At 63.3% G+C, this 115,343-nt stretch carries 106 protein-coding genes, 1 tRNA gene and 7 pseudogenes (2 of these 114 cut by a window edge); 85 read left to right on the forward strand and 29 right to left on the reverse strand.

The window, feature by feature from the left end:
* The 9 genes from A7A09_RS04535 to A7A09_RS04570 form a co-directional block, all read left to right on the forward strand.
* On the forward strand, positions 1-91 hold the 3' portion of the coding sequence (locus A7A09_RS04535; RefSeq protein WP_106690273.1) for an ABC transporter substrate-binding protein. Its footprint begins 1,475 nt before the window's first position; only the last 91 of its 1,566 coding nucleotides appear in the window; its start codon lies beyond the left edge, outside the window; the stop codon is at positions 89-91.
* A 74-nt stretch (positions 92-165) separates the two neighbouring features.
* Positions 166-1,728, forward strand: a complete 1,563-nt coding sequence (locus A7A09_RS04540; protein ID WP_106690274.1) for an ABC transporter substrate-binding protein — start codon at positions 166-168, stop codon at positions 1,726-1,728.
* Positions 1,729-1,820: 92 nt separating this feature from the next.
* Entirely contained in the window at positions 1,821-2,789 is a 969-nt protein-coding gene (locus A7A09_RS04545; protein WP_106690275.1) for an ABC transporter permease, read from the forward strand.
* 10 nt (positions 2,790-2,799) lie between these two features.
* Positions 2,800-3,786, forward strand: coding sequence for an ABC transporter permease (locus tag A7A09_RS04550; RefSeq protein ID WP_245999131.1), 987 nt, complete (start codon positions 2,800-2,802; stop codon positions 3,784-3,786).
* Positions 3,787-3,790: 4 nt separating this feature from the next.
* Complete coding sequence (locus A7A09_RS04555; protein WP_106690276.1) at positions 3,791-4,987, forward strand: amidohydrolase family protein; 1,197 nt, start codon at positions 3,791-3,793, stop codon at positions 4,985-4,987.
* Entirely contained in the window at positions 4,984-6,159 is a 1,176-nt protein-coding gene (locus tag A7A09_RS04560; RefSeq protein ID WP_211341033.1) for a chlorohydrolase family protein, read from the forward strand. Before A7A09_RS04555 ends, A7A09_RS04560 begins: the two co-directional genes overlap by 4 nt.
* Entirely contained in the window at positions 6,143-6,484 is a 342-nt protein-coding gene (locus tag A7A09_RS20990) for an amidohydrolase family protein (RefSeq protein ID WP_211341034.1), read from the forward strand. Before A7A09_RS04560 ends, A7A09_RS20990 begins: the two co-directional genes overlap by 17 nt.
* Positions 6,481-7,449 carry an ABC transporter ATP-binding protein gene (locus A7A09_RS04565; protein ID WP_106690277.1) on the forward strand — a complete coding sequence of 323 codons (969 nt, stop codon included), beginning with the start codon at positions 6,481-6,483 and terminating at the stop codon, positions 7,447-7,449. The genes A7A09_RS20990 and A7A09_RS04565 overlap by 4 nt, the downstream gene beginning before the upstream one ends.
* Positions 7,446-8,465, forward strand: coding sequence for an ABC transporter ATP-binding protein (locus tag A7A09_RS04570; RefSeq protein ID WP_106690278.1), 1,020 nt, complete (start codon positions 7,446-7,448; stop codon positions 8,463-8,465). Before A7A09_RS04565 ends, A7A09_RS04570 begins: the two co-directional genes overlap by 4 nt.
* A gap of 154 nt (positions 8,466-8,619) precedes the next feature.
* On the opposite strand, the gene A7A09_RS04575 is transcribed toward A7A09_RS04570, so the two are convergent.
* Positions 8,620-9,267, reverse strand: coding sequence for a flavin reductase family protein (locus A7A09_RS04575; RefSeq protein WP_106690279.1), 648 nt, complete (start codon positions 9,265-9,267; stop codon positions 8,620-8,622).
* Positions 9,268-9,405: 138 nt separating this feature from the next.
* On the opposite strand from A7A09_RS04575, the gene A7A09_RS04580 reads away from it, so the two are divergent.
* On the forward strand, positions 9,406-10,116 hold the full coding sequence (locus A7A09_RS04580; RefSeq protein ID WP_106690280.1) for a GntR family transcriptional regulator: 711 nt from the start codon (positions 9,406-9,408) through the stop codon (positions 10,114-10,116).
* Between the two features lie 17 nt (positions 10,117-10,133).
* Here A7A09_RS04580 and A7A09_RS04585 read toward each other — a convergent pair whose 3' ends face one another.
* From A7A09_RS04585 to A7A09_RS04615, 7 genes and pseudogenes are all read right to left on the reverse strand, one after another.
* Positions 10,134-11,072 carry a DMT family transporter gene (locus tag A7A09_RS04585; protein ID WP_106690281.1) on the reverse strand — a complete coding sequence of 313 codons (939 nt, stop codon included), beginning with the start codon at positions 11,070-11,072 and terminating at the stop codon, positions 10,134-10,136.
* Positions 11,073-11,292: 220 nt separating this feature from the next.
* The gene (locus A7A09_RS04590) at positions 11,293-12,423 is read right to left on the reverse strand and encodes a Gfo/Idh/MocA family protein (protein ID WP_106690282.1); all 1,131 of its coding nucleotides are present in this window, start codon (positions 12,421-12,423) and stop codon (positions 11,293-11,295) included.
* Position 12,424: 1 nt separating this feature from the next.
* The gene (locus A7A09_RS04595) at positions 12,425-13,177 is read right to left on the reverse strand and encodes a sugar phosphate isomerase/epimerase family protein (RefSeq protein WP_106690283.1); all 753 of its coding nucleotides are present in this window, start codon (positions 13,175-13,177) and stop codon (positions 12,425-12,427) included.
* A gap of 17 nt (positions 13,178-13,194) precedes the next feature.
* On the reverse strand, positions 13,195-14,283 hold the full coding sequence (locus A7A09_RS04600) for an ABC transporter ATP-binding protein (protein ID WP_245999132.1): 1,089 nt from the start codon (positions 14,281-14,283) through the stop codon (positions 13,195-13,197).
* 3 nt (positions 14,284-14,286) lie between these two features.
* A pseudogene (locus A7A09_RS04605) lies at positions 14,287-15,182 on the reverse strand (carbohydrate ABC transporter permease).
* Positions 15,175-16,077, reverse strand: a complete 903-nt coding sequence (locus A7A09_RS04610) for a carbohydrate ABC transporter permease (RefSeq protein WP_106690284.1) — start codon at positions 16,075-16,077, stop codon at positions 15,175-15,177. The pseudogene A7A09_RS04605 and the gene A7A09_RS04610 overlap by 8 nt, the downstream one beginning before the upstream one ends.
* A gap of 109 nt (positions 16,078-16,186) precedes the next feature.
* The gene (locus A7A09_RS04615; RefSeq protein WP_106690285.1) at positions 16,187-17,416 is read right to left on the reverse strand and encodes an ABC transporter substrate-binding protein; all 1,230 of its coding nucleotides are present in this window, start codon (positions 17,414-17,416) and stop codon (positions 16,187-16,189) included.
* 298 nt (positions 17,417-17,714) lie between these two features.
* Here A7A09_RS04615 and A7A09_RS20740 point away from each other — a divergent pair, with 298 nt between their 5' ends.
* The 12 genes and pseudogenes from A7A09_RS20740 to xylA all read left to right on the forward strand — a co-directional run bounded on the left by A7A09_RS20740 (position 17,715) and on the right by xylA (position 31,362).
* On the forward strand, positions 17,715-20,171 hold the full coding sequence (locus A7A09_RS20740) for a beta-mannosidase (protein ID WP_170167014.1): 2,457 nt from the start codon (positions 17,715-17,717) through the stop codon (positions 20,169-20,171).
* A complete protein-coding gene (locus A7A09_RS04620; protein ID WP_170167015.1) occupies positions 20,171-21,118 on the forward strand; it encodes a LacI family DNA-binding transcriptional regulator in 948 nt (315 codons plus the stop codon). Before A7A09_RS20740 ends, A7A09_RS04620 begins: the two co-directional genes overlap by 1 nt.
* A 208-nt stretch (positions 21,119-21,326) precedes the next feature.
* Positions 21,327-22,349, forward strand: a complete 1,023-nt coding sequence (locus A7A09_RS04625) for a LacI family DNA-binding transcriptional regulator (RefSeq protein WP_106690287.1) — start codon at positions 21,327-21,329, stop codon at positions 22,347-22,349.
* 126 nt (positions 22,350-22,475) lie between these two features.
* Complete coding sequence (locus tag A7A09_RS21785) at positions 22,476-22,919, forward strand: extracellular solute-binding protein (protein ID WP_211341035.1); 444 nt, start codon at positions 22,476-22,478, stop codon at positions 22,917-22,919.
* Positions 22,835-23,737: an ABC transporter substrate-binding protein gene (locus tag A7A09_RS04630; protein WP_211341036.1), complete on the forward strand. Its 903-nt coding sequence runs from the start codon at positions 22,835-22,837 to the stop codon at positions 23,735-23,737. Before A7A09_RS21785 ends, A7A09_RS04630 begins: the two co-directional genes overlap by 85 nt.
* Positions 23,738-23,820: 83 nt before the next feature.
* Positions 23,821-24,747 (forward strand): carbohydrate ABC transporter permease, encoded by a 927-nt coding sequence (locus A7A09_RS04635; RefSeq protein WP_106690288.1) that lies wholly within the window; start codon positions 23,821-23,823, stop codon positions 24,745-24,747.
* On the forward strand, positions 24,744-25,574 hold the full coding sequence (locus tag A7A09_RS04640; RefSeq protein ID WP_106690289.1) for a carbohydrate ABC transporter permease: 831 nt from the start codon (positions 24,744-24,746) through the stop codon (positions 25,572-25,574). Before A7A09_RS04635 ends, A7A09_RS04640 begins: the two co-directional genes overlap by 4 nt.
* 4 nt (positions 25,575-25,578) lie before the next feature.
* Positions 25,579-27,216, forward strand: a complete 1,638-nt coding sequence (locus A7A09_RS04645) for a glycoside hydrolase family 43 protein (protein ID WP_106690290.1) — start codon at positions 25,579-25,581, stop codon at positions 27,214-27,216.
* A gap of 32 nt (positions 27,217-27,248) precedes the next feature.
* A pseudogene (locus tag A7A09_RS04650) lies at positions 27,249-28,258 on the forward strand (ABC transporter ATP-binding protein).
* Entirely contained in the window at positions 28,255-29,364 is a 1,110-nt protein-coding gene (locus A7A09_RS04655; RefSeq protein ID WP_106690291.1) for a Gfo/Idh/MocA family protein, read from the forward strand. The pseudogene A7A09_RS04650 and the gene A7A09_RS04655 overlap by 4 nt, the downstream one beginning before the upstream one ends.
* Complete coding sequence (locus tag A7A09_RS04660; RefSeq protein WP_106690292.1) at positions 29,361-30,008, forward strand: ThuA domain-containing protein; 648 nt, start codon at positions 29,361-29,363, stop codon at positions 30,006-30,008. The genes A7A09_RS04655 and A7A09_RS04660 overlap by 4 nt, the downstream gene beginning before the upstream one ends.
* 52 nt (positions 30,009-30,060) lie before the next feature.
* Positions 30,061-31,362 carry a xylose isomerase gene (gene xylA / locus A7A09_RS04665; RefSeq protein WP_106690293.1) on the forward strand — a complete coding sequence of 434 codons (1,302 nt, stop codon included), beginning with the start codon at positions 30,061-30,063 and terminating at the stop codon, positions 31,360-31,362.
* A 34-nt stretch (positions 31,363-31,396) separates the two neighbouring features.
* Here the strand turns inward: xylA and A7A09_RS04670 are convergent, their stop codons facing one another.
* Positions 31,397-32,422: a LacI family DNA-binding transcriptional regulator gene (locus A7A09_RS04670; RefSeq protein WP_106690294.1), complete on the reverse strand. Its 1,026-nt coding sequence runs from the start codon at positions 32,420-32,422 to the stop codon at positions 31,397-31,399.
* A 166-nt stretch (positions 32,423-32,588) separates the two neighbouring features.
* On the opposite strand from A7A09_RS04670, the gene A7A09_RS04675 reads away from it, so the two are divergent.
* The 5 genes from A7A09_RS04675 (at position 32,589) to A7A09_RS04690 (ending at position 37,775) form a co-directional block, all read left to right on the forward strand.
* Positions 32,589-33,617, forward strand: a complete 1,029-nt coding sequence (locus A7A09_RS04675) for an ABC transporter substrate-binding protein (protein WP_106690295.1) — start codon at positions 32,589-32,591, stop codon at positions 33,615-33,617.
* Positions 33,618-33,680: 63 nt separating this feature from the next.
* On the forward strand, positions 33,681-35,876 hold the full coding sequence (locus A7A09_RS04680; RefSeq protein WP_106690296.1) for an ABC transporter permease: 2,196 nt from the start codon (positions 33,681-33,683) through the stop codon (positions 35,874-35,876).
* Positions 35,873-36,508 (forward strand): ABC transporter ATP-binding protein, encoded by a 636-nt coding sequence (locus A7A09_RS21990; RefSeq protein ID WP_366465446.1) that lies wholly within the window; start codon positions 35,873-35,875, stop codon positions 36,506-36,508. Before A7A09_RS04680 ends, A7A09_RS21990 begins: the two co-directional genes overlap by 4 nt.
* The gene (locus tag A7A09_RS21995) at positions 36,505-36,927 is read left to right on the forward strand and encodes a TOBE domain-containing protein (protein WP_366465448.1); all 423 of its coding nucleotides are present in this window, start codon (positions 36,505-36,507) and stop codon (positions 36,925-36,927) included. The genes A7A09_RS21990 and A7A09_RS21995 overlap by 4 nt, the downstream gene beginning before the upstream one ends.
* A 26-nt stretch (positions 36,928-36,953) precedes the next feature.
* The gene (locus tag A7A09_RS04690; RefSeq protein ID WP_106690450.1) at positions 36,954-37,775 is read left to right on the forward strand and encodes an inositol monophosphatase family protein; all 822 of its coding nucleotides are present in this window, start codon (positions 36,954-36,956) and stop codon (positions 37,773-37,775) included.
* Positions 37,776-37,873: 98 nt separating this feature from the next.
* On the opposite strand, the gene A7A09_RS04695 is transcribed toward A7A09_RS04690, so the two are convergent.
* Positions 37,874-38,467, reverse strand: a complete 594-nt coding sequence (locus tag A7A09_RS04695) for a CDP-alcohol phosphatidyltransferase family protein (protein WP_106690297.1) — start codon at positions 38,465-38,467, stop codon at positions 37,874-37,876.
* A gap of 155 nt (positions 38,468-38,622) precedes the next feature.
* Between A7A09_RS04695 and A7A09_RS21000 the strand changes: the two genes are divergently transcribed.
* The 4 genes from A7A09_RS21000 to A7A09_RS04710 are packed head-to-tail and all read left to right on the forward strand — an operon-like array spanning position 38,623 to position 42,150.
* Entirely contained in the window at positions 38,623-39,576 is a 954-nt protein-coding gene (locus A7A09_RS21000; protein WP_211341037.1) for an alpha/beta hydrolase, read from the forward strand.
* Positions 39,465-40,358: a class I SAM-dependent methyltransferase family protein gene (locus tag A7A09_RS21005; protein WP_211341038.1), complete on the forward strand. Its 894-nt coding sequence runs from the start codon at positions 39,465-39,467 to the stop codon at positions 40,356-40,358. Before A7A09_RS21000 ends, A7A09_RS21005 begins: the two co-directional genes overlap by 112 nt.
* 8 nt (positions 40,359-40,366) lie before the next feature.
* The gene (locus A7A09_RS04705) at positions 40,367-41,701 is read left to right on the forward strand and encodes a phosphatase PAP2/dual specificity phosphatase family protein (RefSeq protein WP_106690298.1); all 1,335 of its coding nucleotides are present in this window, start codon (positions 40,367-40,369) and stop codon (positions 41,699-41,701) included.
* Positions 41,702-41,718: 17 nt separating this feature from the next.
* Complete coding sequence (locus A7A09_RS04710; RefSeq protein ID WP_211341039.1) at positions 41,719-42,150, forward strand: hypothetical protein; 432 nt, start codon at positions 41,719-41,721, stop codon at positions 42,148-42,150.
* 56 nt (positions 42,151-42,206) lie between these two features.
* Here A7A09_RS04710 and parE read toward each other — a convergent pair whose 3' ends face one another.
* The 4 genes from parE to A7A09_RS04730 form a co-directional block, all read right to left on the reverse strand.
* Entirely contained in the window at positions 42,207-44,168 is a 1,962-nt protein-coding gene (gene parE / locus A7A09_RS04715) for a DNA topoisomerase IV subunit B (protein ID WP_106690300.1), read from the reverse strand.
* Between the two features lie 108 nt (positions 44,169-44,276).
* On the reverse strand, positions 44,277-44,651 hold the full coding sequence (locus A7A09_RS04720; protein ID WP_106690301.1) for a type II toxin-antitoxin system death-on-curing family toxin: 375 nt from the start codon (positions 44,649-44,651) through the stop codon (positions 44,277-44,279).
* Positions 44,651-44,899, reverse strand: a complete 249-nt coding sequence (locus A7A09_RS04725) for a type II toxin-antitoxin system Phd/YefM family antitoxin (protein ID WP_076523053.1) — start codon at positions 44,897-44,899, stop codon at positions 44,651-44,653. The genes A7A09_RS04720 and A7A09_RS04725 overlap by 1 nt, the downstream gene beginning before the upstream one ends.
* A 55-nt stretch (positions 44,900-44,954) precedes the next feature.
* Positions 44,955-45,614 (reverse strand): glutathione S-transferase family protein, encoded by a 660-nt coding sequence (locus A7A09_RS04730; protein ID WP_106690302.1) that lies wholly within the window; start codon positions 45,612-45,614, stop codon positions 44,955-44,957.
* A 166-nt stretch (positions 45,615-45,780) separates the two neighbouring features.
* On the opposite strand from A7A09_RS04730, the gene A7A09_RS04735 reads away from it, so the two are divergent.
* The 3 genes from A7A09_RS04735 (at position 45,781) to pyc (ending at position 50,981) form a co-directional block, all read left to right on the forward strand.
* A complete protein-coding gene (locus tag A7A09_RS04735; RefSeq protein WP_170167016.1) occupies positions 45,781-46,455 on the forward strand; it encodes a DUF1007 family protein in 675 nt (224 codons plus the stop codon).
* On the forward strand, positions 46,452-47,381 hold the full coding sequence (locus tag A7A09_RS04740; RefSeq protein WP_106690304.1) for a nickel/cobalt transporter: 930 nt from the start codon (positions 46,452-46,454) through the stop codon (positions 47,379-47,381). The genes A7A09_RS04735 and A7A09_RS04740 overlap by 4 nt, the downstream gene beginning before the upstream one ends.
* 165 nt (positions 47,382-47,546) lie before the next feature.
* Positions 47,547-50,981, forward strand: a complete 3,435-nt coding sequence (pyc, locus tag A7A09_RS04745; protein ID WP_106690305.1) for a pyruvate carboxylase — start codon at positions 47,547-47,549, stop codon at positions 50,979-50,981.
* A 9-nt stretch (positions 50,982-50,990) separates the two neighbouring features.
* Here pyc and A7A09_RS21790 read toward each other — a convergent pair whose 3' ends face one another.
* A complete protein-coding gene (locus tag A7A09_RS21790) occupies positions 50,991-51,113 on the reverse strand; it encodes a hypothetical protein (protein WP_281277387.1) in 123 nt (40 codons plus the stop codon).
* Between the two features lie 212 nt (positions 51,114-51,325).
* On the opposite strand from A7A09_RS21790, the gene A7A09_RS04750 reads away from it, so the two are divergent.
* The 26 genes and pseudogenes from A7A09_RS04750 (at position 51,326) to trmB (ending at position 74,435) form a co-directional block, all read left to right on the forward strand.
* Entirely contained in the window at positions 51,326-51,691 is a 366-nt protein-coding gene (locus tag A7A09_RS04750) for an NADH-quinone oxidoreductase subunit A (RefSeq protein WP_106690306.1), read from the forward strand.
* Positions 51,691-52,215: a NuoB/complex I 20 kDa subunit family protein gene (locus A7A09_RS04755; protein ID WP_208021206.1), complete on the forward strand. Its 525-nt coding sequence runs from the start codon at positions 51,691-51,693 to the stop codon at positions 52,213-52,215. Before A7A09_RS04750 ends, A7A09_RS04755 begins: the two co-directional genes overlap by 1 nt.
* Positions 52,216-52,219: 4 nt before the next feature.
* A complete protein-coding gene (locus A7A09_RS04760) occupies positions 52,220-52,840 on the forward strand; it encodes an NADH-quinone oxidoreductase subunit C (protein ID WP_106690308.1) in 621 nt (206 codons plus the stop codon).
* On the forward strand, positions 52,837-53,259 hold the full coding sequence (locus A7A09_RS04765; protein WP_106690309.1) for a GFA family protein: 423 nt from the start codon (positions 52,837-52,839) through the stop codon (positions 53,257-53,259). The genes A7A09_RS04760 and A7A09_RS04765 overlap by 4 nt, the downstream gene beginning before the upstream one ends.
* The gene (locus tag A7A09_RS04770) at positions 53,259-54,497 is read left to right on the forward strand and encodes an NADH-quinone oxidoreductase subunit D (protein ID WP_106690310.1); all 1,239 of its coding nucleotides are present in this window, start codon (positions 53,259-53,261) and stop codon (positions 54,495-54,497) included. The genes A7A09_RS04765 and A7A09_RS04770 overlap by 1 nt, the downstream gene beginning before the upstream one ends.
* Before the next feature lie 19 nt (positions 54,498-54,516).
* Entirely contained in the window at positions 54,517-54,864 is a 348-nt protein-coding gene (locus tag A7A09_RS04775) for a hypothetical protein (RefSeq protein ID WP_148043607.1), read from the forward strand.
* 7 nt (positions 54,865-54,871) lie between these two features.
* Positions 54,872-55,942 carry an NADH-quinone oxidoreductase subunit NuoE gene (nuoE, locus tag A7A09_RS04780; protein ID WP_106690312.1) on the forward strand — a complete coding sequence of 357 codons (1,071 nt, stop codon included), beginning with the start codon at positions 54,872-54,874 and terminating at the stop codon, positions 55,940-55,942.
* 32 nt (positions 55,943-55,974) lie between these two features.
* Entirely contained in the window at positions 55,975-56,733 is a 759-nt protein-coding gene (locus A7A09_RS04785; protein ID WP_106690313.1) for a helix-hairpin-helix domain-containing protein, read from the forward strand.
* Complete coding sequence (locus A7A09_RS04790; protein ID WP_106690314.1) at positions 56,733-56,948, forward strand: DUF5337 family protein; 216 nt, start codon at positions 56,733-56,735, stop codon at positions 56,946-56,948. The genes A7A09_RS04785 and A7A09_RS04790 overlap by 1 nt, the downstream gene beginning before the upstream one ends.
* 28 nt (positions 56,949-56,976) lie before the next feature.
* On the forward strand, positions 56,977-58,272 hold the full coding sequence (nuoF, locus tag A7A09_RS04795) for an NADH-quinone oxidoreductase subunit NuoF (RefSeq protein ID WP_106690315.1): 1,296 nt from the start codon (positions 56,977-56,979) through the stop codon (positions 58,270-58,272).
* Complete coding sequence (locus A7A09_RS04800; protein ID WP_106690316.1) at positions 58,269-58,763, forward strand: DUF3291 domain-containing protein; 495 nt, start codon at positions 58,269-58,271, stop codon at positions 58,761-58,763. Before nuoF ends, A7A09_RS04800 begins: the two co-directional genes overlap by 4 nt.
* 170 nt (positions 58,764-58,933) lie before the next feature.
* A pseudogene (locus A7A09_RS04805) lies at positions 58,934-59,289 on the forward strand (DUF5333 domain-containing protein).
* 11 nt (positions 59,290-59,300) lie between these two features.
* Positions 59,301-61,321: pseudogene (nuoG, locus tag A7A09_RS04810) on the forward strand (NADH-quinone oxidoreductase subunit NuoG).
* Positions 61,322-61,325: 4 nt separating this feature from the next.
* The gene (locus A7A09_RS04815) at positions 61,326-62,087 is read left to right on the forward strand and encodes a YNQ4 family lipoprotein (RefSeq protein ID WP_106690317.1); all 762 of its coding nucleotides are present in this window, start codon (positions 61,326-61,328) and stop codon (positions 62,085-62,087) included.
* An 18-nt stretch (positions 62,088-62,105) separates the two neighbouring features.
* The gene (gene nuoH / locus A7A09_RS04820) at positions 62,106-63,137 is read left to right on the forward strand and encodes an NADH-quinone oxidoreductase subunit NuoH (RefSeq protein WP_106690318.1); all 1,032 of its coding nucleotides are present in this window, start codon (positions 62,106-62,108) and stop codon (positions 63,135-63,137) included.
* 3 nt (positions 63,138-63,140) lie between these two features.
* Positions 63,141-63,632 (forward strand): NADH-quinone oxidoreductase subunit NuoI, encoded by a 492-nt coding sequence (gene nuoI, locus A7A09_RS04825; protein WP_106690319.1) that lies wholly within the window; start codon positions 63,141-63,143, stop codon positions 63,630-63,632.
* Positions 63,629-64,042, forward strand: coding sequence for a carboxymuconolactone decarboxylase family protein (locus A7A09_RS04830; protein WP_106690320.1), 414 nt, complete (start codon positions 63,629-63,631; stop codon positions 64,040-64,042). The genes nuoI and A7A09_RS04830 overlap by 4 nt, the downstream gene beginning before the upstream one ends.
* The gene (locus tag A7A09_RS04835) at positions 64,039-64,641 is read left to right on the forward strand and encodes an NADH-quinone oxidoreductase subunit J (RefSeq protein ID WP_106690321.1); all 603 of its coding nucleotides are present in this window, start codon (positions 64,039-64,041) and stop codon (positions 64,639-64,641) included. The genes A7A09_RS04830 and A7A09_RS04835 overlap by 4 nt, the downstream gene beginning before the upstream one ends.
* Positions 64,642-64,740: 99 nt before the next feature.
* A complete protein-coding gene (gene nuoK / locus A7A09_RS04840) occupies positions 64,741-65,046 on the forward strand; it encodes an NADH-quinone oxidoreductase subunit NuoK (protein WP_106690322.1) in 306 nt (101 codons plus the stop codon).
* 6 nt (positions 65,047-65,052) lie between these two features.
* Positions 65,053-67,197: an NADH-quinone oxidoreductase subunit L gene (nuoL, locus tag A7A09_RS04845; RefSeq protein ID WP_106690323.1), complete on the forward strand. Its 2,145-nt coding sequence runs from the start codon at positions 65,053-65,055 to the stop codon at positions 67,195-67,197.
* Between the two features lies 1 nt (position 67,198).
* Positions 67,199-68,767 (forward strand): NADH-quinone oxidoreductase subunit M, encoded by a 1,569-nt coding sequence (locus A7A09_RS04850; protein ID WP_106690324.1) that lies wholly within the window; start codon positions 67,199-67,201, stop codon positions 68,765-68,767.
* 10 nt (positions 68,768-68,777) lie between these two features.
* Positions 68,778-70,300: pseudogene (nuoN, locus tag A7A09_RS04855) on the forward strand (NADH-quinone oxidoreductase subunit NuoN).
* Positions 70,293-71,066: a biotin--[acetyl-CoA-carboxylase] ligase gene (locus A7A09_RS04860; RefSeq protein ID WP_170167006.1), complete on the forward strand. Its 774-nt coding sequence runs from the start codon at positions 70,293-70,295 to the stop codon at positions 71,064-71,066. The pseudogene nuoN and the gene A7A09_RS04860 overlap by 8 nt, the downstream one beginning before the upstream one ends.
* A 3-nt stretch (positions 71,067-71,069) precedes the next feature.
* Positions 71,070-71,849 carry a type III pantothenate kinase gene (locus A7A09_RS04865; protein ID WP_106690325.1) on the forward strand — a complete coding sequence of 260 codons (780 nt, stop codon included), beginning with the start codon at positions 71,070-71,072 and terminating at the stop codon, positions 71,847-71,849.
* Entirely contained in the window at positions 71,842-73,518 is a 1,677-nt protein-coding gene (locus A7A09_RS04870; protein WP_106690326.1) for a ribonuclease J, read from the forward strand. The genes A7A09_RS04865 and A7A09_RS04870 overlap by 8 nt, the downstream gene beginning before the upstream one ends.
* Positions 73,519-73,718: 200 nt before the next feature.
* Positions 73,719-74,435, forward strand: coding sequence for a tRNA (guanine(46)-N(7))-methyltransferase TrmB (trmB, locus tag A7A09_RS04875; RefSeq protein WP_106690327.1), 717 nt, complete (start codon positions 73,719-73,721; stop codon positions 74,433-74,435).
* Positions 74,436-74,470: 35 nt separating this feature from the next.
* Here trmB and bglB read toward each other — a convergent pair whose 3' ends face one another.
* On the reverse strand, positions 74,471-75,568 hold the full coding sequence (bglB, locus tag A7A09_RS04880; protein ID WP_106690328.1) for a beta-galactosidase BglB: 1,098 nt from the start codon (positions 75,566-75,568) through the stop codon (positions 74,471-74,473).
* A 55-nt stretch (positions 75,569-75,623) separates the two neighbouring features.
* Entirely contained in the window at positions 75,624-76,598 is a 975-nt protein-coding gene (locus A7A09_RS04885) for a TRAP transporter substrate-binding protein (RefSeq protein WP_106690329.1), read from the reverse strand.
* 330 nt (positions 76,599-76,928) lie between these two features.
* Between A7A09_RS04885 and A7A09_RS04890 the strand changes: the two genes are divergently transcribed.
* Both A7A09_RS04890 and A7A09_RS04895 read left to right on the forward strand, forming a co-directional pair.
* On the forward strand, positions 76,929-77,429 hold the full coding sequence (locus A7A09_RS04890) for a TRAP transporter small permease (protein ID WP_148043609.1): 501 nt from the start codon (positions 76,929-76,931) through the stop codon (positions 77,427-77,429).
* A 1-nt stretch (position 77,430) separates the two neighbouring features.
* Positions 77,431-78,753, forward strand: a complete 1,323-nt coding sequence (locus A7A09_RS04895) for a TRAP transporter large permease (protein ID WP_245999135.1) — start codon at positions 77,431-77,433, stop codon at positions 78,751-78,753.
* Between the two features lie 291 nt (positions 78,754-79,044).
* Here A7A09_RS04895 and A7A09_RS21010 read toward each other — a convergent pair whose 3' ends face one another.
* Together A7A09_RS21010 and A7A09_RS21015 are read right to left on the reverse strand one after the other, a co-directional pair.
* On the reverse strand, positions 79,045-79,692 hold the full coding sequence (locus A7A09_RS21010; protein WP_211341040.1) for a LacI family DNA-binding transcriptional regulator: 648 nt from the start codon (positions 79,690-79,692) through the stop codon (positions 79,045-79,047).
* A gap of 5 nt (positions 79,693-79,697) precedes the next feature.
* Positions 79,698-80,057: a LacI family DNA-binding transcriptional regulator gene (locus A7A09_RS21015; RefSeq protein ID WP_211341041.1), complete on the reverse strand. Its 360-nt coding sequence runs from the start codon at positions 80,055-80,057 to the stop codon at positions 79,698-79,700.
* Between the two features lie 116 nt (positions 80,058-80,173).
* Here A7A09_RS21015 and kduI point away from each other — a divergent pair, with 116 nt between their 5' ends.
* The 3 genes from kduI to A7A09_RS21290 are packed head-to-tail and all read left to right on the forward strand — an operon-like array spanning position 80,174 to position 83,655.
* The gene (gene kduI, locus A7A09_RS04905; protein WP_106690453.1) at positions 80,174-81,010 is read left to right on the forward strand and encodes a 5-dehydro-4-deoxy-D-glucuronate isomerase; all 837 of its coding nucleotides are present in this window, start codon (positions 80,174-80,176) and stop codon (positions 81,008-81,010) included.
* A gap of 3 nt (positions 81,011-81,013) precedes the next feature.
* Positions 81,014-83,509 carry a carbohydrate-binding protein gene (locus A7A09_RS04910; protein WP_106690331.1) on the forward strand — a complete coding sequence of 832 codons (2,496 nt, stop codon included), beginning with the start codon at positions 81,014-81,016 and terminating at the stop codon, positions 83,507-83,509.
* Entirely contained in the window at positions 83,506-83,655 is a 150-nt protein-coding gene (locus A7A09_RS21290) for a hypothetical protein (RefSeq protein ID WP_245999136.1), read from the forward strand. The genes A7A09_RS04910 and A7A09_RS21290 overlap by 4 nt, the downstream gene beginning before the upstream one ends.
* A 188-nt stretch (positions 83,656-83,843) precedes the next feature.
* Here the strand turns inward: A7A09_RS21290 and A7A09_RS04920 are convergent.
* The 6 genes and pseudogenes from A7A09_RS04920 to hisS form a co-directional block, all read right to left on the reverse strand.
* Positions 83,844-83,918 (reverse strand) — tRNA-Gly (locus A7A09_RS04920).
* 144 nt (positions 83,919-84,062) lie between these two features.
* Positions 84,063-84,434 carry a DUF4260 domain-containing protein gene (locus A7A09_RS04925; RefSeq protein WP_106690332.1) on the reverse strand — a complete coding sequence of 124 codons (372 nt, stop codon included), beginning with the start codon at positions 84,432-84,434 and terminating at the stop codon, positions 84,063-84,065.
* Positions 84,431-87,288 (reverse strand): annotated as a pseudogene (uvrA, locus tag A7A09_RS04930) (excinuclease ABC subunit UvrA). Before uvrA ends, A7A09_RS04925 begins: the two are co-directional and overlap by 4 nt.
* Positions 87,289-87,513: 225 nt before the next feature.
* Complete coding sequence (gene hisG / locus A7A09_RS04935; RefSeq protein ID WP_106690333.1) at positions 87,514-88,194, reverse strand: ATP phosphoribosyltransferase; 681 nt, start codon at positions 88,192-88,194, stop codon at positions 87,514-87,516.
* Complete coding sequence (locus A7A09_RS04940; protein ID WP_106690334.1) at positions 88,191-89,249, reverse strand: ATP phosphoribosyltransferase regulatory subunit; 1,059 nt, start codon at positions 89,247-89,249, stop codon at positions 88,191-88,193. The genes hisG and A7A09_RS04940 overlap by 4 nt, the downstream gene beginning before the upstream one ends.
* Positions 89,246-90,772, reverse strand: coding sequence for a histidine--tRNA ligase (hisS, locus tag A7A09_RS04945; RefSeq protein WP_106690335.1), 1,527 nt, complete (start codon positions 90,770-90,772; stop codon positions 89,246-89,248). Before hisS ends, A7A09_RS04940 begins: the two co-directional genes overlap by 4 nt.
* A gap of 53 nt (positions 90,773-90,825) precedes the next feature.
* Between hisS and A7A09_RS04950 the strand changes: the two genes are divergently transcribed.
* From A7A09_RS04950 to A7A09_RS04985, 8 genes are all read left to right on the forward strand, one after another.
* Entirely contained in the window at positions 90,826-91,044 is a 219-nt protein-coding gene (locus A7A09_RS04950; protein WP_106690336.1) for a SlyX family protein, read from the forward strand.
* A 199-nt stretch (positions 91,045-91,243) separates the two neighbouring features.
* Positions 91,244-92,536, forward strand: coding sequence for an adenylosuccinate synthase (locus A7A09_RS04955; RefSeq protein ID WP_106690337.1), 1,293 nt, complete (start codon positions 91,244-91,246; stop codon positions 92,534-92,536).
* Between the two features lie 109 nt (positions 92,537-92,645).
* On the forward strand, positions 92,646-92,867 hold the full coding sequence (locus A7A09_RS04960; RefSeq protein WP_106690338.1) for a hypothetical protein: 222 nt from the start codon (positions 92,646-92,648) through the stop codon (positions 92,865-92,867).
* A 64-nt stretch (positions 92,868-92,931) separates the two neighbouring features.
* Positions 92,932-93,162 (forward strand): DUF2842 domain-containing protein, encoded by a 231-nt coding sequence (locus A7A09_RS04965; RefSeq protein ID WP_245999137.1) that lies wholly within the window; start codon positions 92,932-92,934, stop codon positions 93,160-93,162.
* Positions 93,163-93,191: 29 nt separating this feature from the next.
* Positions 93,192-93,824 (forward strand): thiamine diphosphokinase, encoded by a 633-nt coding sequence (locus A7A09_RS04970; protein WP_245999138.1) that lies wholly within the window; start codon positions 93,192-93,194, stop codon positions 93,822-93,824.
* A gap of 81 nt (positions 93,825-93,905) precedes the next feature.
* The gene (gene ispG / locus A7A09_RS04975) at positions 93,906-95,030 is read left to right on the forward strand and encodes a flavodoxin-dependent (E)-4-hydroxy-3-methylbut-2-enyl-diphosphate synthase (protein WP_106690454.1); all 1,125 of its coding nucleotides are present in this window, start codon (positions 93,906-93,908) and stop codon (positions 95,028-95,030) included.
* A 278-nt stretch (positions 95,031-95,308) separates the two neighbouring features.
* Positions 95,309-96,370: a lactonase family protein gene (locus A7A09_RS04980; RefSeq protein WP_106690341.1), complete on the forward strand. Its 1,062-nt coding sequence runs from the start codon at positions 95,309-95,311 to the stop codon at positions 96,368-96,370.
* On the forward strand, positions 96,307-97,167 hold the full coding sequence (locus A7A09_RS04985) for a Hint domain-containing protein (protein WP_106690342.1): 861 nt from the start codon (positions 96,307-96,309) through the stop codon (positions 97,165-97,167). The genes A7A09_RS04980 and A7A09_RS04985 overlap by 64 nt, the downstream gene beginning before the upstream one ends.
* Before the next feature lie 18 nt (positions 97,168-97,185).
* Here A7A09_RS04985 and moaA read toward each other — a convergent pair whose 3' ends face one another.
* Entirely contained in the window at positions 97,186-98,199 is a 1,014-nt protein-coding gene (gene moaA / locus A7A09_RS04990) for a GTP 3',8-cyclase MoaA (protein WP_106690343.1), read from the reverse strand.
* A 126-nt stretch (positions 98,200-98,325) separates the two neighbouring features.
* Between moaA and A7A09_RS04995 the strand changes: the two genes are divergently transcribed.
* The 4 genes from A7A09_RS04995 (at position 98,326) to A7A09_RS05010 (ending at position 102,242) form a co-directional block, all read left to right on the forward strand.
* Positions 98,326-98,853, forward strand: a complete 528-nt coding sequence (locus tag A7A09_RS04995; protein ID WP_245999139.1) for a hypothetical protein — start codon at positions 98,326-98,328, stop codon at positions 98,851-98,853.
* A 124-nt stretch (positions 98,854-98,977) separates the two neighbouring features.
* Entirely contained in the window at positions 98,978-100,318 is a 1,341-nt protein-coding gene (gene aroA / locus A7A09_RS05000; RefSeq protein ID WP_106690344.1) for a 3-phosphoshikimate 1-carboxyvinyltransferase, read from the forward strand.
* Between the two features lie 105 nt (positions 100,319-100,423).
* A complete protein-coding gene (locus A7A09_RS20745) occupies positions 100,424-101,029 on the forward strand; it encodes a transferrin-binding protein-like solute binding protein (protein ID WP_123225474.1) in 606 nt (201 codons plus the stop codon).
* A 190-nt stretch (positions 101,030-101,219) separates the two neighbouring features.
* Positions 101,220-102,242, forward strand: a complete 1,023-nt coding sequence (locus A7A09_RS05010; protein ID WP_106690346.1) for a hypothetical protein — start codon at positions 101,220-101,222, stop codon at positions 102,240-102,242.
* 17 nt (positions 102,243-102,259) lie between these two features.
* On the opposite strand, the gene A7A09_RS05015 is transcribed toward A7A09_RS05010, so the two are convergent.
* Both A7A09_RS05015 and A7A09_RS05020 read right to left on the reverse strand, forming a co-directional pair.
* Positions 102,260-104,155: an AMP-binding protein gene (locus A7A09_RS05015; protein ID WP_106690347.1), complete on the reverse strand. Its 1,896-nt coding sequence runs from the start codon at positions 104,153-104,155 to the stop codon at positions 102,260-102,262.
* Between the two features lie 151 nt (positions 104,156-104,306).
* Positions 104,307-106,585, reverse strand: a pseudogene (locus A7A09_RS05020) (NADP-dependent malic enzyme).
* A gap of 129 nt (positions 106,586-106,714) precedes the next feature.
* Here A7A09_RS05020 and A7A09_RS05025 point away from each other — a divergent pair.
* From A7A09_RS05025 to A7A09_RS05050, 6 genes are all read left to right on the forward strand, one after another.
* On the forward strand, positions 106,715-107,110 hold the full coding sequence (locus A7A09_RS05025; RefSeq protein WP_106690348.1) for a cytidine deaminase: 396 nt from the start codon (positions 106,715-106,717) through the stop codon (positions 107,108-107,110).
* Positions 107,107-108,396 (forward strand): thymidine phosphorylase, encoded by a 1,290-nt coding sequence (locus A7A09_RS05030; protein ID WP_106690349.1) that lies wholly within the window; start codon positions 107,107-107,109, stop codon positions 108,394-108,396. The genes A7A09_RS05025 and A7A09_RS05030 overlap by 4 nt, the downstream gene beginning before the upstream one ends.
* Complete coding sequence (locus A7A09_RS05035; RefSeq protein WP_106690350.1) at positions 108,389-109,576, forward strand: phosphopentomutase; 1,188 nt, start codon at positions 108,389-108,391, stop codon at positions 109,574-109,576. The genes A7A09_RS05030 and A7A09_RS05035 overlap by 8 nt, the downstream gene beginning before the upstream one ends.
* Entirely contained in the window at positions 109,573-110,532 is a 960-nt protein-coding gene (locus A7A09_RS05040) for an adenosine deaminase (protein WP_106690351.1), read from the forward strand. The genes A7A09_RS05035 and A7A09_RS05040 overlap by 4 nt, the downstream gene beginning before the upstream one ends.
* On the forward strand, positions 110,529-111,164 hold the full coding sequence (gene upp, locus A7A09_RS05045; RefSeq protein WP_106690352.1) for a uracil phosphoribosyltransferase: 636 nt from the start codon (positions 110,529-110,531) through the stop codon (positions 111,162-111,164). The genes A7A09_RS05040 and upp overlap by 4 nt, the downstream gene beginning before the upstream one ends.
* A 71-nt stretch (positions 111,165-111,235) precedes the next feature.
* Positions 111,236-112,324 (forward strand): SPOR domain-containing protein, encoded by a 1,089-nt coding sequence (locus A7A09_RS05050; protein WP_106690353.1) that lies wholly within the window; start codon positions 111,236-111,238, stop codon positions 112,322-112,324.
* Between the two features lie 32 nt (positions 112,325-112,356).
* Here A7A09_RS05050 and scpA read toward each other — a convergent pair whose 3' ends face one another.
* Positions 112,357-114,492 (reverse strand): methylmalonyl-CoA mutase, encoded by a 2,136-nt coding sequence (gene scpA / locus A7A09_RS05055; RefSeq protein WP_123225475.1) that lies wholly within the window; start codon positions 114,490-114,492, stop codon positions 112,357-112,359.
* A gap of 177 nt (positions 114,493-114,669) precedes the next feature.
* Between scpA and A7A09_RS05060 the strand changes: the two genes are divergently transcribed.
* Complete coding sequence (locus A7A09_RS05060; protein ID WP_436277780.1) at positions 114,670-115,071, forward strand: DUF4174 domain-containing protein; 402 nt, start codon at positions 114,670-114,672, stop codon at positions 115,069-115,071.
* Positions 115,072-115,170: 99 nt separating this feature from the next.
* On the forward strand, positions 115,171-115,343 hold the 5' portion of the coding sequence (locus A7A09_RS05065; protein WP_106690354.1) for a hypothetical protein. It continues 37 nt past the right edge of the window; the window shows 173 of its 210 coding nt (coding positions 1-173); the start codon lies at positions 115,171-115,173; its stop codon lies off the right edge, out of view.

Genomic DNA, 115,343 nt, shown 5'->3' on the forward strand with positions numbered 1-115,343 from the left:
GATGGCCTGGGCGACGGGCGACGGGATATCCGAGGTGACAATCCGGGCCGACAACAAGCCGCGTCACTGGCTGACCCGCATGGGTGAGTGACCGGCGGGCAAGGAAACCAGGCGATCCGGCCGGAGAAGCGGGACGCCGAGACAAGATCAACATGGGAGTAACAGATGAAACCGATACAAGCCGGATTACTGGCCACGGCGGCGATGATGACGGCCATGTCCGTCCAGGCAGAGACGCTTCGTTGGGGGGCGGCCCGCGACATATACTCGCTGGATCCCTATTCCTACGGCGACAGCTATACCATCGCCTTCATGAACCATGTCTACGAGGCGCTGGTCCGCTATGACGAGAACCTTGAAATCGAGGGCGCGCTGGCCACGGAATGGGAGACCGTGTCTCCCTCGGTCTGGCGCTTCCACCTGCGCGAAGGGGTCACCTTCCAGGATGGCGCCGAATTCACTGCCGATGACGTGATCGCCTCGCTGACCCGCGTCAGCGATCCGGCATCGCCGCTCAAGGGCAATCTGCCGGCCTATAAATCCGCGACCAAGGTCGATGATCACACGGTCGATATCGAATTGACCGGTCCTTATCCGCTCTTGCTGAACGATCTCACCAATATCCTGATCTTCGATGCGGATTGGCTGAAGGACAACGATGCCGAGAAGCCAAGCGACGCCGCCGCCGGTGTCGAGAATTACGCCACCAACAATGCCAACGGAACCGGGCCTTTCATCGTCGAAAGCCGCACCCCGGACGCCAAGACGGTCCTGGTGCGCAACGAAGACTGGTGGGATGAGCCGCAACATAATATCGACCGGATCGAGTTCACGCCCATCACCTCGGCCCCGACGCGCGTGGCGGCGCTGCTGTCCGGAGAGATCAATTTCACCGAGGAGGCGCCGGTCCAGGACCTTGAACGGCTCGCGGCGGCACCCGGCGTGACATTGCAGGAGACGCCCAGCCTGCGGACCATCATGTTCGGCTTCAACCGCAAGCCGGAGCTGGAGGACGGGCGCGAAAACCCCTTTAACGACCTGCATGTGCGCCAGGCCTTCGACATTGCCATTGATCGCGACCTGCTGGCCAAGCGCGTGTTCCGCGGCAAGTCGCGCCCATCGGGCTCGATGGTCGCGCCCGAGATCCCCGGCTATGCCGAGGCGCTGGACGCCTATCCCGCCGCCGATCCCGAAAAGGCCCGCGCGCTGCTGGCCGAAGCCGGGCATGAGGGGCTGGAATTCAGCCTGGTCTGCACCAATGACGCCTATGTCAATGACGAGGAACTGTGCCGCGCCGTGGTCTCGATGCTCAGCCGCGCGGGCTTCAAGCCAACCCTGGATTCCGCGCCGCAGGCATTGCAGACGCCCAAGCGGGCAGGGGGCAAGTCGGATGTCTATATCATCGGTTGGGCGACCCTGCCGATGATGGATGCCTATTCGGTCCTGCAACAGATCATCCATACCAAGGGCGAGGCCTGGGGTGTGTTCAACTGGGGCGAATGGTCCTATCCCGAGATCGACAAGCTGATCGAACAGGCTTCGACGGAAATGGACCGCGACAAGCGGCTGGCGATCGAGACCGAGGCGCTGCAAATGGCCAAGGACGAGCTGGTGATGCTGCCGCTCTATCAGCAGCCGATGGCCTGGGCGATGTCCGAAAAGGTCGAATCGGTAGTGCAGAATCCGGACAACAAGGCTCGCCACTGGCTGACCCGTCTGGCCGAGTGATCCCGGCGGCGGCATGGCCCTGGGGTCATGCCGCGAAACCCACCGGGCCGGACTGATCCGGCCCGCAACATCACGGACATGAGTAGGCACTGATGCTGGTCTTCATCCTAAAGCGTCTCGTCAATGCGATTTTCGTCATGCTGGCCGTGGCGTTCCTGGCCTTCGCGATCTTCCAGGTCGCGGGCGATCCGGTCGAGATGCTGGCCAATGAGCAAATGTCGCAGGCCGACCGCGACGCCCTGCGCGACCGCATGGGGCTGAACGATCCCATGCCGGTGCAATTCCTGCGCTTCGTCGGCAATGCCGCACAGGGCGATTTCGGCATGTCCTACCGCAACAACCAGGACGTGATCGGGCTGATCGCCGAGCGGTTCCCCGCCACCATGGAACTGGTGCTGGTCGCTACGCTGATCTCGCTCGTGGTGGGCATTCCCCTGGGGATCCTGACGGCGATCGGGCGCGGACGATGGTATGCCGAGGGGTTGCAATTCCTGTCGATCATCGGAGTCTCGCTGCCCAGTTTCGTGGTCGGCATCATGCTGATCCTGGTCTTTTCGGTCATATTGGGCTGGTCGCCCTCATTCGGACGCGGCGAGGTCATCGATTTCGGATGGTGGAGCACCGGGCTGCTGACCCCCTCTGGGCGCGAGGCCCTGGTCCTGCCGGCGATTTCCTTGTCGCTTTACCAGATCACGCTGATCATGCGCCTGGTCCGGGCCGAGATGCTCGAGGTGCTGCGCACCGATTTCATCAAATTCGCACGGGCCCGCGGGATACCCCGGCGGCGGATCTGGTTCCGCCATGCGCTTCGCAATTGCCTGATGCCAGTGGTCACCATGACGGCGATGAATGTGGGCGTGCTGATCGCCTTCGCGCTGATCACCGAGACGGTGTTCCAGTGGCCGGGAATGGGGATGCTGTTCATCCAGGCGGTGACCTTCCTCGATTTCCCCGTCATGGCCGCCTATCTGGTCATCATCTCCTTCATCTTCGTGGTGCTGAACACGGCGGTCGATATCAGCTACGCGATCATCGATCCGCGCCTGCGCAGCGCAAGGTAGAGCCCTTATCATGTCCCAGCAGCAGAACCAGCTTTCCAGCATGACCCCGGTCCCGAGCGACGAACCCACGGCCTCTCCGCAGGATACGGGCAAGCGCGGCAAATGGCGGGACGGGGAGATCTACCAATCCTTCCGCAGGCGTCCGGCGACGATCGGGGCGGCGATATTGCTCCTGTTCCTGATCGCGACGGCTTTCCTGTCGCCACTCTTCGTGCCGCAAAATCCCTATGATGCGGCGCAACTCGACCTGTTGAATGCCGAGATCCCGCCGATCTGGCAGGCGGACGGCCAATGGCCCTTCATCCTCGGCACCGATACGCAGGGGCGCGACGTGCTGTCGGCGATCCTCTACGGCTCGCGCGTGTCGATCGTCATCGGCGTTGCCGCGGTGCTGCTGTCGCTGATCGTCGGTATCACCTTCGGCCTGCTGGCCGGGTATTACGGCGGCATCATCGACACGCTGCTGATGCGGCTTGGCGATGTGCTCCTGTCGATCCCGACCATCCTGGTGGCGATCCTGGTCAGCTCGCTGGCCCGGCAGGCGCTGCCCGCATCATTGCGCGATGTCGGCGCGGCAGGGGTGCTGGTGCTGGCGATCGTGCTGTCGTCATGGGTGCAATATGCCCGCACCGTCCGCGCACAGGCCTCGGTCGAGCGCGAGAAGGAATATGTCCTTGCCGCGCGCGTGCTGCATGTCCCGAACCGCCGGATCATGCTGGGCCATATCCTGCCCAACACGCTCACCCCGATCTTCGTCGCCGCGACGCTGAATTTCGGCATGGCGATCCTGACCGAGGCGACGCTGTCCTTCCTGGGCATCGGCATGCCCCCGGGCCAGCCCAGCCTCGGCACGCTGATCCGCTTGGGCAATGACTACCTGTTCTCGGGAAGCTGGTGGATCGTGGTCTTCCCGGTGATGCAATTGTCGTTCCTGGTGGTGACCGTCAACATGATCGGCGACTGGCTGCGCGATGCGCTCAATCCGAAACTGAGGTAAGACAATGGCCGATCTTCTGATCCGAAATATCCGCCCCATGGGAGGCGAGCCCACCGACATCCTGATCCGCGATGGAAGGATCGCCGACATGGGCGCGGGATTGCAAGCCGATGGCGTCCCGGTCGAGGAGGGCGGGGGGCATCTGGTCATTCCCGGCTTGGTTGACGCCCATACCCATCTGGACAAGACCACATGGGGCATGGATTGGCATGCGAATGACGCGAAAAAGACCCTTCGCGGCCGGATCGATTACGAGCGCGAGCAGCGGCTCGAGATCGGCATCGACCCGGCGCGGCAATCGATGCGCCATGCCCTCGGCCTGATCGCCAATGGCGCGACGCTGATCCGCAGCCATGTCGATATCGACACGCGCCACGGACTGGCCCTGTTCGAGGGCGTGGTGGCCACGCGCGAGGCGCTGCGCGATCATGTCGAAATCGAGATCGTGGCCTTTCCGCAATCGGGAATGATGGAGCGCACCGGCACCGTGGAACTGCTGGACGAGGCGCTGGCCCAGGGGGCCGAGATCGTCGGCGGCATCGATCCCTGCGGCTTCGAGCGGGATCCGAAAGGCGCTCTGGACGCGATCTTCGGCCTCGCGCAGAAACATGGCAAGCCCATCGATATCCACCTGCACGAGCGCGGCGAGCTTGGCGCCTTCAGCATGGAAATGATCTTCGAGCGCACCCGCGCGCTCGGCATGCAGGGCAAGGTGGGGATCAGCCATGCATTCGCGCTTGGCGCGCCCGACTGGCTGCGCACGCAGGCCCTGATCGACGAGGTCGCCGAACTGGACATCCCGATCTTCACCACCGGCGCACCCTCCGCCGAGGTCCCCGCGATCATGCGGCTGAAAGATGCTGGCATCCGGATGGGTGGCGGCTGCGACGGAATCCGCGATACTTGGGGGCCGTGGGGGTTGCCCGACATGCTGCACCGCGCCGAGGTGATCGGCATGCGCAACGGGCTGCGCTGCGATTTCGAGCTGGAGCATGCCGTGCATATCTGCTCGGGCGGGGCGGCGCAGGCGATGGGCCGCGACGATTACCGGATCGAGACTGGCGGGGCAGGCGATCTGACCCTGCTGCAGGGGCAGACTTTGTCGCATGCGCTGGTGCAGCGCCTGCCGCGGCCGCTGGTCGTCAAGGCCGGGCGGGTCACGGCGCGCGATGGAACCGTGATCGGAAAGGACATGCCGTGACGGGCGGGGCAACCGGACTCGGGCAACTTGCGCTTGGGCAGCGGGCGGATGGACCGCTTCTGCTGACCGGGCGTTGGGTGATCCATGACAGCCCACAGGGCCGCCGGCTGATCGAGCATGGCGAGGTCGTGATAACGGGCGGGCAGGTCACTTTCGTCGGGCGCGATTATCCCGGCGAGGTCGCGGGCCGCGTCGATATGGGCATGAGCCTGATCTCGCCCGGCCTGATCGATCTGGATGCATTGTCGGATCTGGACACCACCATCCTTGGCATCGACCATCAGCCGGGCTGGGCCAAGGGCCGGGTCTGGCCGCGCTCCTATCTCGAGCGTGGTCCCTACGAGATGTATTCGCCCGAGGAGCTCGCCTTCCAGAAACGTTTCGCATTCGCGCAATTGCTGCAAAGCGGGATCACCACCGCCGCCCCCATCGCCAGCCTGTTCTATCGGCAATGGGGAGAGACAGCCGCTGAATTCGATGCCGCCGTGGATGCCGCCGCCGATCTTGGGCTGCGGGTCTATCTGAGCCCGGCATACCGGGCGGGCGGCATGGTTCTGGAAGCTCCGGGAGAGATGCGCCCGGTCTTTGACGAGGCGCGGGGTTTGCAGGGGCTGAAGGATGCGGTCGGTTTCATTCGCCGCCACGATGGCAGCCACGGTGGATTGGTGCGCGGTTTGCTTGCGCCGGATCGTGTCGAGACCTGCACCGGGGAATTGCTGCGCAGGACATTTGCGGCGGCGGAAGAGCTTGATTGCCCGGTCCGCCTGCACATGGCGCAGGGCCAGATGGAACTGGATACCGTCCGCGCCCTGCATGGCTGCACCGCGCCGCAATGGCTTGCGGGGATGGGGCTGCTGGGGCCGCGCCTGATCGCGCCGCATGCGACCTGCGCCACTCCCGAGGATCTGGCGCGCTATGCGCAGAATGGCGTCAGCATCGTGCATTGCCCGCTGGTTTCGGGGCGTCACGGCGCGATGCTGAACAGCTTTGGAGAGCTGCGCAGCATGGGCATCAATATCGCCATGGGCACGGATACCGCTCCGCCCGACATGCTGCTGAACCTGCTGGTCGGATTGATCGGTGCGCATGTGAAGGGGCCGCAACACCAGACCCCGACCCGCGATTTGTGGGATGCCGCCACCATCGGTGGCGGTGATGCGCTCGGGCGCTGACCTGGGGCGGCTGCGGGCAGGCGGACCCGCCGATATCGCGGTGTTTGCACTGAATGGCGCGATCATGACCCCCGCCATCGACCCGATTACCACGCTTGTGGCCGGAGGCTCGGGCAAGGTCACTCGCGCGGTCTTTGTCGATGGCCGCCTGTCGATGCGCCGGATTGCCGGGCAGGCAGAGGTGGCGGGGCTGGACCTGCTTGATGCGCAGACGCGTGCGCAGGCTCAGTTTGACGGTCTGGTCGCCAAATATCCCGAACGAAGCTGGCAGCACCCGCCGCTGTCGGAGTTATTCCCACCATCCTATCCCCTGGAGTCGTCATGAATGTGCTGGAAGTCCGCGATCTGCGGGTAGAGTTTCCGACCCATCGCGGCGTCCTGACCGCGCTGGACAATGTCAGCCTGTCGATCCGCCCCGGCGAAATCCTGGGCGTCGTCGGCGAATCCGGCGCTGGCAAATCCATGACCGGGCTTGCCGTGCAGGGCCTGCTGGAACCACCCGGCCGGATCGCCTCGGGCTCGGTGACGCTGAACGGCAGGCGCATCGACACCCTGTCCGACCGCGAGATGACACGCATTCGTGGGCGCGAGATCGGCGCGATCTTCCAGGACCCGCTGACCTCGCTGAACCCGCTATTCACCGTGGGCGCGCAACTGGTCGAGACCATCCGCCAGCATCTGCCGATGTCGAACTCGGCCGCCCGCTCCCGCGCCGTCGAATTGCTGGCCGAGGTCGGCATCCCCGCGCCCTCTGAGCGCGTGGATCACTATCCGCACCAATTCTCGGGCGGGATGCGGCAGCGCGTGGTCATTGCGCTCGCCCTTGCGGCGCGCCCGGGCCTGATCATCGCCGACGAGCCGACCACGGCGCTGGACGTGTCGATCCAGGCGCAGATCACGGCGCTGCTGCGGCGGCTTTGCGTGGAGCATGGCTCGGCGGTGATGCTGGTCACCCATGACATGGGCGTCATCGCCGAAACGGCGGACCGGGTGGCGGTGATGTATGCCGGGCGCCTGATCGAGATCGGTGAGGTCGCGCAGGTCACCCGCGACCCGCAGCATCCCTATACGCAGGGGCTGATGGGCTCGATCCCCGCGCTTGGGGCAAGGGTGCCGCGGCTGCAACAGATCGACGGCTCCATGCCGCGGCTGAACGCGATCCCGCCGGGCTGCGCCTTTAACCCGCGCTGCCCGCAGGCCGGGCCCAGATGCCGCCGCGAAAGGCCCGGGCTTATCACGGCAGGGGCCGAGCAGGCGGCCTGCTGGCTATTGGAAGGAGGCACGGCATGAGCGCCGATATCAAGGACAGGGCCACGCCCTCTGCGCTGGAGGTCCGGGGACTTTGCAAGAGCTTCGATGTCTCGGCCCCCTGGCTGAACCGCGTGATCGAGCGGCGCGAGCGGCAGATCCTGCGTGCCGTTGACGATATCGATTTCAATGTGCCGCGCGGCGGCTGCCTGTCGCTGGTCGGCGAATCCGGCTGTGGCAAATCCACCGTCGCCCGGATCGTCACGGGCCTGCATCGGCCCGAGCGGGGCGAGATGCGTTTCGCGCCGGGCAATTCCGGTCAGCCGATGACAGCGCAGATGATCTTTCAGGATCCATATGCAAGCCTGAATGCGCGCTGGAAGGTTTTCGACGTCATCGCCGAACCTCTGCGCGAATTGAAGCTGCGCAGCGGCAAGCAGGCGATCCGCGACCGGGTGAATGAATTGCTGGAAGTCGTCGGGCTTTCCCCGGCGGACGGGGCGAAATACCCGCATGAATTCTCGGGCGGGCAACGGCAGCGGATATCCATCGCGCGGGCATTGGCCTCGGAGCCGGAATTCCTGGTCTGCGACGAACCGACATCGGCGCTGGACGTGTCGGTCCAGGCGCAGATCCTGAACCTGATGCGATCCCTGCAGGACGAGTTGGGGCTGACTTACCTGTTCATCAGCCATGACCTGTCGGTTGTGCGGCACATGTCCGACCGGATCGCGGTCATGTATCTTGGCCGGATCGTCGAGGAGGCGCCGACCGAGGTGCTGTTCGCGCGCACCCGGCATCCCTATACGCAACTGCTTCTGGACACGATCCCGGATGTCCGCAATCCGCATCGCGACCGGCCCCTGCGCGGCGGCGAGGTGCCAAGCCCATTGAACCCGCCTTCGGGCTGCAGCTTTCACCCGCGCTGCCCATTCGCCGATGATCGCTGCAAGCGGGAAAAGCCGAAGCTGATGACCTGTGACGACGGTGCCCATATCGCCTGTCACCGGGTCGAGGAAAGCGGCGGGCTTCCGGCCGGGGAGACGGTGAGCGCGTAATCGGTCCTTGCCGGAACACTGAACGCCGGGGGCGGGCCGTCCCGTCGCCGGCAGGTCTCTCGACCCGGTGGCGCACCCCGCCGGCAAACTCCGGCGAGGTATTTGGACAAAGAAGAAGGATCCCGAAGGCGGTGCGGTGGGGAAAGGCCGAGGCTCAGCCCCGCGTTTCTTCCTTCGCGTGGCGGATCGGGCGGATGCTGTCGAGCGGCGGTGCCTTCAGGACGAATTGCCGGTCCGAGGTGATGTAGTTATCGGCATGCAGCCGGGCGATGGGCTGGTAATGCTCGGGATCGACATAGCGTTTTTCGGGATCGAGGCATTTGTCGGCGACATGCATGTAGACCACTTCTCCCAGCACCAGAACGCGCCGGTCGAAATCGATCACCCGTTCGACGCGGCATTCCATCGCGCAGGGGCTTTCGACGATCCTCGGTGCCGCGACCAGGGTTCCCGGAACGGGGGTCAGTCCCGCGGTCAGGATCTCGTCCACGTCATTGTCGAAGGACAGGCCGCAGATCAGCATTCCCTCGGCGATGCTCATATCCACCATGTTGACGACGAATTCGCCGGTTTCGCGGATATTGGCCACCGTGTCCTTGATTGCGCCGTCGGGCCGGGTTTGAATGCCAAGGACGACAATGGGGGGCTCGTGCGAGAAGACGTTGAAGAACGACATCGGCGCGGCGTTCCTGCCTCCCGAACGGCCATCGGTCGAAACCAGTGCGATGGGGCGCGGGCCGACGAAATTAGAAAGGAGCCGGTAGCGGACATCCGGGGCGAGTTTGGTAAAGTCGAAATCCACGAATGAGTCTCCGGATGGTATATGTGACGTTGCGGCGATACGGCGGGTCTGCAAAAGGCAGAGTATTGAACATGAACTGGAACCGGTTATTGTGAACAATATTGTTAACACGACCGACTTGCAAGAGATGGATTTGGCATGAACACGGGAGAAGGCACGAGCATCAACGGGGCGGATGGGGCAAGCCCGCTTTCCGTCGAGGAGATCCGCGACCGCATCTGGCTGGCGATCGCGTCGCGCCAATTGTCTCCCGGAACGCGATTGAAGGAAGAGGAACTGGCCGGTGTTTTCAACGTGTCGCGTGGCCGCATCCGGCTTGTGCTCAAGGAGTTGGGGCGGGAAGGGCTGGTGATCCTGCAGGCCAATCGGGGCGCCTTCGTGGCCGCGCCCACGGCCGAGGATGCCGCCGATGTGTTCCATCTGCGCCGGGTCGCGGAAACCCGGATCATCCGGCGCCTGGCCGAGACCATCTCTCCCGAGGGGGTGGAGGAGCTGCGCGGACTGGTCATGGCGGAGGCCGAAGCGGTCGCGGCCGGGGACAAGTCGGAAATCATCCGCCTGTCCGGGGCATTCCATTTGCGCATGGCCGAGCTGCTCAGGAGCAATTTCCTGATCTGCATCATGCGCGAACTGATCGCGCGCAGTTCTCTGGTCACGGCGATCTATCGACCGCAGCATGATGTGCATTGCGGCCCGGCGGATCATGTCAAATTGCTGGATGCGCTGGCGGCGCGGGATGCCGGGCGGGCCGTGGAACTCATGGTCGAGCATATCGACCTGTTGGAGAGCGAGCTGGATCTGAGCCAATCCGTCAGGAAGTCGAACGATCTCAACGCGATCTTTTCCTGAACGCCGCGATCATATCCCTATCCCTGGGGGGTCATCGCCTTGCGTTGGCGGTTGCGCTCCAGCCCCAATTGCCGCTCGCGCCAGATGATCGTGATTCCCGCGATGATGACCAGGGACGCGCCTCCCAGCATGACCGGGGTGGCGATCTCGCCGAACAGGAACCAGCCGAAGGCGATGGACAGGATCATCGAAACATATTCGAACGGTGCGATCAGCGAGGCCTCGCCAAAGCGATAGGCCGAGGTCAGGAAGATTTGCCCCAGGCCACCCAGCAATCCGGATGCGACCAGCAAGGCGGCTGTCTGGGCGTCGGGCAGCACCCATCCGAAGGGCAGCGTCAGCAATCCCAGCACCGAGGATGTGAAGGAGAACCAGAAGACGATGGCCGAGGTCCGTTCCTCCTGGACCAGCTTGCGGACGAAGATCTGCGCCAGCGCCGCGCAACCGGCCCCGGCAAGCGCCACGACAGCACCCAGGCTGTGCCTTGGATCCGGCATTGTCCCGGACAGGCCAAGCTGCGGGGAAAGTACGATCAGCACGCCGCTCAGGCCGAGCGCGACCATGGAGAGCCGGAACAGCCGCACGTTCTCGCCCAGGAACATCGCCGCGAATATCACCACCAGCAGCGGCGCGGCATAACCGATGGCGATCACCTCGGGAAAGGGGAGCAGGGCGAGCGCCCAGAACATGAATCCCATCGCCGCCGTACCGATGATTCCGCGATAGAAGTGACCCATCGGCCGGAACGTGCGCAACCCGACCGACAATTCGCCCCGCCAGAGCAACCATGCGAAAATGACCGGGATGGCGAAGAAGGACCGGAAAAACACCTGCTGACCGGGAGGAACCCCAAGCCCGCCTTCCGAAGTCGTCTTCACGATCGCTGCCATGATGGTGAAAACGGTCACGCTGCAGCATTTCAGAACAATGCCGCGGAGGGGACTGTCGCTCGGCATGGCTCTTTCAGCAGCTGCATGAGATGGGGGCGGGGTCATCCCTTGCGGATTATGGTGCCGTGGTGGAACGGTCAAGCCCCTTGGCCTTTTTCGTTCCCGGGAGAAGAGCCCGGACCGCGGATGTCTGGCGATGAACGATCGCCGAAACCTCCTTGCGGCCCGGCACAAGGGGCTGCGGTCATCATTCGAGCCCGCATGCCCCTATCGTCGAAGCCGTGGATCAGCGCAGCAGCGCCCGGGCGGCATCCGGCCCCATCGCGTCGGGACGGCGGCATGTCGTGGCCAGCGTGATCCATTCGCCGGTCTCACCCGCCCTCAGGATCGAGGTCATCACGTCGATCACATGCAATGCCCGCGACTGATCGCAGAGGAAATCCCCGCCCTCGCGAATGGCCCGCGCCATGTCGGCAAGCCCGGCGGCACGGTAATTCGCCTTGTCGCCATCCGCATGGGGCTGGTTGGGAATGCCGAAGGGATGATCCCACGGCGCGACTGTGGCAAGATCCCCGCCGCGCTTGGCGATCTCGACCTCTCCGCCGAAGAAATTCGGATCGGGAAGGATCAGGCTGCCTTCGCTGCCATAGATCTCCATATTGCCGTGCTTGTGGCCATGAACATCCCATGACGCGCCCAATGTCACCATCGCCCCCGATGCGAATTGCAGCAGGGCGTGGATCGTGGTGGGGGTCTTGACCGGGATCCGTTCCCCGGCGCGGGGCTCGGAGGTGATCAGCCGCTCGTCGCTTGCCTTTCCGGCGAGCGCCGTGACCCTTGCCACCGGCCCCATCAGGTTGACGAAATTGGCGATGTAATAGGGACCGAGATCCAGGATTGGGCCGCCGCCCGGCAGAAAGAAGAAATCCGGGTTCGGATGCCAATGTTCCATTCCGGGCGACATGACATGGGCGGTGGCGCTGTGCACATGGCCGATCTCTCCGGCATCGATCAGGGCGCGGGCCTGCTGATGAGAGCCGCCCAGGAAAGTGTCGGGCGCGGAACCGACGCGAAGGCCCTTTGCAGCGGCGATTTCGGCCAGTTGACTGCCTTCCTCGACCGACAGGACAAAGGGTTTTTCGGAATAGACATGCTTGCCCGCCTCCAGCGCGGCTTTCGAGACCTCGAAATGCGCGGCGGGGATGGTCAGGTTGACGATGATGTCGATTGCGGGATCGGCAAGCATCCCTTCGGGGGTCATGGCTTTCACTTGCCAGTCTTCGCCCGCCTTTGCCGCTGCTTCGGCATTCAGATCGGCAACTGCCGTGATCCGGATGCCTTTGAACAGCGGGGACAGCTCGAAATAGGTTTTCGAGATATTCCCGGCGCCCATGATGCCGATATTCAATTCGCTCATGTCACGCTCCCAACCTGGCATGCAGCGCCACACCGGCCTTGGCGAAACGCGCGTCATCGGAGGGGTTGTCATGCTCCATCACGAAAATCTCCGCCCTTGTATTCGCCAATGCCTTGTAAAGCGCGGCCCAGTCCAGCGTTCCGGTTCCGGGATCGGCCCACCCATCCTCGTCAAGCTTCTCGCCCTCGGGGGCGATATCCTTGACATGCGCGGCGGTGATCCGCTGCGCGTGTCTTTCCAGCCATTCGAAAGGATCGGCGCCGCCGCGGGCGATCCAGGCGATATCGGCCTCCCATTCAATATCGGGACCACCCTCCAGGATGGCTTGCATCGGGACGCTGCCATCCGCTTCCGCCTTGAACTCGAAATCGTGGTTATGCCAGCCAAAGCCCAGGCCCGCCGCGCGCAGCGGAGCTCCGGCGCGGCTCAGCCTTGCGCCGAATTCACGCCAGCCAGCAGCATCCTTGGGGCGCTGGTCGGGCTGGACGAAGGGCACGTAATAGGTCCGGATGCCAAGCCGTGCCGCCAGGTCGACGAAACGTGCCGGGTCGCTTTCCAGATCGGTCAGGTTGATATGGGCGCTCGGCGCGCGCAATCCGTTCACCTCGACCGCCCGCAGAAGCGTGTCGGGATCGTCGAACAACCCGCCGAACGGCTCGACCGCCTCATAACCATGCTGGGCCAGCATCGCGCAGGTCTGCTCGAGCCCGGCAAAATTTCGGGAGGAATATAGCTGATAGGAGAGAACAGGCATTCATCGTTCCTTGCGGTTCAGAGTCGAAGTTCACTTTGCGGATCGAAAAGCGATGCGCGGGCGATATCGAAGGACAGGTTCAGCCTGGTGCCTTCGGGATAATGGGTGTCGTCCGGGGTGCGCAGCGCGAAGCGCTGACCGTCCAGCCGCAGGTAGATCACGCTTTCCGCGCCCATATGCTCCTGCAACTCGACGGTGGCCTGGATACCGGATTCCGGCCCATCGGCCTGAAAACCGGTATGCTCGGGCCGGACGCCAAGTATCGCGGCCCCGTCGCGCGGGTGGCCGTCATATCCGTCAAGGCTGATCGCGCGGTCATGGAAACGAAATTGCCCGTCCGCGATTTCGCCGGAGATGAAGTTCATCGACGGAGACCCGATGAACCCGGCGACATAAAGATTGACCGGCTTTCGGTAAATTTCCCCGGGGCTGGCGAATTGCTGGATGACACCGTCGCGCAACAGGGCGATGCGGTCGGCCAGCGTCATCGCCTCGATCTGGTCATGGGTGACATAGACCATCGTATTGCCAAGGGTTTCATGCAGCCGCTTGATCTCGACCCGCAATTCCGCCCGCAGCTTGGCGTCGAGATTGGACAGCGGCTCGTCGAACAGGAACAGATCGACATCGCGCACCAGCGCCCGCCCGATGGCGACCCGCTGACGCTGTCCGCCAGACAAAGCCGCGGGCCTGCGGTCCAGGTAATCCCCGATCTGCAGGATCCCGGCGGCCCGATCGATGCGCTTGGCGATTTCGTCCCGGGGCAGCCGCGCATTCTTGAGGCCGAATGCCAGGTTGCCGCGCACGCTCATCTGCGGGTAAAGCGCATAGGACTGGAACACCATGCCGATGCCGCGATCCTTGGGCTCGTCCCAGGTGACGTTCTTTCCGTTGATGAAGATCTGCCCGTCGGTAACATCGAGCAGCCCGGCAATGCAGTTGAGGATCGTCGATTTGCCCGAGCCGGAGCCGCCCAGCAGCACGATGAATTCGCCCTGCCGGATGTCCATGTTGACGTCATTCAGGACCTGAACCGCACCGAAGGACAGTTGCAGGCCCTTGATGGACAGGGATGTTTCGGATGCGTGATGCGTTTGATCCATCATGATTTATCCTTTCACGGCACCGGCGGCGATGCCGCGCACGAAGAGCCTGCCAGAGACGAAATAGATGAGAAGCGGAACCAGGCCGGTCAGGATGGTCGCGGCCATGTTCACATTGTATTCCTTGCGCCCGTGGTGGTGTTGACGATATTGTTGAGCTGCACCGTCATCGGGTAGTATTCCGGCTTGGTATAGACGACACCGAACAGGAAATCGTTCCAGATCCCGGTGACTTGCAGGATCACTGCGACCACGAAGATGGGCAGCGACAAGGGCAGCATGATCCGGAAATAGATCCCCCAGAACCCGGTGCCATCGACGCGCGCCGCCTTGAACAGCTCTTCCGGCAGGGTGGCGAAATAGTTGCGGAACAGTAGCGTCAGGATCGGCATGCCGAACACGGTATGGACAAGCACCAGCCCGGTCAGCGAGCCATAAAGCCCAAGCTCGCGCAGCAGGATGACCATCGGATAGATCATCACCTGATAGGGGATGAATGCGCCGATCATCAGGACGGCAAAGAAGAACTCGGCCCCCTTGAACCTCCAGTTGGCAAGCGCATAGCCGTTGATCGAGGCGATCAGGATCGACAGCAGGACCGAAGGGACGGTGATGCGCACCGAGTTCCAGAAGCCGCGCTGCAAGCCTTCGCAATTCAGCCCGGTGCAGGCCTCGGCCCATGCCTTGACCCAGGGCTCGAACGTCGCCTCGACCGGGGGTGAGAAGATGTTGCCAAGCCGGATTTCCGGCAATCCCTTCAGCGAGGTCATTACCATGACGTAAAGCGGCACGAGGTAATACAGCGCGACCACGATCAGCGTGCCATAGATCATGATGTTGCGGCCCGAGAGCCGGCGGCGGGGTTTCGGGCCGCGCGGACCGGAAAATGCGATGTCAGCCACGCTTCCTGCCTCCGAATTCAAGATAGGCCCAGGGGATGATGATGATCGCCACCGTGACCAGCATCATCGTCGAGGCGGCAAAACCCTGCCCGAGATTCTGGTTCAGGAACATCTGGTCATAGACATATTTCGCAGGCACCTCGGACGAGATCCCCGGCCCGCCATTGGTTTGCGCGACCACGAGGTCATAAACCTTGACGATACCGGCCGTGACGATGACCAGCGCGGTGATAAAGACCGGGCGCAGCATGGGCACGACGACGAAAAGATAGGTCTTCCAGGCGGGCACACCGTCGATCCTTGTCGCCTTCCAGATCTCGTCATCGATGCCCCGCAGACCGGCAAGCAACAGCACCATCACGAAGCCGGTGCCTTGCCAAAGCGCCGCGATCACGACGCCGAACATGACGATCTTGCCATTGTTGAGCGGATCGAAGGTGAAGCTTTCCCAGCCAGTCGCCCTGACGATCGACTGAAAGCCGAAATCGGGGTTCAGGATCCATTGCCAGACGACCCCGGTGACGACGAAGCTGAGCGCGAAAGGATAGAGCAGGATCGTTCTGAACACGCCCTCGAAGCGGATCTTCTGATCGAGCAGGCAAGCCAGCACGAAGCCGATCACGAAGGAAAAGATCAGCATGCAGGCGCCGAAAATGACGAGATTCTGGATCGAGACCAGCCATTTGGCATTGTTCCAGAGCCGCTCGTATTGCGTCAGCCCGATGAAATCGAGGCGCGGCAGAAGCCCGGACTTGGTGAAGGAATAGACCACCGTCCACAGCGAGAAGCCGACAAAGACCACCATGGCGGTCAGGATCATCGGAATGGCGGCGATCTTTGCGTTGAGATTCCGGAATAACCGGGATGGACGTCCGGAGCCGTTCGCTTTGGCCATGAATACGTTCCCGAATTTGACGTGAAGGATATATCGGGCCAGTCATCCTGGCCGCGATATGCCGGGGCAGGGCGCGGACGGTCCGAACCGCCCGCGCGATTGCAAAGCCTCAGCTGTCGTATTCGAGAATGCCGATCAGGCCTTCCTTCACCTCATCCACCGACATCTCCGGCTGGTTGAAGAACTGGATCATGAGATCGGCCAACTGGTTGCCCGCATCCGCCGACAGGACCTGGTCCAGCCCGTCAACGACCGTTCCATCGGCAAGAATGTCCAGCCCCTTGCGCATGCAGTCATTCGCCGCCTCCAGATCGACATCGCCGCGAACCGGCATGGAGCCTTTCTTGAGGTTGAACGCGACCTGCGCCTCGGGCGAGATCATGACCCGGGCCAGTTCCTCTTGCGCGGCGGTCATTTCCGGATCGTCGATGGCGGGGAAATAGAACGCGTCGCCGCCGGTCGATACGATATCCGCAAGGCCAAGGCCCGGCAGGCAGGTGTAATCCTCACCGGCAACTTTCTCGGCCACGGCGAATTCACCTTGTGCCCAATCGCCCATGACCTGCCCGCCGGCCTCGCCATTGATCACCATGGTCGTCGCCTGGTTCCATTCCTGGACATTCGAGCCGGAGGCGAGTTCGCGGGCTGTTCCCAAAGCGGCGAATGCCTTTTCCATCTCGGGGCCGTTCACCGCCTCGACATCCTTTTCGTTGAAGACCTTGGTATAGGTTTCCGGTCCCGCGATGGCGGCGACGACATTCTGAAGCACGAGCGATGCCTGCCAGGGCTGCTGCCCGATGACCAGTGGCTGGATGCCGGCCTCGCGCAGCGCCGGTGCGGCCTCGACAAACGCGTTCCAATCCGCCGGAACTTCAATCCCGGCCTTCTCGAACGCATCGTTGGAAAGCCACAGCCAGAGCTGCGAATGGATGTTAACCGGAACGCAGTAGATCTCACCGTCGATCTCGCAGCTTTCGAGGATCGAGGAGGGATGCACGATATCCCGCCAGCCGTCTTCGGAGGCGACATTTTCCAAAGAACGCATCAACCCGGCCTCGACCAGTTCCTGCGCCTGCTGGCCGTGGTTGAACTGCGTCGCCCCCATCGGGTCGCCGCCAGTAATGCGACTGACCATGACCGGGCGCGCCGTGCTGCCCGATCCGGCGATCGCGCCGTCCACCCATTTATTGCCGGTGGCATCGAATGCCTCGGCGAATTCCGCCACGGCAGCGGCCTCCCCGCCCGAGGTCCACCAATGCGTGACCTCGACATCCTTTGCCTGAGCCGCGCCAAGGGCGAAGATCGCCGTCGTCGCTGTGAAGAAGAATTTTTTGGACATGTTGCCTCCCTGTGGAACTGTTCGGTCGAATCAGTGCGCGGGTTTAACGTTAATTCATACCCATCATTTGACCAACAATTTTTTCCGGAATGATTGCGGTAACTTATCAGATATGACGAAGATTCCGTTGACGTTCGGCAAATGTGAAGTGTAACAGGTTCACGTGTGGTGTATCGTTATACCTATTCACAACCCAAGACTCCGCCGGACCCGAAAGGGCAGGGGTTTGGGCGCCATATGCGCAGGCCGGAAACATCGCTTTTCCGCCTGTCCGCACCGAACAGGAGGATCGCTTTCGATGGATATGCAGATGGAAACCGTATTGCCGGATCTCTCGCTCGACAGGGGCTGGATGCTGACCCGCGCAGGGGGCGGGCCTTCGTTGCCGATGGATTTTCCGAACGATATTCATTCCGTCCTGCTGGCGCATGGCGTCATCGCGGATCCCTATTGGCGCGACCGCGAGACCGAGCTTGACTGGATACATGAAAGCGAATGGCTGGCCGAGCGCAGCTTTGATTTCGGCGCGTTGGGCGATGGCCGCCACACCCTGACGCTGGACGGGGTCGATTGCCATGCGGTCATAAGCCTGAACGGGATCGAGATCGGCCATCTGGGGAACCGTTTCATGCGCCATGACCTCGATGTGACCGAGGTATTGGTCGAGGGCAGCAACCACCTTGCCATCCGCTTCCTGTCGAATTCCCGGGTCGCGCGGGACAAGGCCGGTGCCTTTCCCTTTCCCGTGCCCCATATCCATTGGAACAACCGGCTGCCGCATTACAATTTCCTGCGAAAGCCGCAATGCGACGCGGGTTGGGACTGGAATATCGCGCTCAGCCCGGTCGGGGTGCATGGCGGCATCCGCCTGCGGCGCAGCGATGCGGTGCGGCTGGATGATGTGCTGCTCCGGCAGTTTCACGAAGGTGGCCGCGTCCGGGTCGAGATCGACCTGTTGACGGAGGTGGCGCGCCCGGTCGAGACAGAGGCGGTGATCCGCATGGATGGGCAGTCCGTGGTCGAACGGTTCCAGCTTTGGCCGGGCGGGAATCGCAGCACCCTCTCGGTCTGGATCGACAATCCGCGCCTGTGGTGGCCCGCCGGACACGGGGCACAGGAGATGTACGATCTCGACCTGCGCATCGGCGATCAGAGCCGCAAGCTTCGCATCGGCCTGCGCGAGGTGGAGCTTCTCTGCCATCCCGACAGTATCGGCAACCGTTTTGCCTTTCGCGTGAACGGGCGAGAGATATTCATGCGCGGCGCCAACTGGATTCCCGCCGACGCCTTGCCCGCCCGCGCGACAGGGGAAGCCGTCGCCGATCTGCTCGACAGTGCGGTGATGGCGAATATGAACATGATCCGGGTCTGGGGCGGCGGCGGCTACGAGCCGGATTTCTTCTATGAAATGTGCTCGGAACGCGGGCTGATGGTCTGGCAGGATTTCATGTTCGCCTGCAATCTCTATCCTGCCGCCGACCGGCACTGGCTCGACATGGTGCGAAGCGAGGCCCGCCAGCAGGTCCGCCGCCTGTCCGTGCATCCTTGCATGGCGCTCTGGTGCGGAGATAACGAACTGGTCGGCGCAATCGGTTGGTTCCCCGAAAGCAAGGTCGACCGGGATCGTTACCTTGCGATGTATGACCGGCTGAACCACGCGCTTGAAGAGATCGTCGAAGACGAGGCCCCCGGCATCCCGTGGTGGCCCTCTTCGCCATCCGTCGGGCCGCTGAATTTCGGCGATAGCTGGCATGACGATACCAGCGGCGACATGCATTTCTGGGATGTCTGGCACTCGGCCAGGGAATTCGAACATTACCGGAGCGTCCAGCCGCGTTTCTGCTCGGAATTCGGCTTCCAGTCCTTCCCCTCGGCGCGGGTGATCGAAAGCTTTACCGAAGCGGCGGACCGGAACGTCTCCTCCGAGGTGATGGATGTCCATCAGCGCAACCCCGGCGGCAACAGCCGTATCGTCGAGACGATTGCGCGTTACTTTCCGTTCCCCGATTCATTCGACGACATGATCTCGCTCAGCCAGATCTCGCAGGGCCTGGCGATGAAGACGGCCATTGAAAGCTGGCGCGCCGCCAAGCCGCGCTGCATGGGCACGCTCTATTGGCAGCTCAATGACACATGGCCGGTAGCAAGCTGGTCCAGCCTTGAATATGGCGGCGCATGGAAGGCGGTTCACTACATGGCGCGCCGCTTTTATGCGCCGGTCATGGTGACGGCCCAGCCCGATGCCGGGACGGGTGAGATCGTGCTTTACGCGATCAATGACATGAATGAGCCGGTCTTGTTGAATGTCACCTCCCGCTCGGTCCGGATCACGGGCGAGATGCAAGAGCTTGGCGAATGGAGCCAGCCATGCCCCACTGATAAGGCGGCCGAGATCGCCCGCCTGTCCCCCGACAGCCTCGGGCAGGATGCGTTCCTGCATTTCGACTGGAGCGATGATGGCGGGCGTCATCAGGGCGAGAATGATTACCTGCCGAAGCGGCCGAAGGAATACGATCTTCGATCCCCGGAAATAGCTGTTGAACCCGGAGTCGCGGCTGATGGTGCGCCCCAGGTCACGCTTTCGACGGATCGTCCGGCATTCTGGGTGACATGGGACCTTGGCGGCGATACGATCTGGTCCGACAATTGCGTGACCCTGCTTCCCGGTCAGCCGCGGGTCCTGACAGCGCTTCGCCAGAGGCGCGCGGATCTGCCTATCCGGCCTCCGGAATTGCGGGCTTTGAAAGGTTGGTGATGGAGCATTCCGGCTCAGGCGGCAGTCCCGTAACATTGAAAACCATCGCCAGTGAACTTGGCGTATCGGTGACGACTGTCGCGCGTGCATTGAAGGATGGCTACAAGGTCGGGCCGGAAACGGTACGCAAGGTCCGCGAAACCGCCGACCGGCTCGGCTATGTCCGCAACCTGGAGGGTGCCAAGCTGCGCACCGGCAAGACGCTGGTCGCCATGGCCTTCCTGGATTTCGCCGAAGAGGAAGAGATCGGGGATTCCGGTGCCGTCGGCATCCTGAACGGTTTCCACAAATGCCTTGCCGCCACCGATTACGCGGTCCGGGTGGTTCCGGCCCCCCGCGACGGATCGGCGATCGAGCGAATCCGGGACGTCGTCCGGGGCCGCCTTGCCGATGGGGTGATCCTCGATCTCACCGAATTGCAGGACGCGCGGGTAAGATATCTGCTTGAGGCGGATTTCCCCTTTGTCACCTATGGCCGCACCGAGCTGTTCTCGGAACATGCCTGGTTCGACATCGATAACGAATTCGCGGCCTGGCAAAGCACCGATGCGTTGCTGCGCGATGGTTGCCGGCGCATCGCCATGATCGACGGGGATCCGCGTTACACCTATGTCCGGCAAAGACTGCGCGGCTATGAGCGCGCCTTGAGCGAGCATGGGGTCAAGGCCGACCCCGCCCTGCATCACCACTCCGTGCTCGCTGCAGATGTCGCACGCGCTGCTGTCGGTCCGCTTCTCGAACGGGGTGCCGACGGTTTCGTCTGCTCCAACGAGCTGACATTCCTTGGTGCGCGCGCGGTGTCCGGGACCGGATCGGCGATGATGTCCAGCGGATCGGCTTCGCCCTGCGCTCGGGCACCAGTATCGGCAGATATGTGGCGACCAAGGTGCATGCCTCGCATTTCTCGCATGTCGCCACCGGGCAGGCTTTGGCGGAACTGCTGCTGAAACGGATCGGCGGGGCGGATCCGCGTGATTGCCAGCATCTGGCAAGGACAAGCCTTGTCACCACCGGGAACGGGAACGAGGCGATCATCCGGTAAACCGCTGACATTCAAAGGTCCGACCGTTCCCGATTAAGCCTTGTTGATTCCCGGAGTTTTGATTTACGATCGTCAAGACACCGCAGACCAACACCTCAAGCATCGAGTACCCCATGTCCCGACCAACCATCCATGATGTCGCGCGTGTCGCCGGAGTAAGCCTTTCGACGGTGGATCGCGTCCTGAACGGGCGCGAGGGCGTCAAGGGCGCGACGCAAAGCCGGGTTGCCGAGGCGATCAGACAGCTTGGCTATGAACGGAATATCGCCGCCGCCAACCTGTCGCGGAAGCGGCGCTATCGGCTGCTTTTCATCCTGCCGGGTGGCGGGAACAGCTTCATGCGCGGGCTGGAGCAGGAGATCGTCGCACAGATGGATGCCTGGGAGTTCACCGTGATTTCCGTCACCAATGTGCCCGCTTTCGACGACGCCGCGCTGGCCGATGCCCTCAGGCGGGTCGATCCGCAGGAAACGGATGGCGTGGCGCTGGTTGCGACCGATTCCGCCATCGTGCGCGCGGCATTGGCGGAGCTGCGCGGCAAGGGTATCGCGGCGGTCACGCTCGTATCGGACCTGCCATCGTCGCAAAGGCAGCGCTTTGTCGGTATCGACAATGTGCAGGCCGGGCGCACGGCGGCCAGTCTTTTGGGTCGGTTCTGCCGCTGGCGGCCCGGGCGGATTGCCCTTGTGGCAGGCTCGATGCTGGTGCGCGACCATGCCGAGAGGCGGCTCGGTTTCGAACAGGTGCTGAGATCGGAATTTCCCGTGCAGGAGGTTCTGCCCCCGCTGGAAGGTTTCGATGACCAGGAGATCGTCGGCGACCGGTTGGCGGATATGCTGTCAGGCACGCCCGGCGTGGTCGGGATATACAGCCTCGGCGCCGGAAATCGCGGTGTTGCGCGCGCCATCGCCTCGCTGCCACCCGAGCGGCGGCCATCCGTCGTGGTTCACGAACTCACGACCTATTCCCGCGAGGCTCTGCTCGATGGCAGTTTCGACGCCGTGATCCATCAGGACCGGGCCCAGGAAATCAGGGTTGCGGTCGAATTGTTGCAGGCGCTGATCGACGGCTCGCCCATCGATCCGGACGGGCAGCGGATCGGCGTCGAGGTCTATCTGCGCGACAACCTGCCGTAACATCCCTTGCCTGCTGCGATGGAGTTCCCCGTTGCATGATGGAATTTTTTGACGTACGTTAGTCAAGAAGTCCGATTCTTCGTCAGCCAGAGGGCTGGCCGGAAAGTCGATATCAGGGAGGAATACATGAAACATTCAATTGCGGCATTCGCAGCGCTGATTGGCGCGGCAGGTGCTCAGGCCGCCGATGCGCAGACGGTGATCAATGTCCTGCGCGTCGCGGTGAACGATGAGCAGGAAGCCTATTTCGAACAGATCGCGCAGGCCTTCGAGGCCGAGCATGAAGGGGTCGATGTCAGCTTCGAATACATCGCCAACGAGGCCTACAAATCCAAGCTGCCGACATTGCTGCAATCGGATGCCCGGCCCGACATCTTCTATAGCTGGGGCGGGCAGACCCTGATGGAACAGGCAGAGGCGGGTTTCCTGCAGCCGATCTCGGATCTGCTGCCCGAGGCTTTGCCGAAACCATGCCCGAGGCGGGATTGCAGGCATACTCGGTCGATGATGTGCTTTACGGCCTGCCGCAATACCCGACCGAGGTGGTGTTCTGGACCAATACCGCGCTGACCGAACAGGCCGGGATCGATCTCGAAGCGATCGGCACATGGGAAGATTTCCTGGCCTCTGTCCAGACGCTGAAGGATGCCGGGATCACGCCGATCATCGCGGGCGGGCAGGACAAATGGCCGCTGCATTTCTACTGGAGCTACCTGGCCCTGCGCGAAGGCGGGCCCGATGCCGTGGCAAAGGCCATGGCTGGCGAGGATGGCGGTTTCGAGAACGCGGCATTCATCGAGGCCGGAAAGGAATTCCAGCGACTGACCGAGATGGAGCCGTTCCAGCCCGGCTTCATGGGTACGACCTATGAAACCGCCAGCGGCATGTTCGCCGATGGCGAGGGCGCCTTCCACCTGATGGGGGACTGGGATTACCTGCCGATGCGCGAACGTTCCACCAGCGGCGAGGGGCTGCCGGATGAACAACTGGCCATCATCAGCTTTCCCGCGATCAGCGATCCGGTCACGCCCGGCGGTGAAACCGCCACGCTTGGCGGGATCAACGGTTGGGCCGTCTCGAATTCCGCCGAACCGGAGGCCGTCGAATTCCTGGCCTTCATGCTGAATGCCGAGAACCAGCGCGAAGGGGGACGGCAGGAATTGTTCATTCCGATCGTGAAAGGCGCGGGCGATGCGCTGGAAAACCCGTTCTTCGCCGAAGTCGCCGAGCATATCGGAAACAGCAGCTATCACCAGATCTTCCTGGACCAGTTCCTTGGGGCCTCGGTTGGCGCAACCGTCAACGACGCTTCGGCAGATCTCGCCCAGGGCGCGATCACGCCCGAAGATGCGGCGGCCCAGATACAGGAAGCATGGGATTTCCGCTGACATCTGACTGACGCTCACGCGCCGCCATCGCGGTGGCGCGTGAACCCGTTCTCATCCTCTACCTCGCCAGATCGGAGTGTGGCATGACCATCGCCGCTGCCAACCGGCGCCTTTCGGCGTCCGAGCGCCCGCGCCGCAGCCTCTCCAACGGGCGCGTCACTGCCGCGCTTGTCCTGCTGCCGCCCGCGCTGATCCTGTTCAGCCTGTTCGTGATGCTGCCCCTGGGGGAGTCCGCCTATTATTCCTTTTTCAACTGGAATGGCTACGGCACCCCCACCAACTTCGTCGGGCTGGAGAATTTCGAGCGGATCGCGGGACATTCGATCTTTCACACGGCGGTCGGTAACACGCTCAAGATCGTCGCCGTCTCATTGTTCCTGCAGATGCCCCTGGCGCTTCTGCTGGCACTTCTGATCTATCGCAAGACGCCCACCAACGCGGTCTTCCGGCTGATCTTCTTCCTGCCCTATATCCTTGCCGAGGTGGCGGCAGGGCTGATCTGGAGCTTTGTCTTCGACGGCAATTACGGCATCACCGCCTCGGTTGCCGGGTTTTTCGGGGCCGATAGCTTCTTCATCCTTGCCGATCGGGAATGGGCATTCACGGCGGTGATGACGGTGATCGTCTGGAAATATTTCGGCTTTCACATGATGATCTATATCGCTGCCCTGCAAAGCGTGCCCGAGGACCAGATCGAGGCGGCCCGGATCGAAGGCGCAAAGCGGTTGCAGATCGTCCGTTACGTGCAGATCCCGCATATCAAGCCCGCGATCATCGTCAGCGCCTTCTTCGCCATCATCGGCGCGTTGCAGGTGTTCGACGTGATCATTCCGCTGACCAATGGCGGACCATCGAACCAGACCCACACCATCGTCACCTATCTTTATACCTTCGGCCTGACGCGGCTGAATATCGGCTTTGGCAGCGCGGTCGGTGTGATCCTGTTTGTCGCCGCGATCACGGTTGCGGTGTTCTACCAGCGCATCTTCATGAGGGGGAAACAGGCATGACTCGTGGCCAGTTGATACGCAACATCCTGCGCGTGGCATTCCTGTGCGTCGTGGCCAGTTTCGTGCTGGCGCCGATGCTGGCCACTGTGCTGGGCGGTTTCAAGAGCAATGCCGAGATCCGCACAAGCGCCCTGTCGCTGCCTGAAAGCTGGAACCTCGAATTCTACGGCTCGATCGTCTCGGACCCGGCATTCTGGCGATACCTGGGCAATTCGCTGCTGATCTCTTCCGCTGCGGTCGTGCTGACGCTGATCGTCGGTTCCGCCGCCGCCTATGTTTTCGCGCAGATCCGCTTCTTCGGTTCGCGGATGCTGTTCTCCTACCTGCTCTTGGGGCTGATGTTTCCCTTCGCCACGGCGATCCTGCCGCTGTTCATCAAGGTGCGCGATATCGGGCTGCTCGATACATGGTGGGCGGTGATCCTGCCGCAGACCGCCTTCAGCCTGTCGCTGGCGATCCTGCTATTTCGCACCTTCTTCGAGCAATTACCCAAGGAACTCTTCGAGGCCGCCTATATCGACGGCTGCGGCTATGTGCGCTTCTTCTGGCGTTTCACGCTGCCGCTGTCGGCTCCGATCCTCGCCACGGTCGGCGTTTTCGTCTTCGTCCAGAGCTGGAACAATTTCCTGCTGCCGCTGGTCGTGCTGAACTCGCGCGAAGCCTTTACCTGGCCGCTCGGCATGATGCAGTTCCGGGGCGAATATGTCACCCAGTGGAACCGCACGCTGGCCTTCGTGACGCTGACCATCGTGCCAGCGATCGTCTTTTTCCTCGCCGCACAGAAATACATCGTCGCCGGGCTGACCGGTGGCGCCGTGAAAGGATGACCAGATGACCGAGATCCGCAACCCGATCCTGCCCGGCTTCAATCCCGACCCTTCGATCCTGCGGGTGGGCGATGATTACTACATCGCGACATCGAGTTTTGAATGGTATCCGGGTGTGCAGATCCATCACTCCCGCGATCTCGTGAACTGGCGGTTGGTCAAGCGCCCGCTCGACCGCGCCTCGCAACTGGACATGCGCGGCGATCCCGATTCCGGCGGTATCTGGGCGCCATGTCTGACATGGTCCGACGGGTTGTTCTGGCTGATCTATACCGATGTGAAACGCCGCGACGGTGCGTGGAAGGACAGCCATAACTACCTGGTGACCGCCCCCGCCATCGAGGGGCCGTGGTCGGATCCGGTCTACCTGAACTCGTCGGGTTTCGATCCCTCGCTTTTCCATGACGAGGATGGGCGGAAATACCTGCTCAACATGATCTGGGACCATAACCGGACAAAGGGCGACAAGTTCGGCGGGATCGTGATTCAGGAATATTCGGTAAAGGAGCGCCGCCTTGTCGGGCCGATCCGCAATATCTATCGCGGCACCGACCGCAAATTCACCGAAGGCCCGCATCTCTATCGCCGCGATGGCTGGTATTACCTGCTCACCGCAGAGGGCGGGACGGGTTACGATCATGCCGTGACCATGGCACGTTCCCGCGATCTTTTCGGCCCTTACGAGACCGATCCCGCAAAACATCTGCTGACGGCGAGCGGCACGCAATCCTATCTGCAGCGCGCCGGGCATGCCGATATCGTCGAGACGCAGGATGGCGAGCATTACATGGTGCATCTCTGCTCCCGTCCGCTGGACGCGACGCGCGGCATCCCGGTTGACGGCAAGGATATCCATGCCGATGACGTCCGGCGCTCGCCCCTGGGCCGCGAAACCGCGATCCAGAAGCTGATCTGGGAACCGGGCGAGTTTCCGCGATTGGCGCATGGCGGCAACGCCCCTGCCGATACCGTTCCCGCCCCGGATCTGCCGCCACATCCTTTCGAGCCGGAACCAAAGCTCAGCCGCTTTTCGCCCGAAGGGCTGCCATCCGCTTTCCAGTGGCTGCGCACGCCCGAGCCCGAACGGCTTTTCTCGCTCTCCGAACGACCGGGCGCCTTGCGGCTTTTCGGGCGGGAATCGCCGGGCTCGCAATTCGACCATGCACTGGTCGCCCGCAGGCAGGTGGATTTCGCCTTCCGCGCCGAAACCGAGATCGACATGACACCCGGCGATTACCAGCATTATGCCGGGCTGATCTCGTGGTATGGCCGCTTCAAGTTCCATTACCTCGCCGTTACCGCCGACGAGGCGGGCGCGCGGGTCCTGACGGTCTATAGCTGCCCGGCCAACTGGCCCGATCCGCGCGTGGAATACCCGGTCGAGCCAATCCCGCTGCCGGAAACCGGCACGGTCAGGCTGGGCTGCGATGTGGACGGCGCGGCGCTGCGCTTTCGCTATGCCATCGATGGCGGTGACTGGCAGGATCTTGGAATCGAGCTGGACCAGTCGGCGATCTCGGACGAGGCCGGAAACGGACCCGGGAACAATTTCACCGGCGCCTTCATCGGGATCTGCGCGCATGACAGCTCGGGCCGTGGCCGGCACGCCGATTTCCTGAGTTTCCTTTACGAGCCCCGGTAAACCAGCCCGGCGAGCAAACAGGCGAGGATCGCATGTCCGAAGTTCAACTACAGAACATAACCAAATCCTTTGGCGCGATGACGGTCATTCCCGACCTGAACCTGACCGTGCCGGATGGCTCTTTCACGGTATTGGTGGGGCCGTCGGGTTGCGGCAAGTCAACCTTGCTGCGGATCATCTCGGGTCTGGAGATGCCGAGCAGCGGTGATGTGCTGATCGGCGGGCAGGAGGTGACGCTGGAAGAGCCGTCAAAGCGGGGCATCTCGATGGTGTTCCAGTCCTATGCGCTATATCCGCATATGACGGTGGCCCAGAATATCGATTTCGGCTTGCGGCTGGCCAAGATGCCGACAACCGAACGCGAGGCCCGCGTGGCCGAGGCCGCCCGGATCCTCGCGCTCGAAGATTATCTCGACCGCAAGCCCGGCCAGCTCTCGGGCGGCAGCGTCAGCGCGTGGCCATCGGGCGATCCATCGTGCGTCACCCCAAGGTGTTCCTGTTCGACGAACCCTTGTCGAACCTGGACGCTGCGCTGCGCACCCAGATGCGGGTCGAACTCGCGCAATTGCACCAGTCGCTCGACGCGACAATGATCTATGTCACCCATGATCAGGTCGAGGCGATGACGCTGGCCGATCAGATCGTGGTCATGAATGCCGGGCGGATCGAGCAGGTCGGAGCGCCGATGGAGCTATATGATCGCCCGCAAACGGAATTCGTCGCGGGTTTCATCGGGTCACCGAAAATGAACCTTCTGCCCGGCTCGGCCATCGGGCGCGAAGAGGTGAAGACCGTGGGTATCCGCCCCGAACATATCACTGTCTCCGGCGAGGGCGGTGACTGGTCGGCCACCGCACAGGTGGTCGAGACATTGGGGGCGGATACGGTCGTTTACGCGAAGGTCGAAGGCATCGGCGATGTAACCGTGCGGCTGCCCGGGAATATCCGCCTGAAAGCAGGCGAGCGCCTTTCCCTGACCCCCGAACGCGAGAACCTGCATCTCTTCGGGCATGACGGCGCGCGGATGGAGGCGGTGCAATGACCGGGCTGGGCATCGGCATCATCGGCTGCGGTGTCATCAGCGACATCTATATGCAAAACGCCGCGATATTTCCGCAACTCTCGCTGCGTGCTGTTGCGGATCTTGTCCCGGAGGCCGCGCAGGCAAAGGCGGATGCCCATGGTGTCGCCGCGATGACCCCTGCCGAACTGCTGGCGCGCGACGATATCGACATCGTCCTGAACCTGACCATCCCCGCCGCCCATGTCGAGGTCGGCCTTGCCGCCCTTGATGCGGGCAAGCATGTCTATTCCGAAAAGCCGCTTGCAGGCAGCGTCCGCGAAGCGCGCCAGCTTGTCTTGGCGGCGGCGGAAAAGGGGCTGCGGATTGGCTGTGCGCCCGATACCTTCCTGGGCGGTGCCCATCAGACGGCGCGGGCCTTGCTGGATAGCGGCAGGATCGGCCGGGCAACGGCGGGGAGCGCGACATTGATGCTGCCGGGGCATGAACGCTGGCACCCCAATCCCGACTTCTACTATGCCGGACCGGGCGCGGGGCCGCTCTTCGACATGGGGCCGTATTACATCACCGCGATGCTGAACCTGCTGGGACCGGTCCGCCGGGTCAGCGCGCTTGCCTCGCGCGGGCGCGACCATCGGATCATCGCGCAAGGCCCCCGTGCGGGCGAAAGCGTGCCTGTCGAGGCCGCCACCCATGTCGCCGGTGTCATGGAATTCGCCAATGGCGCCCTTGTGCAGATCGTCACCAGCTTCGATGTCCGGGCGCATCGCCATTCTCCGCTGGAGCTCTACGGCACCGACGGCTCACTGCTGATCCCCGATCCGAACCGTTTCGACGGCGATGTGGAACTGTTCGACGGTGAGTGGTGTGTGCAGGACATGAACCATGCCCATGGCGACGGCAATTATCGCGGGCTGGGCCTGGCTGACATGGCCGCGGCGATCACCGAGGGGCGGCCGCACCGGGCCAATGGCGAATTGGCATTGCACGCGCTTGACGTGATCGAGTCGCTTCTCGCTTCGGCTGACAGCGGCAAGGCGGTGACGCTTTCCACAAGTTGCGAAAGGCCCGAAGCGCTCGCCCCAAGCGACCGGTTCGGGCAGATCGATTTTTCGGAGGCAAGATGAGCAACAAGACGGCACTGATCTTCTGGGGCGGCTGGCAGGGCCACGAGCCCGAAGCCTGCTCCCGCATCGTCGAGGAAATGCTGGCGAATGAAGGCTTCGACGTGCGGCGCGAGGAAGGCACGAAGGTACTGGCCGAGACCGATCTGGACCGGTTCGACCTGATCGTGCCGCTGGTGACACAGGTGCAGGTCGAAAAGGACGAATTGCAGAACCTGGTCGCAGCCATCGAGGGCGGAACCGGGCTGGGCGGTTTCCACGGCGGCATGGCCGACGCCTTCCGCATGGAACCGGCCTATCAGTTCATGACCGGCGGCCAATGGGTCGCCCATCCCGGCAACATCATCGATTACCGGGTCGAGATCGTTAAACCCGATGACCCGCTGGTCGCTGGAATCGGTGATTTCGATTATCGCTCCGAGCAGTATTTCATGCATGTCGATCCGTCGATCGAGGTTCTCGCGACCACGACATTCGATGGCGCGCACGCGCCCTGGACCAGGGGCACCGTGATGCCGGTGGTCTGGAAACATCGATACGGAGCCGCCCGGGTGTTCTATTCCTCGCTCGGCCATGTCGCCGCCGAATTCGAGGTGCCGCAGATGCGGGAAATCCTGCGCCGTGGCCTGATCTGGGCCGCGCGCTGACACGCGAAATACCGACCGCAAGCCGGTCGCTTCAACCATCAAAGGGATCATCATGAGCAATTTCTTCAAGGACATCGCCCCCATCCGCTATGAAGGCGCGGAAACCGACAACGAATTCGCGTTTCGCCATTACGACCCGGATGAAATCGTGCTTGGCAAGCGGCTGGAGGATCACCTGCGCTTCGCGGTGGCCTATTGGCACAGCTTTGCCTGGGAAGGCGGCGATCCTTTCGGCGGGCAGACCTTCGAGCGCCCGTGGTTCGGCAACACGATGGCGGATGCGAAGCTGAAAGCAGAGGTTGCCTTCGAGCTGTTTTCGATCCTCGGCCAGCCCTTCTTCTGCTTCCATGACGCAGATGTGCGGCCCGAAGGCGCGAGCTTTGCCGAAAGCCGCCGCAATCTCGATGAAATCGCCGACATCTTCGCCGCCAGGATGGAAGAGACCGGCACCCGGTTGCTATGGGGCACGGCAAACATGTTCTCGCATCGCCGCTGGATGGCGGGTGCCGCGACCAATCCCGACCCGGACGTGTTCGCCTATGCCGCTGCATCGGTAAAGGCCTGCATGGACGTGACCCACCGCCTTGGCGGCGAGAATTACGTGCTGTGGGGTGGGCGCGAAGGCTATGAGACGCTGCTGAACACCGATCTGGGGCGTGAGGCCGAACAGGCCGGGCGCTTCCTCGCGAAGGTCGTGGAATACAAGCACAAGATCGGCTTCAAGGGCACGATCCTGATCGAGCCGAAACCGCAGGAGCCGACCAAGCATCAATATGATTACGATGTCGGCACGATCTATGGCTTCCTGAAGCGCTTCGGGTTGGAAAACGAGGTCAAGCTGAATGTCGAGCAGGGCCATGCCATCCTTGCCGGACATTCCTTCGAGCATGAGCTTGCCCTTGCCGCGTCACTGGGCCTGCTTGGCTCGATCGACATGAACCGCAACGATTACCAGTCGGGATGGGACACCGACCAGTTCCCGAACAATGTCCCCGAGGTCGCGCTGGCCTATTACGAGGTTCTGAAGGCGGGGGGGTTCACCACCGGCGGGACGAATTACGATTCCAAGCTGCGGCGGCAATCCCTTGATCCCGAGGATCTGGTGCTGGCGCATGTCGGCGCGATGGATGTCTGCGCGCGCGGGCTGAAAGCCGCGGCGGCCATGCTGGAGGACGGTTTCCTGGAAAAGGCGCGCAGTGAGCGTTACGCAGGTTGGGAAACACCGCAGGCGCGGGCCATGCTGGACCAGCCGCTCGACGAGATCGCGGCGCAGGTCGAGGCCGGCAATCTCGATCCGCAGCCGCGCTCCGGGCGGCAGGAGCGGCTTGAGAACCGGGTGAACCGCTTCCTGTGATTTCACTCATGCAAGGGCAGGGGGCTCTCGTGATTCACCCCCCGCCTGCGAGAGGCTGGAAACCCTGCCGGAGCGTGCGGCGCATGACCAGCTTCGGTTCCAGCAGGATTTCCTTTGCCTCGTTCTTCTGCTCACCCGAGATCAGCCAGTTCACGCTTTCCGCCGCGATCTCCCCGATCGGTTGGGAAAAGGTGGTCAGCGCGTATCCTTCCCAACCGGCCTGGGCGATATCGTCGAAGCCGATCAATGACAGTTCGTCCGGGATCCTGATCCCGAACCGCCAGCGTGCGACATCGATGATCCCGCAGGCCATCAGGTCCGTCGTGCAGAAGATGCCGTCGGGCCGGTCGGACCGCGCAAGCAGCGCCATCGCCAGATCCTGCCCGGTCTCGTAGGATGTGGGGCCGCGCCGTTCCTCGATGAACTCGAATCCCGCTGCCCTCGCGGCCTCGCGGAACCCGCGTTCGCGCTCGGTCAGGCTGGGGGTATCGGCGGCGGAACTGGCCAGTCCCAGCCTCCGGCATCCCGCCGCCAGCAACAATGCCGCCGCGCGACGCCCCGCCTCGGCATCGTTCAGCCGCAGCCGGAGCGAGCCCGGCCGCTCCTCGTCGCGATTGATCAGCACCAGCCGCATCCCGTTGCGCAGGCAGGTCTCGGCCAGGGAGCGCGCGGGCATCCCGGACAGGAAGATCGCCGCATCGGTGCGGTAGCTGATCGCGTGACGCAATGCCTGCTCGACGCTGTCATCCGAGCGGTCGGTATTGATGGTCAGCGCCAGTTTCCCGGCCTGCTGCAATTTCTCGGTCAGCGCCGAAAGCAGGCAAGAGCGGTAGGGCGTGGAAAGTTCGGCGGCGATCAGGGCGACGATCCCGGTCTCGTTGCGGATCAGCCCGCTGGCCAGGCGGTTGACCTGGTAACCGAGTTGATCGGCGGCCTGCAAAATCCGTTCCCGCGTCTTGGGCGACAGGCTTGCCCCGGGGGTGAAGCACCGCGAGACCGCCGCCCGCGAGACCCCTGCAAGCTCGGCCACATCCTTTGCGCTGACGGCCTTCTTTACCAATGCTTTGTTCCTATGATGCACAGCTTCTCATTATCATATGAGGTTCATGTTTTCCATGTATAGCAGGGATTATTCTGCTTCCTATTGACAGAATTCCGATTCGCATGAAAGCTGTAATGAACAGCTTTGCAATAGTTGTTGTTTGGGGAAAGGGGAGGAAGAAGAAATGACAATCAGAACCGCAGCCATCGCAGCCGGGGCCGTTATCGCCCTGCCGGCATGGTCCGCCGGCGCCGCCGAATTGAACCTGATCTGCTCGGCCGATGTGGTGATTTGCGAACGGCTGGTCTCGGAATTCGAGGCGTCGCATTCCGATATCGGCGTGAACATGGTCCGCCTGTCTTCGGGCGAGGCCTATGCCAAGGTCCGGGCCGAGGCGCGCAATCCGCAGACCGACCTGTGGTGGGGCGGCACCGGGGATCCGCATCTCCAGGCCGCCGCCGACGGGCTGACGGCGGAATATGAATCGCCGATGCTGCCGGAACTGCGGGACTGGGCCGTCCAGCAAGCCGAGATCTCGGGCCATCGCACCGTCGGCGTCTATAGCGGTGCGCTTGGTTGGGGTTACAACACCCAGATCTTCGAGAAGAAGGGGCTGGCGAAGCCTGCCTGCTGGGCCGATCTGCTGGATCCTGCCCTGAAAGGCGAGATCCAGATCGCAGATCCGAATTCCTCGGGCACCGCCTATACGACGCTGGCCACGCTGGTGCAGATCATGGGCGAGGACGAGGCGTTCGATTACCTCAAGAAACTGGATGCCAATATCTCGCAATATACCAAGTCCGGCTCCGCCCCGGTCAAGGCGGCCGCGCGGGGAGAGGCGGGGCTGGGCATCGTCTTCATGCATGACGCGGTCTCGCAAAGCGTCGAAGGCTTTCCGGTCAAGACCATCGCGCCCTGCGAGGGCACCGGCTACGAGGTCGGCTCGATGTCGCTGATCGAAGGCGCAGTGAATCCCGACGAGGCCAAGGTCTTCTACGATTGGGTTCTCGGGGTGGATGTGCAGAACGTGATGCCCGAGGCGGGCTCCTATCAGATCCCGTCGAACAAGGAGGCCGTGGCCTCCGAGCATTCCCCCGACCTGTCGCAGATCAAGCTGATCGATTACGACTTCGCCGAATACGGCTCGTCCGAGCGGCGCAAGGCGCTGCTGGCGAGATGGGATTCCGAGATCGGCGGACAGGCATCCGAGTAAGACAGTGCCGGGATGCCACGCCATCCCGGCGGTTTCTCGGCAGGAGCCAGGACAGGTGAATCAATGAATGCTGACAACCGGCGGCTGGACCGGCTTTCATGGCTTGCGCTTTTGTCGCTGCTGCTGCTGCCCTGGTACAAGATCCGGGGCGGATTCTTCGGCTTCGGCTGGATCGGTGACGCCATCTCAGAACCCGATCTCTGGCCCGGCGCGTTCCAGGCGATCGCGGGGCGCTGGCAGCTATGGCCTGTCCTGCTGCTGCTCGTGGCGGCAACGGGCCTGCGTCTTACGCAACCCTCGGGCGGATTCCGGGGGCGCTGGCTAATCCGTATCGGCATCATGGGCCTGGTCTGGCTGGTGGCCGAGGGGCTGTCCTCGGGCATGCGCGGCTGGAACTGGAACCTGCTGGAAACCGTTTTCGGAGAGATCTCCGGCCAGCCCGCTTTCGGTGCGGGCGCGGTGGTCCTGGGGCTGTTCTTCACCTGCCTGATCTCTTTCGGCGCTGCCGAGCGCGGCGTGCTGAAGGGCGACGCCTTCGTTCTGACCTCTATCGCGGTGCTGATCCTGCTGGTCGCGGTGTTCGTCTTTTACCCGATCCTGTCGATCTTCACCGGCGCGTTCCAGGATTTCGACGGCTCGTTCACGACCGAAGGCGTCTTGCGCAATATCGATGATTCGAAGATCTGGAGCCTTTCCTGCCTGGCCGGGGGAAGCTGCGGGGTGGCATGGCGGACGCTGTTCCTGGCGATCTGCACGGCCAGTGCCACGACCCTGCTGGGACTGGCCTTTGCCCTGGTCGCGACCCGCACCCGCTTTCGCTTCAAGAAGAGCCTTCGCCTGCTGACGGTCCTGCCGATCATCACCCCGCCTTTCGTCGTCGGCCTCGCGCTGACCATGTTGCTGGGGCGGTCCGGCACGCTGACGCAACTGATCGAGGGGGCGACGGGGTGGGAACTGGGCCGGTGGCTCTATGGTCTCACCGGCATCTGGCTGGCGCAGGTGCTCAGCTTCACGCCGATCTCGTTTCTCGTCCTGATCGGCGTGGTCGAGGGGGTGAGTCCGTCGATGGAGGAAGCCTCGCAGACGCTGCGCGCCGGGCGCTGGCGGACATTCCGCAAGGTCTCGCTGCCGCTGATGGCGCCGGGACTGGCCAATGCCTTCCTGATCGGCTTCATCGAGAGCATGGCCGATTTCGGCAACCCGCTGGTGCTGGGCGGCTCGGGCGGCGTGCTGTCGACCGAGATCTTCTTTTCGGTCGTCGGCGCCCAGAACGATCCGTCGCGGGCCGCCGTGCTGGCGGCGATCCTGCTGTTCTTCACCCTGTCGGCCTTTTTGGCGCAGCGGCTCTGGCTGACCGGGCGCAATTTCGCCACCGTCGGCGGCAAGGGCGATGGCGGCACCCATGCGCTCTTGCCGGCGCGCGTTGCCTTTCCGGTGATCGGCATCGTGGCGCTCTGGAGCCTGTTCACCGTGATCGTCTACGCGATGATCCTGTTTGGCGGTTTCTTCAAGCTGTGGGGGCTGGATCACACGCTGACGCTGGACCATTACATCCGCGCCTTCGGGGTCAGCTTCGACGGCGGTTTCCGCTGGTCGGGCGTGGCCTGGAACAGTTTCTGGACCACCATGCTGATCGCGCTGATCGCGGCGCCGCTGACGGCGGCGGTGGGGCTGCTGACCGGCTGGCTGATCTCGCGGCAGCGCTTTCCCGGCAAGGCGGTGTTCGAGTTCATGCTGATGATGAGCTTTGCCATCCCCGGCACCGTCATCGGCATCAGCTATATCATGGCCTTCAACCTGCCGCCTATCCAGATGACCGGCACGGCGCTGATCCTCGTGTCCTGCTTCGTCTTCCGCAACATGCCGGTCGGCGTGCGCGGCAGCGTCGCCGCCATGGCGCAGCTCGACGGGAGCCTCGACGAGGCCTCGCTGACGCTTGGCGCGAATTCGGGCCGTACGCTCAGGCGGGTGATCCTGCCGCTTCTGCGCCCGGCGATCATGGCCGCGCTCGTCTATAGTTTCGTGCGTGCCATCACCTCGATCTCGGCGGTGATCTTCCTCGTCTCGGCCAAGTACAACATGGCGACCGCCTATATCGTCGGGCTGGTCGAGAACGGCCAATACGGGGTGGCCATCGCCTATTCCTCGGTGCTGATCGTGGTGATGATCACCGTGATCGGCGGCTTTCAATTCCTGGTCGGAGACCGCCGCCTGCGCCGCAGGCCAACCCCGCCCGTCAACAAGGAGGCAGCAGCGTGAGCAATCCCGAAAGAGGCGCGGTCGAGTTCCGGTCCGTGCGCAAGGATTACGGCGGCTTCACCGCCATCCCCGATCTGAACCTGCGGATCGAGCCCGGCGAACTGGTGACGCTGCTTGGCCCGTCCGGCTGCGGCAAGACCACGACATTGCGGATGCTGGCGGGGCTGGAAACACCGACAAGGGGCTCGGTTATGATCGGCGGGCAGGATGTGACGCGCCTGCCGCCCAATCGCCGCGATGTCACGATGGTGTTCCAGAGCTATGCGCTGTTTCCGCATATGACGGTGGCGCAGAACATCGCCTATGGGCTGGAATCGGGTGGCATGAAACCCGCGCAGGCCCGCGAGGCGGGAAATCGCGGGCTGGAACTGGTGGGCCTCGACGGCCTTGGGGACCGCCTGCCGTCCGAGCTTTCCGGCGGGCAGCAACAGCGGGTCGCAGTGGCCCGTGCGCTGGTGCTCGAGCCGCAGGTGCTGCTGCTGGACGAGCCGCTGTCCAATCTCGCGCCCGCTTGCGCCGCCGCGTCCGCACCGAGATCCGCGAGCTTCAGCAAAGGCTGGGTTTCACCGCGGTCTATGTCACCCATGACCAGGACGAGGCGCTGGCGGTTTCGGATCGCATTGTCGTCATGAAGGACGGGGAAATCGCCCAGTCCGGCACCCCGCGCGAGCTTTACGAGGCCCCCGCATCCGAGTTCATCGCGGATTTCATCGGCGAGGCGAATGTCATCGATTGCGAGATCCGCGAGGTGACAGGCGGTCTGGCCAGGATCCGCGTGGGCGGCGAGGAACTGACCCTTCCCGCCCGCGATATCCGCCCCGGTCCCGCCCGGCTGGCCGCACGCCCCAACGCCTTCACCGTCGGCTCTGATGGCGGGGGGATCGAGGGGCATGTCGTCAGCGCGGCCTATCTGGGCGACCACATCGAATACGAGATCGACGGCCCCGCCGGACGGCTTTTCGTCATCGACGGAGACCGCACCGAGGCGATTCCACCGGGAAAGCCGGTCGGGCTGCAATTCCGGGGCGGCGGCGTGGCGCTGATCGCATGAGGCAGGGAAGGGACAGGGGCAACATGATGACCGGGATCGATCTTGGCGCGCGGCTGGCGCAAACCGAAACCATCGCGCGGCAGGCGGGCGCCCGCGCCCTCGAACATTTCCGCCGCCGGGACAGCCTTGCCATCGAGACCAAGCGCAACCTCACCGACATGGTCTCGATCGCCGATCGCGAGGTCGAGACGATGATCCGCGACGCCCTGAGCGATGCCTTTCCCGCCGATGCGATGCTGGGGGAAGAGCATGGCCATGCATCGGGAGAGTCCGGGCTGACATGGGTGATCGATCCCATCGACGGGACCGCGCCTTTCCTCAACGGATTGCCGGGCTGGTGCGTCTCCATCGGGTTGATGGATGACAGCGGCCCCCTGCTTGGCGCGATCCATGCGCCGGTCCTGGACGAGATGTTTCTCGGTGCACGGGGTCATGGGGCATCGCTGAATGGCCGGCCGATCCATGTGACCGAACGTTTCGACCTGTCCTCGGGACTGCTCGGCTTGGGCGGCAATGACCGTGTCCCGCCCGCTCGCCTCGGCCAGCTTCACGGCGAACTGGCCGCCGAAGGAATAGCCTGGGTGCGTTACGGCTCTGGCGCGCTGATGCTGGCCTATGTCGCCGCCGGGCGGCTGGTCGGTTATTGCGAACCCCGGATGAGCCTGTGGGACTGCCTTGCCGCCTATGCGCTGATCGAGGCCGCGGGCGGCAAGGTCCTGCCCTTTCCCCCTGCCGCGCTGCAGGGCGCGCCCTTCGGCGTCATGGGTGCGACCGCCACGGATTATGACCGCCTCGCAGCACTGACCCGTTTCGAGGCGCCGGATTGGGAAGTCCTGGACCGCCGATGAGGCTTCGGCCGTGCCGGGGCCATGTGTGGAACAACGATCCGGGCATTGTTGCGGGCCGATAGTCGCGGACGTTTCCGACCTTGCCGGAAACGCCCTTCCTACGACCCTATTCCCGAACGGATCCGGTTGACGACAGTCCAGGCCATCATCACGCAGATGATTGGCAGTATCCATCGAAACCAGTCCGGCATGACGCCCAGAACCGCGATCCATGTTCCCAGGATGCCGAACACAAGGGCGCGGTCGCTCTTGCCCATCGGACCGTCATAACGTCGGCCATCGCCATGGACCGCGCCCAGGACACCCGCGAATTCGGTCAGCGCCGCGAGGAAGATCACCGCTCCGATCCAGACCGGCGAGAAGGGCGCGACCAGGGCAAAGGGAGCATAGAGCGCCGCGTCGGAAACGACATCGCCAATCTCGTTCAGGTGACCTCCGAGCGGGCTTTTCTGGCCATGTTCACGGGCGAGCATTCCGTCGATGGCGTTCAGTGCCATGCGCAGGAACATCCAGAGCGGTATGAGCAGGAATAAAACCCGTGCGGGATATTGCCACAACATGATACCGATCAAGACGGAGATCACCGCCGATAGGGTAGTGACCTGGTTCGCGGTCACGCCCGCCGCCGCCAAGCGGAGAACCGTTGGACGCAGCCTGTCCTGAAAGGAAGACTTGAGCTTGTAAATCGACATGAATATTCAACCTCGAAGATATCGATGCGATGAGGCCTGAAAAATCAACCTGAAACAACCCATTGCCGCCTGTTGGCGGTCCGGGCGGCGGCGATTTTTCATATCAGTGAATTTCGAACGACTTTTTTGACTCGCATGACTGGGGACGACAATCGATGCATGAAGGTAATTTCACGAGTCATGACGGCGCGGAGCTGTTCTACCGCGCCTGGCCTGCCCGCTCGGGCAATGCGCGGGGCGCCATCGTGCTGCTTCATCGCGGTCATGAACATGGCGGGCGGGTGGCCCATATCGCCGAGGAACTCGGGCTCGACGATTTCGCCTTCTATGCCTGGGATGCCCGCGGTCACGGCCGTTCCCCGGGCGAGCGGGGCCATTCGCCATCCTTCGCCCATTCGGTGCGCGATCTCGACTGCTTCATCCGCCATATAGGCGAGACCGGCGGCTTTGCGACAGACCGGATCGCCGTCGTCGCCCAAAGCGTCGGCGCGGTGCTGGCGGCAACCTGGGTGCATGATTATGCGCCGGGTATCCGCGCATTGGTGCTCGCCTCGCCCGCCTTCGATGTGAAGCTCTATGTGCCTTTCGCACGGCAGGGCATCGCGCTCTGGCAAAAGCTGAAGGGCAGGTTCTTCGTCAATTCCTACGTCAAGGCGCGTTTCCTGACGCATGATCCAGAGCGCATCGCCTCGTTCGAGGCCGATCCGCTGATCACCCGTCCCATCGCCTCGAATATCCTGCTGGAACTTTACGAGTCGGCGGATCGCGTGGTGGCCGATGCACGCGCGATCACGGTGCCGACGCAGATTCTGATTTCAGGCAGCGATTTCGTCGTCCGTCACACGCCACAGCACCGTTCTTCGAAAATCTCGGCGGCACTGTCAAGGAACGCCATATTCTGCCCGGTTTCTATCACGACACCCTGGGCGAAAAGGATCGCGCCAAGGCGCTGGACAAGGTCCGGAGCTTCATCACCGCGCGCTTCGACGAACCGCCCGTGGCGGCGGATCTGCGGCAGGCGCATCTTTCCGGCTATACGCGCGACGAGGCCGACCGGCTTGCGACACCGCTTGCGCCTCTTTCTCCGCGCGGGTTCTACTGGGCGATGACGCGTGCATCGATCCGTCTCGGCGGCCTCTTTTCAAACGGCATCGCCACGGGCATACGCACCGGCTTCGATTCCGGATCGACGCTGGATTATGTCTATGAGGACGAGGCGAGGGGCCTCGGTCCCTTCGGACGGTTCATCGACCGGCAGTTCCTCGACGTCATCGGCTGGCGCGGCATAAGGCAGCGCAAGATTCACCTGGAGGAACTGATCGGAAAGGCGTTCGCGCGGCTGAAGGCCGAGGGAAAGCCGCTGCGAGTCCTCGACATCGCCGCCGGGCACGGGCGTTATGTGCTCGATGCCGTTGCCGCTTCCGACGTCAGGCCCGAAAACATCCGCCTTCAGGATTATTCGCCGATCAACGTGGAAAAGGGCTCGGCGCTGATTGCCGAGCGCTGGTTGCAGGATGTCGCCTCCTTCCATCGTGCCGACGCCTTCGACACAGAGGCGCTTGCAGGCGTGGAGCCAGGGCCGACCCTCGCCATCACCTCTGGCCTTTACGAGCTTTTCCCCGACAACGCCCTGATCGAAGCCTCGCTTGCGGGGTTGTCGCGGGCGATGGAGCCGGGATCGCTGCTCCTTTACACGGGCCAGCCCTGGCATCCGCAGCTCGAAATGATCGCGCGGGCGCTCACCTCCCATCGCGGTGGCGAGGCCTGGATCATGCGGCGGCGGACCCAGCAGGAGATGGACCAGCTTGTCGCCGCCGCCGGGTTCCGCAAGATCGAGCAGCGTATCGACAAATGGGGTATTTTCACCGTCTCACTGGCAGAGCGTATCTGAGGCCGGCGATGAGAGAGGATACCGCATCCATTCAGGCTGCCGACCGCCGCGCCGTGTTCCGGGTGGCGGCGCTCTGGCTCGCCTTTCTCGCACCGTTCTTCTACCTGACCTATGGCACGGCGAATTGGCTCGCCTCCGTCAGGCCGGGCGTGCCGAACCTCGCCTTTGACTGGGAGGCGCATATTCCATTCATCGCCTGGACCATCATTCCCTATTGGTCGATCAATGCCTTCTACGCGCTTTCGCTTTTCGTCAATGACAGGCCGGAGGATGTCGGGCGACTGGCGCGGCGCTATCTTGCGGCACAGGTCGTCGCTGTTACCTGCTTTGTCGCCTTTCCCTTGCAGGCGATCTTCGTGCGGCCCGAGACGCATGGGCTGCCCGGTTTCATGTTCGATGTGCTTGGCGGCTTCGACAAGCCGTTCAACCAGGCGCCGTCCCTGCATATCGCGCTTCTGGTCATCATCTGGGACCATTGGCGCAGGCGGCTTGGCCGGACATGGCGCGTCATCTGGCATCTATGGAGCCTGCTGATCGGCCTTTCGGTGCTGACCACATGGCAGCATCACGTCATCGACATCCCGACTGGCATGCTGCTCGGCCTTTTCGCGCTCTGGCTGTTTCCGGCGGGGCGACCCTCGCCGCTTGCCGGGTTCCGGCTGACAAGGGACGCAAGAGCCCGAAGGCTCGCGGTCCGCTATGCGGGCGCTGCGGTTCTCCTTCTTGCCCTGACCGTAGCGGTGACACTCGGTTCCGGGGCGGGCCTGCTGCTGCTCTGGCCCGCGCTTGCCCTTGCCATCGTCGCGTTCGGCTATGCCGGAGCCGATGAGCGCGTGTTCATGAAGGGCGCTGATGGCCGGATCGGCTTTGCCGGCCGCTGGCTGCTCTGGCCCTATCGGCAGGGGGTGCGGCTGAATATCCGCTGGTGGACGCGGAGCCTGGCACCGGCGACAGAAATTGCGGAGGGCATCTTTCTCGGCCGCATGCCGGTACGGCGCGAGCTTGCCGCCTATGCTTCGGTCATCGACATGACGGCGGAACTGCCGGGCTTGCCTGCTCCCGGCCTTGCATGGCGGGCATTTCCCTCGCTGGACCTGTTGCCCGTGCCAGCTGCCCGCATCCGCGAGGCGGCCAGCGCGGTCGAGGCGGCACGCGGACCAGGCCCGGTGCTCATCTGCTGCGCGCTCGGTTTCCAGCGCAGCGCCGTGGTCGCGGCCTGCTGGCTGCTGCGCGCGGGTCTTGCGACGGATGCCGCTGCCGCCGTGGCGCGGATCAGGGATACGGGCAGGCCGGTCCATCTGCCCATCGAAGCCCATGCCGCGATCGAACGGGCCGCGCGATGACGGCGGCGGGAATGCCGATGGCCGATGCGGCCCGCCGCCTTCGGCGCAACGGTCTTGCCGGCGGGGCGATGGCACTGCTGATCCTTGCTCTCGCGCCGCCGACAGCCGGGGTTCACGGCTTTGCGGGGCCATTGGCATGGTGGCTGCTGCTCGCCCTCTGCCTCGTGTCGCTGGCCTTCTCTGTCCATCTCCTGTTCGACGCGGCACTCTTCCGGCTCGGGGCATCTCACGATGCTGAGGATGTTGGCCTCGCGGCCATCGACGACGTGCTGTCGCGCACGGGGCTCCGCGCGCCGGGCGGAGTTGCGAAGACCCTGCCGGAACGCCTTGCGGGATGCGCGCGCCTCCTCCGGTTGCAGCGGATCTCGCTCCTGACCGGTCTCGCGCTTTATGTCATCCTGATTCTCGGGGCCATGAACGGGGACGGGGTCAGGCTTGTTTCGCCCTGAACGGCAATAGGCGACACAAAGGCGAGTTGCCGGTTCACATCCCCTGACCGCCCGGCTCAGACATCCAGTTCTTCGACGAAACGCGCGTTTTCCTGGATATACTGGAACCGCAGCTCGGGTTTCTTGCCCATCAGCCGCTCGACCAGATCGCCGGTTTCGCCTCCGGCCTCTTCATCGATGCTCACGCGGATCAGCCTGCGCGTCTCGGGATTCATCGTGGTGTCCTTCAGATCCTTGGCGTCCATCTCGCCCAGGCCCTTGAAGCGCTGCATGTCGATCTTGCCCTTGCCGTCCAGCCCCTTGGCCAGCAAGCGCTCCTTCTCGGCGTCGTCCGAGACATAGACGCGGTTCGCCCCCTGTGTCAGCCGGTAAAGCGGCGGGCAGGCAAGATAGAGATGGCCCTTGTCGATCAGTGGCCGCATCTGGGTGAAGAAGAAAGTCATCAGCAGGCTGGCGATATGGGCGCCATCGACATCGGCATCGGTCATGATGATGATCTTGTCATAGCGCAGTTCATCAAGGTTGAACCGCGTCCCCATGCCAGTGCCAAGGGCCTGGCAGAGATCGTTGATCTCCTGGTTCGCGCCCATCTTGCTGGAGGCCGCGCCGAGCACGTTCAGGATCTTGCCGCGGAGCGGCAGAAGCGCCTGGTTCTTGCGGTCGCGCGCCATCTTGGCGCTGCCACCCGCCGAGTCGCCCTCGACGATGAACAGCTCGGTTCCCTCGCGGGCGGAGTTCGAGCAATCGACCAGCTTGCCGGGAAGCCGCAGCTTCTTGGTCGCGGATTTGCGGGCGGTTTCCTTTTCCTGCCGGCGGCGCAGCCGTTCCTCGGCCCGCAGGACCAGGAAATCGAGGATCGCCCCCGCCGATTTCGTATCCGCCGCCAGCCAGTTGTCGAAATGGTCGCGCACCGCGTTCTCGACCAACCGCTGCGCCTCGGTCGTGGCCAGCCGGTCCTTGGTCTGGCCGACGAATTCGGGCTCTCGGATGAAACAGGAGACCAGAGCACAGCCGCCGGTCAGCAAATCTTCGCGGGTGATCTGGGCTGCCTTCTTGTTGTTCACCAGCTCGCCATAGGCGCGGACGCCCTTGAGGATCGCGGCCCAGAAACCGGCCTCATGGGTGCCGCCCTCGGGTGTGGGCACGGTGTTGCAATAGGACTGGATGAAACCATCGCGCGAAGGCGTCCAGTTGATCGCCCAATCGACCTTGCCCGGCGCGTTGAAGCGCTTGAAATCGACGGTTCCGGCAAAGGGGCGCTCGGAATAGGTAGACGCGCCGTCAAGCGTCTCGCCCAGGTAATCGGCCAGCCCCCCGGGGAAGTGGAAGACCGCTTCCATGGGCGTGTCGTCTTCCTCGATCTCGGATTTCCAGCGGATCTCGACGCCCGAGAACAGATAGGCCTTGGATTTCACCATCTTCAGCAGCCGGGCGGGCTTGAAGCGGTGATGGCCGAAGATCTCGGCATCGGGGTGGAAGGTGGTGGTGGTGCCGCGGCGGTTCGGGGCGGCACCCAGTTTCTCGACCGGGCCAAGCGGAACCCCGCGCGAGAAGCTTTGCTGGAACAATTCGCGGTTGCGCGCGACCTGCACCACCAGGCTGTCGGAGAGCGCGTTCACCACCGAGGCGCCAACGCCGTGGAGGCCGCCCGAGGTCTCGTAGGAATCGCCCGAGAACTTGCCGCCCGCATGCAGGGTGCAGAGGATCACCTCCAGCGCCGATTTGCCGGGAAACTTGGGATGCGGATCGATCGGGATACCGCGGCCGTTGTCGCGGACGACGACGCTGTTATCGGCGAGCAGTTCGACCTCGATCCGGGTGGCATGACCGGCCACCGCCTCGTCCATGGAGTTGTCGAGGATCTCGGCGACCATGTGATGCAGCGCACGTTCATCCGTGCCGCCGATATACATGCCGGGGCGCTTGCGGACAGGTTCCAGCCCCTCCAGAACCTCGATGGACGAGGCGGAATAGCTGTCGACGCTGATGTCGGCGGCGGAGAGAAGATCATCTGCCATCTGGACTGCTCGTTTCTTTTACGTGTTTGACGGACTATCTCATGCGAGGGGTCATCGGCGCAAGGGCTTGTGGGGCAGGGGAGCGCCTGCGCAAGTGCTTGCGGAAGGTCAGGCGGTGCCGCGCAGCCATTCGGCCAGGTCGCCATCGTCGATCAACCCTTGGGCAAGGGCGATGATCTTCTGGCCGATTTCCTCTGCCGACCAGGTGATCTGCACGCCGTTGAGATCGAGAAAGGCGTCCATGGACTGATGTGCGGTCCGCTTGTTCGCGTCGTTGAAGCAATGACCCTGCGAGATGGCCATGGCATACATGGCCGCGATATCGAACAAGTCGTCAACCATCCCGTAGGCAATGCGGTTCTCAACCCGGGCAAGGGCTGAATCCAGGGATTTGTTCATGGCCATTCCAGGCAATTCGCCGGGATTGAGAACCTCGTCATGGATCGCCTCGACCAGTTCGGCGGTCAGAAGGAGCAATTCCATTACTTGTCTTTCAGATAATCCAGCACAGGTTGATTGACTGCCCGCCGACGCCGCAGCGATTCCATCACCTCTTCGCGGGTCGCGTGGCGATGCTGTCCCTTGTCGGTCGCCTCTTCGGGCACGAGATAGCCGACAAGCTGCGAATTCTTCAGGATCGCCACCGGCTTGCCGCCCGAGCGTTCCAGCACCTTATGCGGTTCACGCAGTTCGGTCATGGTGCAGATATGGTTGGTCAGCAGGCGGGTCATGGCGGCATCCTTTCAGATGCCATTATATTGCATATTCCAGTGCATATTTCAATGGCTATGCAGGTTCGGCATTCCGTGCCTCCCACATCTTCTGGAATGCCGGGCGGGTCTGGCAATCCGCCAGCCATGCCTGGATCGCGCCGAAGCGTTCCATCAGCGGATCGAAGCTTTGGGCATAGCGCAGCACCTCTGCCATGTTGATATCGGCAACGGTAAAGCGCCCGCCAACCATATGGCTATGCGTCGCGAGATGGTTTTCCACCACGCGCAAGGGCCGGATCAGCCGCTCGGCGGCGTTCCTGACCGCGGCCTGATCGCTGGCCGACAGGGTCTTGCCGGAGCCGTGCAGATAAAGCAGCGTCAACGCGTCGGGCTCGATGGCGGTGGCGGCGTAGAAGCTCCACTGCATCATCAGCGCGTCCTCCTGCGGATCGGCGGGGCCGAAGGGCTGGCCGTATTTGCGCGCCAGGTACAGCGTGCAGGCCATCGATTCGCTCAGGATCAGCCCGCCATCCTCGATCACCGGGATGGCGCTGGCGGGCGACAGGGCAAGAAATTGCGGCGAGCGGGTGTTCAGCGGCGCGTCCGGCGCATCGGGATCGGGCAGGCGATAGGCCTGGATCACCGGGACCTGTTCGAATTCGATGCCGATCTCGTGGCACAGCCAGATAATGCGCGAGGCGCGCGAGCGGGTGACGCCGTGGATGGTCAGCATGGAAAGCTCTCCTCTTTACATATCGACGGCATGATGAGGGGATGTGACGCGGGACCGGGGGGAGCTGTCAAGCCGATTCATATTTCATGCTTTGTCAGGCAGCCGTGAATTGCATTGGCGCCGCAAGCGAATTAACAGAAGGCGCAGTTCCGCGCGAGGTCTGCACGTGTCATCCCACCGCCTGATTGCCGCTTTGTGCCTGTCACTGTCGCCCGCCGCGGCATTGGCGCATCCGCATGTCTATATCGATGCCGGGCTGAAGCTGATCCTTGACGACAGCGGCGCCCTGACGGGGTTCGAGGTCGAGTGGAGCTATGACGAGCTGTATTCGCTCCTGATCATCGAGGATATGGGGCTGGACCAGGATGGCGACGGCATCCTGACCGAGGAGGAGAACGCCCTGATCCAGGGATTCGACGCCGATTGGGAGCCGGGTTTCGACGGTCGGCTGTATCCGCGCATGGATGGCGTGCCCGTCGCTCTTGAAGACGTGCGGGACTTCACGGCGGAATACCGTGACGGGCGGCTGATCTCGCGTCATCTGCATCCGCTGGCCGAGCCGCTTCCGATGGAGGCCCCGTTGAAGGTTCAGGTTTACGATCCGGAATTCTACGTGGATTTCTCGATGCCGGGGGCGCCGGTGGTCGAGGGGCGCACGGATTGCGAGGTCGAATTGATCCCGGGCGATCCCTCTGCCGCGCCCGATGCCTATCGCGAGGCGATCGAGGCGGTTCTGGGCAGCGGGGCCGATCCGGCAGATGCGGATGTCGTGACCGTCGATATCGGCTCGGCCGGGGCCGACGAGGCCGATATCCGCTGCGGCGCGGGGGCGGATGAATGACGCGGATCACCATCCGCATCCTGGCCGTCACCGGGCTGCTGGTCGCCGCCATCGTGCTGATCCTGTGGCAAAGCGGTGGTCTGGCCGGGTTGCAGCAATGGGCCGCGATGCAGCAGCGCGAGGCGCAGACGCTGATGGCCGGTGCGTTGCGCCGTCTGCGGGCCGGTGATCCGGGGGCGAACTGGGCGCTGATGTCGGTCTGTTTCGGCTATGGCTTCCTGCATGCGGTCGGACCGGGACATGGCAAGGTGCTGATCGGAGGATACGGCTTCGGCACCAAGGTTGCCCTGGGACGGCTTGCGCTTCTGTCCGTGGCCGCCTCGCTGGCGCAGGCGATGACGGCGGTGCTCTTGGTCTGGGGCGGGCTGACGATTTTCGATCTGTCGCGAGAGGCGCTGACCGACCTGACCGAGGACAGCATGGCCGATATCAGCGCCGCGATGATCGGCTGCGTCGGGCTGTGGCTGGCATGGCGCGGGCTGCGGATGCTGCTCCGGGCCGGCCGGGCGGCGCAGGCGCAGCATCACCATCACCATCACCATCATGTCCATGATGCCGATTGCGGCTGCGGTCATGCCCATGGTCCCAGCATCGAGGAAGCTGCCGCCACCCGCTCGCTGCGCGATGCGGTTGCGCTGATCGCGGGTATCGCCGCGCGTCCCTGCACCGGGGCGGTATTCCTGCTGCTGCTGACATGGCGGATGGGGTTCTTTCCCGCAGGGATCGCCGGGGCCATGGCGATGGGGCTGGGCACGGCCTCGGTTACGCTGGCGGTGGCAATGCTGTCGGTCTGGGCGCGCGAGGGCAGTTTCGCGATGATCCCCGAAACCGGCCCGCTGGCCGCGATGGCCCGCTGGCTGCCCGGGATCCTGCAGCTTGCCGCCGGGGCGGTGGTGGCTATCGTCGCCATGACTTTGCTGGCATAATTGGCCTGGACATGGTTCCGCACAGGCCGGAACTGTTCGGGCGGGTGCGTCTTGCGATCCGCTGACGGGCGCCCGCTCTCATCCCAAGGTGGGATCGGTGATACAGATGCTTGCGCTGCGGTGCAGCATCGCTAGGATGCGCCAAACCGACGATAGGGGGCCGGCATGTTTCAAAAGATCCTGATTGCCAACCGTGGCGAGATCGCCATTCGCGTCATGCGTGCAGCAAATGAGCTGGGCAAGCGGACGGTTGCCATCTATGCCGAAGAGGACAAGCTGGGCCTGCACCGCTTCAAGGCGGACGAGGCCTACCGCATCGGCGAGGGGCTGGGGCCGGTCGCGGCCTATCTGTCGATCCCCGAGATCATCCGGGTGGCCAAGGAGTCGGGCGCCGACGCGATCCATCCGGGCTATGGCCTGCTCTCCGAGAATCCCGATTTCGTCGATGCCTGCTTTGAGGCCGGGATCACCTTCATCGGTCCCAGGGCCGAAACCATGCGCGCCCTTGGCGACAAGGCCAGCGCCCGGAGGGTGGCGATCGAGGCCGGTGTGCCGGTCATCCCCGCGACCGAGGTTCTGGGGGATGATTTCGACGCCATCAGGAAAGAGGCGGGCGAGATCGGCTATCCGCTGATGCTCAAGGCTTCCTGGGGCGGCGGCGGGCGCGGCATGCGCCCGATCAATGGCCCGGACGAGCTGATCGACAAGGTCCGCGAGGGAAGGCGCGAGGCCGAGGCCGCCTTTGGCAATGGCGAGGGTTACCTGGAAAAGATGATCCTGCGCGCCCGTCATGTCGAGGTGCAGTTGCTGGGCGACAGCCATGGCGGGCTTTATCACCTGTATGAGCGTGACTGCACCGTGCAGCGCCGCAACCAGAAGGTGGTCGAGCGCGCGCCCGCCCCCTATCTGACCGAGGCGCAGCGGCAGGAGGTCTGCGCCCTTGCGCTCAGGATCGGCGAGGCGGTGGGTTACCAGAACGCCGGCACGGTCGAGTTCCTGATGGATATGGACAGCCAGCAGTTCTATTTCATCGAGGTGAACCCGCGCGTGCAGGTCGAGCATACCGTGACCGAAGAGGTCACTGGCATCGACATCGTTCAGGCCCAGATCAAGATCGCCGAGGGCGCTACCCTGGCCGCGGCGACCGGGGCAGGGGCACAAGGCGAGATCGAGCTGTCGGGCCATGCGCTGCAATGCCGGGTGACGACCGAGGATCCGCAGAACAATTTCATCCCCGATTACGGCCGCATCACCGCCTATCGCTCGGCCACCGGCATGGGGATCCGGCTGGATGGCGGCACCGCCTATTCGGGCGGCGTCATCACCCGTTATTACGATTCGCTGCTGGTCAAGGTGACGGCATGGGCGCAGACGCCCGATCAGGCGATCAAGCGGATGGACCGGGCGCTGCGTGAGTTCCGGGTGCGCGGCGTCAGCACGAATATCGATTTCGTCATCAACCTGCTGAAACATCCGACCTTCCTCGATGACACCTACACGACGAAATTCATCGACACGACGCCCGAGCTGTTCACCTTCCGCAAGCGCCGCGACCGGGCGACGAAGATCCTGACCTACCTGGCCGATATCACCGTGAACGGCCATCCCGAAACAGCAGGCCGCGAAGCGCCGCCCGCCCAGGCCCGCGCCTTCCTGTTGCCGCCGCCCGCCGCCGATCCCGTCCCCGGCACGCGGCAATTGCTTGAGGAAAAGGGTCCGCAGGCCGTGGCCGACTGGATGGCCGCGCAAAAGCAGTTGCTGATCACCGACACGACCATGCGCGACGGGCATCAGTCGCTGTTGGCCACGCGGATGCGCTCGATCGACATGATCCGGGTCGCGCCCACTTATGCCGCCAACCTGCCGCAATTGTTCAGCGTCGAATGCTGGGGCGGGGCGACCTTCGACGTGGCTTACCGTTTCCTGCAGGAATGCCCCTGGCAGCGGCTGCGCGACATCCGCGCGCATATGCCCAACCTGATGACGCAGATGCTGCTGCGCGCCTCGAACGGGGTCGGCTATACCAATTATCCCGATAACGTGGTGCAGTTCTTCGTCAAGCAGGCGGCGGAAACCGGGGTCGATGTATTCCGTGTCTTCGACAGCCTGAACTGGGTCGAGAACATGCGCGTGGCCATGGATGCGGTGATCGAATCCGGCAAGATCTGCGAGGGCTCGGTCTGTTATACCGGCGACATGCTGGATCCGGATCGGTCGAAATACGACCTGAAATACTACGTCAAGACCGCCAGGGACCTGAAGGCCGCCGGAGCGCATGTGCTGGGGCTCAAGGACATGGCGGGCTTGCTGAAACCCGCCGCCGCCACGGTGCTGGTCAAGGCGCTCAAGGAAGAGGTCGGCCTGCCGATCCATTTCCACACCCATGACACCAGCGGCATGGGCGGCGCGACGATCCTTGCCGCCGCTGCGGCAGGCGTGGATGCGGTGGATTGCGCCATGGACGCGCTGTCGGGCAATACCTCGCAGCCGACGCTCGGTTCGGTGGTCGAGGCGCTGGCCGGGACGGAACGCGACACCGGCCTCGATATCGGCCATATCCGCGCCATCTCGAATTACTGGGAGCGGGTGCGCGACAATTACGCGGCCTTCGAATCCGGTCTGCAGGCCCCGGCCTCCGAGATCTACCTGCACGAGATGCCGGGCGGCCAGTTCACCAATCTCAAGGCGCAGGCGCGCTCGATGGGGCTGGAGGACCGCTGGCACGAGGTCGCGCAGGCCTATGCCGATGTGAACCGCATGTTCGGCGATATCGTCAAGGTCACGCCCTCGTCGAAAGTGGTGGGCGACATGGCGCTGATGATGGTGGCGCAGAACCTGACGCCCGAACAGGTGATGGACCCGGCCGTGGATGTCAGCTTCCCCGACTCGGTCATCGACATGATGCGCGGCAGCCTGGGGCAACCCCCCGGCGGCTGGCCCGAGGCGATCCAGAAGAAGATTCTCAAGGGCGAGACTCCGATCACGGATCGTCCCGGCGCCCATCTGCCCCCGATCGACCTGGAGGCAGAGCGGGCCAGGCTTTCCAGGGAACTGGAAGGCAAACCCGTCGATGACGAGGATCTGAACGGTTACCTGATGTATCCCAAGGTGTTCCTCGATTACATGGGCCGCCACCGCATCTATGGCCCGGTGCGCACCCTGCCGACACGGAACTTCTTTTACGGCATGGAACCCGGAGAGGAGATCACCGCCGAGATCGATCCCGGCAAGACGCTGGAAATCCGTTTCCAGACCCTTGGCGAGACTGACGAGAAGGGCGAGGTCAAGGTATTCTTCGAGCTCAACGGCCAGCCGCGCAGTGTCCGGGTGCCGAACCGCAAGGTGACCTCCGAGACCGTGGCACGGCCCAAGGCGGAGCCGTCGAATGCCGGCCATGTCGGCGCGCCGATGCCCGGCGTGGTGGCCTCGGTCGCGGTCAGCGCGGGGCAGGCGGTGAAACAGGGCGATCTGCTGCTGACCATCGAGGCGATGAAGATGGAAACCGCGATTCACGCCGATCACGACGGCACGATCAAGGCACTGCATGTCTCTCCCGGCGCGCAGATCGACGCCAAGGACCTGATGGTGGAGATCGAATAGCGGAGCCGGTCACGACTGCCTGGTCATGAAGATCCGGGCGCTGCCCGGCGGATCGCGGGCGGCCTCGCCAATGGTTGGCCAGCCATTGCGCTGGTAGAAATAGGCGGCCTGAAATTCGCTCGTGTAAAGCACGGCGGCGCTGCATCCCCGGCGCCGCTATCGCGGTGCGTGGATATGTGGCCGGATCGACCTGCGGGAAAAAAGAGAAAAATCGCCACATTTCGTGGATTACCAAGATGCCCGGGGCCGTTGACCCCGCTGGCTGTCGGGTCTAAACCCGGCCCAAGCCAACCCGTCGCGGGGCAGCCAGCAGGATCCTCGCGACCGACAAGGGGATTTTGCCCGTGGAACATCTTCTGCAGGAATATCTGCCGATCCTCGTCTTTGCCGCGATGGCCTCCGGCCTTGCGCTGGTCCTGATTCTCGCCGCCGTGGTGATTGCGGTCCGCAATCCCGACCCCGAAAAGGTCAGCGCCTATGAATGCGGTTTCAACGCCTTCGACGATGCGCGGATGAAATTCGATGTCCGGTTCTACCTGGTCTCGATCCTGTTCATCATCTTCGACCTTGAAGTGGCCTTCCTGTTCCCCTGGGCGGTGGGTTTCGCGGGGCTGTCGGACGCGGCCTTCTGGTCGATGATGGTATTCCTTGCCGTGCTGACCATCGGCTTTGCCTATGAATGGAAGAAAGGGGCGCTGGAATGGGCGTGATGACCGGTGCCAATACCGCCGGGGCCGACCGCGAATTCGCGACGAAGGCCCTGAACTCGGAATTGCAGGACAAGGGTTTCCTGCTGACCACGACCGAGGATATCATCAACTGGGCGCGCAACGGCTCGCTGCACTGGATGACCTTCGGGCTGGCCTGCTGCGCGGTCGAGATGATGCAGGTCTCGATGCCCCGATATGATGTGGAGCGTTTCGGCACCGCGCCGCGCGCCTCTCCGCGCCAGTCGGACCTGATGATCGTCGCCGGCACTTTGACCAACAAGATGGCGCCTGCGCTGCGCAAGGTCTATGACCAGATGCCCGAGCCGCGCTATGTCATCTCCATGGGGTCCTGCGCGAATGGCGGCGGCTATTACCATTACAGCTACTCGGTGGTGCGCGGCTGCGACCGCATCGTTCCGGTGGACATCTACGTCCCCGGCTGCCCGCCGACCGCCGAGGCGCTGCTTTACGGCATCCTGCAACTTCAGCGCCGCATCCGGCGCACCGGCACGCTGGTGAGGTAACGATATGGCTGTCTATCCCGATCTCGACGCGCTGGAACAATTGGGCGAGCATATCAAGCTGCGCCGCAGCAACGAGGTGCTGGACGCCACGGTCGAACATGACGAGTTGAACGTGACCAGCACGGTCAGCGGATTGCTCGACCTGGTCGAATTCCTGCGCAGCGATTCCAGTTGCCGTTTCTCGACGCTGGTGGATATCACCGCGGTCGATTACCCGGCCCGCCAGCAGCGTTTCGACGTGGTCTGGCATTTCCTGTCGATGTATCAGAACCAGCGCATCCGCGTGAAGGTCGCCATCCGCGAGGATGAGATCGTGCCCTCGCTGATCAGGATCCACCCCTCGGCCAACTGGTTCGAACGCGAGATTTTCGACATGTTCGGGATCATGTTCTCGGGCCATCCGGACTTGCGCCGCCTGTTGACCGATTACGGGTTCCGCGGCCATCCGCTGCGCAAGGATTTCCCGACGACCGGCTATGTCGAGGTTCGCTACGACGAATCCGAGAAGCGGGTGGTCTACGAGCCCGTCAATCTGACCCAGGAATACCGTCAATTCGATTTCCTCTCCCCTTGGGAGGGGGCGAAATACGTATTGCCCGGCGATGAGAAGGAAACAGCGAAATGACCGCCTTGAATGGTCAATGTCTGTGCGGCGCGGTTCGTTTCTCCGCTGTTCCCAAGGCTGGTGCATCGGTCTGCCATTGTGCCATGTGCCGGAAATGGACGGGCGGAATAAATATCGCGGTGGATTTGGCCGAGGCACCCGTTTTCAAGGATGATGCCAGACTGGGCGTTTACCGCTCTTCGGAATGGGCCGAGCGGTTGTTTTGTTCCGAATGCGGCAGTTCATTGCTGTACAGAACCGTGGATGGTGCGCATCATGTCGCTTCGGCCGGATGTTTCGAGGATCCTTCGCAGTTTCCACTGGAAAGTGAAATTTTCATCGATGAAAAACCATCCAGCTACGATCTGGCGGGGGAGCATCCGCGCATGACGGGACCCGAGTTCATGGCGATGGTTGCCCCGGAACAGGAGGCAGAGTGATGGACGGCGATATCCGCAACAACAGCTATGACGATGGCAGTTCCGATCAGTTGATCGGTGAGCAGCGAATCCGCAACTTCAACATCAATTTCGGCCCGCAACACCCTGCTGCGCATGGGGTTTTGCGCATGGTGCTTGAGCTGGACGGCGAGGTTGTCGAACGCTGCGACCCGCATATCGGCCTGCTGCATCGCGGCACCGAAAAGCTGATGGAAAGCCGCACCTACCTGCAGAACCTGCCCTATTTCGACCGCCTCGATTACGTGGCGCCGATGAACCAGGAACATGCCTGGTGCCTGGCCATCGAGAGGCTGACCGGCACGGTGATCCCGCGCCGCGCCAGCCTGATCCGGGTTCTCTATTCCGAGATCGGCCGGATCCTGAACCACCTGCTGAACGTGACCACCCAGGCCATGGATGTCGGCGCGCTGACCCCGCCGCTCTGGGGCTTCGAGGAACGCGAGAAGCTGATGGTGTTCTATGAGCGCGCCTGCGGTGCGCGGCTGCACTCGGCCTATTTCCGGCCCGGCGGCGTTCACCAGGACCTGCCTCCCGAGCTGATCGACGATATCGAGGCCTGGTGCGATCCCTTCCTCAAGGTGGTGGACGATCTGGACGGGCTGCTGACCGAGAACCGGATCTTCAAGCAGCGCAATGTCGATATCGGCGTGGTGCATGAGCAGGATTGCCTTGATTGGGGCTATTCCGGCGTGATGGTGCGCGGCTCGGGCATGGCCTGGGATTTGCGGCGCAACCAGCCCTATGAATGCTATGACGAATTCGAGTTCCAGATCCCGGTCGGCAAGAATGGCGATTGCTATGATCGCTACCTGATCCGCATGGAAGAGATGCGTCAATCCGTCAGCATCATGCGGCAGGCCATCGCCAAGCTGCGGGCCGAGCCTGCGGGCGATGTCATGGCGCGCGGCAAGCTGGCTCCGCCCAAGCGTGCCGAGATGAAGCGCGACATGGAGAGCCTGATCCATCACTTCAAGCTCTATACCGAGGGCTTTCACGTGCCCGCCGGCGAGGTCTATGCCGCGGTCGAGGCACCCAAGGGCGAATTCGGCGTCTACCTGGTCAGCGACGGGACGAACAAGCCCTATCGCGCCAAGCTGCGCGCGCCGGGCTTTTTGCATCTGCAATCCATCGACTGGATGAGCAAGGGGCATATGCTGGCCGATGTTTCGGCGATTATCGGCACGATGGATATCGTGTTCGGTGAGGTGGACAGGTAATGGGTAAGGAGGCCGCGTGATGGCAACTCTGGTTAACTGGTTGGGATGGTTACTGGCGCTGGCCATGATCGGCGTGACGGTGCTGCTTGCGTTCAACAAGCAATCCGGGCTCAAGCTGATCCAGCACCGGGTCGAGATGCTGCCCCAGGCCATGCTGGTCCGCTATGCCGGACTGACGGCGCTAGCGCTGATCGCCTCCTGGATCGGGGCGCCAAGGGTTCTGTTCGGCCTGCTGGTGGCGATCGCCGTCATCGGACTGGGTGACACATATATTTATCGCCGGGCGGGACATCCGTTCTGGCTTCATCTTGCGATCGGGGGGGCTGCCGCATTCGGCGCCTTCCTGTCGCTTTTCGCGATGAGCTGAGGGTTTCATGCTTCGCCGACTTCATCCCGTCCAGCCGGACAGCTTCGAGTTCACGCCCACCAATCTGGAATGGGCAAGGGCGCAGATGACCAAATATCCGGAAGGCCGCCAGCAATCGGCGATCATCCCGGTGCTTTGGCGCGCACAGGAGCAGGAGGGCTGGCTGAGCCGTCCCGCCATCGAATATTGCGCCGATCTGCTGGGCATGCCGCATATCCGCGCGCTGGAAGTGGCGACATTCTACTTCATGTTCCAGCTTCAACCTGTTGGAAGCGTGGCGAATATCCAGATTTGCGGCACGACGAGCTGCATGATCTGCGGGGCCGAGGACCTGATCGAGATATGCAAGCGCAGGATCGCCCCTTCGCCGCATACCCTGTCGGCCGATGGCAAGTTCAGCTGGGAAGAGGTCGAATGCCTGGGGGCCTGTGCCAATGCGCCGATGGCCCAGATCGGCAAGGATTACTACGAGGATCTGACACCTGCAAAGCTCGAGGCGCTGATCGACGCCTTTTCCGAGGGCAAGGTGCCGCTGCCGGGGCCGCAGAATGGCCGCTTTGCCTCGGAGCCTGCCGATGGGTTGACCAGCCTGCAGGATCACGGCGGCGGTGGCGGCGATCTGAATGCCAGCGCCGCCCTGGCCCGCGAGTTCGGCGAGACGGTCAAGCGGATCGACGGCAGCGAGGCGCCTATCCTGACGAAATGGCTGAAATCCACCCGTGAGGCAGCCGCGGAACCGGCCCGTGAACATGCGGTCGCCGCAGATGCAGCGGAAGAGACGGGCCGCCGGCCGCAGGGACTCGACGCCCCGAAAGACGGTGCCGCTGATGATCTCAAGCTGATCAAGGGTGTCGGGCCGAAACTGGAAAAATTGTTGAACAGCCTTGGTTTCTGGCATTTCGACCAGATCGCTTCCTGGGGGCCGGACGAACTGGCCTGGGTTGACGCAAATCTGGAAGGGTTCAAGGGCCGTGCCTCCCGTGACGAATGGGTTGCGCAGGCGAAGATCCTCGCCGAGGGCGGCAAGACCGAATTTTCAACCCGCGCCGAACAGGATCACCGTTATGATGAGGAGTGAGGCACCGCTCAGCTAGGACAGGGAGAGAATGAATGCCGATCGCGAGTTGCAACAGAAACTGCTGGATTGCCGGAGCGGGACTGGGTTTCCTGGTCTGGATCGTGACTGCCGGGATCGGCCCGTTGCGGTGGTACGAGGGTTTGTTTCTGGGGCTGGTCGCCGCGGTCCTGATGGGGCGTTTCCTGATCTGGCTGTTATGCGACGGCACGCCTGCCGAGACCGAGGAAGAGCGGCGCCCCTTATCTTTCCCGGCAGATGCGCGAGCGCAGCGATCGGAAGGTGATGCAACCGCCATCGGTATGGTGAGCAGTGGCGCGACTGGTGACGCCTCCGTAGAAGGTGATGTTCCTGAAACGAACACTTCCGATGGCAAACCCGCCGACAGGGTAAGCATCGTGGCCGGAGCGCCCGTCGAGACGGATGAAGTTCGGGTTGACCAGCAACCGGCCGAGAAGCGGAAGAAGCAGCAGCAAAATCCGCAGGAACAGAAAAAGCAGAAGCAGGGCGGGAAACCGGCCAAATCCGCGCCCGGGACTCAGGGTGAACCCGATGATTTGAAGCGAATCAAGGGGATCGGTCCGAAACTTGAAAAGAAGCTGCGCAAGCAGGGAGTGACCCGTTTCGCGCAGATCGCCGAATGGGGTGAGGATGAGATGGACCATTTTGCCGGGGTGATCGGCCGGATGGGCAGCCGTATCCGCGGCGATGACTGGGTCGGACAGGCCCGCATCCTCGCGCAGGGCGGCGAGACGGAGTTTTCGAAGCGCGTCGAAGAGGGTGATATTTACTGATGGACCGCCAGCGCGACCAGGATACGGCACAGATGCGGCTCGCGGCCGTGGTGATCGCCGTGGCGATGGTCGCGTGGCTGGCCATGCAATGGCTCGGAGGTCATTACAGTTGGGCGGCGAAATGGGCCTATCTGTTCGATCTTGCCGCCATCGGCGCTTTTGTCTGGTCGCTGCTCGTGACCTGGCGTATCTGGCGGCGCAGGAACAATGCGTAACGCCCGGATGATGAGGAATGAGGGTTAGATGCTGAAAGACCAGGATCGCATATTTACCAACCTCTACGGTATGGGCGACCGCAGCCTCAATGGCGCAAGAAAGCGTGGTCATTGGGACGGCACCGCCGATATCATCGGCCGGGGGCGCGACAAGATCGTCGAGGAGGTCAAGGCCTCGGGCCTGCGCGGACGCGGCGGGGCGGGTTTCCCGACCGGGTTGAAATGGTCCTTCATGCCCAAGGAAAGCGATGGCCGCCCGTCCTATCTGGTCATCAATGCCGATGAATCCGAGCCCGCGACCTGCAAGGACCGCGAGATCATGCGCCATGATCCGCATACGCTGATCGAAGGCGCGCTGATCGCCAGTTTCGCCATGGGCGCGCATGCCTGCTATATCTATCTGCGCGGCGAATATATCCGAGAGCGCGAGGCGCTGCAGGCCGCCATCGACGAATGCTACGATGCCGGGCTGCTGGGGGCGAATGCCGCCGGATCGGGATGGGATTTCGACTGCTACCTGCATCACGGCGCCGGCGCCTATATCTGCGGCGAGGAAACCGCGCTGCTGGAAAGCCTCGAGGGCAAGAAGGGCATGCCCCGGATGAAGCCTCCCTTCCCGGCGGGGGCGGGGCTTTACGGTTGCCCGACCACGGTAAACAATGTCGAATCCATTGCCGTGGTGCCGACCATCCTGCGGCGCGGCCCGGAATGGTTCGCGGGCTTTGGCCGCCCCAACAATGCCGGCGTCAAGCTGTTCGGCCTGACCGGCCATGTGAACAATACCTGCGTGGTCGAAGAGGCCATGTCGATCAGCATGAAGGAGCTGATCGAGAAACATGGCGGCGGCGTGCGCGGCGGCTGGAAGAACCTCAAGGCGGTGATCCCGGGCGGCGCCTCCTGCCCGATCCTGACCGCCGAGCAATGCGAAGCCGCGATCATGGATTACGACGGCATGCGCGATCTGAAATCCAGCTTCGGCACCGCCTGCATGATCGTGATGGACCAGTCCACCGATGTCATCAAGGCAGTCTGGCGGCTGTCGAAATTCTTCAAGCATGAAAGCTGCGGGCAATGCACGCCCTGCCGCGAGGGCACCGGCTGGATGATGCGGGTCATGGACCGACTGGTCCGCGGCGAGGCCGAGGTCGAAGAGATCGACATGCTGCTGGACGTGACCAAGCAGGTCGAGGGGCACACGATCTGCGCGCTTGGCGACGCGGCGGCATGGCCGATACAGGGCCTGATCCGCAATTTCCGCGAAGAGATCGAGGACCGGATCAAGGCGAAACGCAGCGGGCGCATGGGGGCGATGGCGGCGGAATGAGCGACCGGCTTCATCTTGCAGAGCTGAATATCGGCCGGCTGGTCGCGCCGCCCGATGATCCGCGCGTGGGCGAGTTCATGGCGGCGCTTGACCGCGTGAACGGGCTTGGCACGCGGATGCCCGGCTTTGTCTGGATGATGGAGGGCTCGGGCGAGCCCGGGACCGGCAATACCGAGAATAATATCGGCGGTGACCCGCGTTTCGTGGCCAATCTGACCGTTTGGGAAGATGTCGCAAGCCTCGAAAAATTTGTCTGGCAGACGGTTCACCGGCAATTCTACCAGCGCCGGGCCGAATGGTTCGAGATCCTGGGCCAGATGCATTTCGTGATGTGGCATGTGCCGCAAGGCCATCGTCCGTCCCTGGACGAGGCCATGGAAAGGCTTGAATATCTGCGCCAGCATGGCGACAGCGATCACGCTTTCGGGTGGTCATGGCTGGAACAGGCCCGCCTCTGGCGGTCGCGCGGCTGTGAAGGGGAGGCCGGCTGATGGATCGCTCGGCGCATATCCACAAGTCTCGCGCACGAGGTCGTGTCGGACCTTTCCCGCGCCCTGATCGTTATGGTTCCTGCCATAACGAGAAGGAGGCACGAGCCATGAGAACCATTCGCACCCGCATGGCGGCAGCCCTTGCCGCGACGACCCTGACCCTGAGCGCGATGCCCGCCACCGCGCTGGAACCGCTCAGCCAGGAGCGGTATATCAACGACAGGCTGATCGCGGCGCGGATCGCCGACCGGATCCGGCGCGAATGTCCCTCGATCGACGCGCGCATGGTCTATGCCTGGTCGCAGGCCCGCGCGCTCAAGAAATCGCCCGCGGCAAGGGCTATTCCGAGGCACAGATCGATGCGTTCCTCGACAGCAGGCCCGACAAGGACCGCATTTATGGCGTGGCCGAGGATTACATGGCACGCAATGGCGTGACAAAGGGTGATGCAGAGAGTTATTGCCGCCTCGGGCGGGACGAAATCGCGAAGAAGACGGTCACTGGATCGCTTCTGAGTGCCAAGTAAGGATTGCAATGATGGCCGATACGCGGACAATCAAGATCGACGGCAATGAAATCGATGTCGATCCCAATCTGACCCTGATCCAGGCTTGCGAGCAGGCCGGGGTCGAGATCCCGCGTTTCTGCTATCACGAGCGGCTGTCGATCGCAGGCAATTGCCGGATGTGCCTGGTCGAGGTGGTCGGCGGCCCGCCCAAGCCCGCCGCCTCCTGCGCCATGCAGGTCAAGGATTTGCGTCCCGGGCCCGAGGGCGCTCCGCCGGAAATCCGCACCAACAGCCCGATGGTCAAGAAGGCCCGCGAAGGGGTGATGGAATTCCTGCTGATCAACCATCCGCTGGATTGCCCGATCTGCGACCAGGGCGGCGAATGCGATCTGCAGGACCAGGCCATGGCTTACGGCGTCGATTTCAGCCGCTATCGCGAGCCCAAGCGGGCCTCCGAGGAACTGAATCTCGGTCCGCTGGTCGAGACCCACATGACCCGCTGCATTTCCTGCACCCGCTGCGTGCGCTTTACCTCCGAGGTGGCCGGGATCACCCAGATGGGCCAGACCGGGCGCGGCGAGGATAGCGAGATCACCAGTTACCTGAACGAGACGCTGGCCTCGAACCTGCAGGGCAATATCATCGATCTCTGCCCGGTGGGCGCGCTGGTCAGCAAGCCCTATGCCTTCACCGCCCGCCCGTGGGAATTGACCAAGACCGAGAGCATCGACGTGATGGATGCGCTTTGCAGCAATATCCGCGTCGATACCAAGGGGCGCGAGGTGATGCGGATCATGCCGCGCAACCATGACGGCGTGAACGAGGAATGGATCAGCGACAAGTCCCGCTTTGTCTGGGACGGCTGCGCCGCCAGCGGCTGGACAAGCCCTATATCCGCGAGAATGGCAAATTGCGGCCCGCGACCTGGCCCGAGGCCCTGACCGCCGCCGCCCGCGCCATGCAGGGCAAGAAAGTGGCGGGGCTGATCGGCGATCTGGCCCCGGTCGAGGCTGCCTTCAGCCTCAGGACCCTGGTCGAGGGGCTTGGCGGCAATGTCGAGTGCCGCACCGACGGGGCGAAGCTGCCCGCCGGAAATCGTTCTGGCTATGCCGGCACGGCGCGGATCGAGGATATCGACAACGCCGCGATGATCCAGTTGATCGGCACCAATCCGCGCGACGAGGCACCGGTGCTGAACGCCCGGATCCGCAAGGCATGGATCAAGGGCGCGCAGATCGGGCTGGTCGGCGAGGCGGTCGATCTGACCTATGATTATGCCCATATCGGCACGGATCGCGCCGCGCTCGAAAAGCTCAGCTCGCAAGAGATCAGCGACGAGACGCGCGGCAAGCCGACCGTCGTGATCGTCGGGCAGGGGGCGATCCGCGAAGCCGATGGCGAGGCGGTTCTGGCCCATGCGATGAAGCTGGCCGAGAATTCCAATTCGAAGCTGCTGATCCTGCATACCGCCGCCAGCCGTGTCGGCGCGATGGATGTGAATGCTGTGACCGAGGGCGGATTGCCTGCGGCCATCGACGGTGCCGAGGTGATCTTCAACCTGGGCGCCGACGAGGTCGAAATCGCCGCAGGGCCGTTGGTGATCTACCAGGGCAGCCATGGCGACCGGGGCGCGCATCGCGCCGATATCATCCTGCCTGCGGCCTGCTATACCGAGGAAAACGGGCTGTTCGTGAATACCGAGGGCCGTCCCCAGCTTGCCATGCGCGCCAATTTCGCACCGGGCGAGGCCAAGGAAAACTGGGCCATCCTGCGCGCGCTTTCGGCGGACCTGGGTCAGACCCTGCCCTGGGACAGCCTGGCGCAGTTGCGCCGCGCGCTGGTTGCGGCGGTGCCGCATCTGGCCCGGATCGACGAAGTGCCACAGAACGAATGGCAGCCGCTGCCGCCTGCCGATCTTGGACGCGCCGGTTTCGTCAATCCGGTCAAGGATTTCTATCTGACCAACCCGATCGCGCGCAGCTCGCCCCTGATGGGCGAGTTGTCGCGGATGGCCGCCGCGCGCCAGGCGCCGGCGATTGCCGCGGAGTAACGCCATGCGGCCAGCCCTTCGCCAGCCCGTCAGCCTGAGTGCCGCCCTTCTGGGGCTGGCGCTGCTGGCCGGTTGCGGTGCGGGCGACGATCGTCCGCCCAGCAAGCCCGAGCAACTGACCGCGCGTCTCGCGACCCCCGATGGCGCGACACTGACACGGGCGCGGATCTCGACCAAATCGGGCGAGATCCTGATTCTCGAACCGGATGGAGAGGTCACTTCGATGGATCTCGACAGTCCCGGGGGGAAGGATGCCTTCGCCGTCACCGAAGAAGAACTGATGGCGCTCAACGCCAATCTCGAACTGGAGATACCTGGCGCGGCCGCCCCTGCAAGGGGGGCTGGCCGGCCACCGGAAATGACTGCGCAGCAAAAGGCATTGAAGGCTTTTGCCGCCAGGACGCAGCCCGCCTTGCCGACCTGGAAGGAAGGCACCGAGATCGATCCCGAGATGTTCATCGGCACGAAGGTCACGGTGCTGAACAAGGGCAAGGGCGACGATCTGGTCAGCGTGGTCGCGAATCTGCGCAAGGGGGTGGACGCCGATATCGCCTTTTCGTATGCCACCTGCGCGCTGGCAGGTTGGGCCAAGGCCGAGGGAACGCATTACGGGCGTCATATCCGCACGTTACAGGACACGCGCGACGGCAAGTTGCTGATCGACGCCGCCTTCACGATCTCGGACGAGAAGCCACTGGGGCTGCGGGTGATGGAAACAGAAGATGCCTTGCGCGAATGCAAGGCGCGCGGCATTCCCGCGGCATGAGAAAGAGGAACAGGCGATATGGCTGATTTTTGGGCATCCTCCTGGGGCATCGCGCTAAGCTTGCTGCTACAGGGACTTGCGCTGATCGCCTTTGTGATGGGCTCGCTCATCTATATGGTCTATGGCGACCGCAAGATCTGGGCCGCCGTGCAGATGCGGCGCGGCCCCAACGTGGTCGGACCATGGGGGCTGCTGCAGACCTTTGCCGACGCGCTGAAATATGTCGTCAAGGAAATCGTCGTCCCGGCGGGCGCCGACAAGTTCGTCTTCTTCCTCGCGCCCTTCCTGTCGATGGTGCTGGCGCTGCTGGCCTTTGTCGCGATTCCCTTCGCGCCGGGCTGGGTGATGGCCGATATCAATGTCGGCATCCTGTTCATCTTCGCCGTCTCCTCGCTTGAAGTGTATGGCGTGATCATGGGCGGTTGGGCCTCGAACTCGAAATATCCGTTCCTCGGTTCGCTGCGCTCCGCCGCACAAATGATTTCATACGAGGTCAGCCTTGGCCTGATCATCATCGGCATCATCATCTCGACCGGCTCGATGAACCTGACCGCGATCGTCGAGGCGCAAAGCGGTGCGGGGCTTCTGTCCTGGTATTGGCTGCCGCATCTGCCGATGCTGGTGCTGTTCTTCGTCTCGGCGCTGGCCGAGACCAACCGCCCGCCCTTCGACCTGCCCGAGGCGGAATCGGAGCTGGTCGCGGGTTTCATGGTCGAATATTCCTCGACGCCCTACCTGCTGTTCATGGCCGGCGAATATATCGCCATGTGGCTGATGTGCGCGCTGATTTCGCTGTTGTTCTTCGGCGGCTGGCTGTCGCCCATCCCCGGCATTCCCGATGGGGCGCTGTGGATGTTCCTGAAGATGGTCTTCTGGTTCTTCATGTTCGCCATGGTGAAGGCCATCGTGCCGCGTTACCGCTATGACCAGCTGATGCGGATCGGCTGGAAAGTATTCCTGCCGCTGTCGCTGGCCTGGGTGGTGATCGTGGCGTTCCTGGCAAAATACGAAGTGCTCGGCGGGTTCTGGACCCGTTGGGCGGGGGTATAAGACATGGCTTTCGATATCGCCCGCGCGACCAAGTATTTCCTGATGATGGATTTCATCAAGGGTTTCGGCCTCGGGATGAAGTATTTCTTCGCCCCCAAGGCCACGCTGAACTATCCGCATGAAAAGGGGCCGCTTTCGCCCCGTTTCCGCGGTGAGCACGCGCTGCGCCGCTATCCCAACGGGGAAGAGCGCTGCATCGCCTGCAAACTGTGCGAGGCGATCTGCCCGGCGCAGGCCATCACCATCGATGCCGAACCGCGCGAGGATGGCAGCCGCCGCACCACGCGCTATGACATCGACATGACGAAATGCATCTATTGCGGCTTCTGCCAGGAAGCCTGCCCGGTCGATGCCATCGTCGAGGGACCGAATTTTGAATTCGCCACCGAAAGCCGCGAAGAACTGTTCTACGACAAGCAGAAGCTCCTGGATAACGGTGACCGTTGGGAAGCCGAGATCGCCCGCAACCTCGCAATCGACGCGCCCTACAGATGACCGACGCATTCAACAAGATGTTCCAGCAGATGCTGCAATCCGGGCAGGAGATGGCGCGTTCCTTCAATCCTGCGCTGGAGCATGTGGACAGCAAGGCTTTCGAGAAGCTGATCCCGACCATGCCCTCGGACATGCTGGAAATGTGGTTCGGCAAGACCTTCAACCGCGATGGTCTGGACGCGCGGACCCGCCTGCTGGTAACCATCGCCGCGCTGACCGTGCAGGGTGCCCATGCCGAGCCGCAGCTTCGCCTGACCATCCGCCACGCCATCGAGGCCGGGGCGACGCCCCGGGAAATCGCCGAGGTGATCTACCAGATGGGAATGTTCGGCGGTATTCCGGCGATGCAGAAGGCGCTGGAAATCGCGCAGGGCGTATTCACCGAATCTGACAAGGACGAGACCGAATGATCACTTTCGCATTCTACCTGTTCGCGATCTCTGTCTGCGTGGCCGGCCTGATGGTCGTATTGTCCAGGAACCCGGTCCATTCGGTGCTGTGGCTGATCCTTGCCTTCCTGTCGGCATCGGGACTGTTCGTGCTACAGGGCGCCGAATTCGTGGCGATGCTGCTGATCATCGTCTATGTCGGTGCGGTCGCGGTGCTGTTCCTTTTCGTGGTGATGATGCTGGACGTGGATTTCGCCGAGCTTCGGGGCGAGTTTGCCCGCTATCTTCCGCTTGGCGGGCTGATCGCGGTGGTGCTGCTGGCACAGCTGGCCATCGCCCTGGGCGCCTGGCAAAGCGCCGAGCAGGCCGAGGCGCTGCGCAGCGTTCCGATCACCGCCGAGGCGATGAATTCGCATGCCATCGGCCTGGTGCTTTATGACCGCTACATGCTGCCGTTCCAGCTTGCCGGGCTGATCCTGCTGGTGGCGATGATCGGGGCGATCACCCTGACCATGCGGCATCGCAGGGATATCAAGCGGCAGGATGTGGTGGCGCAAATGCATCGCGATCCGGCCAAGACGATGGAGATGCGCGATATCAAGCCGGGGCAGGGGCTCTGAGTGCCGGTGGCTGGATAACAATGGCCGTGGGCATCGCCGTGGCGGTGCTTGTGGCGAACGGATATTTCAACGGGTAACGGACCCGGAGGGACAAGGACGATGGTGAGTTTGACGCATTACCTGGTCGTGGGGGCGATATTGTTCGTCACCGGCATTTTCGGCATTTTCGTGAACCGGAAGAATGTCATCATCATCCTGATGTCGATCGAATTGATGCTGCTGGCGGTGAATATCAACTTCGTCGCCTTCTCGACCCATCACGGCGATCTGGCAGGGCAGATTTTCACCTTGTTCGTGCTGACCGTCGCCGCGGCCGAGGCCGCCATCGGGCTGGCCATCCTGGTGGTGTTCTTCCGCAACCGCGGCACGATCGCGGTCGAAGATGTCAACGTGATGAAGGGGTAAGGGATCATGGCGCAATTCATCCTTTTTGCCCCATTGCTGGGCGCGATCATCGCCGGGTTCGGCTGGCGCATGATCGGCGAGCAGGCGGCGCAATACCTGACCACGGGCATCCTGTTCGCCGCCGCGCTGTTCAGCTGGATCATCTTTCTCGGTTTCGATGGCGAGATGCGGCAGATCCCGGTCTTTGACTGGGTGGTCTCGGGCGATTTCACCTCGGAATGGGCGATCCGGCTGGACCGGCTGACCGCGATCATGCTGGTCGTGGTGACCACGGTCTCGGCGCTGGTTCACCTTTATTCCGTGGGCTACATGGCCCATGACGAGAATTTCGACCACGACCAGAACTACAAGGCGCGGTTCTTCGCCTATCTGTCATTCTTCACCTTCGCCATGCTGATGCTGGTGACGGCGGATAACCTGTTGCAGATGTTCTTCGGATGGGAGGGCGTGGGCGTCGCCTCCTACCTGCTGATCGGCTTCTATTTCAAGAAACAGTCTGCGGGCGCGGCGGCGATGAAGGCCTTCATCGTCAACCGGGTCGGCGATTTCGGCTTCCTGCTGGGGATCTTCGGGCTGTTCTGGATGACCGGCGGGATCCAGTTCGACACGATCTTCGCGCAGGTCCCCGATCTGGCGCAAACCCAGATGCATTTCCTGTGGCGCGACTGGAACGCGGCCGAGGTGCTGGCGGTGCTGCTCTTCATCGGCGCGATGGGCAAATCGGCCCAGCTCTTCCTGCATACCTGGCTGCCCGACGCGATGGAGGGTCCGACCCCGGTTTCCGCCCTGATCCACGCCGCGACCATGGTGACGGCGGGGGTGTTCCTTGTCTGCCGCATGTCACCGCTGTTCGAATTCGCGCCCGACGCCAAGACCTTCGTCACCGTGATCGGCGCGACCACCGCCTTCTTTGCCGCCACCGTGGGCCTGGTGCAGAACGACATCAAGCGCGTCATCGCCTATTCGACCTGTTCGCAGCTTGGCTACATGTTCGTGGCGGCGGGTGTCGGCGTCTATTCGGTCGCCATGTTCCACCTGCTGACCCATGCCTTCTTCAAGGCGATGCTGTTCCTTGGCGCCGGTTCCGTCATCCATGCGATGCATCACGAGCAGGACATGCGTAATTACGGGGGCCTGCGCAAGAAAGTGCCGCTGACCTTCTGGGCTATGCTGATCGGCACATTGGCCATTACCGGCGTCGGTATTCCGCTGACCCATATCGGATTCGCCGGTTTCCTGTCCAAGGATGCCGCGATCGAGAGCGCGTGGGCCGGGAATTCCTATGCCTTCTGGATGCTGGTCATCGCCGCCGCCTTTACCAGTTTCTATAGCTGGCGGCTGATGTTCATGACCTTCTGGGGCGAGCCGCGTGGCGATCATCATGCGCATGAGCATGCCCATGAAAGCCCGCGCGTGATGACCGTTCCCCTGGGGGTTCTGGCCGTGGGCGCGATATTCGCCGGGATGGTCTGGTATCAGCCCTTCTTCGGCAGCCATGACCGCGTCGCCGAGTTCTTCCACATGGGCCATGGCGAGGAACATGCCAGCACTGATGCCGAACATGGCGAAGCCGCCCCTGCCGAACATGGCGGGGAAGAGGCCGCCGGCGCGGAAGAAGGCCATGACGCTGCCGCCGCACCCGCAGAGGGCGAGGCAGCCGGGGGCGAGGGTCACGCAATTGCCACCGATGTTCCGGCTCCGGTCGGGGGCGCGATCTACATGCATCCCGACAACCACGTTCTGGACGAGGCGCACCATTCGCCCGCATGGGTCAAGGTTTCGCCTTTCATCGCCATGTTGGGCGGGCTGCTGCTGGCGTGGATATTCTATATCCGCAAGCCGGAACTCCCCGCGAAACTGGCCGCGCAGCAGGCGGGGCTGTACCAGTTCCTGCTGAACAAGTGGTATTTCGACGAACTTTACGACGTGATTTTCACAAGACCTGCCAGATGGTTGGGCCACAAGCTGTGGACGGGCGGCGACGGAGCGGTTATCGACGGCGCCATCAACGGGGTTGCCATGGGAATCATCCCACGCCTGACGCGCTTTGCCGGCCGGGTGCAATCGGGCTACCTGTTCCATTACGCCTTCGCGATGGTGCTTGGCATCGTGGGCTTGCTGATCTGGGTGATGATGCGGGGAACGCACTGACATGACGAACCTACTTTCGATCATCACCTTCCTGCCGATCGTTGCCGCGCTGATCCTGGCGCTGTTCCTGCGCGGAGAGGATGCGGCCGCGCAGAAAAACGCCAAATACCTGGCGCTGATCGCGACCTCGGCGACCTTCCTGATCTCGCTCTTCCTGCTGGCGGGCTTCAACCCGGCGGATACGGGCTTTCAATTCGTCGAGGATCATCCCTGGATCATGGGGCTGCGCTACAGGATGGGCGTGGACGGGATCTCGATCCTCTTCGTGTTGCTGACCACGTTCCTGATGCCGCTGACGATCCTGTCGACCTGGCATGTCACGGACCGGGTCAAGGATTACATGATCGCCTTCCTGGTGCTGGAAGGGCTGATGATCGGCGTCTTCACGGCGCTGGATCTGTTCCTGTTCTACCTGTTCTTCGAGGCCGGGCTGATCCCGATGTTCCTGATCATCGGGATCTGGGGTGGAAAGAACCGCATCTACGCGGCCTTCAAGTTCTTCCTCTACACTTTCCTCGGCTCGGTGCTGATGCTGGTGGCGATGATCGCCATGTATCGCAGCGCGGGCACCACCGATATCGCCGCCCTGCTGGATCACGACTTCCCGTCCCAGACAATCCGGCTGCTGGGCTTTACCATCACCGGCGGCATGCAGACCCTGCTGTTCATCGCCTTCTTCGCCAGTTTCGCGGTGAAGATGCCGATGTGGCCGGTGCATACATGGCTGCCCGATGCCCACGTCCAGGCGCCGACCGCCGGCTCGGTCGTGCTGGCGGCGGTGCTGCTGAAGATGGGCGGCTATGGTTTCCTGCGCTTCTCGCTGCCGATGTTCCCGGTGGCAAGCGAGCTGCTGCAGCCGCTGGTTTTCTGGATGTCGGCCATCGCCATCGTCTATACCTCGCTGGTGGCGCTGGCGCAGACCGACATGAAGAAGCTGATCGCCTATAGCTCGGTCGCGCATATGGGCTATGTCACCATGGGGATCTTCGCCGCCAACCAGCAGGGGCTGGACGGGGCGATCTTCCAGATGCTGTCGCATGGTTTCATCTCGGGCGCGCTGTTCCTTTGCGTCGGCGTGATCTATGACCGGATGCATACGCGCGAGATCGACGCCTATGGCGGCTTGGTGAACCGGATGCCCGCCTATGCGCTGGTATTCATGTTCTTCACGCTGGCCAATGTCGGCTTGCCGGGCACCTCGGGCTTCGTGGGCGAGTTTCTCACCCTGATGGGCACCTTCAAGGCCAATACCTGGGTCGCCTTTGTCGCCGCGACCGGCGTGATCCTGTCGGCGTGCTACGCGCTGTGGCTCTATCGCCGGGTGACCTTCGGGGCGCTGATCAAGGAAAGCCTCAAGACCATCTCGGACATGACCCCGCGCGAGAAATGGATCTTCGCGCCGCTGGTCGCGATGACGCTGCTGCTGGGCGTCTATCCGCGGCTGGTGACCGACATTACCGGTCCGGCGGTGGAATCACTGCTGGTCGGATATCAGAACGCCCTGCCGCATGACCTGGCCGACGGCCTCGCCCCGATGGGCGCCGCCGCCGCGTCCGAGACCAGCCATTGAGGAAAGCAAGATGACCGCGCTCGATTTCTCGACCATCCTGCCCGAGCTGCTGCTGGCCATCTATGCGATGGCGGCACTGATGGCCGGGGCTTATTTCGGCAAGGACGCGATTGCCAGGCCGCTGCTCTGGGCGACCGTCGCGGCGCTGCTGATCGCAGGGCTGTATATCGGGTCGGGCAGCCATCCCGAGCAGACCGTCTTTTTCGACATGTTCATCGACGACGCCTTCGCGCGTTTCGCCAAGGTGACCATCCTGCTCTCTGCCGCCGCCGTCCTGGCGATGAGTGCCGATTACATGACCCGGCACGGGCTGATGCGGTTCGAATACCCGATCCTGGTTATCCTGGCCGGGGTCGGCATGATGATGATGGTCTCGGCGGGCGATCTTCTGTCGCTCTACATGGGGCTGGAACTGCAATCCCTGTCGCTTTACGTCATCGCCGCGATGCGCCGCGAAAGCGCCAAGTCCTCCGAGGCGGGGTTGAAATATTTCGTCCTTGGCGCGCTCAGCTCGGGCCTGCTGCTGTTCGGCGCCTCGCTGGTCTACGGCTTCGCGGGCACCACCAGCTTTGCCGGCATCATCGGGACCGTGAATGCGGGCGAGCTGTCGATGGGGCTGCTTTTCGGCATGGTCTTCCTGCTGGTCGGCCTTGCCTTCAAGGTCTCGGCTGTGCCCTTCCACATGTGGACGCCTGATGTCTACGAGGGCGCACCGACGCCGGTCACCGCCTTCTTCGCGACCGCGCCCAAGGTCGCCGCGATGGCGCTGATCGCGCGGCTGCTCTTCGGTGCCTTCGGCAATGTGCCGGGTGATTGGGGGCAGATCGTCGCCGCGCTGGCAGTCATGTCGATGTTCCTCGCTCGATCGCCGGGATCGGGCAGCGCAATATCAAGCGGCTGATGGCCTATTCCTCGATCGCGCATATGGGATTCGCGCTGGTCGGCCTGGCGGCGGGCAATGCCGATGGCGTGCAGGCGATGCTGATGTATATGGCGATCTATGCCGCGATGAATGTCGGCACCTTCGCCTTCATCCTGTCGATGGAGCGTGACGGCCAGCCGGTCACCGACCTGGACAGCCTGAACCGTTTTGCCGCGAAGGAACCGCTCAAGGCTCTGGCCGTTCTGTTCCTGATGTTCAGCCTAGCCGGCGTGCCGCCCTTCCTTGGCTTCTTCGCCAAGCTGGGCGTGCTGTCTGCCGCGGTCGAGGCGGGGATGGCGTGGCTGGCGGTCGCGGGCGTGGTCGCCTCGGTCATTGGCGCATTCTACTATCTGCGGATCGTCTATTACATGTTCTTCGGCGCCGAGAGCGAGGGGATCGACAGCCGCATGGGATTGGTGCAGTTCCTCGCATTGATCCTGCCCGCCGCCGTGCTGCTATTGGGGGCGGTGACCATGCTGGGCCTGGACGATGCCGCCGCGACTGCCGCGCAATCGCTGGTCGGCTCTGAAACCGCCGCGGTTGAGGCCGTCACGAGTGCAGGGGGCGAGGCGCCCACCGATTCGATACCGGCCGAGACAGCGGGTGAGTGATCCGACCACGGGAAACTGGCCCGAAGGTGTCGCCCGTCACATTCTGGAACGGGTGGACAGCACCAATGCCGAGGCGTTCAGGCTCGCCCCCCGGCTGAGTGGCCCGGCCTGGATCATGGCGCACCGGCAAGAGGCGGGCCGGGGACGCCGTGGCCGTCCCTGGGCCGATCCTCCCGGCAATTTCGCCGCCACCCTGGTTCTGCACCCCGATGGCAGCCCCGCCGATGCGGCGCGCCTGTCCTTTGTCGCGGCGCTGGCCCTGCATGACGCACTGACCGGGCTGTGCGGGCCGCAGCTCAATATCGCGTTGAAATGGCCGAATGACCTCTTGCTGAATGGCGGCAAGCTGTCGGGCATCCTGCTGGAGAGCGCGGGAGCGGGAAAGCAGATGAACGCATTGGCCATCGGGATCGGCGTCAATCTCGCGAATGCCCCGGACAGGGAAGCCGTCGAGGAACATGCGACCCGCCCCGTGAGCCTGAAAGGCGAGACCGGGCTGGTGATCGCTCCGGAAGAGTTGCTGGACGCATTGGCCCCGGCTTTCGATCAATGGTGGCGGCAGATGCGCGGCCATGGTTTCGCGCCGATCCGGCAGGCATGGCTGGCCCGCGCCGCGAAACTGGGCGAGACAATCATCGCCCGGGTAGGTACAACCCGGACCGAAGGGCGTTTCGACGGTATCGACGATAGCGGCGCGTTGATCCTGACGACGCCAAGGGGGCGGCAGGCAATCCCTGCGGCCGAGATCTATTTCAGCGGAGGCTGATCCATGCTTCTGTGCATCGACACCGGCAATACCAATACCGTGTTCTCGATTTGGGACGGTGGGAAATTCCTCGCGCATTGGCGCATCTCGACCGACCACCGGCGCACGGCGGATGAATATTTCGTCTGGCTGTCGACGCTGATCGAGGGGCAGAAATTCGGGCTGGAGATCAATGCCTGCATCATCAGCTCGACCGCGCCGCGGGTGGTGTTCAACCTGCGCGTGCTCTGCAACCGCTATTTCAACACGCGCCCGCTGGTGGTGGGCAAGCCCGATTGCCTGCTGCCGGTTCCGCCGCGCGTCGATGGCGGCACAACGGTCGGGCCGGACCGGCTGGTCAATACCGTTGCCGCCTTCGATCGCCATGGGCCGGACCTGATCGTGGTGGATTTCGGCACCGCGACGACCTTTGACGTGGTGGATATCGATGGCGCCTATATCGGCGGGGTGATCTCTCCCGGCGTCAACCTGTCGCTTGAGGCGTTGCATATGGGCGCGGCAAGCCTGCCACATGTCGATGTGACCATGCCGACCAAGGTGATCGGCACGAATACGGTGGCCTGCCTGCAATCGGGCATTTTCTGGGGCTATATCGGGCTGGTCGAGGGGATCGTCCAGCATATCCGGACCGAGCGCGACCGGCCGATGAAAGTTATCGCGACGGGGGGGCTTGCGCCGCTCTTCGATCAGGGGTTTGACCTGTTCGACACAATCGAAGACGATCTGACGATGCACGGACTAAGATTAATTCACGATTACAACAAGGAGATGGGCAATGGCTGAGCGCCTGATCTATCTGCCGCTAGGCGGCGCGGGCGAAATCGGCATGAACGCCTATGTCTATGGATATGGCGCGCCGGGCAAGGAGCGGCTGATCCTCGTGGATCTGGGCGTGACCTTCGGGGACATGGATTCAAGCCCCGGAATCGACCTGATCATGCCGGATCTGACATGGCTGGAGGAAAACCGCGACCGGTTGGAGGCGATCTTCATCACCCATGGTCACGAGGATCACCTGGGCGCGCTCGCGCATCTCTGGCCGCGGCTCGAAGTGCCGGTCTATGCCCGCAAGTTCACCGGAACCCTGTGCCGGTTGAAGCTGGAAGAGATGGGGCTGCCGGCGGAAACGGTGAAATTCGTCGATCCGCGCCCGCAGGTGATCGAGGCGGGGCCGTTCTCGGTGCAGTTCATGCCGGTCAGCCACTCGATCCCGGAAAGCGCCGCGCTGATCATCGACACGCCCGCCGGGCGCATCGTGCATACCGGGGATTTCAAGCTGGACGAGACCCCGGTCGTGGGCGATCCGTTCGAGCCGGCGAAATGGAGCGAGATCGCCAGCGAAGGGCAGGGGGTCAAGGTGCTGACCTGCGATTCCACCAATGTCTTCTCATCTCATCCGGGCCGATCCGAGTCGCTTCTGGCCGATCCGATCCGTGAATGGGTGATGGCGCAGAAGAACATGGTGGTGGCAACCACCTTCGCCAGCAATATCGCCCGGTTGAAGACATTGGCCGATGCGGCCATCGCCTCGGGGCGCAAGGTCTGCCTGCTGGGGCGGGCGATGCGCCGGATGGTCTCGGTCGGTTTCGAGACCGGCGTGCTGCGTGATTTCCCCGAGACGATCGGCCCGGACGAGGCGTCGGATATGCCGCGCGACAAGGTGATGCTGATCGTCACCGGCTCGCAGGGCGAACGCCGGGCGGCCAGTGCGCAGCTTTCGCGCGGGCGTTACCTGGGGCTGTCGCTGAAAGAGGGCGACAGCTTCCTGTTCAGCTCCAAGACCATTCCGGGCAATGAACGCTCGGTCGGGCGGATCATGAACGCGCTGAGCGAGATGGGCGTGGATGCCTTCGACGACCAGGACGGGCTTTACCACGTCTCGGGCCATGCCAACCGCCCGGATATCGAGAAGATCCACGAATTGCTGAAGCCGCAGATCGTCATTCCCATGCATGGCGAACATCTGCATCTGCGCGAACATGTGCAGATCGCCCGCGGCAAGGGCCTGAAGGCCGAGATTGCCACGAATGGCACCATGCTGGAACTGACCGGGGACGCGCCGCGCGTGATCGACCAGGTCGAGACCGGACGGCTCTACCTTGATGGCAACACCCTGATCGGCGCCATGGACGGGATCGTGCGCGACCGCATCCGCATGGCCCTGAACGGGCATGCGCTGGTCAGCGTGATCGTGGACGAGGACGACAATGTCCTGCCCGATGCCTGGGTCGAGTTGATGGGCCTGCCCGAGCGGACCCGTGGCGGCGATGATCTGGCCCGGCATATCGAGGCCGAACTGGCCGAGTTCCTGGAAGGCGCTGATGACAAGCTTGTCCGCGACGACAAGAAGATGGACGATGCGATCCGCAAGATCACCCGCCAGGTCAGCATGGAGGAAATCGGCAAGAAGCCCGAGGTCACGGTGATCGTCAGCCGGTTGACAGCGGACTAGGACGGGATTCATGATCTGCGTCCCGCGAAGGCCGGGGGTTTCACACCCGTCGCCGGCTGGTTCTCGAACCCGTGGCGCGACCTCCCGGCGACCCCCGTGGGATATTTACATGAAGAAGAAGCGAAGCCTGGTTCGGGGATTGCCAACAGGCTTCGCATTGTATCCGGTAACGGATACTGCCTGTGCCGAGATGATGAAACATGAGCGACAAGCCCAAATCCGCATTTGATCCCAAACCGCCGCGCCGTAATTTCTATGGGCGGCGTCACGGCAAGACCCTGCGTCCCAGTCAAAAGGGATATCTGAGCGAGGATCTGGGAGAGCTGCGCCCGCGCGGGATTTCCATACAGGAGAACCCGGAGCGCAGCCCGATCGATCCCAAGGCGATTTTCGGGGACGATCGCCCGGTCTGGATCGAGATCGGTTTCGGCGGCGGCGAACATATGGTGCATATGGCTGCCACCTATCCCGAAATCGGGATCATCGGCTGCGAGCCCTTCATCAATGGCGTCGCCATGCTGCTGGGCAAGATCCGGGCGGCGGGGGTCGGCAATGTCTCGGTTCATCCGGGCGATGCGCGCGACCTGATGGATGTGCTGCCCGATGCCAGTATCGACCGCGCCTTCCTGATGTATCCCGATCCCTGGCCCAAGGCGCGCCATCATCGCCGCCGCTTCGTGACGCCGGAGCATCTCTTGCCGCTGGCCCGGGTGATGCGTCCGGGGGGCGAGTTCCGCGTGGCGACCGATATTCCCGATTACGTTCGCCAGACATTGGAGGAAGTGCCGCTGGCGGGCTTCGATCTGACCCGCGAGACGGGAGAGCCCTGGGAGGACTGGATCAGCACCCGCTATGAGCAGAAGGCTCTGCGCGAGGGCCGCATACCGCATTACGTGACATTCCGCAGGCAGGGCTGACAAGGCCCCGCCTCGATGCGATTGCCCGGAACATGTCAGGCCGGAACGTGGTTCAAGGCCTCGACCAGGCAAAGCAGGCTCATCGACTGCCCGTAACCGGTCGGCTGGATCGGGATGTCGCGGTAGAATTGCAGATCCTCCCCCATCCGCGTCCCGTAAGAGACCTGGCCGATGATCCCGTCGGGGCCGATATGCCGCAGCACCGCCTGCAATGCCCGCATCCCGCCGGTCTTCCAGTTTTCATCGCCCAACCCAAGGCGATGCCCCTTCAGCAGGGCATAGCCGATGGCGGCGGTGGCCGAGATTTCCTCGTATGAGGAAGGATCGTCCACCAGCGTATGCCATGCGCCGCTCTCGGCCTGATGATCCAGAAGCGCCTGCAACTGTGCGGTGACGACCCATGTCAGGTAGCGCCGGACCGCCGGATCCAGCTCGGTCAGTTCCAGCAGGTCGAGGACCCCGGCGGATATCCATGAATTGCCCCGCGCCCAACGCGCCCGGGCGAAATTGTGATTGCCGTCAAAGGTCCAGCCGTGGAACCACAGTCCGGTCTCGGCCTCGCACAGGTAATGGGTGTGGATCAGGAACTGGAACCCTGCCTCTTCGACCAGGTCGGGCCGGTTCGCGGCATGGCCATAGCTGGCCAGGAACAGCGCCAGCATGAACAGCGTATCGTCCCAAAGCTCGCCTTCATTGATCTTGTCCGAGACATCATGCTGGAACCCGCCCGAGACCGTGCGCGGCATATCCGCCAGGACACCATCCGCCCAGTCACGCAGCGGGCCTTCCCAACGCGGATCGCGGGTCTCGCGCCACAGCAGCGACAGCGCCAGCATGGGCGCGGTGGTATTCACGTTGCGACGCGGCAAGCCCCGTTCGATCTGGCGTGCATACCAATCCTCCAGCGTGGCGCGGGCATCCGCGTCGCCGGTTTGCAGCCAAAGCTGGGCAAGCCCGTAAAGTCCCACGCCTTGCGGCCATTCCCATGATTCGAAACTGATGTAATCGCCTGCGGTGCCGTCGAGGTTAGGCTCGTCGAATTGCCCTTCATGGCGCAGTGAGCGTAGGCCCTGAACGGTTTTCGAGATGGCCTGTTCAAGCTCGGCACGGCGGGCGGGGAAATGCATGTTCATCTGGTTCCTGTCCGGATCGCGCGGCCCCGGGGGTCTGGCCCGGGGCCGGGCAGGGTTACTGGCTTTCGGTAATCTTGGTCAGCAGCGGGCCGATCTGCGGATCGGCCTTGAATTCCTCGATCAGCGGTTCGACCTTGGCGCGGAAGGGCGCCGGGTCGGGCGTGTTGAAGGTGACGCCCTCGGCCTCGGCTTCGGTCACCGCGTCCGCAACCGCCGTGGTCCAGAGATCGCGGAAGGATTCGGTCGCGTGGACGGCGGCCTCCTTGACGATCGCCATCTGCTCGTCGCTCAGCTTTTCGGTGGCCGAGTTCGAGATGACCAGGAAATCCGGGATGCGCTGGTGCTCATCCTGCGAGTAGAACTTGGCGACCTCGCCATGGCGGCCGATGGTGAGCGCCGTGGGATTGTTCTCGGCCCCGTCGATCACGCCTTGCTGAAGCGCGGTGTAGATCTCGCCATAGGGCATCGGCGTGGGGGTGCCGCCCATCAGCTCGACCATGCGGATCGAGATATTCGAGTTGATGACGCGCAGTTTCTGGCCCGCCAGGTCCTCGGGCGTCTCGATCGGCTTGGACTTGGTATAGAAAGAGCGCGCGCCGCTGTCGAAGAAGGTCAGGCCGACAAAGCCGCTTTCCGCCGTGGCCTGATAGACCTCGTCGGCGACGGGGCCGCTCATCACCTCGTAGAAATGATCCTCGTCGCGGAAGATATAGGGCAGGTTGAACGCCTTGTAGATCGGGTTGAAGTTTTCCAGGTTGGCGGCGCTGACGCGGGTGATATCGACCGCGTCGTTCTGAAGCTGTTCCAGCACTTCGCGTTCCGAGCCGAGCACGCCGTTCAGGAACAGGCGGATCTTGACCTCGCCATCGGTCTTTTCCTCGACCTCGTCGGCGAATTGCTGCAGGGCGACGCTGGTCGGATGATCCTTGGATAGCGAATTGGCGAGTTTCAGGCTGACACGGGCCTCGGCCGCAGCGGCGCTCAGCGCCAGAACCGAAGTCAGGGTGAGCGTGAAGTGACGAATATTCATATGGTTGTTCCTCCCATTTGCCTGGCGGTAATCCAGCCTGGAACCGCCATCTTTCCCCGGGTCGCCCCGGGATCGTCGGGCGGAAGATGTGATATATGAATTTAAGTTTCTATATGTAAATTTATTGCAGATTCTTGAGCAACCCGACCCGGCGCGAAAGTGACCTGATGCCGAAACGGGAGAGGACAGGATCACGAAGCGTTATGTAAAAATATTTCATATTGTGCGAATTATTTTCATATTGCATCTTCCGCGCCACGGCGGCGCATCCCCGGGGGAGGCCGGATCGCCGTGACGGCATTTGCCGATATCCATGGGAGGATAGCCTTGTTGTTTCGTATCAAGTCCATTGTCGAGCGCCTGCTGCTGGGTGTCATCGCCAGCCTGCTTGCGGTCATGGTCGTGCTGATGCTGTGGCAGGTCTTCACGCGCTACGTGCTGTCCACCCCGGCATTGTTTACCGAGGAAACCCTGCGTTTCATGATGATCTGGACGGCTTTGCTGGGGACGGCCTATTGCTTCGGGACACGCAAGCACCTGGCGCTGGAATTGCTGCCCAGCATCTGCCCGCCACGGGCAAGGCGCCTGCTGGGCATCGTCAATGCGCTGATCACCATCGGCTTCGCGGTCATCACCATGTTCTTCGGCGGCCTCCGCGCCAGCAATTCGGCGATGGAGCAATATTCGCCGATCATGCAGATCCCCATCGGGCTGGTCTACCTGGTGCTGCCGATCTCGGCGGTGCTGATCGTGGTGCTTCTGGCGATCGAGATCGTCGGACTGGCCACCGGCACGGGCCAGACCGATCCGGACCCGCAGGAGACGATGTGAGATGACCGCTTTCCTCGACCTGATGCTGGAGCCGGGTTTCGCCGCCTTCGTGCTGTTCGTCCTGTTCTTCGGGCTGCTGGCCCTGGGCACGCCGATCTCGGTGGCCATCGGCGTGTCCTCCATCGTGACCGGGCTGGCCTATTTCCCGCCCGACGTGATCTATTTCGTGGCCGCGCAAAAGATGTTCTCGGGCATCGACAGCTTCACCCTGCTGGCGATTCCCTTCTTCATCCTGGCCGGCAACATCATGAACAAGGGCGGCATCGCGATCCGGCTGATCAACCTGGCCAAGCTGGTGGGCGGGCGGCTGCCCGGGGCGTTGGCGCATACGAATATCATCGCCAACATGCTGTTCGGCTCGATCTCGGGTTCCTCCATCGCGGCGGCGGCGGCGGTTGGCGGGACGATGGGGCCGTTGCAGAAGAAAGAGAATTACGATCCGGCCTTCTCGGCCGCGGTCAATATCGCCTCTGCCCCGACCGGCATCCTGATCCCGCCAAGCGGGCCGCTTATCCTGTTCTCGCTGGTCTCGGGCGGCACCTCGATCTCGGCGCTGTTCGTCGGCGGCTATATCCCCGGCATCCTGATGGGCCTGTCGGTCATGCTGGTCGCCGGGGTGATCGCCCATCGGCGCGGCTACCGGATCGAGCGGCAGTCCGACATGCGCGAGGCGATGCAGATCGTGATCGGTGCGCTGCCGTCGCTGATGATGGTGGTGGTGGTGATCGGCGGCATCGTCATCGGCGCCTTCACCGCGACCGAGGGGGCGGCGGTGGCCGTGCTCTACAGTTTCGGGCTCTCGCTGTTCTACCGCATGGCAAGCTGGCGCGAATATGCCGAGGTGCTGTGCTCTTCGGCGGTGATGACCTGCGCGATCCTGTTCCTGATCGCCACCTCGGGCATCATGTCCTATGTCATGACCGTCGCAGGCATTCCCGACATCATCGCCGAGACGATCCTGACCTTCGACAATCCGCTGATCGTGCTGCTGATCATGAATATCAGCCTGCTGGTCATCGGCTTCTTCATGGACCTGACCCCGGCGGTGCTGATCTTCACGCCGATCTTCCTGCCCATCGCGGGCGAGATCGGCATGGATCCGGTGCAGCTCGGGATCATGATGATCTTCAATCTCGGCGTGGGATCTATGACGCCGCCGGTGGGATCGGTGCTGTTCGTCGGTTGCTCGGTCGCCAATCTGAGGATCGAGCAGGTGGCCAAGCCGCTCTTGCCCTTCCTCGCCGTGCTGGTCCTTGCGCTGATGCTGGTCAGCTATGTGCCGGTGCTGACACTGGGGCTGCCGCGGCTGTTCGGGTTGATGTAATACCGGTTCTCATCGACGAGACTGGGTATGGCCAGGTCACTTTGAAATGATCACGTAGATTCCGCTATATCCCCCGCCCGGAATCAAGGGCCTGCAAGGCCCGCCGGGCAGCGCCCGACCACCTGGATGGGCGGGCGCTTTGGTGATGTTATCCTGTCGTTTCAGCCTCGTTCGGGGTTGTGCGATAAAGCGGATGGCATAACCGTCCCAATGCCCGCCCGTGGCCGGACGCTGCCCGGCTCTGACGGATACCATGATCGTTTCCTACGGTGGTTCCGCCATATTGAGGGATCAGGTGGGGCAGGGACCGCAACTGGCGCGCGGGATCAAGTCGCAGGCAAGCTCGATCCGGCGCGCGGGCAGGTCGACCCCGGCGGAACGCAGCCGCACCGTCTCGCAAAGCAGGTCGAGCGACAGGGCGCCGACCGCATGCATCGGGATCTTCACCGTGCTGAGCGCGGGCGACAGGTATTGTCCCTGCGGCAGCCCGTCGATCCCGAGGACCGAGATTTCGCCCGGCACCTTCCAGCCCGCCGATTGCAGCGCGGCGATGGCTCCGGCGGCAAGGATGTCCCCGGCGGCGACGATGGCGGTGAATTCGAGGCCGCTTTCAAGCGCCTTGGTCACGCTGCGCCGCGCCGCCTCGGCCGTCCAGTCCTCGACCTCGATGGTCAGGCGGGGGTCGAAATCATCGGCCAGCACGTCCTTCCAGCCCTCAAAGCGGCGCAGGATCGTGCGGCGTCCCGGCTTGTTCATGAAGGCGATCCGGCGATGGCCGAGCTCGATCAGGTGCCGGGTTGCCAAAGCTGCCGCCGAACGGTTGCAGGGCGTCACCGAGCTTAGCCGCATCCCGGGATCGTCGCCATTCACGATGACGGCGGGGCAGGGCAGTTCATGGGCAAAATCGAGTATCGCGTCATCGACGGTGACCAGCAGCACGCCGATCACATCCTCGGCCCCGGCTGTGTCGCGCAGGTTTTGCAGGTCGTCCGCGCTTGGTAGATCTGCGTATCGACGCGAATATCCTGCGCATCGGCGCGTTCCTGCAAACCGGCCAGCACATGCATGGTGAACTGGCTGCGCTGGAAATCGATCATTGCCTCTTGCGACGAGACAAGCAGCACCCGCCGTCCGGTGACCGAGCCGGGCAGGGTGTAATTCATCTCGACCGCGGCGGCGCGGATTTTCGCCGCCAGCGCCTCGCGCACATAGCCGTTGCCGGTCAGCGCCCGCGATACCGTCGCGGTCGAGACGCCCAGCCTGGTGGCGATGTCGCTGATCCGCGTGCGGCCGTTCTGTTTCATGGGAACCTCGTGGATACTGGTTGAGCAATTATGAAACGAATTTACATGTTGCACAATGAGTTTCCTGATGTGATCCGTTTGCGCAAATGTTTAGGGCGAATATGAGGGGAATGGCGATGCCGATGCAGCAAAGATACGGGGCCGGACCGGATCAGGTCGATGACATGACAACCGCGGATCTGCGGGCGAATTTCATGGTCGAGGGGCTGTTCGCGCCGGGCCGGATCGGCTTTGCCTATACCCATTTCGACCGGATGATCGTGGGTGGGGCCGTGCCATTGGAACAGGCGCTGGAATTCGGTGGCGGCGAGGATGTCGGCACGGAATTCTTCTTTACCGCCCGCGAGATGGGGGTCGCCAACCTGGGCGGCGCGGGTTGGATCGAGGTCGATGGCGAGCGCTTCGCATTGGCCAATCGCGACGTTCTTTATATCGGGCGCGGGGCGAGGCGGGTGGTTCTGGGCAGCGACTCGGCCGATGCGCCGGCGCGGTTCTACATGAACTCGGTTCCGGCGGGTGCCGACATCCCGCATCGGCTGATCCGCAAATCCGAATCCAAGGTGCTGGTGCTGGGCGAGGCGGAGCGGTCCAACCAGCGCTCGCTGGCGATGTATATCCATCCCGAGGTCGCACCCTCCTGCCTGCTGCTGATGGGGATCACCGATCCGGCGCCCGGATCGGTCTGGAACACCATGCCGCCGCATCTGCATGAGCGCCGGATGGAGGCCTATTGCTATTTCGATCTCGCCGAGGGCGACCGGGTGATGCATTTCATGGGCCGCCCGGACAATACCCGCCACATGGTCGTGGCCGACGGCGATGTCGTGCTGTCCCCGGCATGGTCGATCCATATGGGTGCGGGCACCGGCCCCTATGGCTTTGTCTGGGGCATGACCGGCGAGAACCAGGCCTATAACGATGTCTCTCCCGTCGCCATTTCGGAGCTGCGCTAGATCATGCCCCTATCCGCCGGAACCCCGCTTTCCTATTGGCAAGTCACCACGCTGACGCAGACCCCCTATGATGTCGCGGATGCGCCGATGGAAGGCGAGATGGATTCGACCTTCTTCCTGACCAAGGACAAGAACTGGATCCCGCATACCTATCCCTGCCGTACCGCCTATATCGAAGAGGTCCGGGGCAAGGAGCCCTTGACCCGCCCGATGCCGGATTGGGGCGGCGCGCGCAATGTGCTGCCCACGGGTTCGACCTTTCTCGACCTGTCGGGCTTCTGGTTCCGGGCCACGCGGGTCGAGGGCTGGGCGCGTAGCGTGATCCATGCCGGGCAGGCGGGCACCGCAAGGCTGAAGCTGGGCATTTGCGGGGCGGCGAAACTTTATGTGAATGGCGATCCGGTGGCATGGCTGTCGCCCGCGACGCGCAACGCGATGGATGAGGTCGAGTTCGACACCGATCTGGTTGCCGGGGCGAATGAACTGGCGATCTGGTTCGAGGATCTCTGCGAGCGCGACGCGGTTCTGCGAACCGCCCTGAGCTGGATTTCGGGGCCGGAGACCGAGGCGGGGCACAGCTTTGCGGCCGATCCTGCCCTGGTGACGCAGGTCGAGGGTGCCCTGGCGGCCATGCATCTGGATCGCAAACGCTATGATGGCGAGGATATTGACCTGATCCTGCCCAGGCCCTTCCCGGCACCCGTCTCGGGAAAGGTCCGGATCAGCGGGCATTTCATGTCGCATGACCACACGGAATTGCGGATCGATATTCCCACGGGTGCGGACCGGGTCCGGATCGGTCCTTCGGGCGATCTGCCCGCCGATTACCGTTATTTCGATTTCACGCTGACCTGCGACGGGTTCACCGTGGATACGCGGCTCGGGGCCGAGATCAGCCATCGCGGCAGTCTCGGACCGGCATCCGCCGATCCCGCCGCCCGCATCGAAGAGGCGATAAGCTGGATTGCCCGCAATGCCGAATCCGATACCGAGACGACCCTGGCTTGCGCGGCATTTGGCGATGGCCGGGCGCTGGCGCGGGCGGATGAGATCATCACCGCGGCCCTGCCGGGGATCGAAGCCTGTTTCGATTGTGCCGATTTCGCGCTGGTGCCGCTTCTTTGGACCCGCATTGCCTATGCGGATCGGCTCTCTGACGGTTTGCGGGCGCGGATAGACGCGGCGACGCTCCATTTCCGCTACTGGATGGACGAGCCGGGCAATGATGTGCAGTGGTATTTCTCGGAAAACCACGCGTTGCTGTTCCATACAGCGGCCTACCTGGCCGGGCATTTGCTGCCCGAGGCGCGCTTTGTCCGGTCAGGCCGGACAGGGGCCGAGCAGAGCCGGATCGGTCATGACCGGCTGATGGCCTGGTTCGATCATTTCGAGGCGGCGGAGATGGCCGAATTCAACTCTGCCACCTATTTCCCGATCGACCTGAAGGGGATGACCGCGCTTCATGCGCTGGCCCATGATCCGCAGATCCGCGAGCGGGCGGGGCGCGCCATCGCGCGGCTGGTGCATATCGTTGCCAATTCCGCCCATCATGGCGTGATTACCGGAGCGCAGGGCCGCAGCTATGAGCATTCGCTCTGCACCGCCGATACGCTGGAGCTGACCGGCATGGCGCGGCTGCTTTGGGGGCAGGGGAGCTTTGGCGCGCATGTGAACTGTCTCGCCCAGCTTGCGCTTTGCTTGCGCGATCACGGGCTGGTCCTGCCCGACCTGAGCGCGACCGCTTGCTGGGCCGATGACGCGCAGGCGCAGGAATGGATGTTCCAGCAGGGGCAGAACGGTTTCGCGCGGCTCTATCACTACAAGACCAGCGAGACGGCCATGGGCTCGGCGGCACTGTATCGGTGGGGCGAATGGGGTTACCAGGAAACGCTGATCCAGGCGCGGATCGGGCGGGAGCCCTCGGCGCAGGTCTGGATCAACCATCCGGGAGAGATCATCCAGTCCGGCTTTGGCCGCCCGTCCTTCTGGGGCGGCTCGGCCAGCGTGCCGCGCGTGCAGCAATATCGTGACCTGGCGGTGGTGAAATTCGACGGCGATCCCGCGCAACCCGGTTTCACCCATGCCTGGTTCCCGACGCAATCCTTCGACGAATGGGCGGTTGACGGCAGGCGGGCACTGGCGCGGTCCGGTGCGGGCGTGGTGTTGCTGTCGGCCTCGGCACCACTCGGCCTGTCGCGGCAGGGCGGCTCGGCCGGGCATGAGCTGCGGCTGGAGGGCCGGGACGGGCTCTGGATCATGCGGCTTGGCCATGCGGGCGATCTGCAGGGCTTTGCCGCCCGGCACGAGTTGATGCCGGTTATCGGGCCAGATGGCACGATCCGGGTCAAGGATGCCGATTACGGCGAGGTCCTGTTCCGTCCGGATGGCGTGGTCGAGGCCGAGGGCCGCAGGCTTGATCCGCGTGACTGGACGCTGGAGGGCGAGCGGCGGGTGATGCCGCGCGTGGCAGGGGATACCCGGCTGGAGGAACGGGGATGACAGCCTTCTCCCCTGACGGACAGGCCGCGCTGATCACCGGCGCGAATACCGGGATCGGGCCGATGGCGGTGTTCCTGACCGCGCCTGCCCCGGATTACGTCAACGGGGCGGTGTTGAATGTCGATGGAGGCTGGCTTGCGAGATAGGTCTTCGGGATAATCCCCGGAAATTGAGGCATGATCGCCGCGCCTGTATTTCGCATGCGCGGCGTTTCAATATGAAAACCGCGCAAGACCTTGAGAGCGGCATGTCATGCCTGCTTGCGTGTATATGCCGATATGAGGCCGGAAAATCAAAGAGGCCGGACCCTGCGAAGGTCCGGCCTCTTTGTGATTGGAGCGGGCGATGAGATTCGAACTCACGACCCTAACCTTGGCAAGGTTATGCTCTACCCCTGAGCTACGCCCGCATCCTGTTCCGATGGCATCTCGTTTCGCCTTCGGTGAGCGGTGATTTATGGGACTGGGCCGGGGGGTGCAAGGGGAAAATTTCGACTTTCGGCAGATTTTTTTCCGGCCGGTTCGGCGAAAGCCGTTACATGGGCCGGACCTCGTCAGCCAGCGTCGTTCCCGATCCGGCCCAGATGGGTATCGCGAAAACCGCTCGCGGATTTCAGCCCGTAACCCAGGGCCCGATCCCCACCTATATGGGCCAGCCAGATCGCCCCGGCGGCGATCAGCGGAGGCTGGCCGGCCAGTAATCCCAACAGCGCCAGCAGCAACCCGCAGGCATAAAGATGAAAGACGTTATAAACGGCGGCGCCGATACGCGGCCCGGCCAGATAGCCGAGCATGGACAGATCGGGGGCCAGAAGCGCAATCGGCCAGAGCCAGAGCGGCCAGCCGGGCTGCGTCGCCCCGGCAAGGGGCAGGGCGGCGGCAAGGACCAGCCCGCCCTCGATCCGCTGCCAGAGAACCGGTGTCACTCTGCCGCCCGGATGCGCGCGGGTTTCAGCATCGAGGCGAGGTAGCGCCCGGTATGGCTTTGTCCGGCCCCTGCCACGGTTTCGGGTGTGCCGGTGGCCACGATCCGCCCACCGCCATCGCCGCCCTCGGGGCCGATATCGATGATCCAGTCGGCGGTCTTGACGACGTCCAGGTTATGCTCGATCACCACCACCGTATTGCCCTGCTCGACAAGGGAATGCAGCACCTCCAGCAGCTTGCGGACATCCTCGAAATGCAGGCCGGTGGTCGGCTCGTCGAGGATATAGAGCGTGCGCCCGGTCGAACGGCGGCTGAGTTCCTTGGACAGCTTGACACGCTGCGCCTCGCCGCCCGAAAGGGTCGTCGCCTGCTGACCGACCTTGATATAGCCAAGCCCCACCTGCATCAGCGCGTCCATCTTTTCGCGGATCGAGGGAACGGCGGTAAAGAATTGCTGCGCATCCTCGACCGTCATGTCGAGAACATCGGCGATGCTCTTGCCCTTGAACTTGATCTCCAGCGTCTCGCGGTTGTAGCGCGCGCCCTTGCAGGTCTCGCATTCGACATAGACATCGGGCAGGAAATGCATCTCGATCTTGATGACGCCGTCGCCCTGGCAGGCCTCGCAGCGGCCGCCCTTGACGTTGAAGCTGAACCGTCCGGGCTTGTAGCCGCGCGCCTTGGATTCGGGCAGACCGGCGAACCAGTCGCGGATCGGGGTGAAGGCGCCGGTATAGGTGGCGGGGTTCGAGCGTGGCGTGCGGCCGATGGGGCGCTGGTCGATATCGATGACCTTGTCCAGATGCTCCAGCCCCTTGATGGTTTCGCAGGGGGACGGGGTCTGGCGCGCGCCGTTCAGGCGCAGCGAGGCGGTCTTGAACAATGTCTCGATGGTCAGCGTCGATTTGCCGCCGCCCGAGACGCCGGTGACGCAGATGAACTTGCCCAGGGGAAATTCGGCGGTGACCTCTTTCAGGTTGTTGCCGGTGGCCTTGACCACCGTGACCGATTTGCCGGTGCCCTTGCGCCGCTCTGACGGGACGGCGATTTCGCGCGCGCCCGAGAGGTATTGCCCCGTCAGGCTGTTGGGATCGGCGGCGATCTGGTCGGGCGTGCCGTGGCTGACCACGGTGCCGCCATGCACACCGCGCCCGGTCCCATGTCGAAAACGTAATCGGCATGGCGGATCGCATCCTCGTCATGCTCGACCACCAGCACCGAATTGCCCTGGTCGCGCAGGTTGACCAGCGTGCACAGCAGCCGGTCATTGTCACGTTGATGCAGGCCGATGGACGGCTCGTCCAGCACGTAAAGCACCCCGGTCAAGCCGCTGCCGATCTGGCTGGCAAGGCGGATGCGCTGGCTTTCGCCGCCCGACAGGGTTCCCGCTGCCCGCGACAGGGTCAGGTAGTCGAGCCCGACATTCACCAGGAACCCAAGCCGCTCGCGGATCTCCTTGAGGATCGCGGCGGCGATCTCGTTCTTCTGCTTGGACAGATGTTGCGGCGCATCCTCGACCCAGGCCAATGCCTCCTTGATCGACAGTTCGACCACCTGTCCGACATGATTGCCCGCGATCCTGACGGCCAGCGCCTCGGGTTTCAGGCGATAGCCGTTGCAGGCGCCGCAGGGGCGGTTGTTCTGGTAGCGTTCGAACTCCTCGCGCACCCATTGCGAATCGGATTCGCGCAAGCGGCGTTCCATGTTGGGGATGACCCCTTCGAAGGCCCGGGACACCTCGTAGACCCGCCCGGCATCATCGAAACGGAACTTGATCTGCTCATCGCCCGAGCCGAACAGGAACAGGCGCCGCACCTCCTCGGGTAGATCCGTCCACGGGGTCTTCTTGTCGAAGCCGTAATGCTTTGCCAGCGCGTTGATGGTCTGGGTCAGATAGGCCGATTTCGACTTGGCCCATGGCGCGATTGCCCCCTTGGCCACCGATAGCGAGGCATCCGGCACCACCAGCCGCTCGTCGAAGAACAGCTCGACCCCAAGCCCGTCACAGACCGGACAGGCGCCGAAAGGGGCGTTGAAGGAAAACAGGCGCGGCTCGATCTCGGGGATGGTGAAGCCGCTGACGGGGCAGGCGAAATTCTCGCTGAAGGTGATCCGCTCGGGCTCGCCCTCGGCCGGGGCGGTTTCCAGAACCGCGATCCCGTCGGCCAGGTCGAGCGCGGTGCGCAGGCTGTCGGCCAGCCGCGTCTCCAGCCCCTCGCGCACGACCAGCCGGTCCACCACGACGTCGATATCGTGGCGGAATTTCTTGTCGAGCGTGGGCGGCTCGTCCAGCTCATGGAACTGCCCATCGACCTTGACGCGCTGGAACCCCTGCTTGCGAAGCTCCAGGAATTCCTTCCTGTATTCGCCCTTCCGGTCGCGCACGATCGGGGCCAGCAGATAGGCACGGGTGCCTTCCTCCATCGCCATGATCCGGTCGACCATGTCCTGCACCTGTTGCGCCTCGATCGGCAGACCGGTCGCGGGGGAATAGGGCGTGCCGGCACGGGCAAAGAGCAGCCGCAGGTAATCGTAGATCTCGGTGACGGTCCCGACGGTCGAGCGGGGGTTCTTCGAGGTCGTCTTCTGTTCGATGGAAATCGCCGGGCTGAGGCCGCTGATATGATCCATATCCGGCTTGCCCATCATGTCGAGGAACTGCCGCGCATAGGCCGACAGGCTTTCGACATAGCGCCGCTGCCCCTCGGCATAGACCGTATCGAAGGCGAGGCTGGATTTGCCGCTGCCCGACAGCCCGGTGATCACCACCAGCTTGTCGCGCGGAATATCCATATCCACGTTCTTGAGATTATGCTCGCGCGCGCCGCGAATCTCGATGAACTTCTGTTCCATTAGGCGTGCCCCGACCGATCCGCTGCCAGACATAATACCGGCACCCGAAATAGCAACCCGCTTATGAGAACATAAAGCGAACGAAGCCGCAAGCGGCGAAATGGAAAGAGGGTCATCTTGACAGGCGGTTTCCAATAAGCCCCCGTAAGTTGCCTTCTTCTTTACGAAAATATCCTCGGGGGAGTCCGGCCCGCCGGGGCCGGGCGGGGGCGGACAGCCCCCTGTCTAGGCTGCCATTCCAAGCTGCGACAGAAAGCGATCCATCTCGGGCCCCATTGCTGCGCGGCTGGCGAACAGCGTCGCCTGTGACCGCAGGATCGGCTCTTCCGACAGGATTTTCAGGTTGTTGGCCCGCAGGGTCTCGCCCGAGCTGGTGATATCGGCGATGGCCTCGGCGGTCTGATTCGCCACCGTGCCCTCGGTCGCGCCCTGGCTGTCCACCAACTGGTAGTCCGCGATCTCGTGATGCGCCAACCATGCCCGCACCAGCCGGTGGTATTTCGTCGCGATCCGCAGCCGGAACCCGTGCGCCGCGCGGAAATCGCGGGCGATCGAGGACAGGTCGTCCAGCGTCTCGCAATCGCGCCAGCATTCGGGAACGGCCAGGATCAGGTCGGCATGGCCAAAGCCCATCCCGGCGATCTCGACGATATCCGAGCGCCATCCGGCCAGCTTTTCCCGCACAAGGTCGGTGCCGGTCACGCCCAGCTCGATCCGGCCCGCCCGCAGCTCCCGCGGGATTTCCCCCGCCGACAGCAGCACCAGCGACAGGCCATCGGCCCCATCGACCCGCCCGGCATATTCGCGATCCGAGCCGCTGCGCGACAGCCGCACGCCGCGATCGGCGAACCAGTCGAATGTCTGCTCCATCAACCGCCCCTTCGAGGGCACCCCAAGCCGGATCATGTCGCCTCCAGTTCCGCCAGCAATCCGGGGCGGATGATGCCACCCACCGCCGGGATGGCGCGGCCCTTGCCCAGCACCGCCGTCAGCGCATCATAGCGCCCGCCCGTGGCCAGCGGTGGCCAATCCGGGTGCCCGGCCAGGAAGCTGAAGGTGAAACCGTCGTAATATTCCATCGTCGTCCGGCCGTGGCTGGCATCGAACACCACCTGCGCCGGGTCGATCCCGGCATCGGCGATTGCCGCGAACCGGGTCTCGATCCGTTCGACCGCCGGTGCGATTCCGGGCCAGTCCGAAACGAGTTCCCGCAGCGCCGCCAATGCCTCGGGCGCAGGGCCGCGCACCGCGAAAAGCCGATCGAGCCGCTCGCTCCAGATGGCGGGCAGCGGCGCCGTGGCGGCATCGGCGCGCAGCCGGGCGATCCGTGTCACCATTTCCGACTCGCTGCGCAGGCCCGCCCAGCTGGCCCGGGTCACCGGAAAGTCGCGGGCCATGGCGGGGGTCGAGAAACGTGCCAGAAGGCGTTGAAAACGCACGGGCCGCCAGATGTGATGCAGCAATGCGTCGCGGCGCGGATCGGGCAGGGGCAGGCCCCGGACCGCGTCCCGCAGCAGGCCCATATCGCCGGTTTCGGACCGGACCCCATAGGGGGGCAAAAGGCGATGGAACAGCGCGAAGATCTCGGCATCCGCGCTTGCCTCGCGCGAGAACAGCTCGAACCCCGCCTGCAGGTATTCATTGTCGCGCGGGTTTTCCGGGCGGGTATCGCCCATGTCCTGCTTGCGGAACACCTCGCCCAGGTAGCAGTAGCGCGCCGGTTCCGCCCCGTTTTCCATATGCGCCTGCACCACGGGCACGGTGAAATCGGGCCGCAGCATCATCTCGCCCCGGATCGGATCGGCGGTGACATAGGCGCGGGCGCGGATATCCTCGCCATAAAGATCCAGCAGGCTTTCGGCGGGCAGCAGGATGTCGGGCGCGATCTCGACCGCCCCTGCATCGCGGAACGCCGCCAGCAGCTTCTGGCCGAGCACCTGCTTGTCGCGCTTGGAGGTCATCCGAGGATCCGCCGCACTTCATCCACCAGATCCGCGCGCGGAACCTCGGTCTGCGCGGGTTGGGCCTTCCATTCCTCATGGCTGGCCTCCGAGGCGAGTTTCGCGCCCAGCACCAGGTCCTTGACCTGCACCACGCCGCGCTCGGCCTCGTCCCCACCCTGGATGATGGCGACCGGAGCGCCGCGCTTGTCGGCATATTTCAACTGGTTGCCGAAATTCTTCGGATTGCCCAGGTAGACCTCGGCCCGGATCCCGGCGGCGCGCAGATCGGCGGCCATGGCCTGGTAATCGGCCATCCGGTCGCGATCCATCACCGTCACGACCACCGGCCCCACCCCATCCGCACCGGCCAGCCCCTTGGCGCGCAGGGCGGCCAGCAGCCGGTCCACGCCGATGCTGATCCCGGTCGCCGGGACCTTCTGGTCGGTAAAGCGTTCCACCAGCCCGTCATAGCGCCCGCCGCCCGCGACAGAGCCGAATTGCCGCTTGCGGCCCTTGTCGTCGAGGATCTCGAAGGTCAGCTCGGCCTCGAAGACCGGGCCGGTATAGTAGCCGAGGCCCCGCACCACCGAGGGGTCGATGACCGCGCGATCCTCGCCGATGCCCATCGCTTTCAGCATGGCGGCGATCTCGTCCAACTCTATTATTCCTTGCATGCCACTTGGCGAGGTGGCTACTGTCTCGGCGAGATTTTTCATTGTTTGTTCGTTATTCTCTCCCTTTGCTGTCAAGAAGGCGATGACAAGTTCAATTTGATCATCTGTTAGACCAACACCTTCAATAAAGGCTCCCGAACTATCTTTTCGACCTTTGCCTAAAAGCTCACACACACCAACTCGTCCTACCTTGTCGAACTTGTCGATCGTTCGCAGCACCGCCTGTTTTTGCTCAGCAATAGTCGGGTTGCCCTCGATAATAGCGTGGGCAACATTTTCAATACTACCAAAGACAGCCTCCAGCACCCCATCTAGCACCTTGCGGTTATTGATTCGCACGATGTAGTCGCCCCGCGCTATCCCCACGGCTTCAAGCGCATCTGTCAGCATTGCGCAGATCTCGGCATCCGCTGCCACCGAGGCCGATCCCACCGTATCCGCGTCGCATTGATAGAACTGGCGGAACCGTCCCGGTCCCGGCTTCTCGTTGCGCCAGACAGGTCCCATGGCATAGCGCCGGTAGGGCGTGGGCAGATCGTTGCGGAACTGCGCCGCCACCCGCGCCAGCGGCGCGGTCAGGTCATAGCGCAGCGCCAGCCAGTCGCCAGAGCCGCCGCCCGGCACTGCCTCTTCCTGCCATGCGAAGACACCGGCATTGGGGCGATCCACATCGGGCAGGAACTTCCCAAGCGCCTCGACCGTCTCGACGGCGCTGGTTTCCAGCGGGTCGAAACCGTGGCGATGGTATATTTCCGCGATACGGTCCAGCATCGCCTTGCGTTCGGTCACATCCGCGCCAAAATAGTCGCGAAAGCCCTTCGGCGTTTCCGCCTTGGGACGGGGTTGTTTCTTTTTATCCTTCGCCATGGTCCTGCGCCTTTCCGGCCAAATCCGTGGCTGCTCTAACGGAAGGGGGCCAGATGGACAAGCAGCAGCAGGCACGGATCGAGCATCTCGAAGAGGCGCTCGCTCATCTGACGCGCCTGACGGATGATCTCAGCGAGGTCATCGCCCGGCAGGATACCGAGATCGCCCGGCTGACCCGCCGTGTCGAAATGCTGATGCGGGCCGAGGCCGAGCGCGAGGCCGATACCGGCGGCACCGCCCCGCTGGCCGATCAGCGCCCGCCGCATTGGTAAACGCGTCCCTTTCTTCTTCATGAAAATATCCCGGGGAGCGCAGGCCTGTTTCCATCGGGGAAACGGGCCTGCGCGGGGGCAGGGCCCCCGGTCTTCGGCGACGGCAAGACTCGCCTGACCGAAATCCCCGCTTTTCCCCGCCTGCCGCATGCGCTAGACCCTGCTGCGGACAATTTTCGGGCAATGGAAGGACCGGTTCATGGCCAATGTGGTGGTTGTCGGCGCACAATGGGGCGACGAGGGCAAGGGCAAGATCGTCGATTGGCTCAGCGAGCGCGCCGATGTGATCGCGCGGTTTCAGGGCGGCCATAATGCCGGTCATACGCTGGTCATCGGCAATACGGTGTTCAAGCTTTCGCTGCTGCCCTCGGGGATCGTGCGCGAGGGCAAGCTGGCGGTGATCGGCAATGGCGTGGTCCTTGACCCGTGGTCGCTGTTCTCCGAGATCGACAGGCTGACCGCGCAAGGCGTCGGGATCTCGACCGAGAACCTGATGATCGCCGAGAACACGCCGCTGATCCTGCCGCTGCACCAGGATCTCGACAAGCTGCGCGAAGAGGCCGCGGGCAAGGCGCGTATCGGCACCACCGGGCGCGGCATCGGCCCGGCCTATGAGGACAAGGTGGGACGCCGCACCATCCGCGTCGCCGATCTGGGCGATGAAGAGACGCTGGACGCGCGGCTCGACCGGCTTCTGGCCCATCACGACGCGCTGCGGCAGGGGCTGAATGCCGAGCCGATCGACCGGGCAAAGCTGAAGGCCATGCTGCAGGAGATCGCTCCCAAGCTGCTGCCCTATGCGCAGCCGGTCTGGAAGGTCATGGCCGAGGCGCGCAAATCCGGCAAGCGGATCCTGTTCGAGGGTGCGCAGGGCTCGCTGCTCGACATCGATTTCGGCACCTATCCCTATGTGACCAGTTCGACCACCATGTCGGGCATGGCTGCCTCGGGCACCGGGATGGGACCGGGGGCGATCGATTTCGTGCTGGGCATCGTCAAGGCCTATACGACCCGCGTCGGCGAAGGTCCGTTCCCGACCGAGCTTCACGACGCCGACGGCCAGCGCCTTGGCGAGCGCGGCCATGAATTCGGCACCGTCACCGGGCGTCAGCGGCGCTGTGGCTGGTTCGACGCGGTCCTGGTGCGCCAGACCTGCGCGATCTCGGGGGTCAATGGCATCGCCCTGACCAAGCTTGACGTGCTGGACGGGTTCGAGAAGCTGAAAATCTGCGTCGGCTACGAGATCGACGGCAAGCAATATGACTACCTGCCGACCGCCGCCGCATTGCAGGCGAAGGTCACGCCGATCTATGAAGAAATGGACGGCTGGCAGGAATCGACCGCCGGTGCGCGAAGCTGGGCCGACCTGCCCGCCGAGGCGGTGAAATATGTCCGCCGCGTCGAGGAACTGATCCAATGCCCGGTCGCCTTGCTGTCCACCAGCCCCGAGCGTGACGACACGATCCTCGTAACCGATCCGTTCGCCGACTGATCGGGGCAGGGAGGCGGGACGAACCGGCTGGTTCGCCTCACCTTCGGACTCGATTTCCCTGTCCCGTCAGCTATACGGATATCAGAACATCGCCCGGAGCGGATCGGAAATGAAGAAATCGAATGCCGTCCTGATCCTGCTGCTTGTCCTCGAACTCCTGCTGGTGCTGGGGACGTGGTTCCTGGTCTCGCAGATCCGCTCTGGCGCATGGGGAGAATGGGATGAGCCGGAGGCGTTGAAACGCCTGATGACCGTGGCGTTCGGTGCCGCGCCATTGATCGCCATCCCCTTCGTGATCATCATTTTCTCGTTGCGCCGCAAGGGACAATGAGCGAAGCGGTAAGTAAAAAGAGACCACCGGTCCCGGTGATCCGGACCGGCCAACGAAGGCGGCGATGGCAAGGTATGACTGCATGGACCTGAAAACCCGCAAACGCCTGTCGATCCTGGTCCTGGTGCTGGGGCTGCCGGCCTATATCATCGTGGCGGTGACGCTGGCGAACTGGCTGGATGCGCGTTTCGGGCGGCAGCCGATCTGGATCGAGTTGCTGGTCTATATCGGTCTTGGCATCATCTGGATCCTGCCGCTGAAACGCCTGTTCACCGGGATCGGCCGGGACGAATGATCCCGCCGCTGGTGATATCGGAGAGGGGGGTGACGGTCGTCGGTGGCGGAGCGATCCGCCCGGTCGAGCTGATGACCGCGCTGAGCCTTGCTCCGACCATGGTGGCCGCCGACGGGGGCGCGGACCGGGCGCTTTCGCTCGGGCAGGCCCCGGATTGGGTGATCGGGGATCTGGACAGCATCAGCAGCGCCGCGCGCGAGATTATCCCGGCCGAGCGTATCGTCCATGTGGCCGAACAGGACAGCACCGATTTCTCCAAATGCCTGACCCGGATCGCGTCGCCCTTCGTGCTTGCGGTCGGGTTCTCGGGGCTGCGGCTGGATCACACCTTGGCGGTGTTGACGGCGCTGGTGAATATTCGCCGCCCGCCGGCGATCATGCTCAATTCCGAGGATATCGTCCTGGTGGCTCCGCCGCGCCTGACCCTGCCGCTGATGCCGGGCACGCGGGTTTCGCTGTATCCGATGGGACCGGCGCGCGGGGTGAGCACGGGGCTTGAATGGCCCATCGAGGGAATCGATTTCGCCCCCGGCATGCGGGTGGGAACCTCGAACCGTGCGACCGGACTGGTGACGCTGCGGCTCGAAGGGCAGATGTTGCTCATCCTGCCGCGGGAAACGCTGATGACGGTGCTGACGGCCTTGCGATTGCCGAAAGGCTAGGGAAGCCCATCACGGACCCGTGCGGCGGTTGCCGTGCCGTGCCGGATGGCTTATCTGCAGGGGCGAAACCCGGAGGCTGTGATGTCGCTGAACCCGATCCGTCCATGGCGCAATATCGAGCGGCGGAAATCCCGCCAGATCATGGTGGGCTCCGTGCCGGTCGGCGGCGACGCCCCGATATCCGTGCAGACCATGACCAATACCGATGGCCATGACGTGCGGGCCACGCTGGACCAGGTGATCCGCGCCGCCGATGCGGGGGCGGATATCGTGCGTATCTCGGCCCCCGACCAGGAGACGACACGGGCATTGAAGGAAATCTGCCGCGAAAGCCCGGTGCCGATCGTCGCCGACATCCATTTCCACTACAAGCGCGCCATCGAGGCGGCCGAGGCGGGCGTGGCCTGCCTGCGGATCAATCCCGGCAATATCGGCAGTGCCGAGCGGGTGCGCGAGGTCATCCGGGCCGCGCGCGATCATGGCTGTTCGATGCGGATCGGGGTGAATGCCGGCTCTCTGGAAAAGCACCTGCTGGAGAAATATGGCGAGCCCTGCCCTGATGCCATGGTCGAATCCGGGTTGGATCATATCAAGATATTGCAGGACAACGATTTTCACGAGTTCAAGATCAGCGTGAAGGCATCGGATGTCTTTCTTGCCGCCACCGCCTATCAACAATTGGCCGAGGCGACCGACGCGCCGATCCATCTGGGCATCACCGAAGCAGGCGGTTTCGTCGGCGGCACGGTGAAATCGGCCATCGGATTGGGCAACCTGCTGTGGATGGGCATCGGAGACACGATCCGCGTCAGCCTGTCCGCCGATCCGGTCGAAGAGGTGAAGGTCGGCTTCGAGATCCTGAAATCACTGGGCTTGCGGACGCGCGGGGTGCAGATCATCTCTTGCCCTTCCTGCGCGCGTCAGGGCTTTGACGTCATCAAGACGGTGGAAAAGCTGGAACAGCGGCTGGAGCATATCAAGACCCCGATGAGCCTCTCGATCATCGGCTGCGTGGTGAACGGGCCGGGCGAGGCGCTGATGACCGATATCGGCTTTACCGGCGGCGGCGCGGGAAGCGGCATGGTCTACATGGCCGGACGCCAAAGCCACAAGATGGGCAATGAGCAGATGATCGACCATATCGTGCAACTGGTCGAGGAACGCGCCGCGAAGATCGAGGCGGAAGCGGCGGGAACCCCCGCCTGATAATTCAGCCGGGTTATTCGCTTTTGAAAAGCGTTTAATATTATCTCGGAAGGTCCCGCGGGTCTTCTGAAATCTGAATTATTGGTTAATGTATACAAATTTCTTTAAATTTTAGCGAAGCAATGCTATCGTGCCTTACATGACAAAAATTGAAAGGAATTTCCGGAGAGTTCGGAAGTCGTAATTCACGTAAAGCGCGAAAATACGGATATTCACCAGCCTGATGGTTGTAACCGGGCGGATGCCGTCGGTTTGTTATCGAGTAAAGGGTTTGTTTCATGGAAGATAATCTCACGCTGACGGATTCCGTCACTGACCAGGATAATCCCGCATATGAGCTGAACGGGGTATTCGCGGTTACCAGCGCCAAGGTCGGGGACGTGACCGTCGTCATCGGCGGATCGCATGATGGCGAAGGCGGGCTGAGCGCGTTCGTGCTGGACAGCGAAACCGGCGAATTGTCGCAAACGGCGCCGAATGCCAATGTCCATGTGGACCAGCTGCGGCCCGAGGCATTGTCGGTGGTGACGACCTCGCAGGGAACCTTCCTCTACGCGGCTGGTGAGAATGACGGTCTCTGGGTATATGAGATCGACGAGAATGGCGGATTGACGCAATTGCCGTCTTCCGGGCCCGGTCAGGCAAATTATGGCAGCGATCCCGGCGACAACAACCTGCGCAATATCGAGGCGATGACGCCGCTGACAGGCGAGGACGGGCATCAATATCTTCTGAATACCAGCATCAATGACCGCGATTTGACCTTGTGGCAGATCGCCGAAGACGGAACGCTGACCCAGGCCGAGAAGGTGGATGATGACGGAACCCTGCAAATTGACGACGTGCGCGGCGCTGATGTCGTCAATGTCGCCGGCCGGGATTTTGCAATCGTCGGTGGAGGCGAAGACGGTGTCAGCGTGTTTCACGTCGATGCCGACGGGAAATTGCAGAACAGCTATAACATCCATGACAATCAGTCAGATGGCAGGGATGGCGAGGGTAATATCATTTCCGGAAACGGGGTTGCTGCGACCGAGTTGAACGATATCGACTGGATCACCACGACCACGACACCATCCGGTGCGGGATATGTCTATGTGGGCGGGCAAGATAACGGAATCACGGTTTTCGGGATCGATGCCGATGGCAAGTTGTCCGTTGTCCAGAACCTGGGAAACGGGACCTACACCGATGCGCAGGGAAACGAGGTGAATATCAGTCTCGGTAACCTGCGCGGCGCAGATGTCGCCGGGTTCGGTGAGACCAGACATTGGTTGTGGGATCATACGGGGATCAGGCGCTCTATTCGTTCCAGATTGATCCGGAGAGCGGAGAACTGATATTCGCCAATAAACTTGACGCGCAGACGGCTGACCAGGAGGCCGGTCCGGGCGTCGGCACCGTGGAATCGGTCCATGCAACGGGGACTTATCTTGTTACCGGCTCGGGTAACGATTCCCTGGATATATACAAGGCAGCGGTCTGCTATTGCAAAGGAACCATGATCCGGACCGCCCGGGGCCAAGTGCCGGTGGAAGAGCTGGAAGTCGGAGAACTCGTGGACACGCTGGACGGCGGCTTTCAACCTGTCAGGTGGATCGGGCACAGGCATTTCACGCGAGAGGATTTACGGAACAATCCAAAATTATATCCCGTGCGGATCGAGAATGGTGCGATTGGACCGCAAAACCCATCGAAAACCCTTTATGTTTCTCGCCAGCATTGTATCTACGTCAATTCAAAAATCGTTAAACGTGTATTGGGTGTGACCGAGGCGCTGCTTCCTGCAATCAAGTTGATCGATTTGCCCGGAGTGTTTATCGATCAGGAAGTCCAGCATGTCGATTATTTCCACATTCTCCTGGATAATCATCAGGTCGTCTTCGCGAATGATCTTCCGGCCGAGTCATTATATCTGGGAGAGCAGGCACTCATTTCTCTCGGTGACGAAGCAAGGGAGGAATTGATCACGATTTTCCCCGATCTCTTCGATCCGAAGAATGAGATTCTGCTCGCAAGGCCCCGGGTTCAAAGAAAGAAGCCGATCGCCGATCTCATCAGGAAATCTCTGAAGAACAATCAAAGCCTGCTGAGAGGTGACAGCCAGCCCCGCGATGCCGGGCATGTCTCGATATGATATGCGATAACCGGGGGGTTATCCCCCGGTATGGCTCATATGCCGGGTCATCTGGCCGGCCACCGTCTGGCGTGAATAGTCGAAATCATGGCCCTTGGGCTTGCGGGCGATGGCCGCGCGGATGGCGTTACGCAGCGCCGCATCGTCTTCGGAGGCGCGCAGCGGCGCGCGCAGATCGGCCTGATCCTCTTGTCCGAGGCACATGTACAATTCGCCCGTGCAGGTGACGCGCACGCGGTTGCAGCTTTCACAGAAATTATGGGTCAGCGGGGTGATGAAGCCGATTTTCTGCCCGGTTTCCTGCAGGCGGACATAGCGCGCGGGTCCTCCGGTCCGTTCTGCCAGATCGAGCAGGGTGAAACGCTCGGACAACTGGGCGCGAAGATCGGTCAGCGGCCAGTATTGGTCCAGCCGGTCCTCATTGCCGAGATCGCCCATCGGCATGACCTCGATGAAGGTCAGGTCATGACCCTCGTCACCGCACCATTTCACCAGGTCGAACAACTCCGAATCATTCACGCCCTTCAGGGCCACGGCGTTGATCTTGACCCGCAACCCCGCGGCCTGCGCGGCCTTGATCCCCTCCAGCACCTGCGGCAGGCGGCCCCAACGTGTGATTTCGGCGAATTTCCCGGCATCCAGCGTGTCGAGAGAGACATTCACCCGCCGCACGCCGCAATCGACCAGTTCGCTGGCGAAGCGGCCAAGCTGGCTGCCATTGGTGGTCAAGGTCAGCTCGTCCAGGCCCTCGCCCAGATGACGCGACATCTGCTGGAAGAACCCCATGATACCGCGCCTGACCAGCGGCTCTCCGCCGGTGATGCGCAGCTTGCGGACTCCAAGCCCGACGAAGACCGAGCAGAGTCGGTCCAGCTCCTCCAGCGTCAGCAGCTCGGCCTTGGGCAGGAATTGCATATGCTCGGCCATGCAATAGACGCAGCGAAAGTCGCAGCGATCCGTGACCGATACCCGCAAATAGGTAATCGGCCGTGCAAATGGGTCGATAAGAGGAGGGGAAGCCGCATGGGTCATGGGATCAATCTAGTAATTTCGCATTTGATGCACAAGCTTCCGCCGATCACGCGACCGCTTATGGACGGCGCGAGTTGTCGCGGGCTAATCTGCGGACGAGTTCGAAATTCGAGGAGTGTCATTTCCATGAGCATGTTGAAAGCCGGTTTGGCGGCAAGTCTTTCCCTGCTGGTTCTTGCTGGCTGCGATCTGTCCAGAACGGGGACGGCCACGACCGGGCGCCCGGCGCAATCCGCGAAACCGGGCGAGGTCGAGACGCAATTGTCCAGCGAACAGCTTGCTGCCGTCACTGCGGTCACCCGCGCACCTTCGCCCCGGCCGGCTGCGCGGGCAACTCCGGCCCAGCTGGACACCACCACGGCAGAGCAGAAGGCGGCGGCTGCCAAGGCTCCGGAAACCAGCGAGGTCAAACTGGGCACCACCGTCGCCTCGCTCGGGAACCCGACCGAGGGTGGGTTCTGGATCAAGACCCCGCTGGTCAAGGCGCGTGGCGTCGGCCGGATCCGGAATCCCGAGAACGGCAAATCCGCCAAGGTCGATCTGATTCCGCTGGATGCCCCGGCTAGCGGCGGCAGCCAGGTCTCGTTGCCGGCCCTGCAACTGATCGGGGTGTCGCTGACCGATCTGCCGGTGATCGAAGTGTTCAAATCCTGACAAGGCGGGAAGAGGGGCGTTCCCGGCCCTGACCTGAATCGGCCCCGGCCGCCGCCGCAAGAAGATGGTGGCGGCAGCGGCATGTCAGCGCTAAAAGGCGGGCATAATCACTGAGGTGCCTCCGATGTCACATTCCTCCGACCCGCAACCCATGACTTCCCGCCGCAGCGGCCCCTTGACCGGCGAGGCGCAGGTTCCCGGCGACAAGTCGATCAGTCATCGCGCGCTGATCCTTGGTGCCCTATCGGTCGGCGAGACGCGGATCACCGGGCTGCTCGAAGGGCAGGATGTGCTGGACACGGCCAGGGCCATGGCGGCCTTCGGAGCGCAGGTCGAACGGCTCGGGCCGGGGGAATGGTCGGTGCATGGCGTCGGCGTGGGCGGCTTTGCCGCGCCGGAATCCGTCATCGATTGCGGCAATTCCGGAACCGGTGTGCGGCTGATCATGGGGGCGATGGCGACGACCCCGATTACCGCGACATTCACCGGCGATGCCAGCCTGTCGCGCCGCCCGATGGCGCGGGTCACGGTGCCGCTGGCGCAATTCGGCGCCGAGATCGCTGCGCGCGAGGGGGATTGCCTGCCGATCACCATCAGGGGGGCGGCGGATCCGCTGCCACTGCGCTATCGGACCCCGGTGGCCAGTGCGCAGATCAAATCGGCGGTCCTGCTGGCCGGGCTGAACGCGCCGGGCGAGACGGTAGTGATCGAGGCGGAACCGACCCGCGACCATTCCGAGCGGATGCTGGCCGGATTCGGCGCTGATATCCGGACGGAGACCACGGCAGAGGGCCATGTGATCACGCTGACCGGCCGGCCCGAGCTGCGCGCCCAGCCCGTGGCGGTGCCGCGTGATCCGTCCAGCGCCGCTTTCCCGGTGGCCGCGGCGCTGATCGTGCCGGGCTCGGCCATCCGCGTGCCCGGCGTGTCCCGCAATCCGACGCGCGACGGGCTTTATGTCACGCTGCTCGAGATGGGCGCGGATATCCGTTTCGAGAATGAGCGCGAGGAAGGCGGAGAGCCTGTCGCCGACCTGGTCGTGCGCCACGGCCCGCTCAAGGGCGTCAGCGTGCCGCCCGAACGCGCCGCCAGCATGATCGACGAATTCCCGATCCTGTCGGTGATCGCGGCCTTTGCCGAGGGCCGGACGGTGATGAATGGCGTGGCCGAGCTGCGCGTCAAGGAAAGCGACCGCATCGACGCGATGGCGCGCGGGCTGGAGGCCAATGGCGTCAAGGTCGAGGAAACGCGGGACAGCATGACGGTTCACGGAATGGCTTCGGTGCCGGGCGGAGGCATGGCGGCTACCCATCTGGATCATCGCATCGCGATGTCCTTCCTGGTCCTCGGCCTGGCGAGCGAAGCCCCGGTCACGGTGGATGACGGCAGTCCGATCACAACCTCTTTCCCCGATTTCCTGCCGCTGATGCGGGGTTTGGGTGCTGATATCGGGAAGTCGGATTGAGTAAAACTTTCAGCAGGTTCCCATTGTTCATTACGAACATGTAATGCATACAATATGGTGGTGGTTTCCGGTATGGTGCCACGATTACAGAGTGAGGATTTCTAGTTGAACAAGCAGAAAATGATATTGTCCGCAGTTGCGGTTCTGTCCGTTGCCGCGTGCGGCAGCGATGGTTCTTCCGGCGGCGGTAGCGGGGGAAATACGGGCGGAAACACGGCGCCCAGCTATAATCAGCTCAGGGCGGAGGCAGGGGAATTCCTGTGGGATCATGGCCTTGTCGATGGTTTGAACCCCGATTTCACCCCGGCTCACAGGATGCCGACGAGGGGGACCGCACATTATAGCGGCGTCGGTTCCGTCAAGCTCGGTGACGGCACTGCATCTGGCGGTGATCAGGTCCTGGGACGTGCAAGGATGACAGCGAACTTCGATGATTCCAGTGTCACCGGCACGGTTCGTAACTTCAAGGCGGCACCTGGTCATTCCACGACCGGCGGCAGCCTGGATCTGAATGGCACGATCGACAGGAACACGGTGCTCGGAAATGTCAATGGCAAGGTCAATATCGACTCGCGCAATTACAATATCAATGCTCCGATGGCCGGACGTTTCCTTGACGACGATGCCGATGCCTTCGCCGGCGTCGCCGAAGGGGTGACCGGAAAGAATGGCACTCCCTTCCTCGTGGGGATCGGCGTTGAAGATGACTAGGTGATGAGAACCCGCCATGTCCTAGCAGCACGCGGGGCATGGCGGGAACATAGTTTCCAAGCTCTGGGAATATTCGCTGTGGCCTGTGGGGTCCGAGCCGGTCCCGAAGGAACTGTAAATGTTGATTTGTCTGTTGCGCTCAGTTGGTTGCATTTCCGAGGAAGCAGGGTCATTGCACCGAAAGGCTTGGATGGTGACCTGCGCTGCGTTCTGCCTGTCCTTGCTTTTCGCAGGCACCGCCCAAGCGGAGGAAGAATTTCCCGGTTGGTATGCGTCGCTGATCTCCGGCTCTGATCGGCTTGCGCTCTATTCCGCCGCGCGGGCGGGGGTCGAGGGTGCCATTCCGCCATTGATTTACCGGACCGGCGGGATGCATCGCGGCGCGGCACCCCGGGTGATCGCGCGTGATGTCGACGCTCGCCCGATCCTTTACTACGCCACGAATTTCAATGGCGGCATACCCGGCGCGCAAATCAGCCTGGGCGGACTCGATTTCACCATAGATGACGAATCGCGTGCCAAAAGCGGTATCGTCGCCGGCGCGTCTGTATCTGGCGGGCTGGTCGCCAGCTATCGCAGGGGATCGCTGCTGCGCCTTTCCTTTGGCAGTTCCGCCGAATGGCTGACCGGCGAGGGGTTGCGGCGGCAGCAGCTTGGCGTCTCGGGTTGCGGCCAGCACCATCTTGGCGGATGGACATGGCTTGACGGCTGCATCGGTGCCATCCGCGTCTGGCGCAGCTATGACAGGCATGTGTCGCAGCAGAATATCTCGCTTGGTCCGACCGTGATCTACACCGCTGGCGGCATCGACCAGCAATTCGGGCTCCGCGCCAAGCGGATATTCCACGAGGACGGACCGCAAAACGGGCTGCAAGCCGACTGGATCGGGGCTTTTTCCGGTATCGGTGCCATCAGCATCGGGCTTGAATGGGCCGAGATGCTGGAGGGAGAGAATACCACCCTGCGCGGCATGTCACTGGGTCTTGTTCGCCCGACCGAGTTCAGTCCCGTCAAGGTCAGCCTGAACTATGACGAAACCGGCGGATACCGGCTGGCGGGCAGGGACCGCAAGGATCGCACGATCTCGTTGGGCGTGGAGATGCCCGTGACCGAAAAGATCGGTCTCGATGCGACGATCGGGCGCCGCGCTTCGACGATTGACGCCTATGACGAAAGCTTCTGGCGCTTCAATGTCGATCTGCGGGACTGGTGATCCCGTGAGAAACGGCGTCAGCCTTGCTGCCGCGGATAGCCTGCATCACGCAGCGCCGCGGCGATTTCGTCGAGTATGACAGGATCGTCGATGGTGGCGGGGGCGCTGACCTCTTCGCCATTGGCGAGCTTTACCATTGTCGCCCGCAGGATCTTGCCCGAACGTGTCTTGGGTAACCGCTCCACGACGCAGGCCGTTCTGAACGCCGCGACGGGGCCGATCCTGTCGCGGACCAGCGCGACCACCTCGCGCGCGATCTGGTCATTGCCGGTCTCGACCCTCCGCTTGAGGCATAGAAAACCAAGGGGCACCTCCCCCTTGAGCGCATCTGCCACGCCGATGACCGCGCATTCCGCGACCGCCGGATGCGAGGCCAGAACCTCTTCCATCGCGCCGGTGGACAGGCGGTGTCCCGCGACATTGATCACGTCATCGGTGCGCGCCATGATATAGAGATAGCCATCCTCGTCGACATAGCCCGCATCGCCGGTTTCGTAATAGCCGGGGAATCGCTCCAGATAGGCCTTGCGAAACCGCGCTTCGGCATTCCATAGCGAGGGCAGGGTGCCCGGTGGCAGGGGCAGCTTCACGGCGATGGAGCCCAGGGTTCCCGTCGGGACCGGTGTCCCCGCATCATCGAGGATTTGCACGTCATAGCCCGGCATCGCCACCGACGGGCTGCCTTTCTTGACCGGCATATGCTCGATCCCGAAGGGATTGGCGGCGATGGACCAGCCGGTCTCGGTCTGCCACCAATGATCCAGCACCGGCAGATGCAGGCGATCTTCCAGCCATTGGATCGTGTCGGGATCGGCGCGTTCACCGGCAAGGAAGACCGCCTGCAGGCTGGAAAGGTCGTAATTCCCGATCAACTCGCCCTCCGGATCCTCGCGTTTCACCGCGCGGATCGCGGTCGGGGCGGTGAAGAAGCTCTTGACCCCATGCTCGCCGATCACCCGCCAGATGGTGCCCGCATCCGGCGTGCCCACCGGCTTGCCCTCGAAGACGACGGTGGTCGCGCCGGTGATCAGCGGTGCATAGCAGATATAGCTGTGTCCCACGACCCAACCGACATCCGAGGCGGCCCAGAACACGTCTCCGGCATTGATGCCGTAGATATTTCCCATCGACCAGTTCAGCGCGACGAGATGCCCGGCCGTGTGGCGGATGACGCCCTTGGGCTGTCCGGTCGTGCCTGAAGTGTAAAGGATATAGGCCGGGTGGTTGCCCTCGACGGCGACGCAATCGGCGGGCATGACCCCTTGCTGGAATGCCTGCCATTCGTGATCGCGTTCCGGGATCAGGTCGGCGATGGCCTGCTCCCGCTGCAGGATCACGCAGAAATCGGGCTTATGCGCGGCGCTGTCGATGGCCGCGTCCAGCAAGGGCTTGTAATGAACGATGCGTCCCGGCTCCAGCCCGCAGGAGGCGGCGATGATGGCGCGCGGCTTGGCGTCATCGATACGGACGGCCAGTTCCCGGGCGGCAAAGCCCCCGAATACGACCGAATGGATGGCGCCGATCCGAGTGCAGGCGAGCATTGCCTCCAACGCCTCGGGGACCATCGGCATATAGATGATGACACGGTCGCCCTTGCCGACCCCCCTGGCGCGCAACGCACCGGCAAGCCGGGCCACCCGGTCGCGCAGGTCACGGAAAGTCAGGCTCTGGCGCGTTCCGGTGATCGGGCTGTCATGGATGATGGCCGGCTGGTCGCCCCGGCCAGCCTCGACATGGCGGTCAACCGCATTCCAGCAGGTATTGACCAGGGCATCCGCGAACCATTCGCCCGCCGGTCCCTGATCGAACCAGGCGCGGCTTGGTGGGCGCTCCCAATCGATCTGCCGCGCCGCATCCATCCAGAACCCTTCCGGATCCGATTTCCACGAGTCGTAAACCTGCCGATACTCCATGTCGCGCCCCTCCCTGTATTTGGGAAAGTGTTACGCGATCAGGTCAGTCCGCTGCAACTCTGCTTCTTCTTTGCCCAAATACCTTGCAGGGGGTCCGGGGGACGCAAGGCCCCCGGCCATCGCGGGACGCAATCGTGATCCTGCCGATCCCTCAACTGTAATGCGCGACCGGTGTCCCGGCGAGTACGCTCATGTTCAACAACCCGCGCGTGGTGATCGAGGGGGTCACGATATGGGCGCGGTTGCCCATGCCCATCAGGATCGGCCCGACCTCCAGCCCGTTGGCGCAGATCTTCAGCGCGTTGCGCACGCCGGATGCGGCATCGGTGCCGGGAAAGACCACGATATTCGCCGCGCCTTCCAGCCGCGATCCGGGGAAGATGCGCTCGCGCAACTCCGGGTCGAGCGCCGCGTCGACATGCATCTCTCCATCATACATGAAGTCGGGTTTCCGGGCCTCCAGCAATTCCATCGCCGCGCGCATCTTGCGTCCGGTATAGCTGTCCAGATTGCCGAATTGCGAATGGCTGCACAGCGCGATCCGCGGCGTGACGCCAAAGCGGCGGACATGGCGGGCCGCGCCGATGACGGTTTCGGCCACCTGCTGCGGAGTCGGATCGTTATGGCATTGCGTGTCGGCGACGAAAAGCGGGCCATTCTCCATGATGATCATCGACAGCGCACCCACCGGCTGCAACCCGTCGCGGGCCAGGATCTGGCGGATATATTGCAGATGCCATGAATATTGACCGAAGGTTCCGCAGATCAGGCTGTCGGCCTCTTCGCGATGCACCATGACCGCGCCGATGGCCGTGGTATTGGTGCGCATGATGGCGCGGGCGATGTCGGGGCTGACCCCGCGCCGTGCCATCAACTGGTGATAGGTCTCCCAGTAATCGCGATAGCGCGGGTCGTTTTCGGGGTTCACGATCTCGAAATCCCGCTCGGGCCGGATCGGCAGGCCGGCGCGCTCGGCACGCATCGAGATCACCTCGGGGCGGCCGATCAGGATCGGCACATCGGTGGTCTCCTCCAGCATCGCATTGGCGGCGCGCAGCACGCGTTCGTCCTCGCCCTCGGCAAAGACGATGCGGCGGGTGGCGGTGGCGGCGGCCTCGAAGACCGGGCGCATGATCAGCGCCGAGCGGAAGACCGAGCCATCCAGCCGGTGCTTGTAGGCATCCAGATCCTCGATCGGGCGGGTTGCCACCCCGGTTTCCATCGCGGCGCGGGCCACGGCCGAGGACACGACGCCGATCAGGCGCGGGTCGAAGGGCTTGGGGATCAGGTAGTCGGGGCCGAAGGTCAGGGTCTCGCCGCGATAGGCGGCAGCGGCCTCGGCCGCCGTGGTGGCGCGCGCCAGCGCCGCGATGCCTTCGACGCAGGCGATCTCCATCTCGTCATTGATGGTGGTCGCGCCGACATCCAGCGCGCCCCGGAAGATGAAGGGGAAACACAGGACGTTATTGACCTGGTTGGGAAAATCGCTGCGCCCGGTGGCGATGATCGCATCCGGGGCGACGGCGCGGGCATCGTCGGGCAGGATCTCGGGCGTGGGATTGGCCAGCGCGAAGATGATCGGCTGCTTGCCCATCTTCTGCACCATTTCGGGTGTCAGACGCCCGGCCCCGACAGGCCAAGGAACAGGTCGGCCCCCTCGATCACCTCGCCGAGCCCCCGCAGGTCGCTGGCCTGCGCATAGGCGGCTTTCTGCGGGTTCATGTCCTCGACCCGGCCTTCATAGACCAGCCCGTTGATATCGCAGAGCCAGACATTCTCGCGCTTGACGCCCAGTTTCAGCAGCATGTCGAGACAGGCGATTCCCGCCGCCCCGCCGCCGGTCGAGACGACCTTGATATCGGCGAAGCTCTTGCCCGCCACGCGCAGCGCATTGGTGGCGGCGGCACCCACGACGATGGCAGTGCCGTGCTGGTCGTCGTGGAAGACCGGGATATTCATTCGCTCGCGGCACAGTTTCTCGACGATGAAACAGTCCGGGGCCTTGATGTCTTCGAGATTGATCGCGCCGAAGGTCGGCTCGAGCGAGCAGACGATCTCTGCCAGTTTCTCGGGATCGGATTCGTTCACCTCGATATCGAAACAGTCGATATTGGCGAATTTCTTGAACAGGACCGCCTTGCCCTCCATGACCGGCTTGGAGGCCGCCGCGCCGATATTGCCCAGCCCCAGCACCGCGGTTCCGTTCGTTACCACGGCCACGAGATTGCCGCGTGAAGTGTAGCGGCTGGCATTGGCCGGATCGGCCTTGATCTCCAGGCAGGCCTCGGCGACGCCGGGCGAATAGGCGCGGGACAGGTCGCGGCCATTGGCCAGGGGCTTGGTCGCCCGGATCTCCAGCTTACCCGGACGCGGGAATTCGTGATAATCTAGTGCCGATTGACGGGCGCTGTCCTGCCTGCGGTCGTTCATATTTGCCCCCTCCGATTTCAGGTTAGTTCACCGTTAAACCATTTCTGCGGCGGGGAACAGGAGGGTTCGGCTTGCGTTGGCACCGGATGACGCGCAAAACTTGAAACAGGACAGGAAGCGGGGAAAGCGATGTCACTACTGGATGCGGCGCGGGAAGTGCGCGACTCGGCCTACGCGCCCTATTCGCATTTCAAGGTGGGGGCGGCTATCCGGGGGGCTTCGGGCGCCGTCTATCGCGGCTGCAATGTCGAGAATGTCGCCTATCCCGAGGGCACCTGCGCCGAGGCCGGGGCGATTGCCGCCATGGTCGCGGCAGGAGAGACTGAACTGGTCGAGGTCGCCGTCATCGCCGACAGCCCCGGCCCCGTGCCGCCCTGCGGCGGCTGCCGCCAGAAGCTGGCCGAATTCGGCCGTGCCGAGACGCCGGTGCTGCTGGCCACGACCGGCGGCGCGACATTGTCCACGACGATCGGGGACCTTCTGCCGGGCCGTTTCGATTCGGGCCATATGAGCAAGACATCATGACCGATCCGCGCAGCGTCATCGCGGCGGTCAGGGATGGGCGCGGGCTGGATGGATCGGGCGCGGCACTGATCGCGCGGGGGCTTGCCGATGGCTCGGTCTCGGATGCGCAGGCGGGGGCCTTCGCGATGGCCGTCCTGGCCCGTGGGCTGGGAGAGAAAGGCCGGGTGGCGCTGACAAGGGCGATGCGCGATTCCGGCCATGTGATGCGATGGGATCTGCCGGGGCCGGTCGTGGACAAGCATTCGACCGGAGGGATCGGCGACACGGTCAGCCTGGTCCTGGCGCCGCTGTTGGCGGCGTGCGGGGTTTTCGTGCCGATGATCTCGGGGCGGGGCCTTGGCCATACCGGCGGCACGCTGGACAAGCTCGAGGCGATACCCGGCTTTATTTGCGACCAATCCGAGGAACAGTTTCGCCGGATCGTGAAGAATACCGGATGCGCCATCGTGGCCGCGACGACGGATTTCGCCCCCGCCGACCGCCGCCTTTACGCGATCCGCGACGAATCGGCGACGGTCGAGTCGATCGACCTGATCACCGCCTCGATCCTGTCCAAGAAGCTGGCGGCGGGACTGGATGCGCTGGTGCTGGACGTCAAGGCGGGCTCGGGTGCGTTCATGCGGAGCCCGGAGGCATCCGGGCGTCTGGCGCAGGTGCTGGTAAAGACGGCGAACGGGGTAGGGTGCCGGACATCGGCCTTGATCTCGGATATGGATCAGCCATTGGCCCGCAGCGCCGGGAATGCATTGGAGGTGGCCGAGGCGATCCGGGTGCTGCATGGCGAAAAGGGGGCCTTGCGCGATCTGGTGCTGGCACTGTCGGCGGAATGCCTGGAACTGGCCGGGCAGGAGGCGGATGGGCTGGAACGGGTGCTGGACGGCGGCGCGGCTGCCGAATCCTTTGGCCGCATGGTCGCGGCGCAGGGGGGACCGGGGGATCTGATCGACCGGCCCGGGATGTATCTGGCTGCCGCGCCGGTGATCCGGCCAGTACCGGCGCCGGATGGGGCGGTGGCCGGGATCGACGTAACCGCCCTGGGTCATGCGGTTGTCGCCCTGGGCGGCGGACGTGTCCGGGCCGGGGAAAGGATCGACCATCGCGTCGGCCTGTCCGGTCTGGCCAAGCTGGGCGAGCAGGTCGGCCCCGACGCGCCGCTGGCCATGGTCCATGCCGCCGACGATACGGCCGCCGAGATCGCTATCGCCGCCGTGCAGGCCGCTTACCGGATCGGCGAACCGGCCACGCCCGGCCCGCTGGTTCGCGAAAGGATCGCCGCAGATGGCTGAGAATCGCGCCTTCCTGATCGTCATGGACAGCGCCGGTATCGGCGGCGCGCCGGATGCCGGTGATTTTTTCAATGACGACAAGCCTGATACCGGCACCAATACCATCGCCCATATCGCGCAGGCCCAGCCTTTGCATATGCCTCATCTCGACCGCTTGGGGCTCGGTGCCGCCATTCGCCTTTCCAGCGGGCAGGATGCGCCGGGACTTGACGCCGAGCCGCAAGGGCTGTGGGGCGCTGCGACCGAGATTTCACCGGGCAAGGACACCCCGTCCGGCCATTGGGAGATGGCGGGCGTTCCGGTGCCCTGGCAATGGCATTACTTCCCCAAGGCGATCCCGGCATTCCCGCCCGAGGTCACGGCGCGGATCTGCGAATTGGCGGGAACCGATGGGATCCTGGCCGCTTGCCATGCCTCGGGCACGCAGGTCATCGAGGATTTCGGGGACCGGCATATCTGCAGCGGCTGGCCGATCTGCTATACCTCGGTGGACAGCGTCTTGCAGATCGCCGCGCATGAAGATCATTTCGGCCTCGACCGGCTGCTGGCGCTCTGCGAGGGGCTGGCGCCGATGTTGCACGAGATGCGGGTGGGCCGGGTCATCGCGCGCCCCTTTGTGGGCGAGGCTCCGGGACGGTTCCAACGCACCCCCAACCGCCGTGATTTTGCCATCGCGCCGCCCGCCGACACGATCCTCGATATTGCTGCAAGATCGGGGCGGGTCACCCATGCCATCGGCAAGATCGGCGACATCTTCAGCCATCGCGGCATTGCTCATTTGCACAAGGGCAAATCCGACGCCGATCTGGCCGGGCATCTGCTCCGCCTCGGGCAAGAGGCCGAGCCGGGCAGCCTGACCTTCGCCAATTTCGTCGAGTTCGACACGAATTACGGCCATCGGCGCGATATTCCCGGCTATGCCGCCCAGCTTGAATGGTTCGACGGCATCGCCGGCCGGCTGATCGAGACGCTCCGCCCCGGCGATCTGGCCATCTTCACCGCCGATCACGGCAATGATCCAAGCTGGTTCGGCACCGATCACACGCGAGAGCGGGTTCCGGTGCTGGGCTTCGGCCTGGGCCGTCGCGAAATCGGGCAGGTCGGGTTCAGCGATATCGGCGCCTCACTCATGGCGCATCTGGGCCTGCCCGCCCCGCAACATGGGACGCCTTTCCTGTGAAAAAGATCGAACTTCACCTGCATCTCGAAGGGGCCGCGCCGCCTTCGTTCATCCGTGCGCTGGCGGCCGAGAAACATGTCGATCTCTCGGGGATCTTCGATGCCCGGGGACATTACGCCTATCGCGACTTTGACGAATTCCTGCGGGTTTACGAGGCCGCGACAAGCGTATTGCAAACTCCACAGGATTTCGCGCGCCTGCTGGGCGAGGTGCTGGAGCGCTCGGCCGAGCAAGGGGTGATCTATACCGAGATTTTCGTGTCGCCCGAATTCTGCGGCGGGGCCGATCTTGTGGCCTGGCGCGATTACCTGGCGGCGATGACCGAGATTGCCGAGCAGATGCGCGGGCAGGGCATCGACAGTCGCGGCATCGTCACCGCCATCCGTCATTTCGGTCCCGAGCGGGCGAAGAAATCCGCGCTATGCGCCGCAGAGGTGGCGGGCGGCTGGATCGCCGGTTTCGGCATGGGCGGGGCCGAGGCGGTGGGCGCGGCGACGGATTACGCCTGGAGCTTCGATTGCGCGCGCGAGGCCGGGCTGGGGCTGACCTGCCACGCGGGCGAATGGGGCGGTCCCGAAAGCATCCGGCAGGCGCTGGACCTTGGTGTCAGCCGGATCGGCCACGGTGTCCGCGCCATCGAGGATCCGGCGCTGGTCCGCGACCTGGCCGCGCGCGGCACGGTGCTGGAGATTTGCCCCGGCTCGAACATCGCCCTGGGGATCTGGTCCGATTGGCCCGCGCATCCGATCGCAAAACTGATGGATGCCGGGGTCAGGGTCACGGTCTCGACCGACGATCCGCCATTTTTCCACACCACCATGCGGCATGAATATAATCGCCTTGCCGATGCTTTCGGATGGGGCGAAGAGGAATTCGCACAGATCAATCGATGGGCCATCGATGCCGCCTTTTGCGACGAGACAACGGCCGAGCGGCTCAGAAAGGAGTTTCCGTGACCAAGCAGCACCTGACCATCATCGACCACCCGCTGGTCCAGCACAAGCTGACGATCATGCGCAAGAAGGATGTCTCGACCGCCGGTTTCCGCCGGCTGCTGCGCGAGATCAGCCTGCTTCTGGCCTATGAGGTCACGCGCGAGCTGGAGCTGACCACCACCACCATCGAGACCCCGATCTGCGAGATGCAGGCCCCGACGCTGGAGGGCAAGAAGCTGGCGCTGATCTCGATCCTGCGGGCGGGGAACGGGCTGCTCGACGGGATCCTCGAAATGATCCCCTCGGCGCGGGTCGGCTTCGTCGGCCTTTACCGCGACCCCGAGACGCTGCAGCCGGTCGAGTATTACTGCAAGGTGCCCAATGCGCTGGATGCAAGGATGACCATCGTGGTCGATCCGATGCTGGCGACCGGGAATTCCTCGGTGGCGGCGATCGACAAGCTCAAGGAGCATGGCGCGAAGAACCTGCGCTTCCTCTGCCTTCTGGCTGCGCCCGAAGGGGTCGAGCGGATGCGCGAGGCTCATCCCGACGTGCCGGTCTTTACCGCTGCGCTGGACGAGAGGCTGAACGATCACGGCTATATCGTGCCGGGACTTGGCGATGCGGGTGATCGGATGTTCGGCACGAAATAGGCCCGCATTAATCGCAGCTTCAGGGATTTGGCCTATGCGTGAGCCAAGGGATCGAAACGCGCAGGTGGCCGATGCGGAATATCTGGAGCTTGCTGTTCATGGCGGCGCTGACGGGTGCAGCCGGGGCAACGCCGTCGCCATTGCCGCCTGACAGCTTCACGGGCGAGCAATATATCGATGGGCGGGGCTGCGTCTTTACCCGGGATGGCCATGGCTGGACACCTCGCCTCGACAACCGGGGCAAGGCGATCTGCGGCTTTCCTCCCAGCCTGTCGGCGAGGCGGACCGATCCCGATACCGTGTCGGTCCTGCCCCCCGGTAGTCCCGCCGCTTCACCGGATCCGGAGGAACTGTTGCTGGAACATCTTGCCGCGGGGCTGAGGCAAGGCGAGTTCACCGCCGATCCCCGCCCCCCCGAGGCGCGTCTCGATCCCGCACCGCCTGCGGATGACAGCAAGCTGGTGGCCGTTTTCGGGGCGCTGACGAGAAAGCAGGACGCGATCCGGGCCAGCATTGCCGGTCTGTCTCCCGGCTCGGATCTCTGTGCGAGGCTGGGTTATGAGCCTGACCCGGATTCGGGGCCGATCCTGGGCGGGGATGTGACACAGGGGCTGTGCCCCGGCATGCGTGCCGCAGAGCCCCTGGTGCGGATCATCACCGGACAGCGTCTGGCGGATGGCAATGAGTCCTCGCGACAAGAGCAGCATGGGAATGAGACTGCTCCGATCGCCAAGGGCTCCGAAGCCGCAGGGCCGCAGGAGTCCGGGCGACCGGCCAAGGTCACGGTGGTGGCACAACGACCTAAATCACGGGGGGACAGGATCGAGGCTACGGCTAGCGTCACGAAACGCACCGGAGATGCTTCGAAGCCGAAACCTGCCCGGACGGCCGGAGCGGAACTCAAGCCCAAATCCAAACCCGAACTGATCCCGGCCTCTGCGCGTTATGTTCAGGTCGGGAGTTTCCCGGATGACGACGGCGCCCACGAGGCCATCCGCAAACTGGCGGCGATGGGCTATCCCGTGGCCCGTGGTCACGAGCAGGGCGGGGAACAGGCGCGGCAGCTGATCCTTGCCGGTCCCTTCCGTGACAGGCGGTCCCTGGTAGCCGCGCTGAATTTGCTTCGCGATATGGGCTATGCGAATGCCGTCGCCCGTTGACCCGCCGCCTTTTAGGGCAGGCGGCGGGCATGTCAATCGTGCCGCGTCTCGCGGATCAGCCGCAGGATATCGGCGGCGGCGGCGGGGATGTTGGTGCCCGGTCCGAAGATGGCCTTGACCCCGGCCTTCTGCAGGAATTCGTAATCCTGCTGCGGAATCACGCCGCCGCAGATCACCAGGATATCCCCGGCACCTTGAGCCTTCAGCGCCTCGATCAGCTTGGGCGCCAGCGTCTTGTGACCCGCCGCCTGGCTGGAGATACCGACAACATGCACGTCATTGTCGAGCGCATCCTGCGCGGCCTCTTCCGGAGTCTGGAACAGCGGCCCCACATCCACGTCAAAACCGATATCGGCGAAGGCGGTGGCAATCACCTTGGCGCCGCGGTCATGACCGTCCTGGCCCATCTTGACCACCAGCATGCGCGGGCGGCGGCCCTCTTCCTCGGCGAATTTCTCGACATCGCGCTGGATCGCGGCGAAGCCCTCGTCGCCCTCATAGGCGGCGCCGTAAACCCCCGCCAGCGTTTTCACCTCGGCGCGGTGGCGGCCGAATTCCTTTTCCATGGCCATGCTGATCTCTCCGACTGATGCACGGGCGCGGGCGGCCTCGACTGCGGCCTCCAGCAGGTTGCCACCCTCGCGGGCGCGGCGGGTCAACTCGTCCAGCGCCGCCTGGCATGCGGCCTCGTCACGGGTTGCGCGGATTTTTTCCAGCCGGGCGATCTGGCTGTCGCGGACCTTCACATTGTCGATATCGAGAATGTCGATCGGGTCTTCCTTGTCCTTGCGGTATTTATTGACGCCCACGATCACCTCTTCGCCCCGGTCGATCATCGCCTGGCGGCGGGCGGCGGATTCCTCGATGCGCAGCTTGGGCATGCCGCTTGCCACGGCCTTGGTCATGCCGCCCATCTCCTCGACCTCCTCCATCAGCGCCCATGCCTTCTCGGCAAGTTCGGCGGTCAGGCTTTCGACGTAATAGGAGCCGGCCAGCGGATCGATGACATTGGTGATGCCAGTCTCTTCCTGCAGGATAAGCTGCGTGTTCCGCGCGATCCGGGCGCTGAAATCGGTGGGCAGGGCGATGGCTTCGTCCAGCGCGTTGGTATGCAGCGATTGCGTGCCACCAAGGGCTGCCGACATCGCCTCATAGGCGGTGCGGACGACGTTGTTGTAAGGATCCTGCTCCTGCAGGCTGACGCCCGAGGTCTGGCAATGGGTGCGCAGCATCAGGGAAGACGATTTTTTCGCGCCGAATTCGGTCATTACCCGGTGCCACAGCATCCGCGCTGCCCGCAGCTTGGCGATCTCCATGAAGAAATTCATGCCGATCGCGAAGAAGAACGACAGCCGTCCGGCGAAGACATCCACATCCATGCCCGCCTCGATCGCCGCCTTCACATATTCGCGCCCGTCGGCCAGCGTATAGGCCAGCTCCTGAACAAGATTCGCCCCGGCCTCCTGCATGTGATAGCCCGAGATCGAGATCGAGTTGAAACGCGGCATCCGGGTCGAGGTGAACTCGATGATGTCGCTGATGATCCGCATCGAGGGCTCGGGCGGGTAGATATAGGTGTTGCGAACCATGAACTCCTTGAGGATGTCGTTCTGGATGGTCCCCGACAGCACCGAGCGGTCATGGCCCTGTTCCTCTCCGGTGACGATGAAATTCGCCAGGACCGGGATCACCGCGCCGTTCATGGTCATCGAGACGCTGACCTTGTCCAGCGGGATGCCGTCGAACAGGATCTTCATGTCCTCGACCGAGTCGATGGCCACGCCCGCCTTGCCGACATCGCCGACGACGCGGGGGTGATCGCTGTCGTAGCCGCGATGGGTGGCGAGATCGAAGGCGACTGAGACGCCCTGCTGGCCCGCCGCCAGCCCCCGGCGATAGAAGGCGTTGGATTCCTCTGCGGTGGAAAAGCCCGCATATTGCCGAATCGTCCAGGGACGGCCCGCATACATCGTGGCGCGGGGGCCTCGGGTGAAGGGGGCAAGCCCGGGCAGGCTGCCCATATGTTCCAGCGTCGCGGTATCGGCCTCGGTGTAAAGCGGCTTGACGGTTATATCTTCCAGCGTCTGCCAGTCGAGGCTGTCGGGGTCGCGGCCCTTCAGCTCTTTTTCAGCCAGCTTCCGCCAATCCTCCAATGTCGGTTTTGTCATGATCCTGCCTTTCCCATGGGCCGCCCTTTCCTATATTCAGATAAGGATGAGGTGCCGATGAAGTTGAAATTCCTGATAATCGTGATGGCCTTGGCCGCCATGGGCCCGGCGCGCGATGCGCCGCCGCCGAAAGAGGTGCCTGCGGCCAAACCCGCCCGCCCGATGAGCCCGGAGGAAATGGCCGATACGTCCGAGCCGGAAGCGGAGCGGCCCGAATTGACGATATACGAGGCAAGCGAGGCCTCGCCCGACGATTTCCAGTGGACGTCGCGCCCTGTCGTGGTCTTTGCGGATACGCCCAATGACCCCGCCTTTATCGAGCAGATGCGGGCGTTGCGTTCTGCCCCCCGGATGCTGATCGAGCGTGATGTGGTGGTGATCACCGATACGGAACCGCAATCGGGCAGCGACTGGCGGCGGAGGTTGCATCCCAGGGGGTTTTCGTTGGTGGTCCTGGACAAGGATGGACAGGTGAAGTTGCGCAAACCCTTACCCTGGGACGTGCGCGAGATCAGCCGCGCCATCGACAAGTTCCCGCTGCGCAGGCAGGAAATCGGGCGTGCAGGGGCGATGCCATAGAATTTACCGCGATGCAGCTTCGGATTGCGGAATGCTGTCGGCAGCCCTATATTCAAGACAGGACGGCGGATATGCCCGCCCCTGACCGGAGGAATCGACATGGCGAAATCGACCAGCTTGCGCAAGGAAAACCAGCCTTCCGCCCCGGCCGTCAGCGCCGAGAGGTTCGAACAGCTGCGTTTGCGCCTGCAGGAAATCCTGCGGGCCAGGAAGGAATTCCTGGACAAGAACGGTTCGGTCAATGACGTGACCTCTGCCCTGGGATTGACGCC

The sequence above is a fragment of the Paracoccus methylarcula genome (assembly GCF_003007735.2).
Taxonomy (GTDB): domain Bacteria; phylum Pseudomonadota; class Alphaproteobacteria; order Rhodobacterales; family Rhodobacteraceae; genus Paracoccus; species Paracoccus methylarcula.

Bases quoted from the DNA above. Each gene is read 5' to 3' on its own strand.
- A7A09_RS04540 (WP_106690274.1), top strand. From the start codon at position 166: ATGAAACCGATACAAGCCGGATTACTGGCCACGGCGGCGATGATGACG.
- A7A09_RS04545 (WP_106690275.1), top strand. From the start codon at position 1,821: ATGCTGGTCTTCATCCTAAAGCGTCTCGTCAATGCGATTTTCGTCATG.
- A7A09_RS04550 (WP_245999131.1), top strand. From the start codon at position 2,800: ATGTCCCAGCAGCAGAACCAGCTTTCCAGCATGACCCCGGTCCCGAGC.
- A7A09_RS04555 (WP_106690276.1), top strand. From the start codon at position 3,791: ATGGCCGATCTTCTGATCCGAAATATCCGCCCCATGGGAGGCGAGCCC.
- A7A09_RS20990 (WP_211341034.1), top strand. From the start codon at position 6,143: ATGCGCTCGGGCGCTGACCTGGGGCGGCTGCGGGCAGGCGGACCCGCC.
- A7A09_RS04565 (WP_106690277.1), top strand. From the start codon at position 6,481: ATGAATGTGCTGGAAGTCCGCGATCTGCGGGTAGAGTTTCCGACCCAT.
- A7A09_RS04570 (WP_106690278.1), top strand. From the start codon at position 7,446: ATGAGCGCCGATATCAAGGACAGGGCCACGCCCTCTGCGCTGGAGGTC.
- A7A09_RS04580 (WP_106690280.1), top strand. From the start codon at position 9,406: ATGAACACGGGAGAAGGCACGAGCATCAACGGGGCGGATGGGGCAAGC.
- A7A09_RS04585 (WP_106690281.1), bottom strand. From the start codon at position 11,072: ATGCCGAGCGACAGTCCCCTCCGCGGCATTGTTCTGAAATGCTGCAGC.
- A7A09_RS04590 (WP_106690282.1), bottom strand. From the start codon at position 12,423: ATGAGCGAATTGAATATCGGCATCATGGGCGCCGGGAATATCTCGAAA.
- A7A09_RS04595 (WP_106690283.1), bottom strand. From the start codon at position 13,177: ATGCCTGTTCTCTCCTATCAGCTATATTCCTCCCGAAATTTTGCCGGG.
- A7A09_RS04600 (WP_245999132.1), bottom strand. From the start codon at position 14,283: ATGATGGATCAAACGCATCACGCATCCGAAACATCCCTGTCCATCAAG.
- A7A09_RS04610 (WP_106690284.1), bottom strand. From the start codon at position 16,077: ATGGCCAAAGCGAACGGCTCCGGACGTCCATCCCGGTTATTCCGGAAT.
- A7A09_RS04615 (WP_106690285.1), bottom strand. From the start codon at position 17,416: ATGTCCAAAAAATTCTTCTTCACAGCGACGACGGCGATCTTCGCCCTT.
- A7A09_RS20740 (WP_170167014.1), top strand. From the start codon at position 17,715: ATGGATATGCAGATGGAAACCGTATTGCCGGATCTCTCGCTCGACAGG.
- A7A09_RS04620 (WP_170167015.1), top strand. From the start codon at position 20,171: ATGGAGCATTCCGGCTCAGGCGGCAGTCCCGTAACATTGAAAACCATC.
- A7A09_RS04625 (WP_106690287.1), top strand. From the start codon at position 21,327: ATGTCCCGACCAACCATCCATGATGTCGCGCGTGTCGCCGGAGTAAGC.
- A7A09_RS21785 (WP_211341035.1), top strand. From the start codon at position 22,476: ATGAAACATTCAATTGCGGCATTCGCAGCGCTGATTGGCGCGGCAGGT.
- A7A09_RS04635 (WP_106690288.1), top strand. From the start codon at position 23,821: ATGACCATCGCCGCTGCCAACCGGCGCCTTTCGGCGTCCGAGCGCCCG.
- A7A09_RS04640 (WP_106690289.1), top strand. From the start codon at position 24,744: ATGACTCGTGGCCAGTTGATACGCAACATCCTGCGCGTGGCATTCCTG.
- A7A09_RS04645 (WP_106690290.1), top strand. From the start codon at position 25,579: ATGACCGAGATCCGCAACCCGATCCTGCCCGGCTTCAATCCCGACCCT.
- A7A09_RS04655 (WP_106690291.1), top strand. From the start codon at position 28,255: ATGACCGGGCTGGGCATCGGCATCATCGGCTGCGGTGTCATCAGCGAC.
- A7A09_RS04660 (WP_106690292.1), top strand. From the start codon at position 29,361: ATGAGCAACAAGACGGCACTGATCTTCTGGGGCGGCTGGCAGGGCCAC.
- xylA (WP_106690293.1), top strand. From the start codon at position 30,061: ATGAGCAATTTCTTCAAGGACATCGCCCCCATCCGCTATGAAGGCGCG.
- A7A09_RS04675 (WP_106690295.1), top strand. From the start codon at position 32,589: ATGACAATCAGAACCGCAGCCATCGCAGCCGGGGCCGTTATCGCCCTG.
- A7A09_RS04680 (WP_106690296.1), top strand. From the start codon at position 33,681: ATGAATGCTGACAACCGGCGGCTGGACCGGCTTTCATGGCTTGCGCTT.
- A7A09_RS21995 (WP_366465448.1), top strand. From the start codon at position 36,505: ATGAAGGACGGGGAAATCGCCCAGTCCGGCACCCCGCGCGAGCTTTAC.
- A7A09_RS04690 (WP_106690450.1), top strand. From the start codon at position 36,954: ATGACCGGGATCGATCTTGGCGCGCGGCTGGCGCAAACCGAAACCATC.
- A7A09_RS04695 (WP_106690297.1), bottom strand. From the start codon at position 38,467: ATGTCGATTTACAAGCTCAAGTCTTCCTTTCAGGACAGGCTGCGTCCA.
- A7A09_RS21000 (WP_211341037.1), top strand. From the start codon at position 38,623: ATGCATGAAGGTAATTTCACGAGTCATGACGGCGCGGAGCTGTTCTAC.
- A7A09_RS04705 (WP_106690298.1), top strand. From the start codon at position 40,367: ATGAGAGAGGATACCGCATCCATTCAGGCTGCCGACCGCCGCGCCGTG.
- A7A09_RS04710 (WP_211341039.1), top strand. From the start codon at position 41,719: ATGGCCGATGCGGCCCGCCGCCTTCGGCGCAACGGTCTTGCCGGCGGG.
- parE (WP_106690300.1), bottom strand. From the start codon at position 44,168: ATGGCAGATGATCTTCTCTCCGCCGCCGACATCAGCGTCGACAGCTAT.
- A7A09_RS04720 (WP_106690301.1), bottom strand. From the start codon at position 44,651: ATGGAATTGCTCCTTCTGACCGCCGAACTGGTCGAGGCGATCCATGAC.
- A7A09_RS04725 (WP_076523053.1), bottom strand. From the start codon at position 44,899: ATGACCCGCCTGCTGACCAACCATATCTGCACCATGACCGAACTGCGT.
- A7A09_RS04730 (WP_106690302.1), bottom strand. From the start codon at position 45,614: ATGCTGACCATCCACGGCGTCACCCGCTCGCGCGCCTCGCGCATTATC.
- A7A09_RS04740 (WP_106690304.1), top strand. From the start codon at position 46,452: ATGACGCGGATCACCATCCGCATCCTGGCCGTCACCGGGCTGCTGGTC.
- pyc (WP_106690305.1), top strand. From the start codon at position 47,547: ATGTTTCAAAAGATCCTGATTGCCAACCGTGGCGAGATCGCCATTCGC.
- A7A09_RS04755 (WP_208021206.1), top strand. From the start codon at position 51,691: ATGACCGGTGCCAATACCGCCGGGGCCGACCGCGAATTCGCGACGAAG.
- A7A09_RS04760 (WP_106690308.1), top strand. From the start codon at position 52,220: ATGGCTGTCTATCCCGATCTCGACGCGCTGGAACAATTGGGCGAGCAT.
- A7A09_RS04765 (WP_106690309.1), top strand. From the start codon at position 52,837: ATGACCGCCTTGAATGGTCAATGTCTGTGCGGCGCGGTTCGTTTCTCC.
- A7A09_RS04770 (WP_106690310.1), top strand. From the start codon at position 53,259: ATGGACGGCGATATCCGCAACAACAGCTATGACGATGGCAGTTCCGAT.
- A7A09_RS04775 (WP_148043607.1), top strand. From the start codon at position 54,517: ATGGCAACTCTGGTTAACTGGTTGGGATGGTTACTGGCGCTGGCCATG.
- nuoE (WP_106690312.1), top strand. From the start codon at position 54,872: ATGCTTCGCCGACTTCATCCCGTCCAGCCGGACAGCTTCGAGTTCACG.
- A7A09_RS04785 (WP_106690313.1), top strand. From the start codon at position 55,975: ATGCCGATCGCGAGTTGCAACAGAAACTGCTGGATTGCCGGAGCGGGA.
- A7A09_RS04790 (WP_106690314.1), top strand. From the start codon at position 56,733: ATGGACCGCCAGCGCGACCAGGATACGGCACAGATGCGGCTCGCGGCC.
- nuoF (WP_106690315.1), top strand. From the start codon at position 56,977: ATGCTGAAAGACCAGGATCGCATATTTACCAACCTCTACGGTATGGGC.
- A7A09_RS04800 (WP_106690316.1), top strand. From the start codon at position 58,269: ATGAGCGACCGGCTTCATCTTGCAGAGCTGAATATCGGCCGGCTGGTC.
- A7A09_RS04815 (WP_106690317.1), top strand. From the start codon at position 61,326: ATGCGGCCAGCCCTTCGCCAGCCCGTCAGCCTGAGTGCCGCCCTTCTG.
- nuoH (WP_106690318.1), top strand. From the start codon at position 62,106: ATGGCTGATTTTTGGGCATCCTCCTGGGGCATCGCGCTAAGCTTGCTG.
- nuoI (WP_106690319.1), top strand. From the start codon at position 63,141: ATGGCTTTCGATATCGCCCGCGCGACCAAGTATTTCCTGATGATGGAT.
- A7A09_RS04830 (WP_106690320.1), top strand. From the start codon at position 63,629: ATGACCGACGCATTCAACAAGATGTTCCAGCAGATGCTGCAATCCGGG.
- A7A09_RS04835 (WP_106690321.1), top strand. From the start codon at position 64,039: ATGATCACTTTCGCATTCTACCTGTTCGCGATCTCTGTCTGCGTGGCC.
- nuoK (WP_106690322.1), top strand. From the start codon at position 64,741: ATGGTGAGTTTGACGCATTACCTGGTCGTGGGGGCGATATTGTTCGTC.
- nuoL (WP_106690323.1), top strand. From the start codon at position 65,053: ATGGCGCAATTCATCCTTTTTGCCCCATTGCTGGGCGCGATCATCGCC.
- A7A09_RS04850 (WP_106690324.1), top strand. From the start codon at position 67,199: ATGACGAACCTACTTTCGATCATCACCTTCCTGCCGATCGTTGCCGCG.
- A7A09_RS04865 (WP_106690325.1), top strand. From the start codon at position 71,070: ATGCTTCTGTGCATCGACACCGGCAATACCAATACCGTGTTCTCGATT.
- A7A09_RS04870 (WP_106690326.1), top strand. From the start codon at position 71,842: ATGGCTGAGCGCCTGATCTATCTGCCGCTAGGCGGCGCGGGCGAAATC.
- trmB (WP_106690327.1), top strand. From the start codon at position 73,719: ATGAGCGACAAGCCCAAATCCGCATTTGATCCCAAACCGCCGCGCCGT.
- bglB (WP_106690328.1), bottom strand. From the start codon at position 75,568: ATGAACATGCATTTCCCCGCCCGCCGTGCCGAGCTTGAACAGGCCATC.
- A7A09_RS04885 (WP_106690329.1), bottom strand. From the start codon at position 76,598: ATGAATATTCGTCACTTCACGCTCACCCTGACTTCGGTTCTGGCGCTG.
- A7A09_RS04895 (WP_245999135.1), top strand. From the start codon at position 77,431: ATGACCGCTTTCCTCGACCTGATGCTGGAGCCGGGTTTCGCCGCCTTC.
- A7A09_RS21015 (WP_211341041.1), bottom strand. From the start codon at position 80,057: ATGAAACAGAACGGCCGCACGCGGATCAGCGACATCGCCACCAGGCTG.
- kduI (WP_106690453.1), top strand. From the start codon at position 80,174: ATGCCGATGCAGCAAAGATACGGGGCCGGACCGGATCAGGTCGATGAC.
- A7A09_RS04910 (WP_106690331.1), top strand. From the start codon at position 81,014: ATGCCCCTATCCGCCGGAACCCCGCTTTCCTATTGGCAAGTCACCACG.
- A7A09_RS21290 (WP_245999136.1), top strand. From the start codon at position 83,506: ATGACAGCCTTCTCCCCTGACGGACAGGCCGCGCTGATCACCGGCGCG.
- hisG (WP_106690333.1), bottom strand. From the start codon at position 88,194: ATGATCCGGCTTGGGGTGCCCTCGAAGGGGCGGTTGATGGAGCAGACA.
- A7A09_RS04940 (WP_106690334.1), bottom strand. From the start codon at position 89,249: ATGACCTCCAAGCGCGACAAGCAGGTGCTCGGCCAGAAGCTGCTGGCG.
- hisS (WP_106690335.1), bottom strand. From the start codon at position 90,772: ATGGCGAAGGATAAAAAGAAACAACCCCGTCCCAAGGCGGAAACGCCG.
- A7A09_RS04950 (WP_106690336.1), top strand. From the start codon at position 90,826: ATGGACAAGCAGCAGCAGGCACGGATCGAGCATCTCGAAGAGGCGCTC.
- A7A09_RS04955 (WP_106690337.1), top strand. From the start codon at position 91,244: ATGGCCAATGTGGTGGTTGTCGGCGCACAATGGGGCGACGAGGGCAAG.
- A7A09_RS04960 (WP_106690338.1), top strand. From the start codon at position 92,646: ATGAAGAAATCGAATGCCGTCCTGATCCTGCTGCTTGTCCTCGAACTC.
- A7A09_RS04965 (WP_245999137.1), top strand. From the start codon at position 92,932: ATGGCAAGGTATGACTGCATGGACCTGAAAACCCGCAAACGCCTGTCG.
- ispG (WP_106690454.1), top strand. From the start codon at position 93,906: ATGTCGCTGAACCCGATCCGTCCATGGCGCAATATCGAGCGGCGGAAA.
- A7A09_RS04980 (WP_106690341.1), top strand. From the start codon at position 95,309: ATGGAAGATAATCTCACGCTGACGGATTCCGTCACTGACCAGGATAAT.
- moaA (WP_106690343.1), bottom strand. From the start codon at position 98,199: ATGACCCATGCGGCTTCCCCTCCTCTTATCGACCCATTTGCACGGCCG.
- A7A09_RS04995 (WP_245999139.1), top strand. From the start codon at position 98,326: ATGAGCATGTTGAAAGCCGGTTTGGCGGCAAGTCTTTCCCTGCTGGTT.
- aroA (WP_106690344.1), top strand. From the start codon at position 98,978: ATGTCACATTCCTCCGACCCGCAACCCATGACTTCCCGCCGCAGCGGC.
- A7A09_RS05010 (WP_106690346.1), top strand. From the start codon at position 101,220: ATGGTGACCTGCGCTGCGTTCTGCCTGTCCTTGCTTTTCGCAGGCACC.
- A7A09_RS05015 (WP_106690347.1), bottom strand. From the start codon at position 104,155: ATGGAGTATCGGCAGGTTTACGACTCGTGGAAATCGGATCCGGAAGGG.
- A7A09_RS05025 (WP_106690348.1), top strand. From the start codon at position 106,715: ATGTCACTACTGGATGCGGCGCGGGAAGTGCGCGACTCGGCCTACGCG.
- A7A09_RS05030 (WP_106690349.1), top strand. From the start codon at position 107,107: ATGACCGATCCGCGCAGCGTCATCGCGGCGGTCAGGGATGGGCGCGGG.
- A7A09_RS05035 (WP_106690350.1), top strand. From the start codon at position 108,389: ATGGCTGAGAATCGCGCCTTCCTGATCGTCATGGACAGCGCCGGTATC.
- A7A09_RS05050 (WP_106690353.1), top strand. From the start codon at position 111,236: ATGCGGAATATCTGGAGCTTGCTGTTCATGGCGGCGCTGACGGGTGCA.
- scpA (WP_123225475.1), bottom strand. From the start codon at position 114,492: ATGACAAAACCGACATTGGAGGATTGGCGGAAGCTGGCTGAAAAAGAG.
- A7A09_RS05060 (WP_436277780.1), top strand. From the start codon at position 114,670: ATGGCCGATACGTCCGAGCCGGAAGCGGAGCGGCCCGAATTGACGATA.